Here is a 115,343-nt window from a genome sequence, read left to right on the forward strand (position 1 = left end):
TGGATAGCGGAATCGCATTGTTTGATAGCGATGGAATTTTATCGTTTATTAATGTCCAAATGGCCAAGCTGCTCGACATTCCTAGAAAAACATTGATTGGTTGTAACATAAAGGAGATTTTAAGGCATCCTAGGCTTACAAGCAGCACGAAACGTACTGTTCTCAGGCTTTATAAAGAAATGTTTCTGATGCATAGTCGGTATTATGAGTTCCAACACAAAGACGGTAAACATCTATTGGTAACGGTTACATACGGTGATCAGTTAGACGGTGATTTTTTAATTAGCGTCAAGGATGTCTCGGAGTACAAGCAAATCGAGCAAACAGCTTTGCAAAATGACAAGCTTGCCATGCTTGGGAAAATTGCTGCTGCGATTGCACATGAAATACGCAATCCTTTAACGAGCATCCGCGGTTTTATTCAATTGCTTCGGCCTTATTTGCTGGAAGTCGGCAAGGAAGAGTACGCACGAATTATTTTGACGGAAATTGACCGGGCTAATGATATCATTTATGAATTTCTAAACTCGTCCAAGCCATCGGCACCAATGAAACAATTGGTGTCTATCGACCATTTAATTAAAGAAGTTGTGCTCCTCACTGAAAGCGAAGCATTAATGCGGAATTGTGAGATCAAAGCAGAGTGCTACTGCTCAGAGCATCTCGTTTCCATTGATGTAAAACAGGTGAAGCAAGTAATTTTGAACATTATTAAAAATTCATTAGATGCGATTGAAGAGGTTCAAAATGAGCGAAGAGGTCTGATTGATATCGTTACGCGCGGAAATGGTCAATTTGCCGAAATTGTTATTAAAGATAATGGAAAAGGCATGGACAAAGCGACAATGAGCAGACTATTCGATCCCTTTTTTACAACGAAGCAGTCTGGTACAGGGCTTGGCTTGTCGGTAAGCTATCGAATCGTTCGTAATCATAACGGTACGATTCGAGTCGATAGCCAATCAGGAATTGGAACTGAATTTATCATTACTTTACCGTTAGCATAATAGAGAATACAGAATAATAGGCATATACGAAATGAATTAAATGCTCTCTTCCCTATCAGGGGCGGGGAGTTTTTACTTTATCATCCAAGGTTTGAATAATCGACAAGTCAAAAATTATTATCATGGAAATGTCGTGGGAGCTTAGGTATAATGAGTTTGAAAAAAGAGATTAAATTATTTCAAATTGAATGGATACAGAAGGATAGATCCATGTAGAAAGCGAGGATAACATGATGAATGTTCAATTTACATACGGGGTTCGTGGTTCTGATCAAGCGATTGTGGATGCAGTTATTCGGTTTGTTAGCAAAAAAGAGCTGATTCAGGGAGGCGCTATTACCCCTATTGTGCAGCCGCAGATCGATGAAGCGATAAGAGGGCTTTATGCAAAGAGCTTGTTTAAAGCGGAACCGGAGCAAACGGAAGTTATGTCGACATTGGGACTGTACCCTGCTTCGCATATTGTTTTCGTGGGGCTTGAGCAAGAAGGTGGATCAACAAGCCTGCGCTTGGCTGCTTCTGCTGCTGCGAAGGCGTTGAAAAAATTGCATGCAGAGACAGTTCAGGTTTTGCTTTCGGAAGCTTTACTTGAGGGGCCTGCTGCAAAGATTGGAGCCGAGTCTTCGGCACAAGCGTTGACGGAGGGCTTGCTGCTCGCGCTTCATGATCGTCAACCATTAAAGCGTGAGAAAAATGAACGCTTCGCGCTGAAAGAGGTTGCTTTTGTACCGCAGGATGCAGCTGTCGCAGCAGATGAAGCTGCGTTATGGAAGAAAGGGATAGAACTCGGGAAGCTGTACGTTGAAGGGGTTAGCTTAGCTCGTGATTTAACCAATTTACCAGGTAATGATCTTACTCCTGAACGTTTGGCACATCACGCTGAGGAGCTGGCGCGTGAGCTTGATTTGGAAATCGAAGTTATTGACGAGTGGAGTGCGGCTGAGCAGCAGATGGGCGGCTTGTTAGGTGTCGGTCAAGGAAGCATAAATCCGCCGCGCATGATCGTTATTCATTATAAAGGTGATCCGAATTCAGAAGAGACATGGGGATTAATCGGTAAAGGAATTACGTTTGATACAGGAGGTATTTCCTTAAAGCGAGCGGACGGCATGCAGGAAATGATCTCGGATATGGGCGGCGCAGCTGCCGTTCTTGGCGCGATTCGAGTAATCGGTGAGCTGAAGCCTGCGATCAATGTCATCGCAGTCATCCCTACAGCTGAGAATATGCCATCTGATCGTGCAATTAAGCCGGGGGATGTATTGCGTATGATGAGCGGCCATACGGTTGAAGTTGTGAACACGGATGCGGAAGGAAGATTAGTACTTGCAGACGGTCTTACGACTGCAATTACAAGGGGCGCAACGAAGCTGATTGACGTCGCAACATTGACGGGAGCGGTCTCCGTTGCTTTGGGTACCCAAGCGACAGGCGCAGTTACAAATAATGATGCTCTTTACAAGCAAGTACAGTCAGCTTCTGAGAGATCAGGCGAGCGAATCTGGCTGCTTCCATCCTATCCGGAGTATAAGAAGCAAATTAAGAGTGATGCAGCAGATTTAAAAAACAGCGGAGGCCGACATGCTGGAACGATTACCGGTGGACTGTTCATCGGACATTTTGCTGAGGGATTGCCTTGGGTTCACTTAGATATTGCTGGAACAGCTTGGCTTGATTCGAGCAGAGGCTGGGAGCCTAAAGGAGCTACCGGCGTAATGGTACGAACTTTAGTTGAATTGATCGTACGTCACGAGTAGGCAGAAGGAAGAAAGTCTGAGCAGCAACAAGCTCTGCATTGTGCTGTTATGGACGGTATACTTGCGAAGGTGAATTGGATTTTATTCGGAGGTCCGCTGCTTACAGCGTACCTCCTTTTTTTGCAGCAATTTGGATTTACAAGCAGGTCCAGAAAGAGTGCGAAATATATAAGCGCAAGCACGAAAATACATAGTGGAATAGGGGTATACTAATATGCATGCCATTAGTAGAAGGAAAAATGATTTATTAGCTTATCGGCCGCCAGCAACTATGGATACGGATGCGCTGAATCATTACTGGGAGGACGTATTAGCCAGCTATGAAGAGAGGCCTCTTGATCTGATGAGAGAAACGCTTGATACGCCAATGACAACGGTAAGGACAGAGCGTCTAACCTATAAGGGCGGCGATGAAACGCCGATTCACGGCTTATATATCGTGCCGGAGCGGGGACTATCTGGTGAGAAGCTCCCTTGTGTCGTCATTTATCAAGGCTATACATGCGATAAAGGGCTGCCAGAGCGTTACGCCGCTTGGCTGCTGCTTGGTTATGCTGTTTTTGCAGTCGATGCGCGGGGACAAGGCGGAGAGACCGGAAACCTGCTAACGTCAGAGGAGGGCTCGATTAAAGGCTGGATTACGCAGGGAATTGCCAGTATAGAGAGCAGTTATTATAAGGCGATTACGATGGATGCAGTTAGAGCAGTAGATGTAGTCGCACTTCAAGAGGAAGTGGACGCTTCACGAATTGCGGTTATTGGCGCAAGTCAAGGCGGAGGACTGGCTTTACTTGCAGCTTCACTCCATTCGAAGGTAAGCGCAGTCGTCGCTGATATCCCAAATATGTGCCATTTGGACTTTGGTATTATGAATTCAACAGGCTCGCTTACGGAAATTGCACAATATATTAAGCGATATCCTGCGCGGTTAAACGATGTGCTTTCAACACTTGCCCATTTCGATATATTGAATTTGGCAGAGCGTATTAAAGCTCCGGTCATGATGTCGGCAGGCTGGAAGGATACAATTTGTATGCCTGAGACGATTTACGCTGTATATAATCGGATTCGAGCGCCTAAACAGCTAAATGATTATCCTTTTTCGGGTCATGAGGTGAGTGAATATCAGACGCGAGAGGCCATTTTATTTTTACAAGAAGCGTTAAAAAAGCCGGAATGATGGAAATTGGCTTAATCGAGTGAAAATAGCTGGATTGATGCTCAAATATTTGTCCAAGGAAGTCAATCGATGCTCGAAATGGATGATATCGATGCCAATATGGTTATGGATGGGGAGCGTACTATGTACTAAAATGTATATGAGCTATAAATATGTAACCTTGACACGTCTTTATTTTTGTTCTTTTCCCTTTAATGATAAGGGATTAGCTTTGCTTGATCATTTGTGAAAACGATTCAAGCAAGTGCAATTTGGCGAGCATGTATGGCGAGCATCGCCTTAGAAAATAATAGGATGGCAATGAATAGAGAGGGTGGAATTTTCTGCAATGAGCAACCATGATGAGCGAAATTATTCGCCTTGGCAAAGCTACTATGGCCCCAACCTTGGGTATGTGCAGGAGCAATACGAACGTTTCTTAACTGATCCTGACTCCGTCGAGTCAACTGTTCGTGAGCTGTTTGTACGATTCGGGGAACCTCCGGCTACATTACTGGGAGATACACCGAGCCTTACGGCTAAGCCAAGCGAGCAAAAGGCTGCATCACATGCAGCAGCACCTGGTCCGATTGATTCAAATATGTTGAAAAAGGTTGTCGCTGCGCATCAGCTAATGCTGAACATACGCAGATACGGCCATTTAGCTGCAGATATTGATCCGCTCGGCTTCAGCGCTGCTGCTGATACAAAGCTGCTTGAGCCAGAAACTTTCGGACTTACGCAAGCAGATTTGACTTCTATTCCGGCATCGCTTATTTGGGACAATGCGCCAGCATCGATCTCGAACGGCTGGGAAGCTATCAATCGCTTGAGAGAAATTTATACCCGTTCTGCTGCGTATGAATTTACACATATTCATGACGAAAGTGAACGTAATTGGCTAAATAAACAGGCGGAATCAGGTAGTTTCCCTGCACCGTTATCTGCAAGAGAACGTTCGGCGCTGCTTGAGCGTCTAATGGAAGTTGAGTATTTCGAGAACTTCCTGCACCGTACTTTTGTTGGTCAAAAACGCTTCTCGATCGAGGGCGTTGATATGCTCGTGCCAGTACTCGATGAAATCGTCCGTGCCGTCGCGCATGATGGCGCGAATCATATTCTGATGGGTATGGCTCATCGCGGCCGCCTAAATGTATTGACGCATGTTCTTGGCAAACCATATGAGAAAATTTTCTCCGAGTTCCACCATGCGCCTAATAAAGAGCTTATTCCGTCTGAAGGGTCTATGGGCCTTAATTATGGCTGGACTGGCGACGTGAAATATCATCTAGGGGCAGACAGAGCTGTTAAGGAAGGCGAGACGGTTCGTGCGAATTTAACGCTGGCTAACAACCCAAGTCACCTAGAGTTCGTTAATCCGGTAGTTGAAGGCTTCACGCGCGCTGCCCAAGAGGATCGTACTAAGCCTGGTATGCCTACACAAGATCCATCGAAAGCAGTTACGATTGCCGTTCATGGCGACGCGGCATTCATTGGCGAAGGAATTGTTGCTGAGACGCTCAATTTCAACAAGCTGAAAGGCTACCACAATGGCGGTACGCTGCACATTATTGCGAACAATCGCCTTGGCTTTACGACAAATAGCATTGATTCACGTTCGACGCATTACGCAAGTGATCTTGCGAAAGGCTTCGATATTCCTATCGTACACGTAAATGCGGATGAGCCTGAGGCTTGCTTGGCAGCAGTGCGCCTAGCTTGTGAATATCGTCTCCGCTACAATAAAGGTTTTGTTATCGATTTGATCGGTTACCGCCGTTTCGGTCATAATGAAATGGACGATCCAGAAGTAACACAGCCGCTAATGTATACAAAAGTTCGCAATCATCCGACTGTAAGTGTTCTTTATAGTGAGCAGCTAAAAGGTGAGAAAGCGATCACTGAAGAACAAATCGAGACATTGCGTCAGCGTACGAACGCTAAGCTGCAAGCGGCTTACGATGCAATGAAAGCGAAAGAAAGTCAGCCGAAGCTTCGCGGAGAAGAAAGTAAATCAGTGCTTCCTGCTAACGAAGATGTACGTACAGCTGTGCCTCTTGAGACCCTTCGCGAGATTAACCTGGAACTGCTTAACCGTCCAGAAGGCTTCACTGAATATACGAAGCTTCAACGTATTTTGCAGCGCAGAGCCTCAGCGTTGAACGATGGGGAGAAGGTTGACTGGGCACATGCTGAGACGCTTGCATTTGCAACGATTCTTGCAGACGGTACGCCAATCCGTTTAAGCGGTCAGGATTCAGAGCGCGGTACGTTTGCACATCGACATATCGTACTTAATGATAATGCTAATGCAGCGAAGTTCTCACCGCTGCACATGTTGCCGCAAGCGAAGGCTTCCTTTGCTGTTCATAACAGCCCATTGTCGGAAACGGCAGTACTCGGTTTTGAATATGGCTATAACGTATTTGCTCCTGAAACTTTCGTTATTTGGGAAGCGCAGTACGGTGACTTCGCTAACGTTGCACAAGTTATTTTTGACCAATTTATATCGGCTGGCCGCGCGAAATGGTCGCAAAAATCAGGAGTTACGATTTTGCTGCCGCATGGCTATGAAGGACAAGGACCAGAGCATTCCAGCGCAAGGCTGGAGCGTTTCCTTCAGCTTTCAGCTGATAACAACTGGACGGTTGCGAACCTTACATCGTCCGCACAGTATTTCCACTTGCTGCGCAAGCAAGCAGCGTCGCTTGGTACAGAGCAGGTTCGTCCGCTCGTGTTAATGGCGCCTAAGAGCTTGATCCGTAATCCTCGTGTTGCGTCTCATGGTGTTGCGTTCAGCGAGGGCTCATTCAAGCCGGTGCTTCCGCAATTCAAGCTGACAGAGCCGAAGGAACAGAAGGATAAAGTAAAACGTTTGCTGCTATGCACAGGTAAAGTAGCAATCGATATTGAAGAAGCACTTGCTTCCACAAATGCTGAGGATTACGAATGGCTGCGCGTAGCAAGAGTTGAGCAGCTGTATCCATTCCCTCATGCGGAGATCGAACGTATTGTGAAGCAATTCGATAAGCTGGAAGAAATCGTATGGGTACAAGAAGAGCCGCAAAACATGGGCTCATGGAGCTTCATGGAGCCGCGTCTTCGTGCGTTGGCACCTAAGAAGGCAGCCGTTCGTTACGTCGGCAGACCAGATCGCTCAAGTACTGCAAGCGGACACCAAGAAGTACATGCTGCAGAACAAAAATGGATTATCTCGACAGCTTTGAACGGCAAACCAGTTGAAACAAGTTTGATAAGGGGGTAGTGACTAATGGCTGAAATTATAGTACCAGAATTAGGCGAGTCCATATCAGAAGGCACGATTACCAAATGGTTCGTGAAGGAAGGCGACTCCGTCAATCAAGGAGATGTCCTACTAGAGCTAGAAACCGATAAGGTTAACATTGAAATTAGCGCAGACAATAGCGGTGTTGTATCTCGCATCGCTAAGCAAGACGGAGATGTGGTGCTCGTAGGTGAAGCAATCGGTTCAATCGGCGAAGGAGCGGGCGGTGCGGCAGCACCTTCTGCTCCAGCTGCTGAGCCAGCTCCGGTTGCCGCTCCTGCGGCGCCAGCAGCTGCAGCAACGCCTGTTGCACCTGTTGCAGCTGTTGCCTCTTCTGCAAGCGAAAGTGCAGCATTGATTAATGCTTCACCAGCAGCTCGTAAACGCGCGCGTGAGCAAGGGATTGATCTATCGCAAGCGCAAGGACAAGCTCCTGCACCTGCAGTAGCTACACCGGTTAAATCAGCTCCGCTTACACATTCAGAGCCTGCTAACGCAAACAAAGATGTGAAGCCGACTGAGCGTAAACGGATGTCGCGTCGTCGGGCTACAATTGCTAACCGCCTTGTTGAAGCACAACGTACAGCTGCGATGCTGACGACATTCAACGAAGTTGACATGACTGCTATTCTTGATTTGCGCAAACGCCGCAAACAAGCTTTCTTTGAGAAAAATGATGTGAATCTTGGTTTTATGTCATTCTTTACGAAAGCAGTAGTTGGTGCGCTTAAAGCTTTCCCGCTGCTTAACGCAGAAATTGATGGCGAAGACATTGTTACGAAAAAATTCTATGATATCGGCATTGCTGTATCGGCTAAAGAAGGACTCGTTGTTCCAGTCGTTCGTGATGCAGATCGTCTAAGCTTTGCTGAAATCGAGAAAAACATCGTTGAGCTTGCAGGTAAAGCAAGATCGAACACACTTGCGATTTCTGATCTGCAAGGCGGCAGCTTTACAATTACGAACGGCGGCGTATTCGGCTCCCTATTGTCGACGCCAATTCTTAATGCACCGCAAGTTGGAATTCTAGGCATGCACAAAATCCAAATTCGTCCGGTAGCTATCGATGACGTTCGTATGGAAAATCGTCCGATGATGTATCTTGCATTATCCTATGATCACCGTATCGTAGACGGCAGCGAAGCTGTGCGCTTCCTCGTGACGGTTAAGGCGCTTCTAGAAGATCCAGAAGCACTTCTTCTCGAAGGTTAATATCAGACATATCTATAGAGACTGTTCTTAAAGTAGAGAAATTTACTTCAAGAACAGTCTTTTTTTTAATTATCTAGCATAGATTATGACCGCATAAAAGGTTTTCGACACTATTTTTGTATTATAATAGCATAGAGGAGCAGGAAGACGGCTCGGGATGTTGAAAGTAAATTAATTGATGAAGCAATTTGTTTAATCGAGGTGAGTAGAGGGGATGGAAATCGTCGAGGTTAATGAACAACTTAGGGAAAGCGAAGAGAGGTATCAGCATCTCGTTCATATGCTCCCTGATGGTCTTATCGTTTTTTTAGAAGGTAATATTGTATTCGCTAATCGTGCTTTACTGAGTATGTTCGGCGTTTCTAGATTAGATGATATCATTGGACATCCCATCAATAATTTCATACCTCCTGAGTATTTAGATAGATTTCCGGCCATGATTAACTATTTAATTCGAGAGGCGAATCCTTCTACGTTTACTTATTATGAGCTCCTTCACTTGGACCGGAAAATAATTGAAGTAGAAATGAGAGCAGTTGCAGTGAAATTTGATGGAAAGAATGCTGTTCAGCTCATCATTCATGACATATCCAATCGGAAGAGGATGGAAGCATCCTTGAATGAGAAGGATTATTTATATAAAAGTTTGATGGAAAGTGTAGTAGCAGGTGTATTCGTTGGGCTTAAAGATAAAATTGTATATGCCAATCCTTATTTGGCTGAGATGTACGGCTACACATTAGAAGAAATGTATACAATTTCAACTTATGATTTGGTATCAAAAGAAGATCTCGAAAATCAGAAAAGCTTGATTTTGCATGGTATGGCTCGTGGAATCAGTCAATTCCCGTTAAAGTGTAAAGGAACAAAAAAAGACGGAAGTATCATTTATTTGGAAGGTAACAGCTCAATTATTATGTTTAATGGGCAGCTGTCCTTCCTCGGAACAGTGCAGGACGTTACTTTTAAACGCGAAAAGGAAAATATGTTAAGGGATAATGCAAAGCTTTATCAGAAAATTATAAAGTTTGTACCTGAGCCTATTGTTATGAGCGATCAAGGCATTATCTTATATGTGAACAAACTAGCCATGCAGGTATTCGGTATCGAGTCAGATCAACAGGTCATTGGGAAAAGTATATTTGAATTTATTCATCCAAGCCACCATGCAGCGATATTGCAAAATATGGATATCGTTATGTCCATGGATGAACCAATGCCTTTTCAAGAGCGAGTTCTTGTTCGTCCAGATGGTCATCTTATGGATGTTGAACTTTCGAGTATCCGGATTAACAATTATTTAGGCAAGGACGTTATCCTCACTGTGTTACGCGATTTAACTGATCGCAAACGGTCCGAGGAGATTCTGATTCGCTCGGAGAAGCTGTCTGCAATTGGACAGCTTGCCGCAGGTGTCGCACATGAAATTCGTAATCCACTAACTGCTCTAAAGGGGTTTACGCAGCTTTTAAGCAGCAAATATCCGGAGCATCCGCACTATTTTACGATCATGGCCAATGAAATTGACCGTATTACACTTATCGTAAATGAGTTTATGACACTAGCTAAGCCGCATTTCTCGAACTATCGAAATGAGCATTTGGAGCCTATTATACGAAGTGTAGTATCTATTTTGGAGACACAAGCGATTTTGCTGAACGTGGAATTGAAGGTGTGCTTTGATCATACGAGCCCGCTGGTATTATGTAATGTAGATCAGCTTAAGCAGGTTTTCTTGAACATTATAAAAAATGCGCTTGAGGCAATGCCTGATGGCGGTGATGTTATTGTAACCGTTGCAAGTTTGGACGACGGCTGTGTACATATTCGAATTAAAGACGGCGGCCTTGGTATACCAGAGGAATTAATCAAAAAAATAGGGGAACCTTTTGTAACAACGAAAGAAAAAGGAACAGGTTTAGGAATTATGATCAGCACACGCATCATTGAAGCGCACAAAGGCACGCTTCAGATTAGCAGTGTGATAAACGAAGGAACTGTGGTTGAAATTGTATTGCCGATACAAGAACAGCAGGTTGCTTCGAATTTATGATGCCCCAAAGGCTTTATCGCCTGGAACAGCCGATAAACGTTTGCGTTTATGATGAAGAGTGAAGTAGATTACGGAAGTAAAGGCAATCATTATTGCGCAAAGTACATACATAGTGCTGTACCCGAAACTTGAAGCTAAAGAGCCAAGTGTATAAGAGCCAATGCCGTACCCTAGATCGAACAGCAAATAAAACGTTGCGGTAGCAAGTCCTCTGCGATGGACTGGAGCTGCTAATACTGCAATCGTCTGAAAGCAGGGCAGAAGTGCGCCGTAGCCAAGGCCTATGACAGCACCGGAGACGAGCAGCAGTACTGGCGAGCTTGCTTGGCTTAGCAATAACATGCCGATAGTAAATATAACGATACTTGGATAGACAATGACATGCTCGCCTACACGATCAAGTAATTTGCCGACAATCGGACGTGGCAATACGATCATAATACCGAAGCATACAAAGAAATAGCTGGCATACTGATCAATAGCCTGCTCGTGAGCATAAACCGACATAAATGTAACTAATCCACTGTAGGCAAACGCGACAACAAATCCGCTAATTGCAATGGGGACGGCTTTCCGTTCCACAAGATCTCGCCAATGCATCTTGGTCTTGGGCTTAAGGAGCGGTTGTTCATCTTTTGAGGATTCAGCTAATGATTTACTGGATTTTCGTTTGGATGAAGCTGCTAGTATAAATGAGATCAGGGCGCACGCAGCGCATAGAGCGAACATCGCAGTAAAGCCGCCATGCGTCGTAATCGTTAAGCCAATGAATGGACCTATGACCATAGCTAAGCTCATAAACAAGCTAAAGTAGCTGATTCCCTCACCTTTGCGATGCTCCGGAATAACTCCGATTGCAGTCGTGTTAGTGGAAGTGGTTGCGATGGCGAATGTGCCGCCGTGAAAAAAACGAACAAAGAGCAGCATCGCATAGCCTAAAACGCCAAAATATGCGATTGAACATAATAAGAACAGAAGCAACGAGATAATAACGATTTTTCGTTCGCCATAATTAGTCATTAACTGACCGGCGAAGGGACGAAGCAATACTGAGGCGATAATAAAGACGGTCATCGACAAGCCTGCCTGAGTATTAGACCCACCGAGTCCATTAGTGACATAAACGGACAGTGAGGTTGCTAACGTATAAAAAGAAACAAATAGAAAAAAGCTGCTTAAACATATTTTAATGAAGTCGGCGCTCCATAATTTATTGGCATTCATTACATGTTCCCCTCTCAGATGTTCGCCGTTCATTTTCTAGTCTTTGTGATTAGATTCGTGATTCAGTTCCGCATTTTTAATGATTTTGGCCATGAATTTCTTGAATGCTTGAATTTCATCTTCAGAAATGTCTGTTATCATTTGCTCGACAAAATTAGCTTCGATGGGTGCGAGCGCATTCGAGCAGGCTCTGCCATTATCGGTTAGAATGAGAAGCTGTGAGCGTCTGTCATTCGGATTCGCAACACGTCGTACAAGCCCTTTGCGCTCGAGCTGGTCGATCAATCGTGTAATGTTGGCTGGATCTTTGTCGGAGCGTTGTGACAGATCCTTGTGAGTAATGCCATCGTTCTCGTCAAGATACATAAGCAGAGACCATTGTTCTGGTGTAACGTCATGATCTTGAAATAGCTGCTGCAGCCGTTGGTTCAATCTGCGCCCGGTATTGCTAATGATATAACCTATGGATTGCTTGAATTCCAATCATTTCACCTGCTTCATCTCATTTAGTTGTTATGACAATAATACGCTTATCAACTATATAGGTCAACTGCTTCATTCCATGAAATAGGAATGAAGCTTATTAAAGTTGATTGCGATGGTTTTGATTCTGCTTGCGATATTGTTCAGGAGTGAGTTCAGTATGCAGCTTAAAGGCGCGGCTGAAGTGAGAGGGATGTTTAAACCCAACTTCGTAGCCTATATCGGTAATAGGGAGTGTACTATCGATGAGCTCAATTTTGGCCTGATAGATTCTGCGCTGCATAAGGAATTGAAAGATCGTAATGTCAGTAACCTCTTTGAACGTTTTGGCTAAATAATATTTGCTTAAGTGCAGCTCCGATTGAATAGCTTCAAGCGTAATCTCTTGCTGATAATGGCTGTCTACATAAGAAATAATCGATTGCACATGTCGCTCTTTGGAGGAAGGAAAGTTTGGTTTATCCCTAAGCGGCTTCTGACAAAGCTGATTGATCATTATAAGTAAATCGAGCATTAGAGCCTGAAAGCGTTGAAAGGAGAAGGAATCTTTCTTTATGTAAAGCTGCTCCAATTTATGAAGGGTTGCTTCGATTTCTGTTTTCTCGTCCCCTTTAAGCTGTAGTCTTATATTATGAAGCTTCTCGAAGGGCTCCAATAGGTCTGATGCAAAGGATGGTTGTATAAATTGCTTAAAATAATAAGGATCGAAATGAAGAATGGAGCGATGGTAAGCAACACTTGGATCTACATGTGCTCGGTGCAGTGTCATACCGTGCATAAGCAGCAAGTCGCCTGGTTCAAGGACATATATACGATCATTAATGAGATAGTTTACTTTACCGCCGCGAAAATAATAGATTTCATAATGAAAGTGACTATGATATGGGATGTGTACGTTATAATCGAAGCTGCTTCCCATTGTAAAAGGGAATTGGATTTCATGCTTAATGCTCATCATTTCACCTCCACTCCTAAATACCCTCATTATACACCAACCACAGTTAAATAAAAGCGTAAACAGGATAATGCGAATGAAGTTGAATCGTTTCTAAAATGCTACCATAAAGGCAGATGAAAACGACTTCATAGGCAGCTGTTATTATAATATTCTAAATAAAAAGGCGGTATTTGGATGGAAATTGTTCGCTTAGGAATTATCGGACTAGGAAACATGGGCAAGGGACATATAGGTTACTTGTTGAAAGGTGAAGTTAAGGGTGTTGAGGTAACTGCTGTCAGTGATTGTGTGCAAGCAAATCTTCAATGGGCCAAAGAAAAGCTCGGTGATAATGTCGGACTATTTGAAGATCCTTACGCAATGATGGATTCCGGTCTGGTTGATGGCGTACTTATCGCAACTCCACATTTCTCCCATCCAGAGCTCTCGATTGCTTGCTTTGAAAGAGGCTTGCATGTACTATGCGAGAAGCCGGCGGGTGTTTATACAAAGCAGGTTCGGGAGATGAATGAGGCAGGCAGCAAGGCGAATGTGAAATTCAGCATGATGTATAACCAACGGACAAATCCTTTATATGTGAAGCTGAAAGAATTGATAGATAATGGTGAGCTCGGTGAGGTGAAACGGACCAACTGGATTATTACCAATTGGTATCGTTCTCAAAGCTACTATGATTCAGGTACTTGGCGCGCAACTTGGGGTGGAGAAGGCGGCGGCGTACTGCTAAACCAAGACCCGCATCAGCTGGATTTGTGGCAATGGACGATCGGTATGATGCCTAAGCGTGTCCGTGCGTTCTGCTACTTTGGCAAGCATCGTGACATCGAGGTCGAGGATGATGTAACAGCGTTCGTCGAATATGAGAATGGTGCTACTGGGGTATTCGTGACGTCGACAGGCGAAGCGCCAGGAACGAATCGTCTTGAAGTGAGCGGTGATCGCGGTAAAATTGTTATCGAAAATAATCAATTAACCTTTTGGCGTCTAACGGTTCCTGAACCTGAATTCAACAAGCAATTTAAAGGCGGCTTCGGTCAGCCGGAATGCTGGAAGTGTGAAATTCCGATTAACGGCAGCAATCCTGATCATAAAGGAATTACGCAAAACTGGGTGAATGCTATTTTGTTTAATGAACCGTTGATTGCTCCAGGAGAGGAAGGCATCAAAGGGCTTATGCTCTCGAATGCGATGCTTCTATCTACATGGACGGATGGTTGGGTAGATTTGCCGATTGACGAGGAATTATTTTATGAGCATTTGCAAGAAAAAATCGCTAACTCATCCTTTCAGAAGGAGGATTAGGCGATGAGCAAAGCAGACGGCATGAAATATGCGCCAAAGGGAAAGCCGAATAAAGTAGTCGAAGACGGGCAATTCGTAATTGCGGCAGTTAGCCTCGATCATGGTCATATTTATGGAATGTGCAACGGACTGCTGGAAGCGGGAGCAACTTTAAAATGGGTATTCGATGCCGACCCCGCGAAAGTAGAAGCCTTTATCCGGCAATATCCACAGGTACAAGCTGCTGAATCCGAAGAGCAAGTACTCTCAGATGCTGAGGTGCAGCTTGTAGCAGGGGCGGCAATTACCTCGGAGCGCGGTCCGCTAGGCGTGCGGGTCATGCGGAGCGGCAAACATTATTTCACAGATAAAGCGCCGTTTACGACGCTGGAACAACTGGATGACGCACGTACTGCCTATGCAGAAACAGGAAAGAAATATGCTGTATATTACAGTGAACGCTTGCATGTGGAATGCGCTGTTTATGCGGGGCAATTGATTGAACAAGGTGCAATCGGACGTGTTGTTCAGGTCATTGGACTAGGTCCTCATCGCTTAAACGCAGCTTCTCGCCCGTCATGGTTCTTCGAGAAAGAAAAGTATGGCGGTATTATTTGTGATATCGGATCACACCAAATTGAACAATTTCTATATTTTACAGGCAATCAGAACGCTAGTGTCGTAAATAGCAAGGTTGCTAATTATGCGAATAAAGACTATCCAGAGCTTGAGGATTTTGGTGATATGACGCTTGTGGGAGAGAACGGGGCAACAGGTTACTTCCGTGTGGATTGGTTCACACCAAGCGGTCTTGGCACATGGGGCGACGGCAGGACGATTATTCTCGGAACAGATGGTTACATCGAGATGAGGAAGTATATCGATATTGCTAGAGAACAGGATGGCGATCAGCTTTATCTTGTAAACGCGGATGGCGAGCAGCATATTAAGCTTCGCGGTAAGGTTGGCTTCCCTTATTTTGGCCAGCTGATTCTCGATTGCTTGAATGGAACGGAACTTGCAATGACACAGGAGCATGCGTTTAAAGCAGCGGAGCTATCACTGCTGGCGCAGAAGCATGCGACGAAGGTGGAATAGAAGCTGTGAATGGAAATATGTAGTTGATTTTTGCGATTACTAAGTATAGAATAAGTTGAAATTAATAATTGAAAGGAGTGGGAATATGAGGATTTCGAATTCTTGTATTTCCACTTCATTTAGACACTAAAGCATTTAATGCTTTAGTGTTTTTTTTATAAACAGGGAGGTGCAGCTATTGACGAGGTACAAGAGGGTACTTATAAAGCTAAGCGGCGGGGCAGTTGCTGGAGGTACTGAATTTGGTTTTGAGCCGGAAAGATTGAATTACATTGCGAACGAAATTATATCGGTTGTAAATTTAGGAGTAGAAGTGTCACTCGTTATTGGCGGAGGCAATATATTCCGCGGCAATATGGCGGAAGGCTGGGGAATTGAAAGAGCAGAAGCAGACAACATAGGCACACTTGCAACCGTAATTAATAGCTTGATGCTACGCGGAGTTCTTAAGGCCAAAACAGACAAGGAAGTTCGTGTAATGACAGCAATTCCTATTAGTTCGGTTGCCGAGCCGTATATTAGACTGAGGGCAGTTCACCATTTGGAGAAGGGCTACATTGTAATCTTTGCTGGCGGTAACGGGCAGCCCTATGTGACTACAGATTATCCTTCGGTACAGCGGGCCATTGAGGTTAGTTGCGAGGCGCTGCTAGTTGCGAAACAAGGTGTAGACGGCATTTTTAGTGCGGACCCAAAGTACGACAAAAATGCGAGGAAGTTCAAATCGCTCCACTACAATGATGTTTTACAACATGATTTAAAGGTAATGGATCAGTCTGCATTCATTTTAGCGAGAGACTACAATTTGCCCATGCATGTGTTCAACTTCGACATGCCAGGCTCCATGAAAAAGATTTGTGAAGGTGAAAATAACGGAACGATCATTAGTGGCGAATCCGTGCTTGGTTGGATGGACTAGCGGCGTATTGCTAGGAAAGACCAAATCTGCTGTGATGCTGCGTGTGTTGTTGTGTTGAATTCGCGGGATGTGCCTCTTGTGAGGTGCGAGGTGCGAAGAGCTAAGTGCCTCATGCGACGTGCTAAGTCTAGTTATTAGACTTATTTTTGCAAGTCGAGTGTAAACAGAGGAAATAGGTCTAGCTTCTAGACCTATTTCCGTCGTTTTCGCATTTTTAAGGCAAATTCGTGGGATTCACGATATGTTAAGTCTAATTTCTAGATCTATTTTTTGAAGAGGGGTTTGTTTGGAGAATTTAGATCTAAATTCTAGATCTATTTTCTTTAAACGGAGCTTCGGATATCAAATAGATTGGACCACTGATGATAATTTTTGGAGGATAATAATGAACAAATTCAGGCTTAGAGCAGGAGCTTTGATTATCCAGGATGAGGCTATACTGCTAATCGAATTCAAAAATGATAACGATGATGGTGTCCATTACAATCTCCCTGCAGGCGGGGTGGAGGCTGGCGAAACATTGGTTGAGGCTGTCATAAGAGAGGCGAAAGAGGAGGCTTCGGTTGATATTGAGGTGGGTTCAGTAGCATTTGTATATGAATATCAGCCAGCAAAAAACGATAATCTATATGGCGACGTTCATTCCGTTGGTATTACATTTGAATGTAAACTGAAAGAGAACTCTGTTCCAAAACTTCCTAATTGTCCTGATCCCCATCAATCAGCTGTTAAATGGATTCCGATATCTGAATTAACCACCGTTCAAATTTATCCCGAAATAGCCAATGACATCATTCGTTTCTATAACAAAAGCAGCTATCGCAATTATGTAGAGGAACACGAAATTCAAGCGGAGAAACGATAATCATTGGTTGGAAAAAGAGACGTAACAATTGCAGGTGAATTCTTACGTCTTTTTATCACGCTAATTGGAAATTAGCAGCTCTTATCATTTACAGTTAAGTGTTTTGGAGATAACGTACTTATTTTTTAGGTTTTGGGAACTTTTAGGACGGAAAGGGGTCTTCTTAAAAAGAGAGGTGATGAGGTGGAGCTGGATTATATTAAGTACTTGGCAAAAGGAATTGAAATGGATGCCGTGCTAATTGATTTGATGAAAGCACATGGCAACGACGTGTGGAACTTCGCCTTCTTTTTAATTCGAAATTCCGATGCCGCTGATGACATCTCTCAGGAGGTTTTTTTGACGGTGTACGAGAAGCTCCATACTTTCCGAGGGGAAGCGAGCATTAAGAGCTGGCTGCTTACGATCACACGAAACAAAACGTTTAAATACCGCAGAAACGCCTTTTTCTCTAAAGTAATCCTTAGGGATTACGTAGTGAGAAAGGATATGTCACGATCAGCTGAAGCCGAAGTGTTTGATCGAATGGAAACCCAATATATTTGGAACACCGTTATGAAGCTTCCACTTAAGTATAGGGAAGTACTGCTGCTGGAGATCCATTATCAGCTAACCATTCAAGAGATGGCAAACATGCTGCAAGTAGCGGAAGGGACTATCAAATCGCGGCTGCATCGTGCACGCAAAAAAATATCGGGTTTGCTGGAAAGTGAGTCAAAGGGAGGGGATGCCATATGAACAAGCCAAAACAGTGGGAAGATGCACTTGTCAAATCCCCGTTTGTTGATCCTCGTTTCACCGAGCAATTGCGAGAACAAATTATTTATAAGGTTAATCACAAACAAAAGAAAAAGACATATACGGCTCGGCTCGCATCATTGAGTGCAATGGTAATCGCAATCGTAATCGTCTGTGTGTTATTCATGACCGATATAACCAGCTTGTTTACGACTCCTTCCAAAATAGATCACAAAATCGGAACCAATCCAACAAATGAAACCCGAACGGAATATTGGAGCAACGGGACCTTACTATTTCAAGTGTTTCCTGATCCGTATCTCCTTGCAGGTGTACAAAATGGATTCGTACTTCATTTCACGCAGCCTTTTGATACGTTTTCGGGGAAAGAGCTTAGCATTGAAGGGTTTCACTCACAATCGGGAAAACATTTGATGGTCACATCTCCAATAACGATTACAAAGCCAAGCTCAGGTTACGATTCTTTACAGCGTTTTACTACTCGTTTTGCCCTTCCATTTGGCGGGACATGGAAATTTGAGGTCAAGCTAAATGCAGAAGTTTACGGTGATTTTGTTTTAGAGGTGCCAGAGCCTGCTCCATGGACGAGTACATCTACTTTTAAAGTCCCTTATACGGGTCAGGATGGGTTGCCCCATAACTATGTTCTAGCTGGCGAGAAAGACAAGGCTGGATTCATTGTAGGTCCCATTAAAGATGATAAAGTCACGTTCATTGCTGGGAAAATGAATAAGTATATGTGGCATTTTTGGGGGAGCAAGGATGAGCTTTCGGGCAGCTTTGTCGTTACAGCCGTAAAAGAAGGCACGATACAAGAAATCGATGTTTTCTCTGCGCGTAGTTTAGGCGGTCCTTTGAATGGCGCTGACGCTTCTATTCCATCGATGATGGAACTGCCTGAAGCGGGTTTATGGCGATTAAACGCCTATATTAATAATAATCTGTTCAGTAGTATTTATGTCCATGCAGAATCAGCAAGCTAGTGTATCCTATCCAGATATTTACGAAAGATTTCTTAGTAATGTCAAGCCCATACGCTAGAGCAAAACAAACGATTCAATATTTAGCTGATCATAAGTGTCTGGAAATTGTAGAGTTTGAAGAGCTGATAGAGCGGCCAATAAAGGGTTTGGATTATACAGCTCCATGGGAAGCTGGAGCATGTGCAGCGAATGTGGTAGTAAGTGGAGTTCATATGTATCGTTAAAAAAACATCACCAAGGGCATTCATAAACGAATAGTTGAATAGAATATAAAAGCCGAAAGACAGACGCCGTATTTACAAAGTGTCTATCTTTCGGTTTTTTTTGAAAGTAATCACCTGTAATATAGTATTATGATGTGGTGATTTTCGGCATCTTGCTTTTCTAAAGGGGAAATTATAAATGAAAGTTGTAAACGCAGCAATGGAAGATATAAAAGGCTGGCTGGAGCTAGCTTCTGAAGTTGAATATCTCTTTGGTCCGATGGTGGATGATCCAAACTTTGTTCTGATATTAAAGAAAAATATCAATCAAGATCGAGCCTTCTGTGTAAGAGAAAATGATGGTCCACCAGGTTCACGCTTGCTTGGGGGAGTATTGTTTTCAACATCCAATGCACCAAGCTATAAAATTGGTTGGTTATCCGTCGCAAGTGAGGCAAGATATAAAGGAGTCGCATCGGCATTGCTGCAACATATCCTGACACTTGTCGAGGTTCCATCAGATCTGTTCGTTACTACATTTGGTGATGATATTCCAAATGGATTGCCTGCAAGACGATTCTATGAGAAATTTGGTTTTATTCCGTTGGAAGAGTTGCTTCCTGATGGTCCTGAAGGCGGTTCACGCCAAAAGTTCAGGTTGTGTATTACTGCTCTATGATTATAAATCGTTGTGCACTGTTTTTCCTGGATAAAACATCGCTCTCTCATTTTTTTCGTTTTCTTTGGCGGAGATGGAAGTGGATATTAGTTTAAACACCTGTGTTGAGCTTCCCATCGACGATTTGTACTTTTCCAAATGAGATTTCGACAAAGGTTGATTGTAATAGCCAGGTACATATTTATTCAGCATGCTTTGCATCGCTTCTGCAGCTTCATCCAAGTCATTAACGAACTGTATTTGTCCAAAAACCATAACACTCATATATGCTGTATCGGTGTGAGCAGGAACGGGGCTGGTTAGCGTTCCGAATTCTTCACTCACCGTGAAGCAGGCTTCGGGATTTTGCTGCATCATAGTCACCTTACGACCTTCAGCCGCACCATGAAAGTAAATAGAACCGTTCGACCATGTGAAATTTAACGGAACAACGTAAGGGAGCCCATCTGCGGAAAGGCCAAGGAATCCTGTTTTTGCGTGTAACAAAAAGGACTGAATTTTTTCTTGGTCGGTACACTCTAATTTCTGAAGCCTAACTGGAAACATATTCATGCACACCCTTTATTTTATGTGATAATGTAATAGTAAAGAAGATATGTCCCTGTGAAAAGGGACAGTTTCCAAGTATTTAATGGGGGCAGGCGCTGCATTTGATTGAGATAACACCTTTACTGGATAAGCAGGGGAGCATTCCTCTTTATTCGCAGTTATACATTTATATTAAAGAGCAAATAGAATCGGGTTCCATTTCTGAAGGGGCCAAGCTGCCATCCATTCGTGAGCTGTCACAGTATTTAAAGATTAGTAAAAATACAGTAGAAGCTGCTTATCAACAATTATTAGCGGAGGGTTATGTAGAGAGTAAAAGTCGAAATGGGTTAATGGTGCTGCCGCTAGAGGAAGTACATGATACGCGTGCTCCTGTTCCACTTCATTCAGTGAAAAGTGTTAGTGAACAACCGTATCGGTATGATTTTAACTATGGCGACATAGAATGGGAACGATTTCCGGTGAATATTTGGAAGAAGTGTTTGGTTGATTCCTTAAATAATGACCCCTATCAAATACTAGGGTATGGACATCCGCAAGGGGATGAAGAGCTCAGAACTGAAATTGCCAGCTATTTATTCCAATCTCGCGGAGTGTCGTGCAACCCAAATCAAATTGTTATTTGTTCAGGGACACAGCATTCCATAAACATGCTGCTGCAGCTTTTGTCTCTAGGAGGACAAAACATTGCAATGGAAGATCCCGGCTATAATGGTGTCAGAACTGTTTTTGAAAATCATGGCTGCCAAATCACACCGATTACGATTGACAATGACGGTTTGAATATAGAAGAACTGCAATCGACAAATGTAAATGCAGTTTACGTGACACCTTCTCACCAATTCCCATTAGGCATGGTGTTATCGATTCAGAAACGAATGAAGCTGCTGCAATGGGCGAGTCAAAATGACGCTATCATTATTGAAGATGATTATGATAGCGAGTTTCGATATATAGGACAGCCGATACCGTCCCTAAAAGCATTGGATTCAGGTGAGCGTGTTATTTATTTAGGCACCTTTTCAAAATCGTTTTTGCCAGCTGCCCGCTTAAGCTATATGGTTCTACCGACAACAATGATCGGGAAAATGGAGCAAATATTCTCTCTTTATAGTCAACCGGCTTCGCCAATCATTCAACGAGCAATGTTTCTTTTCATGAATAGGGGACATTTTGCCGGACATATTCGCAAAATGAGGAGGTTATACCATGCAAAGCATAATGCTCTTCTAAGCGCGATCATTCATTATATGGGGGATCGTGTGAATATCGTTGGGAGCAAATCAGGATTGCATATATTGCTCGATGTTAAGCAAAGAGAGAGAACAGAGTTGATTGAACTAGCAGCCAAAAGTGGAGTGAAAGTGTACTCTCCTAAGGTTCATTGGATGGATCAAGAGAAATGTCCTCCATCTTTCCTTTTACTTGGGTTCGGGGGAATGAGTGAGGAAGGAATTAAGGAAGGAATCCGTTTGCTGAGTCAAGCTTGGTTCGGCTTAGTGTAGGATGCTATGAACCAATTGCTTGTGATGTAATTGGGAAATATAGTAAATTTTATAATAGAGGAATGAAATAGAAAGGTGAGATTAGTAGAATGGCTCAAGTGAAAATTTTTGGATTGAAAGAAAATTTAAATCCAATCAAACAACAATTATCAGAGATTGTACATTAGTTGCATCGTGGATGCTTTTAAACTGCCTTCCGATAAGAAGTTTCATCGTATTTTCCCCATGGAGAAAGAAGATTTTCATTACGCTCCTGGACGTACTGAAGCATATACGATTATCGAAATAAGTGTTTTTGAAGGCCGCTCCGTAGATTCGAAAAAGCAGTTAATTAGGTTGCTCTTTGAAAATATTCATGTTCAATTACATATTTCTCCTGAAGATATAGAAATAACGATTTTGAGAGTCCGAAAACAAACTGGGGTATTCGGGGCCTACCTGGGGATGAACTGCCGCTTAATTATAATGTTAATGTGTAGCATACCAGTAAAATGACTATTACCAATTTCGATTAGGAGGAGCGGGAATGAGTAACAATGCAGTTATTAGACAGATCAATCGAGATGAGCTGCCACAGTTACTAGAGTTGTACAAACATCTACACGAGGATGACCATGTGCTGGCTCTCGAAGAACTTGATTCTGTATGGACGAGAATAGTTAGCGACCCTAATATGTATTACTTGGTAGTCGATATTGATGGCCTATTAGTGGCTTCCTGTGTTTTAGTAGTTATCTCAAACCTAACAAGAAATGCAAGACCATATGGTCTAATTGAAAATGTAGTTACTCATCGTGATTACAGACGGAAAGGTTATGGAAAGGAAGTGCTGCAGAAAGCGTTAGAAATGGCGTGGGAACAGCATTGTTATAAAGTGATGCTGCTTACAGGTTCAAATGAAGAAGGAACATTATTATTTTATGAGAATGCAGGGTTTAAAAGAGGTGTGAAATCGGCTTTTATTGCCACTTCATAAACATTGTTGTTATAGCAGGTACCTAGCCATTTTCAAGATTCTAGACTGATAGAATGGGAGAGGTGTATCATGGATAAAAAAATACCATTGTTTATCGTGACAGGGGCAAGTGGTTCAGGTAAGACAACCGTCATTAAGGAACTGCGTCAACAGTTACCTGAAGTCGATGTGTTTGATATTGATAGCATTCAACCGTTTATAGGAGACGATTGGAGTCGGATTCGAAATATATGGTTTCGTATGGCAAGAAGCATTGCTGAAAGTGGGCGGATCACGGTCATATGTGGAACACTAATGCCCTGGGATGCTGAAAAGTGTGAGGATTATAATTTTTTTAATCAAATCTATTATTTGAACTTACATTGTGATGATGCAACTCGTGAAATAAGATTAAAAGAGAGAAATTGGTCGGATGATTTAATTGAAGAACATAAATCCTTTGCAAAGTGGTTGCTGGAAAATGCACATATTGCATATAATCCTCCGATGCCTACAATCGATACCTCTAATATGGAGATAAAAAAAGTTGCTTTGCATATCACCGAATGGATACAAAGTTATAGCACATATAAGCAGGTTTGAATAAAACGAAAGAATATGCCTCATATCACCCTATAGCCATATCGGCACAAGTGCAACAAAAATGTCCCAATTTCGTCTTTAACTGTTAATTACAATTATTGGGAGCAACAACAAAACTATCTCTATTGGCGGGCAGTGTCGGATGGGACGGAAGATTCAAGAAGGGGTTGTCGATGGATTCCTCAATGTGTTTGGTACCAAAAATTTTAAGGTTGCCGATCTGTCCATTGCGCCTATTTTACCGGATTGTCAGCCGTCCACCGCTGCTCAGATGATCGGACTAAATGCGGTGCGGTTTATTCAAGCAAATATTTAAGGGGAAATCTATAAATGCTCGCCCTCAAAACAAGTGGGTCAAGTTCAAGGTGTTGCGCGACACGAAAAAGCTTGACCGGTATTTGCCTGAAACCCAAAGATTTTCAAGGAAGTCTTCATGGAATTTTATGGGTAAATACGGAACGGTGATGCTTAAGCCGTATCTCGGAAAATCCGGGTACGGCATAACTCAAGTTTATCCATTAGAAGAGAATCGGTATGTGATACGATATGAAAACAGAAGAATCATCATGGACGGTAAGCGAGCTGTCTTTGGTCAAATTTAAAAAATGACCCGCCATTCAAAATATATTGTACAACTCCGTATATGTTTGGATGAAATTGGTGAAAGCCCGTTTGATATAAAAGTGCTTGTACAAAGAAAAAAACGATTGACATGGAAAGTAAGCGGTATGCTGGCGGTTGTAGCTGAACGAGACTATATTGTTACGAATGTTTCCAGAACAATACTTCCAGTTAATAAAGCGATTGCGCAAATACACATGAAGCCAACTCTGACCCGAAAATTGTTAAAGAGCATAAAAAAAGTCTGTTTATTGGCAGCAAAACAACTAAATGATTATTATCCGTTACAAAACATTATAAGCTTTGATATTGGTTTGGATCATCATGCTAAGGTTTGGATCATTGAGGCTAATTTTAAGCCTCTGAACCATGTTGATAACGTTTAACTGCTTGTAATCTTTCATCTGCACTAAACTTAGCCATACAAAAACTGCACCTCCAATGTTAGATGGTGTCTAACAATTGGGGTGCAGTTCAAAGGGGCCGGCTTTTTTATGCAATGAATTGCTTAGCGAACGATTATTTCCGTTTCGTGAGGTGATTCCACATAGAATGAGCGGCTTATTGATAGTGTGTTACGTCGCGCTTCATTCGAAAATCTCCGTTTGGTAAATGATGGGCTCAACTAACTGGGAACGATAGTTGATAGGGAGTTGCATGTTCTAAATCAGCTCCTCTTTGATTTTTTTTGGTGTTTTGAATAAACTATATTGTAAAAAGGGATTTCATTGAAAGGGCAGGGCCAAATGAAGAAAAAAGCAGCAGTAAAATTAGATGATTTAATTAATGAGATTGATATTCAAATGGACGAGACCTTTACATATATAAACACTCATACGGGAGAAGTTATTACATTAACAAGAGAAGAGATAAGAGCCGCAGAAGATGAAGAGCCCCTTGAAAAGTTTCCGGATTGGCAAAGAGAGAATATCGAAAAAGCCATAAAAATTATTGAAGATGAAAATGATGCTTACTTGGATTTCACACTAAGAAACGAGTACCATGAGTACGAAATAATAGAAGAATTTATCGGAACATTAAGCGAAGATGATGTTAGAGAAGAATTATTTGGAGCTATTCAAGGAAGAGGGGCATTCAGAAGATTTAAGGACGGGATCATAGAACATGACGTCGAAAAACAATGGTATGAATTCAAAGAAAAAAAGTTAAAGGAATTAGTTATCGAATGGTGCGAAGCGAAGAATCTTGTAATAGAGGAATGAAGCAAAACAAATTTTATCAAGAAACAAGAGTAGTGGTAGAATAACATTGGAAAAAGCTGACTAACGGGCAGGTTAGCTCAATCCATCCATCATAAAAAAAACTCGCTTGCTACTATATAGGTAGGGTAGCGCCAACAGGACCTCAGGTAAAATTGGATCACGTATTAACTTAAAGTATTGGAGAGTGGGATGTCACATGAAAGACAATATCCATCAAGACTTAGCTGTATTATCATCGATTCAAAGACATTTAGCTATAATATTGTTTGACACGCAAGGGCAGGTGTTATGGTCGAATGAACTTTTCGTTTCTGCAATGGGATATACGGTTGAAGAAATTATTGGCACTCATCATCGGAATTTCTGCTTACCTGAATTTGCTTCTAGTCAAGCCTATGTTGATTTGTGGGATGGCTTGCGTCAAGCAAGAGCCTTTCAAGATAAAATTGTACGAGTTACTAAGGACGGACGAAAGTTAACACTAGAAGCAAGCTATATGCCTGTTTTTAAGGATAGTCATGTGGAAGCGGTTCTTAAGATTGCAACTGATATTACAAAACGTGAAACCGTTATCCAGCAAAGCACATCGGAACTAATGGCAATGGTGGAGGAAATGACTGCCAACACGGATGGGGTATTGGAAGCATCGAATCAGATTCTATACGATATGACGAGGCTTAATAAGGAGTCTTCGTCGGTCAATGAACAGGTTAAAAATATTCGATCCGTCACTGCCGTTGTCAAAGATATTGCTTCACAATCCCATCTATTGGGTTTGAATGCTGCTATCGAAGCTGCCCGAGCCGGTGAACACGGACGCGGCTTTGAAGTAGTTGCTAATGAAATCAGGAAAATGGCAAGCACTAGCAAACAATCAGCAGAAAACATTAACGACCAGTTAATCGAAATAACAAAATCTGTGTCGTCGATGATGAAACGGATCGAAGAGACTACGGGTCATATCTCCGTCAACTCCAATGCTATTGGTGAACTAAAAAAAGCGTATGATCATATTGCTTCTACCACCGATAACCTGGCATCCTCAATTTAAAGGTTAAACATTTTTGCAGCCTTTGGGAAAATGTACAAGATAAATAAAGTATTAGACTAGACAGCGGTACTTAACTAACGGGAAACGTTAGTTAAACATAAAATGGAGCAGTTGCAGTGTGAACTGCACCCCGTCAAGTAGACAGTACAAATAATAAAAATCAATTAAGCGGCCTTGGTCCTAAATTCCATTGGACTGAGGCCGTTTAGTTTTGCTTGTAACCGTTCGTTATTGTAAAAGTGGATATAGGTCTCGATGTCCCTCGAAAGCTCCTCAAAAGTATGGTACGTGTGCAAATAATACTTCTCACATTTCAAGGTCCCCCAGAAAGATTCCATTGGACCGTTATCAATGCACCGTCCAACACGGGACATACTCTGGATCATTTTATTGTCATCCAAGAGCTCCTTAAAGCCCAAAGAGGTGTATTGGAAGCCTCGATCACTATGAAGCATGGGGCTGCTTCCTGGGGCTGCTTGTAGGGCTCGTTTTAACGTCTGGAATACAAGCGGATTGTTATTGGAACGCCCTAATACATAGGAGACGATGGATTTATCATGAAGGTCGAGAATCGCGCTTAAATACGCTTTTTGGCCATTGCCGTACTTGAATTCCGTTACATCGGTGAGCCACTTTTCATTCGGTGCAACGGCATGGAATTCGCGGTTTAGTATGTTCTCGGCCACCTGCTGCGGAGTGGCGATCACGTAACTCTTTTTCTTCCTACGGATAACTGACTGGATCCCCTGTACCCTCATCAGGCGGTAGACGCGCTTATGGTTAATCGGTCTTTCCGTTTGGCTGCGCATATGTAGCGTTAATTGACGATATCCAAAGATGCGCTCAACTTTCTCGTAAATGGACAACATGACATGTGTCAGTTCTGCGTTCTCCTGTTCACGGGAACTGGGTTTGCGATTTAGCCACTTGTAATAGCTTGAGCGTGGGATTCCTGCAATTTCACACAGAAGCTGAACGCTGAACAACGCTTCTTCCCGAAGCGCTTGAATGGCAAGATAGACGTTCTCTTGGCGGTATTGACTTAGTTTTGCCTCCATTGGAATTCCCGTAACTTTTTTAGAAACGCATTCTCCGCCCGTAGCCGTTCCATTTCATATTCCATCTTCTTCATCTCGAGCTTTTGGTGATCTGCCTCCGATAACTCTTCCAGTGCTTTCTTTCGTCCACGGCCATCCTTTAATGCATCCTGACCGCGGTATTCGAACTTCTTCACCCATTGGTACACTTGCTGGTAGGAGACCTGAAAATGTCCCGCTGCCTTATGAATGTCACGCTGATGTGTTAGGCAGTATTGGACAATATCGATTCGTTCCTGCCAAGTCGTAGAACGCCCCTTCGTCATCGCTTTCGCTCCCCTTGAATAGGCTATTAAGCTGCTACGATGATTATACTGCTTAATCCAGTTAGAAAGCTGCGTTCTACTAGAAATCTTGTATTTATCGATGATCTGATACGAAGACATTCCCCCCTCAAGGTAATCCTTCACTGCTTGGAGCTTAATCTCAGCACTGTAACTTCGATTATGAGTACGACTCTCTAAACCTTCATATCCGTACACCTTATAACGACGTTGCCATTTCCATAAGGTCCCTGTATTAATGCCGTGTTTTTTGCCTACTGCATTAACACCTATCTCACCATTCTCGATTTCTTCTAGGATAGCGAGTTTCTCTGAGGCAGAATATTGACGTCTAAGCATAAAAAAGCCCCCCTTTCAGTAGCAGGTTTTATTATTTCACCTGTCTACCGTAAGGGGAGCATATCAGTCGGCAACTGCTCCATTTTTCATTACGCTAACGGGCAGGTTAACGCAACAAAAGCAGGCTTCCGAAAATATGGGAGTATGTTAAGTGTTGTTGAGTGTAGAAAATAGAATTAAATAGAATCTGACTAAACTGGAATCATGTGCTACAATGTGGTTCAATTGGGCGACTAAGAATTATTAGAATACATTTGATCAGAAAGGAAGTACACTTTGCCAAAGCACATAAAGATCTACGCACTACTACTTATCATTATCATATTAATAAACGTTGCAGTGTACAGACATTTGGAAAACCAGTCATCTGTTAAATACAACAGCCTAAATTCACTGTATCAGCTGAAGAACGACTCGGCATTTGCCTATTTAGTGAAGCACGCTTCTGAAACGATTCCGCTTGCTGACACTTTGATGGCAATCAGTGAGTCGAAGGAAAACGAAGATCCTGCTAAGATTCGACAATTGATTGATAAGGCAAAGATACAAGCAGAAGAAATTGATGAGCAACTGTTAACACTCATTGAATTTAGCGATAACTACACAAACAACGCTGTCCCTAAGCTTTTAGTTAATAATACGGCAATGACAACGGATGAGCAGCAGGACATGTTTATTCTTGCTCTTGAAGCGCGGGTATGGGGACCGTTATACAGTATAAGCTACTCGTATTGGAAGTCTAATCCTAAAACGATAGACGCCAAGACTAGAGAAACCTTGCACTTGCTGGCGATGGAGCTCCGTGCATTAGACAAGACAATTGCGTCGTTTAAGGAAGACGCACATCGCATGTTTTTCCAAGAGCAAGTAGCGCCTTATAAAGCGGAGATGCTGCGGCAATTGAAACCACACCTTGAAAGATTGAAAAAGATCCAAGATGATTTTTCAGGACATAAATAAGTCGAATGCGTTGAATGAGTTCACCAGGAAGCTATCGGAATTCGACCTTAAATCATTCAACTAACGGGGAACGATAGCTTAATAAACACGAAGAAACGGCAGCCAAGTCCATGGTTGCCGTTTTCTCAACTAACGGGCAGGATAAAGGAATAAGCCAATCAAGCGTAGATGTATTATAGCACGGTTTTATTAACTGGGGATTGATCATTTAAGATGATATCTGAAATCGTGGTTTCAAAAAAAAGGAAAAAACACTGGTGAATTTTCTAATCCTGACAGACTATTGTCTACAATGAAAGTTTATTATACAAGTAAGAGCCTAATTACCCGCAGGAGTTAAAGCATCGTATTAGTGGAACTGAAACATTTTATTAACCAGTTACCTTATTGAATTGGGGGGACAACAGTGAAACTTGAGCGACTTATGGCCATTACGATCCTTCTATTAAACCGCAAACGCGTACAGGCCCAAGAATTGGCTGATCGTCTGGAGGTTTCATTGCGTACGATTTATCGCGATTTGGAAACATTGAATCTAGCGGGAATTCCCATTATTTCGTACACGGGAGCAGAAGGCGGATTCGAAATCATGGAAAACTTTCGATTGGATAGGCAAATGCTTTCATTCAATGAACTTATTTCCCTCTCTACAGCTTTGCGAGGCCTTCAATCTACACAGGCATTTAGCAACCAAAAATTAGACGGGCTGCTCGACAAAGTTGGCGCATTGGTCTCGAAGGCAGAACAAGGTCGTATGGCTGGTGCTGATCAGGTCATCATAGACTTAAATCCGTGGAAAAGAAGCTCTTCAGAACGAAATAAGTATGACACGCTGCATAAAGCCGTAAGTGATAAAAGGCTGATCCGTTTTACATATACCAACGGACAAGGGGGAGAAACAGAACGTTGTATTGAACCTATGGGGCTGGTGCTCAAAGGCTACACGTGGTATCTTCACGGTTATTGCTTAAAACGAGATGATTACCGCATGTTCAGGCTTTCTCGGATCCGGAATCTACTCATTCTTGAGGATACGTTCCAGCGTCGAATGGTGACGCTGTCTGAGTTGAATGAAAATTGGAATCCGCAGCGTGATTCCAAGATGGTCGATCTGGTGCTTAGATTTACAGGACCGGCTAAGGTTCCAGCAGAAGATCATTTTGATGCGGATGAAATTGAACGGCAACCCGATGGTTCGCTTATCGTTCGGGTCCGATACCTGGATAACGACTGGTTAATCGGCTTTTTACTTCATTTTAGAACGGATTTGTTCATTCTTGAACCCTCGCATATTGCTGCAGCTGTACGGAAAAGCGCCTTGGAGATAGCTAAACTTTATATCGATTGTTGACACACTGTTGTCAATAAGCATGGTTTATTATGAGTTTAAATAGAGAGAACATATTAATCAGTTACAAGATAATACATAGAAATTTGAGGAGGCTTTCCAAAAAAATGACTCATTCAGAACAACAAATTGTACTCAGTGGCCACCAGAGCACTGAGATCAAGCCTTTCCGTATTGATGTTCCGCAGGCTGATCTTGATGAATTACGAGACCGTTTAACCCGTACACGTTGGCCGGATGCTTTAGCCGGTGTAGGCTGGGACTATGGTATTCCCGTTGATTACCTCAAGGAACTGGCGGAATACTGGAGATCCAAATATGACTGGCGCAAACACGAGGAATCTCTTAACAAATTCCCGCAGTTCACCACCACCATAGACGGACAGAACATACACTTTCTGCATGTACGTTCCCCAGAACCAGATGCAATGCCGTTGATCATCACACATGGTTGGCCCTGTTCGATCGTTGAGTTTATGAACATTATAGGACCGCTCACCGATCCCCGTGCTCATGGCGGTAATCCGGCAGATTCTTTCCATGTCGTCATACCTTCGCTACCCGGATTTGGCTTTTCTGGACCGACAACCGAGGTAGGGTGGAACATTAATCGAGTAGCCAGAGCTTGGGCTGAACTGATGCGTCGACTAGGTTATGAACGTTACGGCGCTCAAGGTGGTGACACCGGGGCAATGGTTTCTCCAGAGCTTGGACGATTTGCGCCAGACTCTGTCATTGGTATTCATGCAAGCGGGCTTACAACATTCCCGTCCGGAGATCTCACAGAATCGCTTGATTTAACTGAAATCGAGCGAGCGCGCTACGATACGTTGACTCAACAAAGCTATGAGACAACGGGTTATGCGATTATACAATCTACACGACCTCAGACGCTTGCCTATGGTCTGACTGACTCGCCCGTCGGTCAGCTTGCTTGGATAGTAGAGAAGTTCAAGGAATGGACAGACCCTACAGCAAATCTTCCGGAAGATGCCGTTGATCTCGACCACATGCTAACAAATGTCTCATTGTATTGGTTGACCGGAACGGCAGGGTCATCGGCACGGATTTATAAAGAGGAGGCGAAATCCTGGGGCATGCCTGCTCAACGCTCTATGGTTCCTACTGGTGTTGCGGTTTTTCCGAAAGACATCTCGATCCGAGGTATTGTCGAACGTGAGCATAATGTCGTGCACTGGTCGGAATTCGATCGCGGTGGTCACTTTGCGGCAATGGAAGCACCTGACCTGTTAGTTAATGACATCCGAAAGTTTTTTGGTCAGCTTCGCTAAGACTACCCGGAATGTTGTTATGAAGCTCGAATCTAAAGTTAGAACATTCGAAATTAAATAGTAGGATGGAAGGAAGAATAGTATGAATCTACAGGGGAAAGTTGTTATCGTTACCGGAGGCGCTAGAGGAATTGGAAGTGCTGCATCAAAATTATTGGCCCAACGGGGTGCGAAAGTCGTTGTTAATTATTTAAAAATCAAGATGCTGCCTCCGATATTCGATCCAGCGGCGGAGAAGCCATTGCTCTCCGGGCGGATGTTCGTGATTCACACCAATTTACAAAGCTCGTAGACGCTACTTTAGAAGCTTTTAAGAAAATTGATATATTGGTCTGCAACGCGAATATGAGTTTCACTGCAAAGCCCTTTGCCGAAATGAATTGGGAGGAGTTCTCTCAGAAATTAAACGATGAACTAAAAGCAGCATTCGTGACGACTAAATCCGTTATTCCGTTCATGATTGAACAAAAGTTCGGACGTATCATTTATGTATCCAGTAGTTTAGGTAAGGATCCCTCGCCTTCCATGATCGCTCATGGAACGGCAAAAGGAGGGTTGAATACCTTTTCCGACTATATTGCCCAAGAATTCGGTCCACAAGGGATTTCAGCCAACGTGGTTGCACCGGGACTAGTGCAAACCGATGCGACGGCCTTTTTGTCAGAGGAAGAGAAACAAACCATTAGTAGCTTCACATCACTGAGGCGTGTGGCGGAACCTGATGATATTGCAGGTGTTATTTCGTTCTTGGCAAGCGACGATTCGCGTTTTGTTACCGGATCGTATACCCCTGTTACTGGGGGGCTGTAACTGGAGTCCAGTGTCATCTGATACTACCAATGCCAAAGTACGTTTATGAGACACCCGAGAGAATTTGATAAAGTTAGCTAATCAACAGTTATTACGCTAACGGGTAACGATAGCACAATGCTGAAGGACTGAAGGACTGTCTCGTGCCAGCCCTTCGCTACGCTAACGGGCAGGATAGTTACAAAAAAAGGAAGATGATTAACGGTGTGGAATATTAATACAAAAGACCGTAATCTGGGGGGGGAATAATGACCAACTCACAAATTTCATTGGATAAACCTAAGATATTAGTTCTGGGCACATTTCATATGGGGTCTACACCAGATATGTTTCCAAAGGAATTAGATAATAACCTAACTGATAAAAGGCAACAGGAGATTCTCGAAGTTGTAGAACTAATTAATAATTTCAACCCGACAAAAATCGCAGTAGAAGTTGAAAGACAGAATAACGACACAATCAATGAAAAGTACAAGTGTTTTCTAGCTGGACGATATGAATTGGAAAGAAGTGAGGTCTATCAACTTGGTTTTCGAATAGCCGCTTCTTTTAATCATGAAGAAATCTTTTGTGTGGATTGGATGGGGCAAGGCGGTACAAAGAGTGTTGGAGAGGTTTATGAATGGGCTAAAGAACACCAACCTGATGTTTTTACTTCTCTATTTAGTTGGATACAAAACAGCTATCTAAAAGATAAAGAAAATGAATACAAAAGTGTTTTAGATATGTATCGTGATTGTAATGACCCCATATTTTTAGATCAAAACCATAAGATGAATTTGAACATGTCTCGTATAAAATCAGCAGATGAATATTTTGGTATGGACTGGTTAACTTGGTGGTACAAACGAAATTTAATAATGTATTCAAATCTTTCCGATTTAGTAACTTCTTTGAATGAGCGTATCTTGTTTATTGTGGGAGCATCACATGTTCAGATACTCTCAAATTTTTTAAAGGAAGGCGGACTGTTTGAGCTTGAATATGCTCAAACATATTTATTCGAAAATACATCTGCCTTAAACTAACTGAGAACGATAGCACAATAAACTACACCACGAGGCTGCCACAGAATGAACGGCAGTCCATTACGCTAACGGAGAACTATAGTTGAACAAATAAGGGGCAGTTTGCTGTGGCAGCTGTTCCCTTTCTTTATTAAACTAACTGGCAGGATAGAGACAGTAACATATAGAAATAAATTGTAAATCTTGCGAGCTGCTAGTTTCAAATTCTACATATTGAGGAGATAAATTGTGCTGATACATAAAGGAACAGTTCCGATAAAAACGAAACGGCTGGTTTTACGTAAGTTTGCAATGAACGACAAACATGCGGTATACCACAACATGACAAGTGATGCTCAAATGACAAAATATTTGTCGTGGGAAACTCACGAATCGCTGGAAGAAACGGCTGAAATGCTTACCAAATGGATATCAGGATACGAAAATCCCGAGTTTTACCGTTGGGCGATTGAGTTTGAAGATGAAGTGATAGGTTCTGTTCATTTGCTTGATATATCAAATAAGTCATGTCGTTGCGAATTGGGCTATTATATCGATTCAAAATGGTGGAATATCGGTATTGTAACGGAAACCGCGTATGAAGTCATGAGATTTGCATTTGAAGAACTAGGCATGCACAAAATAGTAGCATGGCACCATGCAGACAATGCTGCATCTGGACATGTTATGAAAAAGCTTGGAATGGTTCTAGAAGGGACACTTAGGAAAGATACACTACTTAAGAATGGAACTTTTAGCGATGTAAAAACATACGGGGTATTACTTGAAGATTGGAACAATATGAAGACGTTAAGCTCCCTCGGTATAATTTGATTTACTCACGCAAGCTCGTGTATTCGCAGGATTTCACCCACCTTGAGATTTGGTTGGTGAATGAAGAGAGCCAGGTTTGCTAAGATGTACGGTCAGAAGGCGTGCGGGAATAGAGTAGGGAGTAGTCCTACCCAATTTGTTCCACTTACTGCACGTATTCTCCACGATACCCCTAGCGATTTTCACTCCTATGTCTCAACGGGTCAAATGCCCTTTCATTCCTTCGTTACACCTATCTAAGGGGTGGAGGTCGGTCTTTCTAACGGAACGGGTCGGAGCCCTTTTGCGTAACATCTACCGATACTCCGTGCTTTCTTTGTAATCCTGCGAATAAACCAACTTGCGTGAGTTGTTATTAAGCTGCCAATGCAAAGACTTTACTTGGGTTGTAGGCTTCATCGCTGCGCGCCATTCCGACTAAAAGACGGGCCAGCTTTCCGCATAACTTCATGATGGACTTCATCTTTTTAAGCTTTTTAACCTGGACGTTATGTTGATGCAAAGCCTTAAATTCTTCGTTACACATGACCATGCACATCGTGATTAAATAAAGGAAGTGTCGAAGGCGTGGTCGGCCTCGTTTACTCAACGACATCTGCCCTTTCCATTTTCCCGAACTAGCTTCGGTCAAATTTAGACCTGCATGACGCAGTAGTGCGTTACCATGCGTGAAACCGCTCAGATCGCCGGACTCCCCTAGAACACCAGCTAAAGAAGTCGCACTTACGCCTGTAATAGCTAGGATTTTTCCTGTATACGGGACACGCTCAAGCACTTCCTTGACCTCATTTTCGATTCTCTGAAGTTGTTTACTTGCTAAGTCATATTCCTCAAGAAGCTGCTCAAGATGGAGCCTGTATGCATGAGTTGCCTGCTGGGAACCAACCGTTCGATTGGCTAGCTCAATGAGCAATTTAGCTCTACGAATACCGGAATGCCGTTTCATGCAATTCCTCCAACCTGCGATTATGTCGTCAGGCTCTAATTTACATAGGTCAGCGGGAAGAGGAAACAGTCGAAGCGTCGCTAGTGCACCCTTGCAAGTCAAGATTTTAAAGACTTGTCGAAGTTCAGGGAAAACAATGTCGACCCATCGATGGATCTGATTCACAGCACTTACAAGCCGTTTAACAACGGTTTCTCGGTTTGCCATAAGGACCCGCAATTCTTCGTATTCTGTGGAATGGAAACGGACAGGAGAATAGTAGCCGTTCTTCACCATGTCTGCGATAACTAGAGCATCCTTTTTATCACTTTTGGATCGTGTATTGTCACGGTTTTCTTTGTTCTTCTTAACGAGGTGAGGGTTAACGAGCACGGCTTCAATCCCTCTGTCTTTAAGCTAACGAGCAAGGCTGAGCCAATAGTGGCCTGTAGGCTCCATACCGACCATCATCTTGATTAGCTTGTACGATGCTAGTAAGTCTCTGATCCAGCGATCAAAAGCTCGGAAGCCCACCTCATCGTTACTAAATTCCAATGGGTTACCCAGGGCAATGCCGCGGAAGTTAACGGCTCTAGCAACGTGGGTCTCCTAAGCAATGTCTACACCGACAACAAGATGATTAACTGTAATGTTTTCAATGAGTTGATTTTGCTTATCTTGTGATTTAAACTTCATAGTAGAGCGACCTCCTGATGTGGGATTTTAAGGGCTGTAGACCCGTTTCGTACTCCCATCGTACAGGGGCGCTCTTTTTTATTCAAAGTCCAAATTTTTCGTTCCACAGGAATTCTAACGGGGAACGATAGTGCAATTTAAACATGCCGCCAATAATTCGGCAGCATGTTCAGCTAACGGGCATTATACTAGATAAAATTACTATTACTTGTACAAGGGATTCATATGATAAATTAAAATCAAAACAAATATAAGATAAAAGGTAGTAAGGTGAACATTTATGAAAACCAAGTTACTTGAGGTAGTAATTTGCATTGTGCTAGGCTTTTTTTCAGGGTTGTTGCTAAGTGGGACTGGGAGACATATTGAAGAAAGTGGAATTCAAATTTTGCTCGGATGCATCTTTTGGATATCTGTCTTTTCTTATCTCAGAAATAAATGAACGACTTTTTATTATGATAAAGGGGAAATGTACCGCAATAACTTTCAGGAGAGGGCAACCAGTATTATTGGCTGCCTTTTCCCCGTTATACCAGCTAATAGCTTGTCAAGATTATCGTAAAGTGAAGCTACATCATGTGATATAGTTAAAATAGGCAAGCCAAATAACCCTTCAAGTCAAACAGTGTTTTGGAAGGTTCAACCAATTAGCTTTATTAAGCTGGACGGAATACTTTTTTACTTTTTAGGATAGCATGGAGCCAATGAACTAGCTTATTTGCACATGCGACTAATGCCACTTTATGTGGCTTACCCTCAGTTCCTTTACGTTCGTAAAATTCTTTGAGTCGAGTGTTGCGAGAACGAATAAGTCCACACTGAACAGCCATCATTAGCGCGCAACGTAGCTGTCTGGAACCACGTTTTGTGATTCGGTTTCGAGTCGCTGTAAACTTACCGGAAGCAAAGACACTTGGGTCAATGCCTGCAAAGGCGAAACCGGGGATTGACCGAATTAATTCATACTCTTCAATTTCTTCAGCCAGAACATCTATGTTCTGTTCCAATTCAATAAGATGCTCTTGGTACTGAAGAATCAGGGTAATAAGGACTTTCAAATTAATCAAGTGGCTTGTGTACTTGGTTTGCTTAAATGGATTTTGTTTTGCCGCATTTAGCAGCCGTTGAACGTCTTGGTTAATCCATTTCTCTAAACGTCCACGTTTCGAAGATAGCAGATCTTTCATTTTAGCTTTTATTGTATCTTAGTCTGTAGCAAAACCGAATATTAGGTTGGTAATTCACTTAAAAATGTAGTGAAATGCCTGAATACATAGCTCCAAAGACACCTTTGTAAGCAGGGAAAACCTGATCTAAAATAGCTTGGAATTGCAGTTTAGTCTGCACGCATATCTTTAAAAGAGATTCATATTGCCTTGTTAGATAGCGTAGATTGAGCAGTTGTACACCCCTTTTCTTAAAAGGTTCAAATTCTTCCTTGTAGTACAACTCCCCCAAAAGGTAAGCGTCAGCAGCATCCGTCTTTACTTTACGAAGTTGAAACTTTCTAAGCCGGTTTGAGATTAGCTAAACTATCACGAGTATGCTCGAAATGGAACGTCCTACGGAATGGTTTTCCGCCCTCTAAAAAGGCTTGTCCATATCATCGCTTGTTATACGGGATCTCGTGTCCCAACCAGCCTCAATCATTCCGATGGGTACAAACTCGACCGAATTCCCAATGCATTAAAAGCCATTCACGGGCAAACCAATAATTCTGCGGAGGTAGTGGTGATGACAAGTAAAGAAAATAATGTAGCTACTCAATCATTTGAAATCAAGAAAGTGATAAATTGTTGTATCCCCGTGGTCAATGTTAAAGAATCAGCAGAATGGTATGTTAAGCATCTTGGTTGTCAGTATGAAGGTGAACTAACAGAGGACCACACTTTTTTAAGATTGTCCAGTGGACCTGACTTAGACTTGATTAGAGTAGATGAAGTAACGCAATTAAGCCAAAATGGCTGGGTCATTCCAGTGATTAATTTCCACTGTGATGATGCAAAAGTATTGCACGATCATTTGAAAGAAAATGGGGTAGAGGTAGAAGAAATTGTTGACCATTCTTGGGTCGGATTAAGTTTTGAAATGTACGACCTTAATGGAAACAAAATAATTGTATGGCAAGCAAATTTCTAGAATTTGAACGAAAGTTTAATCGAGTATTTGATCGCCCTTCGAATTTTTGAAGGGCCTTTTTATTTAATTGATAAATGATAGCTGATTATAAATAAGAAGCTCGAAACGCATTCGGGGATACACCGGTTACCTGTTTAAACACCTTTCCAAAATGGCTCGGATTGATAAATCCGAGATCTACAGCAATGTCCTTGATTGCTTTTTCTCGTAATTCGACAAGATCCTTCTTGGATTGCATTATTTTAATAATGGTCCAATATTCTTTCGTAGATACCCCGAATTTTAGTTGGAATAGCCTGCAGAGATGCTGTCGGGAGATCTGTATTCCTTCTGCGAGCGCGGTAATGTCCGGAGGGGACTTCATATTCTCTTTCATCCAATCAACGGCTAACGAAATGATTTTTGCTTGTTTGTCATCATATTTCTTTGAAAACGCCTTGCGTTTTAACTGCAAAAAATATTCAATGATCATCCGGTAAAGAATGGTGGATACACGTTCCATCGCAAAAGGGTCATCCATTTGTTCGTATATGGACATGATTTCCAGATGGAAGTTGGGATGAGAATAGTCGTGCAGGATCGCAAAATACTTTTCTTCTTCTAGATTGTAATCATCGCATATTTTCTCGATCAAATGTCCTTCAAAAGAGACCCATGATAAAAAAAGGTTGTCTCCTTTAACCGAGTAATGATGATAAGCGCCCGGCTTCATAAAGATGATCGAACCCGGTATCAATTCAAAGCTGCGACCATCGGCATTATAAAACCCCTGTCCCTGAAAGCAGCAAACAAACTGATAGAAGGGCCAGCAATTTTTCTCGACGCTGTCTCCCATTGTCAATTTAAGATGACCGTTATTCAAGGGGATAAGTGGAAGGGAAACATAGTCTAATTTAGGAACGAAATTGACATACATGTGGTAACTCCCTTCTCCTATTTTCATTTCATTTTATGATATTGTCGTGCAGATAACAATTTATAAATATTCCTTTTAGAACATCACGTTGTATTCTGAGCATTTACAGGGGCTGTACCTGTAACATAAAATCAAGCTGAGAATCGATAAAATTTTAAGGGGGAATTAATTTGGTTAACGGTTTAAAGGAAACGTTCGAATCAGACGGATATGTGTTGATGGAGAACATATTCTCGCAGGATGAAATTTCCGTTCTCAAGGCCGAAATCAAGCGCATTGTAGTAGAGGCGGTAAATGAAAAAGGTGGGAACGGTAATGATTTTTCCAATGGTGTTTATGTAGGGCTCGCTTTCAAAAGTGAACTGTTCAGAAAGCTTGCCACAGATCCGAGAATTGTGTCAGTCCTTAAAGAGATCATTGGCGATCAAATCTTGTTTTTATCCGATAAAGTGGTAGCCAAGGATGCATCGAAAGATTTCCCGTCTCCCTGGCATCAAGATTGGCCTTATTGGGAAGGAAGCCACAAAGTATCGGTTTGGATCGCGCTGGATGATGCCACACCGGAAAACGGGTGTCTGAAAATAATTCCGGGAACCCATCGAACTGTGGTTAAGCACTTTCACAATACGGATGCCAAAGAGGGGTTCGGCAGTAGGCTTTCACAGGAGTATATCGATGAAAACAAGGCAGTTACAATTGCGGTCAAAGCGGGATCGGCCGTTATCTTTCACGATTTGACATTTCATTCGTCCTATCCCAACATTTCTGGGAAGGATCGTTGGGCTCTAATAAGTACATATAAAGACGCGACGCAAACGGATCCGGATTACTCTTGGGCAAATCCGATCCCAGTTTAGGGCAATGACATATGGGTCGCTCTTGCGTGATGGTTCGGGATTTTGTAATTAAAAAGAACTGCCCCGTAAGGTCTTAGCAGACCTAGCGAAGCAGTTCCTTTTTGTTGCTTATAGATATACGGCTTTGCCGGTTTTGGAAGATTCATAAATAGCTTCAAGGATTTGAGAAACGACGAAAGCTTGCTCTGGTGTAACAACTGGCTCAGTGTCCTCGTCAATTGCTTTCAACCACATTCTCATTTCAAGATCAGCATCGCTTTCTGTTTTACCATCGTAGAAAGCAACTCCGCCTGCGTTCAGATCAATCTTCGTTGCATATAGACGGCTATGTTTCTCGCCATTAACACGAAGACCATCCTTCATATCTGCGCCGCCCTCAGTACCAGACAACGTACATTTTGCTTCGTCAACTTCAAGCGTATTAAGTGCCCAGCTGGATTCAAGCACGATCGTAGCGCCGTTCTCCATGACGATCATACCGAATGCGGAATCTTCTACTGTGAACTTCGCAGGATCCCAAGGTCCCCATGCGTTTGCTGCGTTTTCACGTTGCGAAAGCTTGTGGTATGACGTACCAAGCACGACTTTTGGCTTGTAGTTGTCAAGCATCCAAAGTGTCAAATCAAGTGCGTGAGTACCGATATCGATAAGCGGTCCGCCGCCTTGTTTTTCTTCGTCAAGGAAAACACCCCATGTTGGAACTGCGCGGCGACGAACGGCATGCGCTCTCGCGTAATAGATGTCACCAAGCTCACCAGCTTCACAAAGCTTCTTCAAATGCTGGCTGTCTGGGCGGAAGCGGTTGTTGTAGCCAACTGTAAGCTTCTTGCCAGTACGGCGAGCTGCATCAACCATGCGCTGTGCATCATGAGCAGTTTTGGCCATTGGCTTCTCTGTCATTACATGCTTGCCAGCTTCTAGCGCTGCAATCGCAATGTCTGCGTGTGAGTCGTTTGGTGTACAAACGTGAACGATTTCAATCGATTCGTCTTTCAACAGCTCGGTATAGTCAGTGAATACTTCCGCGCCCTCAGTACCATATTTGGCAGCTGCATCAATTGCATTTTGCTCAATGATATCACAAAATGCTACGATTTCAACGTTTTTTAGTTTTTTTAAGCTCGGTAGATGTTTACCATTTGCAATTCCGCCACAACCAATAATGGCAAGTTTATATACTTTAGACATGATAGAAAACCTCCTAGTAGTTTCTTAAAATTGTTATTGTGACACAGTCTCGCGAATACTCTTCCGATATTCAGAAGGGGTGACGCCGAATTTCTTACGAAACACTGCGTGCAGATAGTTTCCGCCGGCAAAGCCTGCCAGCTTGGCTATTTTCTCCACGGAATGCGAGCTTTCCTGCAGCTGGCGACATACGACATTCAAACGAATGTCTTCCAAAATACGACTGAATGTATGTCCGTGATGCAGCTCCTTGAATAGACGCTGAATTTGTCTGGAGCTCAGATTGAGCTTGTCAGCAACGTCCTCAAGTGTGATGAAGCCGTCATAGTTTGCGTAAATATATTCTAATGCAAGGCGGTAACGATAGGCTTTCATATCACGTGTTGGAAACTGCTTCTGTTCACTTGCGGAATCGTATGCACGTACCGCTCGCATCAAAATTTGGATAACGGTTTGCTTGATTGTCGTATAACTGCCTACAAAATTATCGTTGCAGGCTTGATAGGCTTCAAGAAAACGAGGCATCGCTTGATGCAGATCCATAGTCGGATACAGCGGAAGTGCTTTGAGTTTCTCGATACAGTTCCTCGCTTCAGCAGCTTCCCAATCATCGTATGAATGAATATCGTCGCCGTTATTCTGTTCGGTTCGATCAATGATGTCGACATGAAGGCAAAGCTCATCCATCGCTTCCAGTGCATCAGCTTCTTGATAATGCATAATCTCAGGCCCTGTTAAATAAAACATGCCGGGCTTAAGCGTGTATTCCTGGTCGACAATAATGACCTTTCCTTTGCCCTGCGGTATGAAATGAAATTCATATTCCGCGTGCTTATGAAATCCAATGATTCTACCGGGAGGGAATTGCGTCAGATGGAAACGCTGCACATGAATGTCGTAGGGTCCCCATCTGATGCACAGTTCAAGACGCTCAAGCGCATCCTGGCGTTCATGCATGACTTCATAAGGAAAGTTAGGCATGCCGTTCACTCCTCAGAGTATTCCAGTTTATGTTGGTTCTATTACTCGCTTAGCTCATCAATTCGAATAGCACGGTGTTCCTGAGCGGAGCGATTGGAAGCTTCCATCAGCTTTGTCAAATCAATGGCAAGGCTTACATTCTCGTCAGCTGTAGTGTCGTTTTCAATATGCTGTACCCACTGGTGGAATGCGCTCTCTCTAGCTGGAGGAATAACTTGCTCTGTCCATTCTTCCGATGATTTAGCGCCTGGTACGGATGTGCGAAGCAACAGCTTGCTATCAGGCGTACCATACATCAGTGTTCCTTCCGTACCATGCACCTCTAGTGTAAACGGTGAATGATTGTTAACGAAGCCGGCTTCTACAATTCCGACAGCGCCAGAAGTTGTATTCAACACTGCGACAGCATTATCTTCTACCTCTTTGCCAGTGACATAACCAAAGTGAGCAGTAACCTCTTTAGGCATTTCATTCAAGAAGAGTCTTGTCAAATACATCGGATGACATCCCAAATCGATTAATGCTCCGCCGGCACATTGCTCTAGGTTGTAGAAGTGTTCAGGCAGCCAGTTCGCTATAGCTCCATTATGAGATAGGCGAGCACGAACGAGTGTGATTTTTCCAAGTACGCCTTGTGACAAAATATCACGAATCGCTAGAGTGTAGCCATCATTCAAACGAGGCAGCGATACTGTTAATTTTACATTATTTTTAGCTACTTCATCTAGTATTATGTTTAATTCTTTCAAGGTTGGTGCTATAACTTTTTCTGTGAAAATATGTTTGCCAGCTTTAGCCGCTGCAACGATAACCTCTTGATGCCTGAAAGTTGGAGCATCGACGATAACTGCGTCAATATCGTCGCGATTCAACATTTCCTCTAGGTTTGTATAAAAAGAAACGCCAAGCTTCTCAGCAGCAGCTTGTCCACGTTCCGCAATTTCATCCCATACTGCTACGATTTCTGTACCCGGATGCTCTTGTGCTTGTTTTGTATAATCCCATGCGTGCACATGCCAATAACTGATTTTACCGATCCTAATCATAGGTTCATCTCTCCCTGGGCATCTATTAGCGAGTTTGTATTGCATATATAAATATATGACAACAGATATAATTTAACATAGTTCTTCGCTTATTTTTAGTGTAATTTAATGACCATAAATATACGAAATTGCGACACTTTGTTTGTGTGTAAATCACTCATAGGTATTGCTTGCGATATTGTCGCGGTGATACATGAGCGACTCTTTTGAAGGTTTTCCCAAAGTGTGAGAAATTATCAAAACCGACGGCAGCAGCAATATCCGTAATGCTAATATCGGTCTCGCGAAGCAGACGCTGTGCTTCCTTCATACGTGTAAGAATGATGTAGTCAGAGAAGGTGAATCCTGTTAGTTCCTTGAACATGCGGCTCAAATAATAGGGGCTGATGAAAAAAAGTTTGGCCAGCTCATCAAGCCGAAGATGCTCCTCGAAATGAGCATTAATATAGCGGATAACCTCTGAAATTTTTGCATGCATAGGTGTAGCATGGTGTAGAGGCAGCGGCTCATGCTGCTGGATATACCTAGCTGCGGTAAGCAGCAGTTCGGTTAATGCATAGGGTGGGAATAGCTCAAAGCCGGCGGGCTGCTGTCTAATTTCCATCAGCATTCTTCTCATTAGTTGTCCCAATGCGAGCTGCTCTTGCATGGGCAGGCGGATGATATGGGATTGCTGGTCGAACGGCGTTAATAAGAGAGCAGTGTGATCTCGAGCTAATTGCGCTAACATCGCATCATCAAAATGAATAATGAGCCGTTCGTGGGAGACGTCGCCGGCTTGCATCGTTTTGTGCAGCTCATGCTTATTAATGAAGACGAGATCGCCTTGCTCAACAGAGTAGGAACGATCACGTATAAAATAAATCCGCTGTCCGGACAGCATATAGTAGATTTCATAGTAGTCATGATAGTGATTTTCTTCCATCGTGAAAGGGGCTGAACGCTTCGTATATTCTACATATAGCTCGGGTGTGAAGCCAAAGCTGCTCATTTCAAGATCGTTGGTCATAAACGAAGCACCCCTTTAAGTATCCATCGCAAAATAAGCGGTGTTTAATGGAATTAGAGCAGGATATGCAAAGAATTATATCACTATCATGCAGTAAAATGAAGATAAGCAAAACTAGGGAGGAATAATAATGATGTCCAAAAAACGTTATGTACTGGTAGGCAGCGGCGGCAGAGCAGAATTTTTTTATGGTGCTATTGCAACCGATTTCAGAGAGACCTCGGTGCTGCTCGCTTTTTGTGATATTAACCAAACCCGGATGGACTATGCGAATCGCATTTTAATTGATAAATATAACCATGAGGCTGTAAAGACGTACAAATCAAATGAATTTGATCAGATGATTGAGATTGAGAAGCCTGATTCCGTAATCGTTACGAGCATGGATCGTACACATCATACGTACATCATTCGTGCGCTGGAGCTTGGTTGTGATGTCATAACTGAGAAACCGATGACGATTGACGAGAAGAAATGTCAGGAAATTTTGGATGCGGTTGAGCGGACAGGCCGTAATATTCGTGTGACATTCAACTATCGTTATGCGCCGCATCATACGAAGGCTAGAGAGCTGATCGCAAGCGGAAAAATCGGCAAAATAACCTCGGTTCACTTTGAGTGGCTGCTGAATACGCAGCATGGCGCAGATTATTTCCGCAGATGGCATCGTAATAAGCAGAACAGCGGCGGCTTGCTGGTGCATAAATCGACACATCATTTCGATCTCGTCAACTTCTGGATAGGCTCACAGCCAGAGTCTGTGTTTGCCTTCGGAGACCTGTTGTTCTACGGACGCGAAAATGCGGAGCAGCGCGGTGAAACACAATTTTATGAGCGTGCAACAGGAAACAAGGTCGCTGAGAATGATCCATTCGCGCTGCACTTGGACAAAAATGAACATTTGAAAGCGATGTATTTGGATGCGGAGCATGAGGATGGTTATCGCCGCGATCAAAGCGTATTCGGTGACGGCATTAATATTGAAGATACGATGGGTGTGCTAGTCCGTTATAAGAACAATGCGATTTTAACGTATTCATTGAACGCTTACTTGCCATGGGAAGGCTACCGTATCGCTTTTAATGGAACAAAGGGACGCCTTGAGATGAATATTGTGGAGCAATCGTATGTCAATTCAGGAGGCAACAAATCCGATGAGGGTGCACTGAAGGAAAAGACAATTACGGTGTTCCCAATGTTTGCTGCTCCTTATGAGGTGGAGGTAGAGGAAGGCGCGGGCGGCCACGGCGGCGGTGATCCGGTATTGTTAAATGATTTGTTTGGATCGCCTGTAGAGGACCCGTTTAACCGAGCGGCTAATCATATTGACGGAGCTAGATCCATTCTAACCGGCATAGCCGCCAACCGTTCCATTCAAACGGGCCAAGCGATACAGATTGATGATCTGGTTAAGTTTTACAAATAGTGTGCGGGAGGAAAATAATAATGAAGACCTTTATGGATGATAATTTCTTATTATCGAATGAAACAGCAATCAGGTTGTATCATGATTTTGCGAAGGACATGCCGATTATTGATTATCACTGCCATCTTAGCCCGCAGCAAATATTTGAGAATATGAGCTTTGAGAACATTACAGAGGCTTGGTTATACGGCGATCATTACAAGTGGCGTGCTTTGCGTGCGAATGGGGTAGAGGAGCGTTTCGTAACCGGCGGTGAAGGCGTGACTGATTACGAACGCTTCGAGGCGTGGGCAAGAACGGTTCCGCAAACGATCGGCAATCCGCTTTATCAATGGTCGCATCTGGAGCTCCGTCGTTATTTTGGCGTTAATGAGCTTATTAATGAAAAAAATGCACCGGCAATATGGGAGCAGGTTAATGCGAAGCTGGCGACAGGTCAGTTTAAGGCGCGTGATTTGGTTAAGATGTCTAACGTTGAGGTCATCTGTACGACAGATGATCCTGTTGATTCGCTGGAATATCATATTGCGATCAAGGATTTAGAAGATTTTAATGTACAGGTGCTGCCTTCATTCAGGCCAGACAAAGCACTAGAAATAAACCGCGCTACGTTTCTGGAATGGGTAAGTAAGCTTGGTGCTGCAGTTTCAACAACGATTGACAGCTATGATGATCTGCTTGAAGCGCTTGCGGCGAGAGTGAAGTTTTTCGACGAGGTCGGCTGCAAAGTATCTGATCATGCGCTTGATTATGTTGCTTATGCAGAGACAACAAAGGAAGATGCTGCAGCTATTTTTGCCAAAGCCTTGAAGGGGGAGATTATTACTTTAGAGGAAGAGAAGCAATACAAAACGTGTACGCTGCTCTACTTGGGACGATTGTATGCTGAGCGCGGCTGGGCGATGCAATTCCATATCAATGCAGCAAGAAATAACAGCTCACGCATGTTTGGCAAGCTTGGGCCGGATACCGGGTTCGATTCAATTAACGATAGTGCAGTTGCTTATCCGCTTGCGAGGCTGCTTGATGCGCTGGATATGGATGATGCGCTTCCGAAAACGATTGTCTACTCACTTAATGCGAAGGATAATGATGTGCTTGGATCGTTAATTGGGAGCTTTCAAGGCGGTGGGGTTCCGGGGAAAATTCAACTGGGCTCAGCGTGGTGGTTCAATGATACAAAAAACGGCATGCTGGATCAGATGAATGCGCTTGCCAATCTAGGGCTGCTGAGCCGCTTTGTTGGAATGCTTACGGATTCCAGAAGCTTCCTCTCCTACACCAGACATGAATATTTCAGACGTTTGCTCTGCAATTTACTGGGTGTTTGGGTTGAGAATGGCGAAGCGCCGCTGGATATGGAACTACTAGGTGATATGGTTCAAAATATTTCTTATCGCAACGCAAAAGCTTATTTCGGCTTCTAGCGCTTAAGAACGTTCTGCATTTCCGCTAGCTAGGCGGAGATTGTGGAACGTTTTTTGTATCGAGACGATAAGAGGCCATCAGAAATTTGAGCATTTGCGGCCCGGCTATGTTGGCGGCAATTCCGAAGAGCTCGGAATGGGCTGTTTTTCTGCAAAGTAAATAAAAAGCCGCGCCTCCGATGAGCTCGAAGGCGATGAACTCCTTCCATTTCCAGGCGGGTATGATGTAGACCTTAAATTCTTTTTTATTAGAAGCTCGTGTACGCAAAGTGGGAGCCCTCCTGCTGATTAGGCGCATTACAACCGTAACTAGAGTATGCGGAGCGGCTTATCCATCATTCTTCATTCTTTCAGCTGACCGAAAGCGCGGCGCAAAATGCTAAGCATATCATCGCTGTCCTTCTGCGTTACGATTAACGGGGGAACGAGCCGTATTGTTGAAGCGTTTGGTGAATTAATAAGCAAGCCCTCCTGCAAACAAATCGCTGCGAGCTCTGAAGCTTTGTTGTTCGGAACGTCGAAAGCGAGCATAAGTCCTTTACCTCTAATGTCCGAAATAGGGATATCACGGGACAACTCGCATAAACTATTCAATAAATACTCCCCTTGCTTCTTTGCATTGCCAGCTAAGTTCTGCTCAAGCAGCTCTTGCAGAACGGCATAACCAGCAGCCATAGCAAGCGGGGCCCCGGTGTAGGTTCCGCCTTGATCCCCAGGCTCAAACAAATCGTATTTGCTTCTCGTCAGCATAGCTGACAATGGGAAACCGCCGCCGATTCCTTTGCCCAAAGTCATAACATCAGGTTGAATTCCGTAATGTTCAAAAGCGAAGAGCTTGCCCGTTCTGCCCATCCCAGTCTGAATTTCATCAAAGATGAGAAGCATTCCGTACATATCGCATATTTTGCGAAGCCCAAATAAATACGACTCATCGACGGAATGAACACCGCCTTCGCCCTGCACAAGCTCAAGCATGATGGCACAGGTTTGGTTGGTTACCGCTGCGAAACAAGCATCTAGGTCATTGATCGGCACATGCTTGAAGCCTTCCACCTTGGGTGAGAACAGCTCTTTCCATTTCTCCTTTCCTGTGGCAGACATCGTCGCGAGCGAGCGGCCATGAAAGCTGTTCGTTAGCGTAATAATTTCGTAAGCGCCATTCATATGGACTGTACCGTGCTTTCTTGCCAGCTTTATCGCGCTCTCATTAGCTTCTGCCCCGCTGCTTGCAAAAAAAACTTTATCCATCCCGCTGACACTGGTCAGCAGCTCGGCGAATTCGATCATAGGTCGATTGTAGTAGCCCGGGCTGGCATGGACTAACTGTGATGCTTGACGCGCCAACGCTTGCTGCAAGGCAGCAGGAGAATGTCCTAAGCTTGCAACCGCCCAGCCGCCGACAAAATCTAAATATTTTTTTCCTTCTGTGTCCCACAGGTGCATCCCTTCGCCGCGTTCCATTACGATATTTGGACGTGCTGCTGTGTATAAAACCGATTTCTCTGCTTTTCCCAACAGTTCGGCTGTCATAGCGTTTTCTGTTTGAATCATGAACATGTACCTCCCCGGTTATTCATTGCATTGTATAAATATACAACAAAGAGAATAAAAATACAATAAACAAACTGAGGACTTTCCGCGTAATGATAACGGGTTCAATATTCTAAAAATAATACGTAGATGAGGCGGGAGAGATGATGATGTGGAATGGAGATTCTTATTTAGAAAACCTTTATGAGGATGCGGTTAGTCGGCATCAAAGTCGCTCTATGCGCGAGCTTCGCAACGAGCGCAGACCGAAGTTAAAAGCTGCGCTGCGGGAGCTGATCGGACATTTCGAGCCTAATTCTGAATATGCTGCTAAGCTGCTGGAACGTGTCCAATGTGATGGATACGTTCGAGAGAGAGTAGAACTGTCGGCAACACCGGGACTCACCTTTGCAGCATATGTACTTATTCCTGACGATAGGAAGGGGCCGCTGCCTAGTGTGCTCGCGCTTCATGGTCATGGTTACGGCAGCCGGGAAATCGTAGGCTTGCAGCAAGACGGCTCACAAGATGAAGCCGAGCCAGGTATTCATCAGCATTTTGCCGTGCAGCTGGTTAAGCGAGGGATGGTCGTAATCGCGCCTGACATGATCGGCTTCGGCGAGCGAAGGCTTCATTCGGATCTTGCTCTTGACCCGTCTGCTCCAAGCTCCTGTTACAGTTTGGCGACACAGCTTATGATGCTAGGAAAGACACTCACGGGCCTTCGAGTAACCGAAGCGTTGAAAGCTTTTCACTATTTGGCATCACGACCTGAAGTCGATTCGAGCCGAATTGGACTAATGGGTTTCTCAGGCGGCGCATTGATCGGTTTTGTTGCTGCTGTACTTGAGGCTCGAATCAAAGCGATAGTTTTGACGGGTTTTACAAATACAATTAAGGACAGCCTCTTTGCTGTGCAGCATTGTATTGATAACTTCATACCTAACTTACTCGTTCATGCGGAGTTGCCGGAGCTGATTGGGTTAATTGCTCCGCGTCCGCTATTTCTCGAATCGGGTGAGCGCGATCCTATTTTTCCTGTGGCTGGATTTCGTAAAGCTTCAACTGAGATTCAATCGATCTACGAAGCTGAAGCCGCTTGGGATAAGGTGGAAATCGATATATTCCCGGGATCACATGAAATAAGCGGCCGACTTGCATATGATTGGTTGAAACGGACATTATCCTCTTAAAAAATCATCCGACATCTAATCGTTATTATCTCTCTTACGTCATATATTGCTTACGAAATTTGGTTGGAGGCAATCCTATTTGCTGCGTAAAGTAATTAGAGAAGTAAGGGACGTTTTCGAATCCAACGTATTGGGCAATTTCTGCGATTGGCCACTCTGTTTTGAGCAGCAGCAGCTTGGCTTGCTCAAGCCGATACTTGGACAAATAATCGATAGGCGTCATACTGGGGCACGCAGTTGTACCGCTCGAATGCAGATACGATTCTTAAACAGGAGAATGTTACTTTCATTCCTTATTATGCATGGGTCAATCGCGGCAAAGGCGAGATGGCAGTATGGGTGAAGGAAAGGGTATAAACTCGTGATCTTTCACACGATAATTAAGCTTATAAAATCATGAGGCCGTCTCAAAAGTATCGATAGGAGATGATGCTCCTCTCCGCTACGTTGCAGAAAGTACACTAGAAACCTGACATGATACTCGGAGAGCATGGCTACGTTGCAGAAATGCAATAGAATTAGCCTGAAATCCGACTACCAAGCTGAAAATGGTGATTTCTACTGCATAAACTGCAACGTAGCTGCGGGAGCTGCTTCTGAATGAGAATTCTATTGCACAAAGTGCAATGTAGGCGGAGATAGCGGAGTACTGGCAGTTTATCAATATGCGAGTGTCTGAAGATTTTTATTGTGATGAAGTATTGAGCGGTCGAACTTCTGTACAGAAGGTAATCGAGACGGAGAATGTACTTGCCTATCACCATGCTAGGTCAAAAAGGTCGCCGCTCAAGTACAATCCGAATATGGTGCATGCAGGACTGAACATTGGTTATCGCTAAATCGACACAATGCTTGGGGCGTATTCCCCTTCAACAATGATAAGCTAGTTTCAACTACTATTCAGGAGTACACTCATGCTCAAAAAAATAGGCTTAGCCGCTATATATGGCATTATTGCTTTTCTCATTTATCATTACGGTGATGAAATACTGACTTGGTTCCAGCAAGCTGACAATATCCCGCTGGTCGCCTTAATGGCGACACTGGTAGCGCTATTTCCAGTCATCCCATATCCCGTTATCGGAGGACTCATCGGTGCTGCACTTGGTCCTGTGTTAGGCGCGGCAGTTACATGGACAGGCTCAGCGACAGCTTCGATCGTTATGTTTCTGTTTATCAGATATGGCTATCAGGAATGGGGGATGAAGATTCTCTACCGTTATCAAAGCATCGGCAAGTTGACAGCGATGTTTGAACGGAATGCGTTCCTAACGATTATGTTCGCTCGCCTTATACCGTTCATTCCTTCCATAGCGGTCAATATGTATTCGGCATTAAGCCGAGTGTCCTTTACCGTTTATGCTTTAGCCTCATCAATCGGCAAAATCCCGGCGATGCTATTGTTCGCCATAATAGGTGATTCTCTCATGACCGACCCGAGAAATTTATTAGTCACGATTGGGGTATACGGACTGTTTTTGATGTTGTCCATTTATGTGTATCGCCGCTGGAAGCTCCAATAGATGACACTGAAATCATGAACGACCTCTTCGCAGATGATGCGTATTGAGGTCTTTTTTTTATACTGATCATCTCTCAAACGATAAATGTATGAAAAGATAATGTTTAAAATGTACTGTTTATGTTCGTAAATGTGTGATATTATAAAAACGAACATTAACAAACATAAGCGTAAGCCCGCGAGGCATGTTTTACGCTAAAAAAACTTAGGAGGCTTTTAACCAATGGAAGTACGCCATACTACAAACCCTACCGATGTAAAGCAATATGATACGGAACGTCTACGCAGTGAGTTTTTGATTGAGAGTCTGTTTGAGCAGGATCAAATCAAAATGACATATACGCATTATGACCGCATGATCGTTGGCGGAGCAGTGCCTGTAAACGAAGCTATTCTGCTTGAGGATGCAGCAACACTGAAAACAGAATATTTCTTGGAGCGCCGTGAAGTCGGTTTCTTGAACATTGGCGGACCTGCGTCCATTTCCGTGGATGGCGAGGTATATGAGCTAAGCAAGCTTGAAGTGCTTTATGTTGGTAAAGGTAAACGTGAAGTTTTGTTGTCAAGCGTTGATAAAGCGAACCCTGCTAAGCTGTATTTCTGTTCCGCACTTGCGCATAAAGAAATCGCTACACGCAAAATGACGGTGGAGGAAGCGAATCCGTCCCATCTTGGCTCACAAGAAACTTCAAATGAGCGCGTACTTTACAAATATATTCATGCAGATGGCATTCAAAGCTGCCAGTTGATGCTTGGTGTAACTAGCTTGAAAACAGGAAGCGTTTGGAATACGATGCCTTCGCACGTGCATGATCGCCGCATGGAAGCATACTTGTACTTCGATATGAATGACGATGCTCGTGTATTCCATATGATGGGCGAGCCGTCACAGACGAGACATCTTGTTGTTGCTAACGAGCAAGCAATCATCTCGCCGCCATGGTCGATCCACTCCGGTGTTGGAACTAGCAATTATACATTCTGCTGGTCGATGGCTGGCGAGAACTATACATTTACAGACATGGACGCAGTACCTGCAAGCGAGCTAAAATAGAAATATTCGCTACAGGAGGTGCACTATGCTGGCTGCCGAACGGCATCGTAAGATTATAGATAAATTGGAGCAGCTTGGAGCTGTTAAGGTATCAGAGCTAAGCGAGCTGTTCCAGGTAACAGAGAAAACGGTTCGCGAGGACCTTGAGAAGCTTGAAGAGAAGGGATTGCTCAAACGGACCCATGGCGGGGCTGTGCTTGAGCAGGAAGGCGAGGATAGTCTCTACCCGCTGCAATTCCCGAATAGCAAGCATCAAAGGGAGAAGTCGGCAATTGCTGCTTTAGCGCTCTCCTGTATCGAGCCTAATGATATTATTGCGCTTGATGCGGGAAGCACAACGCTGGAGATGGCAAAGCGTCTGCCTAATATGCCTGTTACAGTGCTCACAAATGATTTGCTTATCATCCGTGAACTAACCGCTAAGGATCAAGTCAGGCTCGTTATTCCCGGAGGCTATCGACATAATAATTTATTGATTGGCGCGGAATCGCAGGATTGGATTAAACGTTTGAATGTCCATAAGCTGTTTCTTTCCACAACCGGCATTCATCTGGAATATGGACTTACTATATTTACAGAGGAATTGGCGAAGTTGAAAAAGCTTTATATGGATAATGCCAAGATCGTGTACTGTTTAGCTGATCATAACAAATTCGATAAGGGAGCACTAATTACGTTCGCCGAGTTGAATGAAGTTGATTATATCATTACAGACGATGGCATTGATTCAGACATAGCGGCAAAGTATGAGTCACTAAATATTAAGATGATGAAAGCGGCGCTTACTGATAGCGGAAAGCGTCCAAGAGGGAGGACTTGAACCAATGGGTTTGTTTGATTTGACAGGAAAAACGGCTGTCGTTACAGGCGCAGGACGCGGACTTGGAGAAGCGATTGCGCTTGGACTAGCTGAGGCGGGTGCCGATGTGGCGCTTGTTACGAACCAAACACCTGCTGACAAAACAGCAGCAGCGGTAAGAGCGCTCGGACGTAAAGCCATTACGATTCAGGCGGATATTTCTGACCGAACGAAGCTTGCAGGTATCATTGAGCGCACAGTAGATGAACTGGGACGCATCGATATATTGGTTAACAACGCTGGTATTATTCGTCGTACACCAGCAGCTGAGCACAGCTATGAGGACTGGCAGGCTGTACTTGACGTTAACTTAAATTCGGTATTTCTTCTGTCCCAGCTTGCTGGAAAACATATGATCGAGCAGGGCTCCGGCAAAATTATTAATATTGCATCCATGCTTACTTTCCAAGGTGGAATTAACGTTCCTGGCTATACATCCAGCAAACATGCGGTTGCAGGGCTTACTAAAGCGTTAGCTAGCGAGTGGGCTGGCAAAGGTTTGCAAGTGAACGCGATTGCTCCAGGCTATATGAGTACAGATAATACAGAAGCGCTTCGCGAGGATCCAGTACGCAGTGCTCAAATATTGCAGCGCATCCCGGCAGGACGCTGGGGAACGTCGGAGGATCTCATTGGTCCGGCAGTATTCTTGGCATCTTCAGCCTCCGATTATATGAATGGCCACATTATGGCTGTAGACGGCGGCTGGTTGGTTAGGTAAGCTCAGCACCAACATCGAAAGAGCTTTTCCTTCGTAGTATAAGTTGCGATGGGAGAGCTCTTTTTTTATATGAGGTAGATTTTATTTGTCCGTAATTGTATAATACAGTTTCTACATCCGTTTAGTCTGAATTGTGTCGAGACTAGTAGATTAGTAGTATTATTACATGCTAAAAGCGGTTGTGGAGTTATATAAGATTTTCTGTTCGTTTGCATAAGAAACATTTTTATGCACAGTATTGTATATTTATTAGTTAGAGTGTATAGTTATTCGTATTGCTAGAAAAAAGCGATCAATAACTGAAATAAGTGGAAATAGGTGCTCTTGCCCCAAAGCTTGAGCTTAAAAGGGAAGTCCGGTGTAACACCGGCGCGGTCCCGCCACTGTAACAGAGGAGTCTAAGCGTGAATGCCACTGATCTTAACCGATTGGGAAGGTAAGCTTACGATGATGATACTGGAGCCAGGAGACCTGCCTATTTGAACGACACTGCTTTTACCTACGGGAGATAGGGAGGTGTTAAAGACAGGACCGCTGTTTAATTAAACGACGGGCGTCTTTACCTTTGCTACTTTAAGGTAATGACGCCCTTTTTGCGCATTCATTTCATTTTTATTACATTTATTAGGAGGAATTATAGACATGAGTAAACTACAAAACAGTGTATTGGGATATCCGCGTATCGGGGAAAATCGGGAATGGAAAAAAGCACTCGAAGCTTTTTGGAAAGGTGATTTGGAAGAAGCAGTATTTCTAAAAACGCTCGAAGGTATTCGGCTGAATAATCTGAAGCTGCAAAAGGATAAAGGGATATCGATTATTCCTGTTAATGATTTTACGTTATATGATCAAATGCTGGATACTTCGGCGATGTTTGGCCTCGTTCCAGACCGCTTTGACTATAAAGGCGGACCTGTTCCAGTAAAGACCTACTATGCAATGGCTAGAGGCACACAGGAAGCACAGGCTTGTGAAATGACAAAATGGTTCAATACAAACTATCACTATATCGTTCCTGAGCTTGCTGGCGCTGCTCCGGTCTTAACAGAGAACCGTCCGCTGCTTGCATACCGTGAAGCAAAAGAAAAACTAGGTATTGAAGGGAAACCGGTTATTATTGGGCCATACACATTCCTCAAGCTCTCGAAGGGCTATGACGCTAAGCATCTTCCGCAGCTGGTTGAGCAGTTTGTACCGTTGTATGCACAGATTCTTAAGGAGCTTGAGCAAGAAGGCGTACAGTGGGTGCAAATCGACGAGCCAATCCTTGTTACTTCCGTAACGGAGGATGAGATTAAATTGATACAATCGATTTATGCCAAGCTGAATGAAGCTGCGCCAACACTTAACATTTTGCTTCAAACGTATTTCGAAGCGGTAGAGCATTATGAAGCTGTAGTCGCGCTTCCAGTACAGGCGATCGGGTTGGATTTCGTACACGGGTTAGAAAACAACCTGAAATCACTTGAGCAATTCGGTTTCCCGCAGGATAAGCTTGCCGGTATCGGACTTGTAGACGGCCGCAACATTTGGCGCTCGGACTACAAACAAAAGCTTGCGCTGTTGCAAAAAATTACTGCAGTTATTCCCGCGGATCGTATTATCGTTCAGTCATCGAGCAGTCTGCTGCACGTACCTGTAACGGCAAAAAATGAAACAAATCTGCCAGCTGAGCTGCGTGATGCGCTGGCATTCGCAGAAGAGAAGCTGGATGAGATCGTATGGCTGAGCGAAGCAGCGGATGCAGCTGATTCTGAAACAGCACAATTACGCGCACAGGAGCTCAAGCTAAACGGCGAGCAAATTTATAATCTATCTGTTTCTCCTGCCCGCAATCGTCAAGCGGCAGATGCAGCAGCAGTTGCTGCTCATCCGTCAACGAGACAAAAGCCATTTGCTGAAAGGCAGAAGCTGCAGCAGCAAAAGTGGAATTTGCCATTTCTTCCGACAACGACAATCGGCAGCTTCCCGCAAACTCTTGATGTACGTCAAGCAAGACAGAATTGGAGAAAGAACGAGCTGAGCTCACAGGACTATGCTTCCTTCATCAACGAAAAAATTAAAAACTGGATTGAAATTCAAGAGGAGCTTAACATAGACGTACTCGTTCACGGCGAGTTTGAGCGTACGGACATGGTTGAATTTTTTGGTGAAAAATTAGATGGTTTCGCATTTACGCGCAATGGCTGGGTACAATCATACGGCTCCCGCTGCGTGAAGCCGCCAGTCATTTATGGTGACGTCGTATTTACCGAGCCAATGACAGTAACAGAAAGCGTGTATGCACAGTCGCTGACGAATCGTCCGGTAAAGGGCATGCTGACTGGTCCGATTACGATTCTGAACTGGTCGTTCCCCCGCAACGATATTACACGGGAGCAAGTTGCTTACCAAATCGCACTTGCACTGTCAGAGGAAGTAAAAGCTCTTGAGACAGCGGGTATCGAAATGATTCAGGTAGATGAGCCGGCTTTGCGCGAAGGCTTGCCGCTTAAGCGCAGTGATTGGGATGCTTATTTGAAATGGGGAGTTCACGCATTCCGTCTGTCGACTTCAGATGTGCGTGACACGACACAAATTCATACGCATATGTGTTATTGTGAATTCCACGATATTATCGACTCTATTCTTGCGCTGGATGCTGACGTTATTTCAATTGAAACATCCCGCAGTCATGGAGAGTTGATTCACAGCTTCGAGGAGAACACATACGATCAAGGTATCGGCCTAGGCGTTTACGACATTCATAGCCCGCGTGTGCCATCTGTGGAAGAAATGGTTAGCATGATCGAGCGTGCCATTAAGGTGCTTGATCCTACTCTATTCTGGATAAACCCGGATTGCGGCTTGAAGACACGTGGAATGGAAGAAACGGTTGCTTCACTTCGCAACATGATGCTGGCAACGTACCAAGTAAGAGAACAAAGAGCGGCATTAGCAACGGTGTAAGATAACAGTAAGACAGTCCAGAACGAGGGTATTTGTTCTGGACTGTCTTTTTGTATTAGGTACACATTTAATCCAAAGAGATGTAAGAGACAGAACGTTGACGCAAAACAGATTCTTCATGGTCGCTGCTGTACGGGGATGAATCTGCGGATTGTGCTAGGACATGGTTAATGGCGGTGACGAATAAGTCGAGGGCGCGCCCATCCTGATCCGATTTGTCATATTGATATTGTTGAAGAGGCGGGAGAGGAATGCTGCCGATAAAGGCTTGAAGCAGATCGCTCCATCTTTCCAAGTCAATTACTTCTTCCTGATCGCTGGCAAATAGCTCACTCCAGCCGAAGCCTTGATTGCTTGTTAGACGAAGACATACGCGATGGCCTGTGGAATCGACGGCAAGAGCAGGTATGACGAATAGCTCGATTCGTGTCACGGATAAATAGTGGGTCTGCTCTGTAAAAAGATGCAGATAGCGTGCATAATTTGTCAACATTAATAGATCTCTCCTTTATTCGCTTACGAGGTTAGCTGTCGGATTCGGGCTAGAGAGAATGCCCTACCAGGGTTACAAATCCCTGGATTCACCCCTTGCGAATCGATGACTATCGATCGCGATGGTTCCCCCGCTTTTTCATTCGAAAAATTCAGCGTGAATAGTGTACCCTTAATTATACCCATTAACTACTTATCTGTAAATCTTATGGCTTCAAAATAGTGAGATGTACGAGATAGCTTGTTTAAATAAAGTATCCTCTTCAAGGTCATATTGGCTGTTGGGATAAGAATAATGATTACTTTCCATATGCAAAGCCGCTGCTGCAAACAAATGATAAATACGCTCATCCTTCAGCATGGGATCAGCTGTAAACACAAATGAAGCCGTGAGGTGAAAGGTGCCGATGTATCTAAGCAGCATACTGCTCCATCTAATCCAGTCACCTGGCTTATCAGATTTGTTAATAAATAACTCGCTCCACCCATGACCCTGCGCTGTCGAAAGTCGCAGACAAACACGATAGCCATTCCATTCAGGCATGGAATAAGGAATCACAAACATTTGAATTCGTTTAATTTCAATAAGAGCTGCGGAATGGTTATCCAAGCTGAGTAAGGGCACTTCAAGTGGCGTGGACATCAATGAGATCTCTCCTCAATTTGCATCATTCAAAGGTAATAGTCAGCCATATTGGCTTGCCGTCTATAGTAAGCCTGAAACGCATAATTGTAAAACTGTGGTATATCGTGAAAAGGCAACCATTGGTCATATTAAATGGAATCTATTCGTTATGTCAGTAAAAAAGGGTTAATTCTTTGAAATTCTCGTTCATGCTCTTTGATTCTAGGTTTTGGAGAAATCTGATTATTCACGCATGAAAACGTTGGGATGAGGGATAACGCTATTTTTGAAAATAAGAGTAAAACAGAGAGATAGTGAGAAATCAAGAGATCGAAATGAATGTAAGCGTTGCGAATCGCTCTGCAAGTCTGAAATTGTCTAAATTAGCCAGTGGACTGCCTTTACAGTACTTATAGCGAGGAGTAATATTCGATACAGGATTTATAAATAAGTTTCGATTTACTGATCGCTGAGTTTCCGTGAAAGCGGAAGCGGGGGAACCAATAATGACGCGATGCGCATGTTCGATGTGAGAGTCGGACAAACGCAAAGCAGGGGTGAATCTTTGACAGGTGCCATGGATACCGGTAAAGTAGGGCGACTCTCACCGCCCGAATCCGACAGCTAACCTCGTAAGCGTGGAACGAGAGAGGAATGATGAAGCTTGTGATCGATTAACTTCGACCGCAGAGTGTCATAGGCCTCTGCGGTTTTGTGCTGCCCGAAAAAGGGGCGGCTGCTATAAATGTTTCATCACGCTGAGTCCTGCAGCAGCAGGAACGGGGGAACCAACGAACGATTCGTGTGCAAACACGCTTCGCTTCATGGGGTGAATCGCTTGTTATTTAACAAGCGTAGGGCAACTCTCAAGGCCCGAATCCGACAGCTAACCTCGTAAGCGCACTCGAGAGAGGCAACAGCCATCGTGCTTCCTGCGGCTTATTCAGCTGCGGGCAAAGAAGCCGCGGGAAAAGTTCCTCTTATCCCAAGGCTTCTTTTTTGTTGCCTTTTTTACCATATGGAGGAGAAGCAGGTTGCAAGAAGATCATATTATCGTTGCAGGGCTGAGCGAGGCTAGCCACTCATTTATACGAACTTTACAGTTCCATCAACTAAATTTTATAGTGCTGACAAATAGCAAGCAGGAGGATAAACAGCTCCGCAAGCGAGGTATCAACAATGTCATGTATGTAAATACGAATGATCGCCAAAGCTGGAATACTCCTTTTCTGAACATCCGTGAGGTATTCATATTCGAAAGCAGCTTGGCGCTTAGCTGCCGCTTTGTACAGTGCTGCAGAGCGTGGACTTCAAAGTCGATTTACGTCATCACTCAGCAGTGGAATCCGCGAGCTATTTATAAAGGACTCGGAGCGGACCATATCGTTTTCTCTCATACCGGTGAAGTCGGTTTTCTATTAAGCAACAAATAATGCAGGAGGGATTTACATGCAGGATTTTTATATGATCGGTGCGCTGCTAGCATGCTTCGGATTATTTTACGGGTTTTTAACTTGGTGCAGCAACGTTATTGAGCAAACAGGGGGCGAGGGCGAATGACTATCATAGCGATAGCGGCCATATTTGTTTTCGTTTATTTAATTTATGCCTTAATTCATCCGGAGAAGTTTTAATAAAGGGGGATTTACAAGATGGATATTTTACAATTGCTTATCGTCATTGCAGTTCTTGTGCTGCTAGTAAAGCCGCTTGGTACTTATGTCTATCATGTATTCTCGAATGAACACAATCGGTTAGACAAAGTATTTGGCGGACCGGAGCGGGTCATCTTCAGTCTAATCGGACTTAAGAAACGAGAAGGTATGAGTTGGAAAATATATGCGCTCAGCTTTGTCGCAACCAATCTTATTTTAGTCGCCTTCAGTTATCTCATTCTGCGCTTGCAAAACGCGCTTCCATTTAATCCGAACGGTATGGCGGGCATGGAGCCGACGCTCACCTTCAACACGATCATCAGCTTTATGACGAATACGAACCTGCAGCATTACAGCGGGGAAAGCGCCTTATCTTATTTCTCGCAAATGGCTGTCATTATGATGATGATGTTCACATCTGCGGCGACTGGCTTCTCGGTTGCGATCGCATTTGTTCGCGGGATGACGAGTAAAGGGACTACGATCGGAAATTTCTTCGAAGATTTTGTCAAAGCACACACGAGGATATTCCTTCCACTATCCTTCATTATTACGCTTGTGCTTGTCGCGCTTCAAGTACCCCAAACGCTTGATCCGACATTCACAGTTAAGACGCTTGAGGGAGCCGTGCAGCAAATAGCCATTGGTCCTGTCGCTTCGCTCGAATCGATTAAACATTTGGGGACAAATGGCGGCGGATTTTTTGGAGTCAACTCTGCTCACCCATTTGAAAATCCGAATCCATTAACGAATGTCATTCAAATCTTGTCCATGTGGGCGCTTCCGGCGTCGCTGCCGTATGTATTTGGTCTGTTCGCCAAAAACAAAAAGCAAGGCTGGGTAGTATTCTCAGCGATGATGATTCTGTTTCTCGTCTTTCTTAGCCTTGCTTACGCGTCCGAGAAAACAGGTAATCCAGCAATGAACGCATTAGGCATCGATGCTTCGCAAGGAAGCATGGAGGGGAAGGAAGTAAGATTCGGTATTGCACAATCGGCTCTGTTTACAACGGTGACGGCTGCAGCAACGACGGGTACTGTCAACAATATGCATGACACCCTAACACCGCTAGGCGGATTGGTTCCGCTTGCTGAAATGATGCTGAATGTCGTCTTTGGAGGCAAGGGTGTAGGGCTTATCAATATGCTTATGTACGCCATTCTAGCTGTGTTTATATGCGGATTGATGGTTGGACGAACGCCAGAGTTTCTTGGACGAAAAGTAGAGCCGCGTGAAATGAAACTCATTGCAATAGCGATATTGGTTCATCCCTTCATTATATTGGTGCCCACCGCCATCGCATTAATGTCGGATTTGGGTACGGCAGCGATAACAAACGCTGGCTTTCATGGAATAAGCCAAGTGCTGTATGAATACACGTCCTCGGCGGCGAATAATGGTTCCGGTTTTGAGGGATTAGGCGACAATACACCTTTCTGGAATATAAGCACTGGACTTGTCATGCTGATCGGTCGCTATATATCCATGATTGCTATGCTGGCGGTTGCAGGTTCTCTTGTACGTAAGCAGCCTGTCCCGGAAACGATCGGTACGTTCCGTACGGATAATGGACTTTTCACAGGATTACTAATCGGAACTGTTCTATTGATTGGTGCTTTAACCTTTTTGCCGGTCATCGTGCTTGGGCCGGTTGCAGAATATTTGACACTCCGCTAACGGATGAGGTGAATGATAATGAATAGAAATAAGACGAATAAGCTGCTGTCGGCAGATGCGGTTAAACGTGCCGTAATCGATAGCTTTGTTAAATTAAATCCAGTAGTGATGATGAAAAACCCTGTCATGTTTGTTGTTGAGGTTGGTACGGTTATCGTACTGCTAATGACTATATTTCCACAATACTTTCATTCACAAGAGCGCATAGGTTTTAATATTACCGTATTTTTCATCTTGCTCTTTACGCTGTTATTCGCAAACTTTGCTGAAGCGATAGCTGAGGGCCGGGGCAAGGCGCAAGCGAACTCACTCAAAAAATCAAAGCAAGAGATGAGTGCGAATAAGCTGGTCGGCAGCAACATTGTAGTCGTATCATCAACAGAGCTTCGTAAAGGAGATATCTTCGTCGTCTCACAAGGCGAAATGATTCCAGGCGATGGCGAGGTTATTGAAGGACTTGCTTCAGTAGATGAATCAGCCATTACGGGCGAATCAGCACCGGTCATTAAAGAAGCAGGGGGAGATTTCAGCTCTGTAACAGGCGGCACAAGGGTTGTGAGCGATCAAATTAAGGTGCGCATGACAAGCGATCCCGGAGAGTCATTCATTGATCGGATGATTGCACTCGTTGAAGGTGCCAAGCGTCAAAAAACACCTAATGAAATCGCGCTGAACACACTATTGACGAGTTTAACCATTATATTTTTGATCGTTGTTGTGACTCTGGCTCCTATCGCTAACTATTTGGATATCAAATTAGAAATTCCGGTATTAATCGCATTGCTTGTATGTCTGATACCGACGACCATCGGCGGTCTGTTATCGGCAATCGGTATTGCTGGAATGGACAGAGTTACGCAGTTTAACGTACTGGCCATGTCAGGTAAGGCTGTTGAGGCAGCGGGCGACATTAACACGATGATTTTGGATAAAACGGGTACGATTACGTTCGGCAATCGAATGGCCAATGAGCTTGTTCCAGTTGGGGGCAGCAACATTCAAACGTTATCGGGATGGGCGGCAATTAGCTCGCTCAAGGATGAGACGCCTGAAGGAAGATCTGTGCTTGAATGGATGAAGAAGCAAGGATTAAGCTATGATGCAGCAATTGCCGAAGGCGGCGAGTTCATTGAATTTAAGGCTGAGACGAGAATGAGCGGTATTGATCTTGCGAATGGCAGCCGTGTTCGTAAGGGTTCAGTCGATGCGGTGCGCAAGTGGGTAGTCGCGCAGGGAGGAATGATCCCGTCCGATTTAGAAAAAATATCAAATACGATTTCTACATTAGGGGGAACACCGCTAGCGGTAGCTGTCGATAACGTAATCTTTGGTGTGATCTATTTGAAGGACACTGTGAAGCCAGGTATGAAGGAAAGATTCGAGCAGCTGCGCGAGATGGGAATCAAAACGATTATGTGTACTGGGGATAATCCACTCACGGCAGCAACGATTGCACATGAGGCAGGTGTCGATGATTTTATCGCGGAGAGTAAGCCGGAGGATAAAATAGCGGTAATACGCCGTGAACAGGCCGAAGGCAAAATGGTTGCTATGACAGGCGATGGCACGAACGATGCTCCTGCACTTGCACAAGCGGATGTTGGGCTTGCGATGAACAGCGGGACGATTGCCGCTAAGGAAGCAGCAAATATGGTGGACCTTGACTCTGATCCGTCCAAAATTATTGAGGTAATCGCAATCGGCAAGCAGCTGCTTATGACAAGAGGCGCGTTGACCACGTTTAGTATTGCTAACGATATTGCTAAATATTTTGCCATCATTCCAGCTATGTTCATGCTTGCGATTCCAGAGATGGGCGTGCTTAATATTATGAATTTAGGCTCCCCGATGTCTGCGATTTTGTCGGCGCTTATCTTTAATGCAATTATTATTCCGCTGCTCATCCCGCTTGCTATTAAAGGTGTAGCGTACAAACCGATGAGTGGTGCCAAATTACTAAGCCGCAACGTGTTCATTTATGGACTAGGCGGAGTCATCGTTCCTTTCGCAGGTATTAAGCTAATCGACCTTGCCGTGCATTTATGGATTTAATATGACTAATGATGAAGGAAGGCATACCTATATGAACGAACATACAAAAAAAGCTTCAGTATTCCAGCTATCTTCTTTATTCATACCTTTACGAATAAGCTTATTGTTTATGATCATCTGCGGCATTATTTACCCGCTTGTAAGCACGGGAGCTGCCCAGCTGCTGTTCCCAAAGCAAGCAAATGGAAGCTTGATCAAGGATAGCTCGGGTGAGGTTATCGGTTCAGAGTTAATTGGTCAAAGCTTTACTGATCCAAAATGGTTTCAGGGCCGTGTGTCGAGCATTGAATATAATGCAGCTGGTTCTGGCTCCAACAACTTTGGACCATCCAATCCGGCATTAATAGAAAGAACGAAGGCTTCCATTGAGGCTTGGAGAGTGCAAAACCCTGATGTGCCAGTGTCGCAGCTGCCAATCGCTTTAATTACAAACTCTGGCTCCGGTCTTGATCCGCATATCACACCACAATCGGCTGCAGTGCAAATCGCAAGAATTAGCAAGCTGTCCGGCATATCGACTGCAGAGCTCGAGCAATTGGTGAAAGCAAATACGGAAGGCCGCGATTTAGGCGTTTTCGGTGACGAACGGCTCAATGTATTGAAGCTGAATATCGCATTGTCAAAAATGTTGGGGGAATAGCCATATGGCTCCGCTGAAAAAGAAAACGCCAGAGGAGCTGCTGCTCTCCATAGCAAAGCTGCATCATGGACGACTGAAAATACTAATCGGCGCTGTGAGCGGCTCGGGCAAGACGTATCATATGCTGTGCGAAGGCACACAGCTGAAGCAAGATGGCATTGATGTTGTCCTTTGCGCGGTACCTAGGCATCAAAGTGCAGAAACGCTCGAATTGATTGGACCTCTCGAGCGAGTACCCAGTATCCATTGGTGGAAGGAGGGTACTGAGCAAGAAGATCTAGATTTGGACGCGTTGGTTGCGCGAAACGCAGAAGTGCTGCTCATAGATGAGTTAGCTCATCGCAATCGTGAAGACGCGAGGTTCCAAACGAGGTTTGAAGATGTGATGTTCCTCCTTAGCAAGGGCATAAGTGTCATTACGACGATCAACGTTTATGAGCTCGAAGGTGTGGATCAGGCTGTTCTAAAATGGACGGGTATTCGTCCATCCTGTACCGTACCAGCTCATACGCTTGAGCTTGCTGACGAGGTTAGGCTGATCGATGTATCTCCTGAAACGATGCTTAAGCGGTTTGAGGATGGCAGTTTAGGGTTTAAGCCTGACCCTGCAATTGCACTGCGCGGAAATCTAGCCGTGCTGCGTGAGCTGTCGCTGCGCCTTGTGGCAGAAGGAGTGAACGAATCGTTAGAGAAACATCGTGAGCAGCTTGGGCTCACTGGTCCGTCAGGCGCTTCCGAGCGTATTCTGGTAACGGCTCAATATCATTGGAATGGCTCTTTATATGTAAGAAGAGGTCAACAAATCGCTCGAAGGCTTAATGGAGATGTTATCGTCATTTCCTTTAGAGGAACCAAAAAAATACTGTCCAAGGAAGAACAAGCATTTAAAGCTTCTATTAAAAAGCTCACCGTTAAGGTAGGCGGGTCATTCGAGGAGCTGCCGCTGTATAGTCGCCGCTTGCTGCCGTCCGCTCTCGTTCGCTATGCCGAGGAGCATCAGGTCACTCGGATTGTTATGGGCCACTCGAAGCAGAGCAGATGGCAGCAGCTGCGGCAAGGCTCTATTGTCGATAGTGTGCTTCGCCGGCTCAAACAGATCGATTTGTTTCTTATGGCTGACCGTTCAGAGCAGGAAGGCGAGCGGATATTACCGGTAAAGCAGAGGAACGATTCGCGAAAAGCACTGTTCCGCAGGTTTAGTCAGGTTGAGCGCGAGCAGCAAATGGAATCCATCCGCAGAGGCAATTTTAATTTGTATATTGGAGCGGCTCCAGGCGTTGGGAAAACGTATCGGATGCTTGCTGAAGCGAACATGATGCTGCACAAAGGTATAGATGTTGTTATTGGCTTAGTAGAAACGCATGGACGCGAGGAAACGTTGAAGCAAATTGGCGAGCTGCCAATCGTTGAGCGGCAAATTATTGAATATCGGGGAACACGGCTTGAAGAAATGGATGTTGAAGCGATTATCCGCAGAAATCCCGATGTTGTGCTGGTAGATGAGTTAGCGCACACGAATGTGCCGGGCAGCGTGAGGAAGAAACGTTATGAGGACGTCATTCATTTACTTGAAAAGGGCATATCGGTCATTTCGACGATGAATGTCCAGCATATTGAAAGCTTAAATGATGCCATTGAACAGGTAACTGGCGTTCGAGTAAGAGAAACGGTACCGGATGCCATCATACGGCTGGCAGATCAGGTGGAACTAATCGATGTGACACCGCAAATGCTGCAGCAGCGAATGAGAGACGGGAAAATATATGCCAAAGTAAAAGTGGAGCAAGCGCTTGGCTCTTTTTTCACGACGGGCAATTTGATTGCGCTTCGTGAACTTGCTCTTCGCGAGCTTGCTGACGATGTAGATGAGCGCCTTGAAGCATGGGATCGCAATCAAACGCTGCGCGGACCTCTTCGCAGAAGAGAGGTTATTTTCGTTGGCGTTGATATTGAAGCGGATGCAGAGCGGCTTATCCGCCGCGGTTTCCGTATTGCTTATCGACTGAAGGCGCAGTGGCATGTACATCATGTACAAGATGGCACTCCTTTGTCAGATGAGGCTTTAAACAAACGCGATGTATTAATGAAGCTGACCGAAAGGCTGGGCGGCGTGTTTGAAATGTCCAAGGCGGAGAGCAGAAAGCATATCGCAGGTACGTTGCTTACTGCAGCCAACTGCGCCAAAGCAACGCAGCTCATCGTTGGGCAGTCTGGAAGGGATGGCTGGCTGCATCGCTTTCGCAGTAATATTGTGCGTGAATTGCTGCAAACAGGCCGCCATATGGATATGCTCATAGTAGCAGACCGAGTTACGGATAGACGTTAAAAAAAGGGATTATCTAGTCAGCACGTATTGTCGCTGTCCAGATAATCCCTTTTATGTTGTGTATGGTTGATCAGGCTTGTGTCATTGGTTCAATCCAGTCTTGAGACCACTTTACTATTTCATGGATAATCGGTTCAAGAGCTCGGCCCTTCTCCGTTAAAGAATATTCAATGCGAACGGGTATTTCGGGGTAAACATGTCTGTCGACAATACCTTCATTCTCTAGCTCTTTGAAACGTTCTGACAGCAATCTGCCGCTGATCGGCAGTGCGGACTGAACTGTGCTGAAACGCTGCGGGCCGGACAAAAGCTGGAATATGATAAGGCCGGTCCAACGCTTGCTTATAATTTCCATTCCCTTCTGAAAACGGGGACAAAGGTTAGATTGATCCATTCGTATCACCTCTTTTTACTTCTAATAAGTATAACTCTAATATCTAAACTATACAAGCACACCTGAATATTGTTAATCACTTGACTATCATTAGTTATAAATTTATAATTAGTTACAAATAGTAAGTGACCTAGAGGAGGCACCCATATGAATCCCTTATTTCTAGCACATGGATCACCGATGCTCGCTGTCGAGCAAAATGAATATAGTCAATTTCTTAAGCAAACAGGAGCGAGTTTGAAGCCGGATGCCATCGTAATTTTCACCGCGCATTGGGAGACTGATACCGTCACGATTTCATCGAAAGATGATGAATATGAAACCATATATGACTTTTACGGATTTCCTGATGAGCTTTACCAGGTTAAATATCCTGCTAAAGGCTCAACGAGGATAGCAGAGCTTGTTGGCCATTTGCTGAGCGAAAAAAATATTCCAATAGCATATGATAATGAACGCGGACTTGACCACGGCTCATGGACGATGCTGAAGCATATGTTTCCGAATGCAGATATTCCTGTCGTTCAGATTTCTGTCAATCCTTATCGCTCTGCAGAGGAGCAGTTCCGAATTGGCGAAGCGCTGCGCAGTCTCAGCTCACAAAACATATTGCTGATCGGCAGCGGAGTTACCGTTCATAATCTAAGAATGGTAAACTGGGGACAGAAGGAGCCGGAAAGCTGGGCTGTGCAATTCGATGACTGGTTGATAGAAAAAATGAATAAACAAGATATTAATTCACTATTTCAGTATGAACAGCTTGCACCGTATGCTAAAATGGCAGTACCTCGCGCGGAGCATTTTGTTCCATTATATATTGCTCTTGGAAGCGGAAATCCAGACAACCCACCGAAGGTCATCTATCGAAGCTATGAATTCGGCACACTCAGCTACTTATGTATGCAATTTTAATTTAATAGAGAAGGTGAACAAGCATGATTAAACCTAACATAGCAGCACTTATTAAGAATAAACTTAAAAGAACGCAAAGCGGCAATGATGATATCTATGTGATTGGACCTGTTAAGCTTCCCGTCGAACTGGACGGTGAAACGCATATGTTTCATTGGTACAGCTGGCTTAGCAAAGAGGCAGGAGAGGAAATGTCTCCCGAGCAGCTGGTTGAGCATTTAAATCGTTTCTCCTACGCTGATCTCCAGCAATCGAGTGTTCTTGTGTATGGCGATTTTGAAAATAGTGAAGATACGCTAATTCGGATGCATAGCATTTGTCATACGGGGGATATATTCGGAAGCGCAAGATGTGATTGCGGCTATCAGCTAAAGCAATCGATGCGTATTATTATGGAGCATGGTGCCGGGGCGCTCTTTTATTTGGCCAACCATGAGGGCCGTGGAATTGGCTTGTTCAGTAAGGCGATTGCCTATTTGCTTCAGGAGGATGGACTCGATACGGTTGACGCGAATACAGAGCTGGGCTTTGCAGATGATGCACGTGATTACAGCGATGCGATTGCTGTACTAAAGCTGCTCAGAGTATTGCCTGTGACAATCATTACCAACAATCCGCGAAAAGTAGATGCGCTTCGCAAATCGGGCATGAACGTGGCGGGCAGAGTGCCGCTATGGGGCAATTCATCCGTCTATAATGAGAAATATTTACAAACAAAGATGAAGAGATCAGGTCATTTTGGACAAGAGCCACAGACGCTCATTAAATAAAAAGGTGAAACAAAAGCAGCAAAAAAGTCCGTTTACGCGTTAAATCGTTGAAGCGGCTTTTTTTTGTTGAAACAATGGTCATAATAGGTAGAACAACAGCCATAGAGCAATTTTGTAGAAACTGTAATTTATACGTAAAATAGGCTCTAAATCAACCATAAAACGACAAAATTATTTTGCGTTCCTCTTCCTTTTCAAGTATGATGGGATAAAATGAACTCATGTTCACATTAAAGGAGTAACAAAGCATGCAATCAAAAACAAGCCATTGTAAAATTGTTGACTGCACGATCCGCGATGGCGGACTCGTGAATAATTGGGATTTTAGTGTCGAGTTCGTTCAGCATTTGTACCAAAGCTTGAATGAAGCCGGCGTCGATTATATGGAAATCGGCTACAAGAATTCACCGAAACTGCTTAAAGGTGCCGAAAATGCAGGACCTTGGCGTTTTCTGAACGATGATTTTTTGAAGAAAGTAATTCCGAACAAAGGCAACACAAAGCTGTCGGCACTTGTTGATATCGGCCGTGTGGATGAGAACGACATTTTGCCGCGCAGTGAGAGCATGCTTGATCTGATTCGCGTTGCTTGCTACATCCAAGATGTAGACAAAGCGCTTGAGCTTGTTAAAGTATTCCATGATCGCGGCTATGAAACGACGATTAACATTATGGCTCTTTCGAACGTAATGGAAAACCAGCTAATTGAAGCGTTCCAGCTTATCAACGAAAGCGTTGTTGATGTTGTATACGTGGTTGACTCGTACGGCAGCTTGAAACCAAGCGATATGAGCTACCTTGTTAACAAATTCCGTCAGCACCTGCCTAACAAGCGCCTTGGCGTTCACGCACATAACAATCTTCAGCTTGCATTCGCTAACACATTGCTGGCTGCAGAAAGCGGGGTAGAGCTTCTTGATGCTTCCGTTTACGGTATGGGCCGCGCTGCAGGTAACTGCAACACGGAACTGCTTGTAGCTGAGCTTCAAAATACGAAATATAGCATCCGCCCTGTACTCGATATGATCGAGAAGTATATGGTTCCGCTTCGCGAGAGAGAAGAATGGGGTTATATCATCCCTTATATGATCACAGGTATTTTGGATGAGCACCCGCGCTCTGCAATGGCGCTTCGCGATTCTGCAGACAAAGACAAAGGCGTAGAGTTCTATGACCGACTTACAACGCCGGAGATCGCTCACCGCAAATAACAATATATACAAAGGAAGCCCCGATGAGTCAGCAGATGACTGATCGGGGCTTCTTTTAATTATGGACTAATGCTCAAGAAGCTCGCCGTCACCTCGTATGGCGGCAGCTTGATGAGGCTCGTTTGGATGGAAATAACCTTTGCCGCGGAAGGTTTGACCGCTGCGCGCTATAGCTGTAAGCTCGATTCCGATATCTTCGTTTTTGCCAAACCAAGCTAATAACTCACGGTCGCCAACGCCGTTTATATCGATGTACCACAGTCGATCCCCATAGTCTGTCACTCGAACGAGCTCGGCAGAAGTGAAGGAAAGCTGAACGGTTCTTTGCTGATATGTCATTTCGAACGCTAATAATTCAAATGTTTCCAAGGTGAAGTCCTCCTGAATAAATGCTTCATACAGTCGATCGTGCGACTCGCCGCATGTCTGTAACCGATTGTAATGTTACTGGCTTATTAATGCAACATTCTCTTTCCATTTATCGTCAGATTAGGAAATGCAAATAAAAGGGGATGAAGGTATGAAGGCAGGTCATTTTTTCAATAGAGCTGATAAACATAGAAAAAGCTCTAACTGGATCATATTTGTTTTGTTAGCGATGCTGCTTGTGCTTAGTGCTTGCTCGTCTTCTTCAAACGATGCGAGAAACAGCGGAAATCTGGACTCTGCAGCCAAAGAGAGTTCGCCGTCCAATGGAGAGGAAACTACCTCAAGCAGTGAGAATCGTGCGATAACTAAGGAGCCAACAAGGGAGAAAGAAAGAGGCAAACGCGGCTATCAGAATCCGGATAAAGTAGAACAAGCAGGCCAATTAACAGCTGGTGAATGGGATGATCTAGCGGCATGGGAGCGCTTTGGGAATTTACTTAACTCGCGCGAGGGGGACAGCAGTAAACGGGTTTGGCAGTTCTGGAATTTTAATCGGCTTGAGGTTATAGTGACGGCAAAAGGAAAAGCTGTGTCCGATGCGAAAGTAGAGCTGATGGCTGGCAAGCAATCGATTTGGAAAGCGCGTACGAATACGGAGGGGAGAGCCTTCGTCTATGCTGGACTTTTTGAGAAAGATACGGCGAATTTAGGCAGTTATACGGTTAAAGTACAGTCAGAGCAGGAAAGTAAAACGACGCAGCAGGTGGAAATTCCAGAGCAAGGCAGTATCAAGGTAGATTTGGACAAGAGCGCTGCATTATCAAATCAAGTAGATATTATGTTTGCAGTGGACACGACTGGCTCCATGGAGGACGAACTCAATTTCTTGGAGGCAGAGCTTAAGGATGTTGTTAAGCGTGTGTCGGATGAACATGCGAATCAGCTAGACATGCGTCTAAGTGCAAACTTTTATAGAGATAAGCATGATGATTATATCGTCAAGCCATATCCATTTACTACGGACATTAATAAAGTAACTGATCAATTCAGCAAGCAAGATGCGGAGGGGGGCGGCGACTTTCCTGAAGCTGTTGATCAAGCGCTTCGCGATGCGCTTCATGAGCATTCGTGGAGCGAGGAGGCACGTGCTCGCTTGCTGTTTCTCGTTCTAGATGCACCGCCGCATGATGATGCTCAAGTGATCGATGAGATCAAGCAGCTTACGGAGGATGCGGCGGAGCAAGGAATTCGCATTATCCCGGTAGCATCGAGTGGCGTAGATGTGGATACGGAATATTTGATGCGCTTCATGGCAAGCGCTACAGGTGGAACTTATTTGTTCTTGACTGACGACAGCGGAATTGGCGGCGACCATCTGGAGCCTGCTGTAGGCGAATTTGAGGTTAAGCTTCTGAATGATTTGCTTGTAGAGGTCATTAATCGTTACGTGCAGCAGTAAAATAAGTTTAACAAAAGGCAATCTCCCGGCAGCCGCAGCTGATCGGGAGATTGCCCTTTAGTTTGCATATAAAGAAAGTTACATCAACCATGCACGAGTGTATCAGCGGGTTTATGCTTTTAGTTAATACAGCTTGCCTTGACGATACAGAACGGTAGACAGCTTCATAACCGCGTGATTATAACAGTTTTGACGGAGCGGGGACGGATCTCCAAAGAAGGCTGGAAGGATGCCGTTTAATGTTTTTTGCATTTTTTCATACAGCATCTGATAGACCTGCTCTTCGCTGAAAAACTGTGTCTCTCTTCCTTGCAGCCATTCGAAGTAGGAGACGATAACACCGCCCGCGTTCGCTAATATATCGGGAATAACGATCGTACCCTTTGCAGTTAATACTTCGTCAGCCTCGCCTGTGACTGGGGCATTTGCACCCTCGACAATGATGCGAGCTTTTATTTTCTCGACATTGTCTTTGTGAACCTGCTCCTCAAGCGCGGCAAGAAACAGCACATCGACACCTAAATAGAGCACTTCTTCACGACCAAGAATTTGGGCTTTCAGATCAAGCTCTGATAGAGCGGCCTCGTCTGATGGCAAATCGCCTTGGTGGAGAGCGGCATATTCGAGCAATGTTGGGATAGAAAGACCATCCGGATTGTACAGCGTTACGTTCCGGTCGCTTACGGCAACGACTTTATTGTTTAAATAAGAGCATTTATAAGCTTCCATTGCAGCGACTGAGCCAACGTTACCGAAGCCTTGAACGGCAATCGACAGCGGCTTATCCGCATGCGCCAGCGCTGTTTGCACGAATGGGTTTGTGCTGCCGGCAAGCCAGCTGCTTTGCTCTTTAAGGAAATCATGAAGCATGTATCGGAAGGTGAAATAGACGCCTTTACCGGTTGCTTCCCTGCGGCCCAATGATCCGCCATTAATGACGCTTTTGCCAGTGAAGCTGCCAAGATAAGGATGACCGGGATGTATGCTTTTGTATTCAGCCATCATCCAGTCCATCTCTCGCTCGCCTGTTCCCATATCTGGGGCCGGAATGTCTTTGTCAGGGCCGAGCACATCACTGAAGTATTGTACATATTTTTTGCAAATCATATATAGCTCTCTAGCGGAATAGGAGCGCGGATTTATGCCAACTCCACCTTTGCCGCCGCCGAAAGGCACTTCGTGAAGAGCGTTTTTGAGTGTCATAAGTGCAGCGAGATTGGTTACTTCATCTTCATTTACAGATTCGTGAAACCGAATACCGCCCTTATAGGGACCGAGTGTGTCGTTATGCTGGATGCGATAGGCTGGAATTCGAACGACGTTGCCGTTGTCTACCGTAATACGCAGGAAGGCTTTATGTACTTTGTTAGGGGTGGAGAGAATTGCAGCAAGTGATAAAAAAGCTTGCTCACGCGACTGGTTCTGTAAATTTGGTAAAAAAGCAGGGTCTCCCATTAATGCGTTTAAGGATTGCTGTACGATGGCTCCTGTTTGGCTTGCCATAACTAAACGACCTCCTCTGTGATCAGGAATGAGAATATTTCAAGGCGAGACGTACGATAGCCAATTCGAAATGGCACATACGTCTGCACTTGAACTCTTACTGTATCATATTGGAACGTTTAAGCCAAAAAAGGGAATATTGCTTTATTTAATCTATCATTTTTAAGATGGAAGGGGCTCAGGTCTATACAGCAAATATCTGTTTTTATATCCGGCAGCTGTCCGAGATGCAATTGCTAGACAATGCAATAGTATTATACGCAGTCAATGGATTATCGTCGATAGAAAGGGACCGGATGAGTATTGGCCGGATTTTTTCGCTCGAGAAAAAGGAGATACACCATAAGAAAGAGGCATGTTCGCTATGCGGGTTGCACAGCGAACATGCCTCTACATACGTTATGAAGTTTAGTTTTTCCTTTATGCTTGATCCTCTTCACTGTCTGCGGCATAGGCGATAAGCGCTACTTCCTTGCCGTATGTCTCACTCAATTGCTGCTCCAGCTTTCTAATCGCGTCAAGCGCATCACTTTGACTGTTTAACTCAGCGATATGATAATCCTTGTCCATCATCGTCGTTCACATCCTCCCTAACTTGGTTTTTATTAGTAGAATGGGCTTTAATGCTTATTGCTATACGTGTTAGCTCATCATGGCTGCACGTATATTTGTTAACAGTTCTGTAATTGTTCTTTTGACAGCGGTCTAGTACACTAGAGCAGAATGACATAAAGGGAAGTGACATCAATGTTTAAAGTAAGGCTTCATACTAAACAAACTTTGCCCTCCAATTGGGCGAAATACATGACAATACTCATGTTAGTTGTTGTCATCGCTGCAGCTGCTTCGCTATGGATTCAGCCGGAGAAGGCATTGGCGCAGCCGCTTTCGATTTTGGAAGTGACATCCTTCAATCCGCATGAGCAGGTCGGTCATGGGGACATGACGGACACTCACTCCAAAGAAGGGGTGACCGTGGCACAACTTTTATTTTTTGCAGTCAGAGCGATTTATTATATTGCCTTCATGTTCGCGGCTGGAATACTTCTTTGGTCGATCACGTTTCATAAGGATTCGGATGCCTCACAGCGCAAACTGGTCGAAAAATGGAGTCTCTATACGGTCAGAGGGCTGCTGCTTGCCGTGTTAGTGTTCGTATTTGTTCATGCGAGCCAATTAATGAAAGGTTATGAAGGCAGTGGTATGGTTGAATGGATCCGCTTATTTACGGAGACGTCTACGGGTCAGTCATGGCTTGCACTGATTGTATTATCATTACTTGGATTTATCGTTTTGAAGCTGCAGGATTCATTCAAAATCATTTGGGCGCTGCTGCTTGCTGCGGTAGAAAGTTTTAATGGACATGTCAATGCGCTTCCGAGCAATACGATGGCAGTCGTATTCGACTTTGTTCATATTGTATGCTCTGCGTTGTGGGCTGGCGGATTATTGCTAATATTGGTGATGTGGCGGACAGATCGCAAGGAAGCATGGAGGTTTGCCGAGCGGTTTACGAAGGTCGCTTGGGTGACGATTGTACTGCTAACGATAAGCGGAATCGGAATGACTGCTCTTCTTCTGCCCACCTGGCGTTATTTATTTTATACAAGCTGGGGCTTTATGCTGCTTGCCAAAACAGGTTTAGTACTGCTTATCTCATGTGTGGGCTTTCTGCTTCATAGACGAATTAAACAGCAGAAGCTGCCAAGCGGTAAGCTGCTGAAGCTTGACGCACTTATGATGGCCTTGGTGTTAATTGTTGCAAGTATCTTTACCTATATTAGTCCCATCCCTGATACGGAACCGCTATCCTATCACAAAATGGGCGATAAGCTGCATTATACGGTGAACATTACGCCAAATGGGCCAGGTCCCAATCATGTGGAGTTGAAAATATGGCTGCCGCAGCAGCTAGGTACGCCGGCTGCCGTGCAATTTAAGCTTCGAACACCTGATCATCCGAATCGTGCAGATATTAATGTTCCAGTGCGAGGCGCTAGCGGGGAGGATTATTTATCTTCTTTCCCAGGTTTTAAGGAAACAGATTATGAATCGGATGAGTTCGAGCTGCCAACTCGCGGCGCATGGGAGGCTGAACTGCTTATTACTGATCAGACCGGAGCAATAACGAAGCAATTGATCCCATTTCGGAACGATTAACGGGAAGACTCATAGTAAGAAAGCGAGCTTTGCGGTTGCATCACTACTTCAGATTGCATATAATATAGATTATCATTTCATATTTGAAATAAAGCGATGATGGAGAAGAGTAAACAGTACTTTCGCACAGGAAGAAGACGCCGTAGACTGAGAGCGTTTTTGTGAATATAGGCTGCCGAAGTTCACTCCTGAGCAGACACCTGAAACGCCATGATATAAGGCGCGAGTAGGGAGAGTCCGGTTCCCGCCGTTATGGGGCTAAGGGATTGTCATTCACCGCCGCTTTGCAGCGTTAATCGTGCTTGGTTAGGCGTACTGGCTGAATTACAATCCGAATTAGGGTGGTACCACGGTTCTTTCGTCCCTTTAGGGAGAGAGGGCCTTTTTTTGTGCAAATGTAAGAATTTATAGGTTTATTAGCTTATAAAGTGCTTATATTTCTCCGCGAAACGATAGCTAAGTCTCCTAAGGATGGCTTTAGCCGTTACGCTTGCATGATTTAGGTATGATGATATGGAGGCGAAGAAAAATGAAGGAAAGATTGGAAGGACTGCGTATCGAAGCGCTGCAGGAGCTGCAGCATGTGGATACTCCACAGCAGTTAAACGATTTGCGTATCAAGTATTTAGGTAAAAAAGGGGCTTTGACTGAGATTTTGCGCGGAATGGGCGGACTGAGTGCTGAAGAGCGTCCAATCATTGGTCAAGTAGCTAACGATGTTCGAGCAGCGATCGAAACCGTTATTGATGGCAAGCAAGAAGCTTTCCAGCAAGCTGAGACAAATAACAGACTTCTAGCGGAGACGCTTGACGTTACCCTTCCGGGTAAGCAGCTGCCGACAGGTTCCATACATCCTTTAAACAAAGTAGCGCAAGAAATCGAGGATATTTTTATCGGTCTGGGCTATACCGTTGCCGAGGGACCAGAGGTGGAAGAGGATTACTACAACTTTGAAGCTTTAAATTTGCCAAAAAATCATCCGGCGCGTGACATGCAGGATTCGTTCTATATCACGGATGATATCCTTATGCGTACGCAGACTTCTCCGGTTCAGGTTCGTACAATGAAAGCGATGAAAGGCCAATCGCCGGTTAAAGTTATTTGCCCGGGTAAAGTATACCGCCGTGATGATGACGATGCGACACATTCCTTTCAGTTCAATCAAATCGAAGGTCTTGTCATTGGCAAAAACATACGGATGAGTGATTTGAAAGGAGCATTACTGCAATTCGTGCAGCAAATGTTCGGCTCGCAAGCACAAATCAGACTTCGTCCAAGCTTCTTCCCATTCACAGAGCCAAGTGCTGAGGTTGACGTTACTTGCGTACAGTGCAGCGGTAAAGGCTGCCGTATGTGCAAGCATACAGGCTGGCTCGAGATTCTTGGCTGCGGCATGGTGCATCCTCGCGTTCTTGAAATGGGCGGCTACGATCCAGAAGAGGTCAGTGGCTTTGCATTCGGTATGGGTGTTGAGCGTATCGCGTTGTTGAAATACGGCATTGACGATATTCGTCATTTCTATACGAACGATCTAAGGTTCTTAGGCCAATTCGCAAGAATGTAGCAATGAGAGAAGGGAAGAAGAGAGATGAATGTATCCTATAAATGGTTAAATGAATATATCGATCTTGCTGGCTTCACCGGCAGCGAGTTAGCGGAGAAAATGACGCGCGGCGGTATTGAAATCGACGTCGTTGAGTCCCGTAACAAAGGCGTAACAGGCGTCGTTGTTGGCTATGTAAAATCGAAGGAAAAGCATCCAGATGCGGATAAGCTGAACGTTTGTAAGGTTGATGTTGGCACGGGTGAAGAGCTGCAAATCGTATGCGGAGCCAAAAATGTTGATGCGGGCCAGCTTGTACCGGTTGCTGTCATTGGCGCAGTGCTGCCAGGCGATTTCAAAATTAAGCGAGCAAAGCTACGTGGCGTTGAATCTCAAGGGATGATTTGCTCAGCGAAGGAGCTTGGTTTGAATGAAAAGCTGCTGCCGAAGGAGCAGCAGGAGGGCATTCTCGTTCTTCCGGCATCAACGAAGATCGGTTCGTCAATTGGCGAAGTGCTTGGTATTGACGATGAAGTGCTTGAGCTTGATTTGACGCCTAACCGCTCCGACTGTCTCAGCATGATTGGAGTAGCCTATGAAATTGGCGCATTAACAGGTCGTGAGGTACGTTTGCCGAGCGCTGACATTAATCATACAGCAGTCCGTGCAGATAGCCATGTATCGGTGAGTATTAGTGCTTCCGAGCAGTGCTCGCATTACTCCGCTCGTTATATTAAAGGTGTGAAGGTCGGAGAATCCCCGCTGTGGCTGCAAAATCGATTGATCGCTGCTGGCGTTCGTCCAATCAATAACGTTGTTGACGTTACAAACTTTGTTATGCTGGAGTATGGTCAACCGCTTCATGCCTTTGATGCAGATCGCGTACCTGGCGGCCGCATTGATGTTCGACTGGCGAAAGCTGGAGAAACGCTTGTTACATTGGATGATCAAGAGCGCAAGCTGGAGCCGCATATGCTCGTTATTACAGATGGTCAACAGCCTATCGCGCTTGCCGGCGTAATGGGTGGAGCGAGTACGGAAGTTACGGGGGAGACAGTCAACATTTTGCTGGAGTCGGCAAAATTCGATGGCGGTACGGTACGGAAAACCTCGCGTCAACTAGGACTTCGTTCAGAATCAAGCATTCGCTTCGAGAAAGAGGTTGACCCGGCTAGAGTGATCCCTGCGCTTGATCGCGCGGCGTCTCTTATCGCAGAGCTGGCAGAAGGCTTAGTCGCTGAAGGCATTGTCGAGGTGCGTGCGGGAGAAGTGAAGCCAGCTCAAGTGGCCGTTTCTTTGGATAAAATCAACGGCTACCTCGGAACGGAGCTCTCAAGGCTGGAGGTTCAGACGATTTTTGGTCGTTTGCATTTTGAGTACGAGTTGTCTGAAAGTAATGTGTTTACTGTAAATGTACCTACTCGTCGCGGCGACATTACGCGAGCGGTAGATCTGATTGAGGAAGTTGCTCGTTTACACGGTTACGATGAAATTCCTACAACACTCATTCACGGCGATGTTATTCCGGGCTTCTTGACGAAGCCGCAAGCCATTCGCCGCGAGCTTCGCAAGCGTTTGTCGGATGCAGGTCTTCACGAGGTAGTCAGCTATTCCTTCACGGGACCTGAGCGAACCAAGTTATTTCCTGCACTCGCTCAAAATACGAATCCGATTCGCTTAGCGATGCCAATGAGTGAAGACCGCAGCGTGTTGCGTACGACGCTCATCGCTCAACTTCTAGAAACGGCTGCCTATAACCGCAACCGTAAAAACGAGTCAGCTGCGCTGTTTGAAATCGGCAGCGTATTCCATACCGATGAAGAGCAGTTAACTCGTTTGCCTCATGAGAAGCATCGTTTTGCAGCTCTTCTAACAGGCAATCGTTCAGAGGCGCAATGGAACGCCAAATCGACGCAGGTTGATTTCTATGATGCGAAGGGTATTTTGGAAACCGTATTTGCGGTGCTAGGCTTGACGGCGAGCGTATCGTATGAAGCGGCTCAGCCAGAGCATTTCCATCCAGGCAGAACAGCTGCCGTGCTTCTTCATACGCCAAAAGGCAATGAAGTTATTGGTTATGTTGGTCAGTTGCATCCTGCTCTTCAACTCGAGGAGGATCTAGCTGATACTTACGTCCTTGAAATCGGTCTTGACCTTATCTATGAGCAAGCAGATTCGTCAATCGAATACAAGGTGCTGCCACGCTATCCGGCTATGCAGCGCGATATTGCAGTTGTCGTTGATCAAGAGGTGGCTGCTGCTAAGTTAACTGGCGTTGCATGGGAAATTGCAAGCGAGCTGCTTGAGTCCGTTCGCGTCTTCGACGTATACACAGGCGAGAAGCTGGGAGCCGGCAAGAAGAGCGTTGCAATATCGCTAGTTTACCGTCATGGCGAGCGTACATTGACGGATGAAGAGGTAACAGAGCTGCATGGCAAGGTTGTTTTACAATTAGAACAATCTTTTGCAGCAGAATTACGCAAGTAGGCAGGAAACCTTCAAAGCCGCATCGAAATAGTTCCTAGTGAGCTATCGATGCGGCTTTTTTCCTTGTAAATATAAGGCATTATTGCTTCTGGAACGATTATGATGCCTATACATATCTATAAAATGGAAGCGGCTCCTTATTGGACAGCGATAGTTGTTTACGTTAGCTCTACTTGTATAATAGGAGGATTCGCCCTAATGGAAGCAGAACAAACGGTAGTTACGGTTGATATATATGGAATTCAATATAAGCTAAAAGGTCATAGCAACGTAGAATACATGAAAAGGGTCGCAGCAGCTATTGACGAGAGTATGAAGAAGCTGGCAAAGGGTTATCCTCGCCTTGATATGCAGAAGCTTGCCGTTCTCTCGGCCGTGCAAATAACGGAGGAAGTATTTAGGCTGCGACGCGACAATACGAGACTTCTAGAAGAGGAAGCAAAGCTTAATCTCCTAATCCGAGAATTGGAACAAATAAGTGAGCAGGCTGTTTCACTTCAGGCGGAATTAGCTGAGACGAAACGTATGGCTAGCGAGCAATTGCAAAAGGCTAAGGCGGCAGCTGAAGAAGAGCTATCCGAAATGCTGGCACTCGCCGCAGAGCAGGCTACAGCGCAGCAAGCTGCAGCAGCAGAGGCAATGAAGGTGCAAGAAGAGACGATTATCCGTCTCACTCAAGAAAATGTGGAACGGATTACTGCGCTTAGAACGAAGAAGGACGAGCAGCTTGCACAGCTTCAAGCTCGTAAGGATTCTGAGCTGAGTGAGCTTAAGCAAATGCTGGAAGCAGAAATTTCAGAACTGCAAAGCCAGAAGGAAACAGAGCTTACGGAGCTGAGAAGCCAGAAGGAAACAGAGCTTACGGAGCTGAGAAGCCAGAAGGAAACAGAGCTTACGGAGCTGAGAAGCCAGAAGGAAACAGAGCTTACGGAGCTGCAAAGTCAGAAGGAAACAGAGCTTACGGAGCTGAGAAGCCAGAAGGAAACAGAACTTTCGGAGTTGCAGAGCCAGAAGGAAACAGAGCTTACGGAGCTGAGAAGTCAGAAGGAAACAGAGCTCACGGAGCTGAGAAGTCAGAAGGAAACAGAACTGGCAGTGCTGAGAAAACAAAAAGAAGATGAACTTGCAGAACTGCTGCTGGCGAAAGACAATCAACAGCTTGAATTGGAGCTTGAAAAGGAAATTCAACGATCGGAGCTCGAAAGTGCAAAGGCAGATGAACTTGCTGCACTCAGACAGGCTAAAGAGGAACAGCTGATTGCGGTAGTTTCAGAGCATGAAGCGGTACTTTCGACCATAAAAGCAGAGAAAGAGACGCTTCTGACCGAGCTCGAAGGAAGCTGGCAGAGCAAGTGGGATGTGCGGGAACTTAGCTGGCTTGAGCATGCAGAGAATTCGCAATTGGAGCTTGCGCGTCAGAGTGAGGAGCGCGAGCAAGCCTGGAAAGCCGAAATCGTCAAAACAGAAGAAGCGTTACGTGCTGATCTTGAGCGTCGTAGAAACGGTTGGCTGGAAGAAAGAAGCAAACTGCAAACGCAGATTGCTGAGCTTCAAGAGGGCTGGAAGACTGATAAAGAATCGCTGGAGCACCGCATTGCTGTTGCAGATGAGCAGCTTGTTTTGGCGATGGAGCAGGAAGAGTCTTCTCGAACGTCTTATGCTCAGCTGGAACAGAACCTTCAGGAAAAAGAAAATGAACAGGGACTGCTTCAAATCGAACTGGACGAAACGCGCAGCAAGCTTGAGGAAATGCAGCATCAAATCAACCAATCCTTCGCACAGATTCAAGAATTGGAGCAGAAACTTACTCATGAGCGGAGCCATGTCTCGGCTGCGGATAAACGAGCTACGGATCTGCAACACCGCCTGAAAGAAGTGCAGGAGCGCGAACAACAGCAAACGCAGAAGCAGCTTGAGCTTGAGGAGCAGCTGCTGCAGCTTCAGCTGGAACAGGAAGAGTTTGCTATGATGAATCAGCAGCAGACCGAAGAACATCGGAATCAGCTGCGGATTGAACTGGAGAAGCTGAGAGAATCGCTGCAAGAAGAGCATGAGCAGAGCCTGCAAATGTTTGAGGACGAGAAACTTGAGCTTATAAGATCTCTTCGTCAGGAGCAAGAAGAGCAGCTTAGAACAGTAGAAGCAGATCATGACGAGTTGTTTAAGCAAATGACCGCTGAAAACAATGAACGTTATGAGCAGCTTGCTGCGGAGAAGGATGCTCGCTTTAAGGAGCTTGCTGCTAAGCATGCGGATCACAGTAACGAGCTCATTCAGCAATATGAAGACCAATTGCTTGAACAGGCTATGCAATATGAAGAGGAAAGCAAACAGCTGGTTCTTGAATACGAGGAGAAAAACAAGCAGAAAGCGGCTGAGTACGAAGAAAATAGCAGGATACAATCGGCTGAGCACGAAGCAAATAGCAGGACACAAGCTGCTCAATATGACGATCAGCTGCTTGAGCAGGCTATACAATACGAGGAGCAAAGCAAACAGCTGGTTCTTGAATTCGAAGAGAAAGCGAAGGAGAGAGCAGCTGAGTACGAAGCAAGATACAAGCAGCTTATCAATCAGCACGAAGAGCAGCTGCTTGAGCAAACGATACATTTTGAAGAACAGAATAAGCAGCTGGCAAGTGAGTTTGAAGCTGAATCCAAGGCGTTTGCTGCGGAGCAGGCGGCCATTGCTGAACAGCTGGTTGATCAATACGAAGAGCGTTATAACGAGCTTGCTGCGAAGCAAGATGAGGTTCGCATCAAGCTTAATAATGAACGTGAGGAGCGTTTGCAGCAATTAGCTGCTGAGCATGATGAACAATTGAAACAGCTTATTGCGAATCAAGAGGAGCAGCTGCTCACTCATCAGTATGATTCTGAAACTGAAATTCAGAAGCTGCGAGCTCAGCTGGAGAAGATCGAGCAAGTAGCGGCTTCCGCAGCGAGCGGGGAGCAGGCCTACAAAGCAGAACTGGAGCAGCTGCAAGTAAGAGAGCAAGAACTAACCGAACAGCTGGAATATACAGCGGCTCGCGAACGCATTGCAGCGCAGCAGCTAGAAGCGGCATCAGCTCGCGAACGGGAGCTTAGCGAGCGCTTGCAAGCACAGCAGCAATACGCGGAGCAGACGGCTGCTGAAGTGAAGCGCTACGAGCTTGAGAAGCAGTCGCGAGAGGCTGCTGAAGAGGCTCTGCGCGATCGATTAGAAAGAGCGATGCAAGAAGCAGCGGCAGCATCGGAGTTGAAGGAAGAGCTTAATGAGCATTCATCTAAGCTTGCGAATGAGCTTGGCGAAGCAGCTCGTCAAGCAGAACGGTTAGCGAGCGAACGTGATGAGGCGGCTAGCGTATTGGAATCACTCGCCTATGAGCGCGATGAAGCGGCACGCTCCGCCGAGAAGCTTGCCGAGGATCATGCAGATTTGCTTGAGCAGCATCACAAGCTCAAAAATGAATACTCGAAGCTTCAAACGGAATACAATGAGTGGATTGAGCTTATCGAACACAGCTAATCCGCATGAAGAACAACAAAAACCGCAGTAACAAGCATTGGCAATTGCCAGCGTTTGTTGCCGCGGTTTTTTTATGTTGAAATGGTTCACTTTGTATGGCGATAAAGAGGCTTAACCGTAAGAAACAATTGTGCCAGTAGGTCCGCTTGAGGACAAGCTGGCTAGTCGAATCAAATCTGGCGTAACGATCGCAGGATCTTTGCCGGTAGCATGCATTTCTGTACGCAGCGTACCGGGATTGTATAAATTCGCTAAAATTCCATGCTCATATTCCTCATCAGCTAAGGTGCGTGTTAATGATTCTAGACCCGCCTTGGCTGCGCTGTACGCGGCATAGCCTCCTGCGCCATTCCATGATAGTCCAGAAGTAATATTAATGATTCGGCCGTATTTGGCGTTACGCATCGTCGGCAGAACGGCTTTGGTCAGCAGAAACGGGCCTGTTAAGTTAATAGCGATTTGATTTTGCCATTCTTCGGAAGTTAATTCAAGCACGGTCCCAGACTCAAGGACGGCTGCATTGTTCAAAATAATATCAATACGTCCAAAGTGCTGGATGACTGCTGAAATGGTGTCCTGTACCTGCTGCTCGTCGGATACATCGGTTTGCAGAACAAAAGCGTCTCTTCCTGTCTTTGCTTTAATCATCACAGCCGTTTCCTCAAGCTTTGAAAGTCGTCTTCCGAGAAGGACGACATCGGCGCCTTCCGCTGCAAATGAGGTTGCTGCTGCACGCCCCAGCCCCGTACCAGCACCGCTAACAATAGCGACTCGATGTTGTAAAATTCCCATCACCATTTCTCCTTTCGCTGTTCGTATTGTCAATATTTTATCAGAGGGAGCCCAGCGGGGAAAGAGGTAGATTATCAGAGTTTCTTACACGAATGGTAAGTAAAAATGATATATGCGAAAAATGAAAAATATATGTAGCTTCATTAGACAAAAAAAGCCGAGCAAGGATACATATCCCGCTCGACTGCATTAGCAAGTCTTAAGCTATTACTCAACGACTAGAATAGCTTTCATTTTTGTATGTCCTGCTCCGCAGGGTACAGAACAAATCATTTCATAGCTTCCCGGTTCGCTGATGTTTACAGCAATAGTTTCACCGTTACCCATCTTGTAATCGGTTTTTTTGATCTGAACGCCGTGTATGCCATCAACAGAATCCAGCTTAATATTAACCGTTTCTCCTGCTTTGATTTTATATTCCTTCTGGTCAAACTTCCAGTTAGATGCTGTCATAACAAGGTCGGAAGACGATGCTCCGCTATCTGCGGCCGTCGTATTCGTCGGCTTGTTATCTTCTTTGGCAGTGTTCGTGCCACATGCTGCTAAGACAACAACTAGACACATTGCACTTGCGAATAATAACCACTTTTTCATTTGTAAAGCGTCCCCTTTCAATTATCCATTTTAACAAAATTTTCTTGGATTGTTTCCATTGTACCTCAACTAGCATCCGAATGCAGTGACAGCGTGATGACAAAGTAATGAAGATCTTGTGAAAAGAATAGATGCAGCTCGAATATTTGCCAGAACGCAGCAATCAGCCCTTGATCGCCATGATTAGGCAACCAAGGGCTTCTACTCTGATAACTCCCTTTAATCCCGATCGCTTTTGCCTGCTTCATATGGGGTACTGACCGGTATGAACAGGTCGATAATCCCGATAACGAGAGCTGCTAATATTGCGCCGAGCAGTGTAACCGTCACGCCTCCAACGATAAACTGGGCAATCCAGATAACGGCTGCGCTAGCAATGAAGCCGACGATACCGCGGCCGAAGGGTGTGACTCGTTTGCCAAATATGCCTTCAATAACCCAGCCCAGCGCGGCAATGACAAGTGCTAGGAAAAATGCACTCCAAAATCCTCCGACACTGAATTGGGGGACGATAAACCCTACAAGCATTAACACAAGCGCGGCTACAATGAACCTTACAACATGCCCCAAGAAAGACATTGTATAAACCCTCCTTAAGTTTTAGAAATGGAAATTGCGTCGCGAGACCGCTGGTTCGTTTATATTGTGACCAAATGAGCATCATTTATGTATGAAAGGATCGTTCATTCGTGCATCAATGACGCGATTCGGCTATAATAAGAAGGCGAGAGGAGTGTTAATTGTTGGACACTAAAATTTTGATGACACTTGAATATCCTAAAATCATACATAGATTGTCGCAGCATGCAGCCACATCGCTTGGTAAAGCAATTGCAGAGGAGCTGCAGCCGGTTTCAGATTTGGAAGCGGTTAAGCAGATATTGCAACTTACTGATGAAGCCTATACAGCTGATCGTCTGAAAGGCAGTGCTCCATTCGGCGGTATTGTTGACATTTCAGCCCCGCTTCACCGTGCCAGAATTGGCGGAACGCTTAATCCGGCAGAGCTGCTTGATATTGCGGCTACCGCACGCGGCGGCAGAAGAGTGAAGAAGCATGTCAGCTTGCTTCATGAAGATAATCCAATTCCAATGCTGCATCATATTGCAGATCAGATAAGCGAGCATAAGCCGCTTGAGGATGCTATTTTTGATTGTATCGATGATCAGGCAGAAGTTATGGACAGTGCAAGCACCGAGTTAGCATCGATTAGGCGTGAGCTTAGAAATGGAGAATCACGTATTCGTGAGAAAATGGATCAAATGGTCCGTTCCTCGTCCGTGCAAAAAATGCTGCAGGACTCGATCGTAACACTTCGCAACGATAGGTATGTTATTCCAGTTAAGCAGGAATATCGTTCTCATTTTGGCGGTATTGTGCATGATCAGTCAGGATCTGGTGCAACGCTGTTTATCGAGCCGGAAGCAATAGTCGCTATGAACAATAAGCTTCGTGAGTTAAAGGCTGGCGAGCTGCGGGAAATCGAGAAAATTTTGCAGAAGCTTACCGCTTTGGCATCGGATTATGTTGAGGATCTAATTTACAATTTGGATTTGCTCGGTCAAATTGACTTTGCTTTTGCAAAGGCTCGCCTTGCCCATATTATGAAGGCTACACAGCCGCGTATGAATGATCGTGGTTTTCTTAAGATTAAACGCGGACGTCATCCCCTTATTGCTGCGGAGCAGGTTGTTCCACTCGATGTGGAGCTAGGCAATCAATATACTTCCATCATTGTAACGGGACCGAATACTGGTGGTAAAACGGTTTCCTTGAAAACGATTGGACTGCTTAGCTTGATGGCGATGTCGGGATTATTTGTCCCTGCTGAAGACGGAAGCCAGCTTTGTGTATTTGATGCTATTTACGCCGATATCGGCGATGAGCAAAGCATTGAACAAAGCTTGAGTACATTTTCCAGCCATCTCAAAAACATCATTCGCATTTTGGGCTCCATGACTTCTAAGAGCTTAGTGCTGCTGGATGAGCTCGGCGCGGGAACGGATCCAGCTGAAGGCTCCGCGCTTGCGATCGCTATTTTGGAGCATGTCCATACAATGGACAGTCGGATTGTTGCAACTACGCATTACAGTGAGTTGAAAGCTTATGCCTATAATCGCAAGGGCGTTATTAATGCGAGCATGGAGTTCGATGTAGCTACATTAAGCCCAACTTATCGTCTTCTTGTTGGCGTACCGGGACGAAGCAACGCATTTGCCATCGCTGAGCGGCTAGGACTTGCCCGTTCGATCATCGAACATGCAAGAGGTGAGGTAAGCGAAGAGGATCAACGAGTTGAAAATATGATAGCCTCCCTTGAGGAGAATAGATTAGGGGCTGAAACGGAACGTCAAACGGCTGAGTCGCTCCGTCGTGAGATGGAATCGCTGAGAGAACGACATGAGGCAGATCGTCTGCGCTTTGAGGAGCAGAAAGATAAGCTGCTGAAAAAAGCGCAGGAAGAGGCTCGTGAAGCAGTCGTTAAGGCTAAGCGCGAGGCAGAGCAAATTATTTCGGATTTGCGAAAGCTTGCTATGGAAGAGGGGGCTTCGGTCAAGGAGCATAAGCTCATTGAAGCACGCCGTAAGTTGGATGAAGCGGCTCCTGAGCCTCAGAGATCGAAGCGAGGAACTTCAAAAACGAAAACTAAACCGGTCAAAATCGAAGCTGGTGACGAAGTAACGGTATACAGCTTGAATCAGAAGGGTACGGTTGTGGAAGTACACGGATCGGATGCTACTGTACAGCTGGGTATTATGAAGATGAAGGTTGCACTCGATGATTTGGAGTTGCTAAAATCATCTACGGCCACAAAACCGCAGCAGCCGAAGCAAGCGGCTAGTCTGCAGCGTTCACGTGAAGAAAACATCAAGATGGAGCTTGATCTTCGGGGTGAAAACTTAGAAGAAGCGATTCTTGAGGTTGATCGCTTCCTTGATGAAGCATTTTTGTCTGGGTTAGCTCAGGTTGCTATTATTCATGGCAAAGGCACGGGTGTGCTTCGTACAGGAATTCAGCAATATTTGCGTAAACATAGTCATGCGAAGAGCTTTCGAAACGGAAATTATGGTGAAGGCGGCATTGGCGTGACGGTTGTGGAGCTTAAATAGCAGACTGCGATTGCACAATCGAATACGGCAGATGATGGAGGGGTCTTTGAATGAGTAATGAAGTCGACCAGCTGTTAAGCAATCCGTATGCCGCCTCACTTGTATATGTGTCGGTTGCGGTGCTGTCTCTGATTGTTTTTTTATCTTGCTTTGAGCTCGCAACCAAATATAAATGCTGGAGTGAGATTAGGAAAGGCAACGTTGCAGTCGCTATGGCGACAAGCGGTAAAATATTCGGTATTTGCAATATCTTCAGGTTCTCCATCGAGTCTAATGATTCTGTATATCAAAGCCTCATCTGGGGCGCATTTGGCTTTGTGATCTTGATGGCTGCGTATTTTTTATTCGAATTTCTGACGCCTGTTTTCCGAATTGACGATGAAATCGCTCGTGATAACCGTGCGGTAGGGCTTATAGCGATGGTTATATCCGTATCGTTATCTTACGTCATTGGAGCAACGGTTATTATGTAAGCGGGGTGAGCCATATGAAATATTTATGGAGAATACTAGCAGTGGTCTCTGTTTTGTTTTTTGTATTCGGTATTGTTTATTTGATGAATAATTAGAAGTAGAAGGGAAGAAATACAATGGAAGAGCATTTGATTTGTCCGTGGTGTTTAACGGAAATCGTATGGGATGAAGAGATTGGAGCGGAGTCTCATTGTCCGCATTGTGAGAATGAATTGAGCGCTTATCGTACGATAGAGCTAGGCTATGATGAAGACGAGGTAGAAGCTGACGAGCATGAAAGAGCAGTGCAGGCGCTTAAAATTAACGATGCTCACAGAGCGGCCAAACAATACAGTTCAGAATCAAACGAAGATGAGTGGACTGAGGATGAACAGGAAGAAGAAACGGAAGAAAATTATTCGGATGGTTATCTCAGTAAGGATAGTATGCGTTTTGCTGTAGAAGAGACTGTTCAGCGTGTACTTGATGACCAGGATGAAATGCCGGAATGCCCGTCATGCCGTGCCTATATGATCGAAGCAGGTGTTCAACGGGTGGAAGAGCCGCAATTCGAGTCTAGAATAGCTCCTTCATTAGGGAAGCCGGTACTCGCTACTCCTTTTAATCTTACATTGTACGTTTGTCCTGCTTGCTACCATACTTCTACTTTATTGAGTTTAAGTGATCGCGAGCAAATGATAAGCCGTTTAACGCCAGCTGAGTAACGAAGTACGAAGTGCTGGCAAAAATGGACGGGCATGGGTTGCATCCAATAAGGGAACCTTACAAAACGTAATTCTGATACGTGAGAGGCTAGACTTGTGTAATCAAGATCTAGCCTGCGGCAGGAGGAATCGTTTTGGCAAAAACCTTAAATGGACAGGCAGCCCTTTTGCTTATTGTTCAAGCGCTTTACGGCGTTGCAAACGCGCTATCCGGGACGTTTGTTCCCGTGTATTTATGGAAAGCAAGCCAGTCATATATGTTGATCGGTTGGTTCACGATGGGGCAGTATGTGATGAGTGGATTAACATTTTATGTCGCTGGGAAATGGGTCAAAGAGCATAACAAAATGTACAGTTTACGAACAGGAATTTTTCTGTCCGGTGTATTTTATTGCACGGTGCTATTGCTGGGCGCCCAGGCGAAAGTTTATTACTTGCCGCTCGGCATATTGAATGGGATGGCGTTAGGTTTTTTTTGGATCGCATATAATGTTGTTTATTTCGAGGTAACAGATCCAGATAACCGTGATCGTTTTAACGGATGGTCTGGGCTGCTTGGTTCTGCGGCAGGCATTGTGGCGCCTTGGGTTTCAGGTTTGCTCATTACTTCCATGAAGGGAGAAACAGGCTATCGGCTTATATTCTCCATATCACTCGTTATATTTGCTATAAGCGTAGTACTTAGCTTTTGGCTCAAAAAGCGGCACGGTGAGGGCAGCTACAATTGGAAGCATGGATTTGAGCAGCTTATGCAGAAAGGTAATCCGTGGCGTCGCATGTTTCCAGCTATTGCGGCACAGGGTGTACGAGAAGGCGTATTTATGTTTCTTGTTGGTCTTACCGTATACGTTGCTACTCAAAACGAGAGCAAGCTAGGAACCTTTTCGCTCATAACGTCCCTTGTAGCTTTAATCAGCTTTTGGATTGTTGGAAAAAAACTCAATAAAAAAAATCGTAAGCTGGCGATGCTTATTGGGGTTATTATGATTGCAATTGTCATTTTGCCGCTGTTCTGGAAAGTATCTTATGTTACGCTGCTCATGCTCGGCATAGGTACATCCTTATTTATGCCGCTTTATATTATCCCGATGACCTCGAGAGTTTTTGACCTTATCGGTCAATCTGAGGAAAGTGCGCGAGAACGAGAAGAATTTATTGTGCTTCGCGAAGCTGGTTTAGTCATAGGAAGAATCATCGGTTTATCATCCTATTTAATTGTTCTGCCGCTGAATCATTCAGCACTCGCAATTACTTGGTTGTTGTTTGCAGTAGGTGTCGTTCCTATTGCTGGATGGTGGTTTATGAAACCATTTCTAGAGAAGGAGCAAGCTTTGACATAAATAACAGGAGGCGAAAAGATGCCAAAAATCGTTTCAAATATTACGAAATTAATTGGAGATACACCGGTTGTTCGCCTAAATCGTCTTCCTGATGAAGGCAGTGCAGAGGTATGCGTCAAGCTGGAGCGTTTTAACCCAAGCGGCAGTGTAAAGGATCGTGCAGCTCTCTCGCTCGTTAATGATGCCGAGAAGCGCGGCTTAATCAAGCCAGGTGATACCATTATTGAGCCAACGAGTGGGAATACAGGCATAGGGCTAGCTATGAATGCTGCAGCTAGAGGCTACAAAATGATATTAGTTATGCCTGACAACATGACAGCAGAGAGGATTAAGCTTCTTCAGGCTTATGGCGCTGAAGTGGTGTTGACCCCTGCTGCGGAAAGAATGCCAGGAGCAATCCGCAAAGCGAAGGAGCTTCGGGCAGAGCGACCAGGCAGTTATATTCCTAATCAGTTCGAAAACCAAGCCAATCCGCATATTCACAGACTAACAACAGCTATAGAAATAATGGAGCAAACAGGCGGCAGGCTTGACGCATTCGTTGCGACAGCAGGTACTGGAGGCACGATAACCGGTACAGGTGAAGCGCTTAAAGCATTGCTCCCGCATTTATACGTTGCGGTTGTCGAGCCGCAGGGCTCCCCTGTGCTGTCAGGGGGAAAGCCAGGGCCGCATAAGCTCGTTGGTACGAGCCCAGGCTTTGTTCCCGCCATTCTAAATACATCCATTTACGATGAGATTATACAAGTTTCCGATGAGCATGCACTGACAACGATGAGAGCGCTCGCGACTAGAGAAGGATTATTATTAGGTCCATCGTCCGGCGCTTCAGTATGGGCAGCAATGCAAATTGCGAAGCGTCTTGGTGCCGGTAAGCGAGTGTTGTGTATTGCACCAGATACCGGAGAGCGCTATATGAGCATGGATATTTTTTGAACAGCTTAAGGGAGTGGGTTATACCCACTCCCTTAACGATTGCTGTAATATTTCTCTTCTCTCTTTAATGTAAGTACGAATAAGGGCGGGTTCAGTTAAAAAGGTATCAAAGCTTGCCTTTCGCGTATAGTCGTTACGAATGGCAGGTGATAATTGAGAATGCATCTTTGAAATAATCGGATTTAGCTTTTCTACCGTAAATGAGGTTATAAGCAGCTTCTTGACAATAGCTCTGTATTTGCGACGACATGCAGGAAAAGTCAACAGCTTCTCGGTTAACTTATTGTAGCCCTGTAGCCGGACAAGGTCGCTGCCGCAAGGTTTTCCATAACAATTTCTTCCCCAAGTTCCTTCGTAGTCCCACGGAATAATCCGATATTTACCGCTTGCGCGATGCTCATACAGCGCATAGTTTTGATCAAACCCATCATAATTTCCTGTTAACACGGCTCCGGCAAGCCATAATAAGTATTGAGAAACATCAAGTCTCCTTGCACTGTGTACGCCAAGTTTACTTCCTGACAATCGGTTAATATTTCGTACGAACGATACGAGCCTGCTTTTTGTCCCCGACTTGCCCAGCATCAATTCATATCCATCGAATAACGAAGATTTCTTATTCTTTGAGACGGGGTCTGTTAAGCTAAAGTCTGCACTGTCATTGACTGCATATAGAAGTGAACGGCAGCCAATTCCTCTTTTCTCGAAAAAAAGTCGATCGACCGCTTCTATTTCCAAATAAACTCCACGCGGTATGTCATTTATGATGAGCCAGAAATGATTGGTTTTCGGAGATGGAACTCCAATTTTATTGAAAAAATAAAAGGAAAGCGCGTTACGCATCATGGATGGATCATCATATTCAGCATTCCAATGGAGTGTTTTACCATCTTCAAGTCGAACTTCATAGGATTTTTTGGAATAATTGCGGGTATGACCTCCCCTTATGCCAAACTCCGCTTTATAGGTTTGTCCCCCCATCTCCAATTCTGCCGGCTTAAAGTCTCTCCCCCAAGCATTGCTTTGAATATCTTGAAGATCAGAGGCATGAATACGTATGGAACGTGTCGGTAATGTTTCAGCAGTCATCTAACCATCTCCCGAAGCAAAAGATAAAGCCTACCGGTAGACGATAGGCTTTTTGTTCTTGTTACTGTATTCGGCAAATGCCTAGAAGGTCACCAATAATTAATTTAGATTGATCTCCCATACGAAACTTGGCTGTGGACCTGCTGCTTCATCCAGTAGAAATGAATTGCTGCCAAGACTGAGGTTTTCATTAGCAAAAATAATGCTTAAAGGAATGCCTTCCGATCGATTATTTTTGGATGTGCTTCCTTCGGAAAGATTGCCTTTTGTGCGACTGTTCTCTGAATAGCTGACTTCTGAACGAGTACCTCTTGAAGTGCGGCCCTCTGCAGCATTAGTCATTGAAAGATTGTTTTCATTATAGCGTGCAATTACTTTCTTCTTATTTTTGTTGTTTTTTTTGGTAGACAATTTGAATGCCTCCTATTTATGAAGTTACTTTAACCTATGAACCTACTGTGTTATTCGTAACGGGTTAGTGCTGAATCTTTTATAAATAGATTGAAATCTAGTACCACTTACATACGGTATACATATTAATATATTACATTTCGCATCTCATGATAGTTGGTGTGAAAGAAACAGGGAGGGATGTATTGCAACAAAAAAATGCTGCTAGTAAATAGGTCGACAAGACGTATTTGAAGTGAGGCAAGAAACAACAAACTATGAAATTATCGGAGGGATTTTTTTATGAATTCTTGGTGGAACAGCTGTAATTTGGGTAGTCAATCCGGAGGAAATGATAACAGAAGTCACAAAAGTCACAAAAGTCACAAAAGTCACAGAAGTGGAAACGGAGAACAAAACTTTCTTCAAAGATTAGTAGGGAAAAACGTGAAAGTTAACCGCGGTGGACCGGAATCACTTCAAGGCAAACTTTTAGCTGTAAAAAGTGACTTTCTAGTATTAAGCACTAACGAAGGTGTAGTATATATCGCTACTGCTCATGTTAAGAGTGTTACCGAAGCGGGCGGAAGAAATAAGAGCGGAGGTAATAACAAAAGCGGTAATAGAAGCGGCGGCCGTAATGTAGAGGTTATCCACGCAAGCAACTTTAATGGTGTTATTCGTGCACTAAATCACTCCTATGTTCAAATTAATACAGGTGGACCAGAGAAAGTAGAAGGCTTTCTCGCACAAGCAGGTAACGGTGCGATCTTATTGGTTTCAGGAAAAGAAGCAATGCAAATCCAAAACTACCACATCAAATCCATTAAAGCAGCTGGCGGCCGGTCTGGCGGGAAAAATAACGACAACAAAAACGACAACAAAAACGACAACAAAAATGACAACAAGAACGACAATAAGAACAAGAGCAATAAGACGCAAGGTAATAAGACACAAGGCAATAAGACACAAGGCAATCGCAGCGGCGGCAAAGGCCGTACAAATGCAGCTTCAACTTCTAAAAAAACATCTCGTAGTTAAGTGAAATAAATTTAATGGAATACTAGGCAAAGGTCAAATCTTTGCCTAGTTTTATTCACTACTCGGATGAAAGGAGGTTGATCGCTTGAAAAACCGTCATCCGCTGCTGGATCGGTTCGTTGAATTGGAGATTTCAGGGAAATCACCGCTTATACGAGGAAAATTGATCGAATTTGGCCAAGATATATTAGTGTTGCACAACGGAACGCAATTTTTATATATACCGCTTATTCACTTGCAACAGCTTCGTCTCTCGACGAAAGAAGAGCAAACAGAAGTGTACGAAGTACCAGAAATGCCTTTTGAGCCTTATAATGAGCCAATCTCGTACCGCAAAACATTAATGAATGCCAAAGGGATGTTTTCTGAAATCTATATCACTGGAAATCAGTCCATTCATGGTTACTTGACCACGGTTATGAATGATTTTTTTGTCTTCTATTCCCCGGTCTATCATACGGTTATCGTGTCGCTCCATCATATGAAATATTTAATTCCGTATAATCCAAACGTAACTCCGTATACGTTAACGCCGGAACAATTTCCTCTTAAACCCTCCCCGCTAACGCTAGCAAGAACCTTAGATCAACAGCTGCGCAAATTAATCGGAGAATTCGTCGTACTTGATCTAGGCGAGAATTCAAACAAAATCGGTGTATTGAAAAATGTAGATCAAAGTATGATTGAGCTTGCAACTGTAAGCGGCAACCCTGTTTTCTTGCATTTTGATCATGTAAAGACTGTTCATATCCCGTAAACAAAAACTATGTTCTAAGCCTATTGATGGCTATGAGCATAGTTTTTTTTGTGAACGAAATAAAACAACAGAAAATGCATTTCGAAACAAGAACTTGGAAACATTATCTTTGGAAGGATGTGACAGTGTGAATGAAAGTGAAGCCATTTGGGATTTTACCTTCAATGTTAATGATGATTTTGTCGGTTGGACTTGTAAATCATGTCCTAGTTATCCCATTGCTGCTTGATGCTGCAAAGCGTGACGCATGGATATGTGTTCTTTTTGGACTTGTTATTATATTGCCCTGGACATTGTTACCAATGTACGCAATATTAAAGCGATTGAATGGGACACCGATTGATCAGTGGCTTGCGAAGCTTATGCCGCGATTTTTTGTATGGATCTTTATGGGAATATTTTTGTTCATACAATTTTTTATTGCTATAGAAACGTTAGTTATGACGGCATCATGGACAGCGACAACATATTTGCCCCATACGCCTTCTTTATTGATATGTACTGTATTTTTAGGCTTATGTCTATTTGCATCGGTTTCAGGACTTCGTACGATTGCCTATGTTAGCTGTATTCTATTGCCGGTTGTTGTGTTTTTAGGTGATTTTGTCATGTCGGCAAACATGCCGCACAAAGATTATCATTATTTGTTGCCGTTGCTTGAAAATGGGACGAGTCCCGTTACAAAAGGGGTTTATTACATAGTAACCACATCCAGTGAGTTATTTGGGTTCATGCTTTTTCAGCATCATTTAAAAGGGAAATTCAAAAGATGGCACCTCATTGTGCTCGTACTATTTCTGTCGCTTTTGACACTTGGACCTGCCATGGGAGCGATTGTAGAATTCGGACCAGTAGAAGCAGATAAAATGCGCTATCCGGCTTTTTCGCAGTGGAGGCTGGTCTCCATCGGAAAATACTTTGAGCATGTTGATTTTTTTGCTATTTTTCAGTGGATGTCGGGAGCACTTATTCGGATAGCCGTTTCTATTCACATTGTATCTGAGTTTTGGCCATTACGGCATTTGAAGCGCAAATGGATTTCACCAGCCATACTTGGAACGACCATTCTCGTGATATCCGGCTTCGGCATTAGAAACATGCTCCAGGTTAAGGCTGTTTTTCATATTTTCTTTCAGTATACCGGAGTCGTCATCGTGATTTTGACGATTATCATCTGGGGTGTTTCCATGTTTCGAAAAACCAATAGCGATAAGAAAAGAACAGCCATTATAGGTTCCGAGGAGGCAGAGCATTCATGATTGATGATGGATCGAATGGACAGACTGATCAAAAAGATATGTCAATTGAGCAGTTCAGGGACAGTTTGAAGGAATGTCATGATGTCATTGAATATAAGCTTACACTCGATGTACACGGACCGATGGAAGTCACATTGCTCTATTGCGACGGGTTAATCGATAATCAACAATTGCAATTAGGATTACTGCCCTTATTGGAGAAATGGGCGGAGCAGCTAAGAATGCTGCCAAATGCAACTGAAGGTGAAATACATAAACCCAGCATGTTATTCAGCAGTTTACAGAGCGGGGTTAATGGCAGCAATTTGTATGCGCGACTTTTTGGAGGCAGTGTTATTTTATCATTTGCTAATCTTGATGGTTTATTTGAGTTTGATATTGCCAATCAACCAGGTAGGAATCCAGAAGAATCAACGATGGAAGTGTCGATTAGAGGTCCCCGCGACGGCTTTGTCGAACAGCTTTCAACAAATGTTGCACTTGTTCGTATGCGCCTTAAAACACCGGATATGCATGTGGAATATCGTAGAATTGGCAGTGAATCCTTGACGGAGATAGCGCTGGTATATATGGAAGGCAAAGCGGATTGTAAGCTTGTAAAGGAAGCACAGAGACGTCTTGATAATATTGATGTCCCTTCTATTGTTGGAGGAAGTCAGCTAGAGGAGCTTTTATCCGACCATCGATTATCCTTGTTTCCATTAGTTGAATATGTAGGTCGACCAGACTATGTCGTTCAATCACTGCTGCAAGGTAAGGTAGCGATTATGCTCGACGGATCGCCTTCAGCAATCATTGCTCCAGGAAATTTATTATTGCTCATCAAATCCCCGGAGGATGCACATTTGCCGTATTATTATGTTTCGTTAGAACGATTATTACGGCTTGTTGGACTGGTAATGTCCATTTGTTTGCCTGGTTTCTGGATAGCGCTGTCAGCATTCAATACGGATCAAATACCCTTTACGCTGCTTGCTACCGTTACGATGTCACGAATTGGCTTGCCGCTGTCAGCTACGATGGAGATGTTTCTAATGCTAACGATGTTTGAACTGTTTCGAGAAGCAGGCGTGAGGCTCCCGAGAGCGGTAGGCCAAACCGTGTCGGTCGTAGGCGGACTGATTGTAGGGGATGCAGCCATTCGAGCGGGTATGACCTCACCCACAATGCTCGTAATGGCCGCGGTTACAGCCGTATCGACTTTTACTCTCGTTAATCAGTCCCTAAGCGGTTCGGTCAGCTTAATTCGCTACTTGATTCTCCTATTTTCATCCGTACTAGGCATTTTTGGATTTTTTGTCGGAAGCTTTGCCGTTCTCATTTACATGTGCACATTAGAATCCTTTGGGAGACCATACCTTTATCCCCTTGCGCCGCTGCGCTTCAGAGAGCTGTTGCCAGCGCTAATACAGCTGCCTTGGAAGCTTAAGAGTTCTAGGAGGGATAAGTGATGCATACTGTGCGGCTTGAAGAACTGCGAAGGCAATTGAAAAAGTGTGCAGTGTTGATTGGTATATTGGCTATGTCATTGTTGCTGCAAGGTTGCTGGGACGAAGTGAATTTGCAGGATGTCAGCTATATTTCTGCATTTGGGATTGATTACAAGGACGGGAATTACGAGATTTATGGGCAAACAATTAAATTTGGATTGATAGCGAAAACAGAATCGCTACAGCCTGATCCGAATCCGGTTTGGATCGGAAGAGGCAGGGGAGAAACTATTCTGCTTGCTCTAAATGACCTATCTCGGTCTGGTCAAACGACTTTAAGCCTAGAGCATCTAAAAACGGTTATCGTGCATGAGCGGGCGATGAATCAAATGGACGATATTATGGATGGGCTGAATCGTCAGCGTGCATCAAGGTATACGTCGTTGATCTTCGGAACAAAAGATCCAATTGAAAAGGTTTTTACAACCGATACATTTTTTGACCAATCCCCTCTCAACAGCATTATGTATATGCCGGATCGACTTGAACATCAAAGGAGTTTCGTGCGTCCTTATGCTTTACAGCTTGCTGTACAAACTCTAAATGAGCCATCCATGATGACATTCCTTCCCGCCTTGACCTCAAATGATAAATACTGGACACGGAAGAAGCAGGCGTTGCAAATTCAGTTGATAGAAGGGGTTTTTGTATTTAAAGACCTCAACTATCTCGGTTATTTTGCAGAGTCGGAAGTCGGTGGTTTACGGTGGGTAAATTCGGAATTCGAGCATTTTTTATTGAAAGCCGAAGGAAAGCAAGGGAAATCAGCAATCGCCATCAACTCTTCCAATCACCGATTGCAGACGACCTTTAAAGAAGGTAAGCCGTATTTTGTACTAAATGTACGTTTGTCCGGACATGTTGCTGAAATGGACGGCAATATGACTGAGCAAGAAATTGTCGATTCAGTAGAGGGACGGGTTAAGCAGGAAATGGAGGATACGTTTCGCAACGGGCTTACGAGAAATATTGAGTTATTTCAGCTGGAGCATCATTTGTATCGTTACTCCCTTTCATATTGGAAGAAGGAATGCAAGGGAACGAATTGGCTTCCAAAGCTGGATCAATTAAAAGTAGAAGTGGATTTCCAATTGATACATACTGGAAATTTCGATTTAAATAAAGACACATAAATAAAAGGAGAAAAGCTCATAATACAGTAGGCACGAAAAAAAATGGATCAGCTTGTGCTTTTGAACCAAGTTTAGAGGAGGAAGATCATATGTTGCAGCCAATGACGGCAAAAGAACTAGAGTACGTTGCAGACTCTATGTCTAACGAGGATTTGTTAATTAAGCAGTGTGCAACACTTGTTGCTACTGGTACAACACCGGCGCTTAAAAATTTATGTTCTCAAATGATCCAGACGCATCAGCAGCATTACGATTCTTTGCTGCACGCGATCTCGCATCATCAGCAAATGGCTCCAACGCAGCCGCAGCAATAAAGATATTAATAAAAACGCTTTGGGAGGTAAATCTACATGCAGCAGCAAAAGCAATCCATGTTGACAGAGGAAGATTTGGCAGGTACGATATTGGCTGATTTAAAGAGAGTCGTTCGTGAGTATGTGACAGCTGCAACGGAATCGACTTGTCCAGACATTCGCCAATTGTTTACCAAATTGACGGAAAGCACGTTAACACTTCAAGGCCAGATGTTCAATGCGATGCAGCAAGCGAATATGTACAATACTTCATCGCCTGCTCTACGTCAGGAGCTGGACAAGCAGGCGAAGCAATATCAGCAAACAAAGCAAAAAACAAGCCAGTTTTTGCAGCAAAACCTTGGGCAGCAGCAGAGTCAAACGATGTATACGCCGCACATGCAGCAGTCTGGTCAGTATCAACAAGGCTCGCAAACACATTACAATTAAAGACCCCATTGGGGTCTTTCTTTTTTTCACCCTTTTACACTGTCATTGCGCCTGATTCAAAAAAGTTGTAAACTATTCTGTATAATTGCAGTCGTACTGGAAGGAGCTATACAATGACCGAATTACAGATGAAAGTGCTTGAACTGCTGCAGGAGGACGCGCGTAGGGATGCAGATCTGATCGCTACCATGCTTGCCGTAACAACAGAGGAAGTAAAGCAAGCAATCGCCGAGCTCGAGAAGGACCATATTATCGTAAAGTATGCTACAGTTGTAAATTGGAGCAAGATTGATGACCAGAAGGTAACTGCACTTATTGAGGTACAAATTACACCAGAACGCGGTCGCGGATTCGAAGGAATCGCTGAGCGCATTTATTTATATCCAGAAGTAAAATCAGTTTATTTGATGTCTGGCGCTTACGATTTGTTAGTTGAGGTAGAGGGCAAAACGTTGAAAGAGGTTGCCTCTTTTGTATCGAATAAACTATCGCCAATTGACGCGGTATTATCGACTAAAACATTTTTTATATTGAAAAAATACAAACAAGACGGCATTATCTTCGAGGAGCATGAAGGTGATCATCGGTTGATGGTTTCGCCGTGAAAAAAGGGTGATGGCAATGATTAAAGATGAAGAGAAACAACCCTCCACACCTGTGCAGCGTCAATCGATGGCTGATTATTTGTCCCCGCTCGTTCGGGGCATCAAACCGTCGGGAATCCGTCGGTTTTTTGATTTGGTCAGCACGCGCAAGGATGTTATAACACTAGGAGTAGGCGAACCCGATTTTGTTACGCCATGGCATGTCCGGGAAGCTGCTGTATATGCGCTTGAAATGGGTAAAACGCAATACACGTCAAATGCTGGTATGCCTGAGCTGCGCGAAGCGATTGGACAGTATTTAAATGATCAATTTGCTGTGCCATATAACCCTGCGAACGAAATTTTAGTAACGGTTGGCGGCAGTGAAGCCATTGATCTGGCACTTCGTGCCTTTATTGCGCCTGGTGATGAAATATTAATTCCTGAGCCATGTTATATCTCTTACTCACCCATTACGGCACTTACAGGCGGAAAAGCTGTTGGTATCGAAACGTTCGCGAAGGATGAGTTTAAGCTAAAGGCGGAGTCGCTTCAAGCGGTCATTACGCCAAAATCAAAAGTACTTATTTTAAGTTATCCAAGCAATCCGACGGGCGGAACAATGACTTATGAAGATTATCTGCCAATTGCAAAGCTTGTTGAAGAGAATGATCTTATTGTTATTTCGGATGAGATATACGCAGAGCTTACTTATGGATCGAAGCATGTAAGTTTTGCTGCAATGCCAGGAATGAAGGATCGAACCGTTCTCGTAAGCGGCTTCTCGAAGGCGTTCGCGATGACGGGCTGGCGGATGGGTTATGCTTGTGGTCATCCTGATCTTATTGCAGCTATGCTGAAGATTCACCAGTATACAGTCATGTGTGCTCCAATTATGGCACAGTATGCCGCGCTTGAAGCGCTGCAGCACGGTTTGGAGGAGAAGGATCGCATGGTGGAAGCGTACAATCAACGTCGCCGTCTTGTCGTGAAGGGTTTCAGGGAAATTGGACTCGATTGCCATGAACCGCAAGGGGCGTTTTATGCTTTCCCTTCGATCGTATCTACCGGTCTAACGAGCGAGGTATTTGCGCAGCGGCTGCTTGATGAAGCGAATGTTGCTGCTGTTCCTGGTGATGTATTCGGTCTTGGCGGTGAAGGTCATCTTCGCTGCTCATATGCGACTTCCGTTACGAACTTAACCGAAGCGCTAGACAGAATAGGCGGCTTTGTCCATCGTTTGAAGCAAGAAGGCTAATCTAGCGCCTTAAATAAACAGCAGGTCAGGAGATTATCCGACCTGCTGTTTGCATGATTACAGAACAACGGATGAAAAAGGAGGCATGTGCGATGAAATTATATACAAGAACAGGTGATAGCGGCCAGACATCATTAATTGGCGGTCGCGTGCGTAAGGATGATGTTCGTGTCGAGGCATACGGTACGATCGATGAACTGAATTGTTTTGTAGGGCAAGCAGCGGCGGAATCAGCTAAACACGAGGAGCTTGCGGAAATGGCTGCTTGGTTAGTCGACATTCAACAGGAGCTGTTTGATTGCGGCTCAGATCTTGCATACGCTGCCCCGGGAGCCCCATTAAAAATAACCGCAGAGCCTGCTGCGCGATTAGAAGAATGGATCGATAAGTATACTGCAGAGGCGCCAGATATTACGAGATTTATTTTGCCGGGAGGCAGTTCGGTATCGTCGCTATTACATGTATGTCGAACGGTTTGCCGCCGTGCTGAACGTCGTGTTGTCACGCTCTCAGCAGAGCATGCAATCAATCCTGAAGTGCAAACCTACTTAAATCGTTTGTCGGACTTTTTCTTCGCAGCTGCTAGAGCAGCCAATGCGAAGTTAGGGGTACCGGATACAGAGTATGTGCGCAGCGCTGAAGTGTTTCGGAAGCCGAAAAAATGATGGATAGACTAGAGCAGCTGTATTATCGACCATTAGTTGCTGTCGTTAGCGAAGCGGAGCATGGGATGACTGTAAGGCGGGTGCTAGAGCGTCAGCTCGGCGTATCGCGCAAGCTGCTGTCACAAGTGAAGCAGACGGAGCATGGGCTGACTGTAAATGAAAGCAGAGTTTATACAACGGCTCCAGTTGCAGCTGGCGATACTATTCGCATTCGCATGGAGCGGGAAATTTCTGAAGATATTTTACCTCAGCCTATCCCAGTGCAAATTGTATTCGAAGACGAGGATCTGCTTATTGTGAATAAGCCTGCGGGTATGATCGTTCATCCAACGCATGGGCATTACACGAATACGCTTGCCAATGGTATCGTTTATCATTGGCAATTGAAGGGGGAACGGGTTCGCTTTAGGCCCGTTCACCGCTTGGATGAAGAAACATCAGGACTTGTCGCTATTGCGAAAACGTCTTACGTTCATCAGCAGCTTTCCGAACAGATGCAGGCAAACGGAATTTTGAAGCTATATCGAGCTTACGTCTATGGATGTCCTATGCCAAGTGATGGAACGGTTGATGCTCCAATAGACCGTGATCCAGAACAGCCTCATATACGAATCGTAACGCCAGAAGGTTATCCGTCTGTGACGCATTATGAGACGATTGCAAGATTCGACTCTTCTTCGGACAAGCCGGTTGCAGCTGCTGTACGCTTAAAGCTGGAAACAGGACGGACACATCAAATTCGCGTTCATATGAAGCATATTGGCTGTCCGCTTATCGGTGATAAAATGTATGGAACGCAAACGGACGCGGTGGAGGAGTGGGAGGCTGCGGCAGGTCGTCAAGCGCTTCACGCTGAGATACTTGGCTTTACTCATCCGATTACGAAGGAATGGATGGAATGGCAAGCCGCTCTGCCGCCGGAGCTTGAATTATTAGAACGGAAGCTGTCGGAATAAAGTAGGAATAGTTAAAGGTATATTGGAGGATTAGCTCATGACGAAGCAAATACAATTAACGATAATTCAATATCCAAAGTGCGGTACATGCCGCTCGGCGCTCAAATCGCTGCAAAATAAAGGGAATGACGTTCAATCACGCCACATTGTTGAGCAAACGCCAACAGCTGCGGAGTTGAAGGAACTGGTAAAAAACAGCGGCTTGGAGTTGAAGAAGTTTTTTAATACATCTGGTGATGTATACAGAGAGCTAGGCTTGAAGGACAAGCTGCCAACCATGTCTGAGGACGAGAAATATGAGCTCCTCGCATCGAACGGCATGCTGATCAAGCGCCCTATTGTGACTGATGGCAAGACAGTTACCGTTGGCTATAAAGAAGAGCAGTACGAACAAGTTTGGAACAATGGAAAAGGGTGAGTTGACGAATGTCACAGACGAAATGGCGTTCTGAGCGGCTGTCGCAGCTAGGGTCATCTATTTTTGCAGAAGTAACAGCTTGGAAGATATCGGCGTTACAAAGTGGATTAGATATTATCGATCTTGGCATAGGAAGTCCAGATCAACCGCCTTCGGCTGCCGTTAAGCAGGCACTTAGCGAGGCGGCATTACGCAGCGACATGTATGCCTATCCAGCTACAAAAAGCGGGCTGCCCTTCCGCGTGCATGCAGCGAGATGGATGAAGCATCGTTTCGATGTCGAGCTTGATGCAGCAAGCGAGATTGTAACTCTGAATGGCTCACAAGACGGACTGGCACATCTTGCTATGGCGCTTTGCAATCCGGGAGATATGGCTTTGCTGCCTAATCCAGGATATCCAATCTACGCTGCATCTTTAGCGCTTGCAGGAGTCGAATCGGTGCTGATGCCGCTGCGCGAGGAGAATGAATATATGCCTGATTTGGAGGCAATACAAGGTTCAGAGTGGGATCGAGCAAAATTTATTTTGCTCAATTATCCGAATAATCCGATCTCGGCTGTAGCTGATATCGCTTTTTTCGAAAAACTGCTGGATAAGGCTCGAAAACATGATGTATTGGTCGTTCATGATCTTGCGTACTCTGAGATGGGGTTTGATGGCTGTGAGCCGCCAAGCATATTTGAGGTGCCAGGTGCGATTGATCAAGCGGTTGAATTTCATTCCTTGTCCAAGAGCTTCAACATGGCTGGCTGCCGAATCGGTTTTATGGTTGGAAATAGGACTGCAGTAAGCGCTCTTCGCGAGCTGAAAGCTAATATCGATTATGGTGTCTTTGATCCTATCCAGGAGGCAGGAATTGTTGCGCTTCAGGAAGCGATTGAAAATCCGGACTTGCCAAAAGCAGGCAAGCTGTATGAAGAGCGGCGAAATACGATGCTTGAGGCACTTCGAGCAGAAGGGTGGGACATCATCGCTCCGCGAGCGACGATGTTCGTATGGGCACAGCTTCCACCTATGATGTGGTCACAAGATGAGCCTTGGACATCAAGACGAATTTCCCAGGAAATGCTTCGTCAAACCGGTGTCGTCGTTATACCGGGGGAAGCTTTTGGTTCAGAAGGGGAAGGTTATGTCCGAATTGCGCTAGTTGAAAACGAAGAACGATTGAAGGAAGCGGCTAAACGGATTGGATCGTTCATTCGCGGGCAATAAATATAAATAAGATGTTGTTCAGGTTTGAGAGGGGTTTTAAGACAATGAATGAGAAACGGTTACTGTTGGTTGATGGTATGGCGATATTATTTCGGGCGTATTTCGCTACTTCATTCGGAGGCAGTGTTCGTAAAACGAGCGCTGGTATACCTGTAAATGCTGTACATGGCTTTGTTCGTTACTTTATGGACGCAATTAATACATTTAATCCAACGCATGTCGCATGCTGCTGGGATATGGGCAGCACGACATTTCGTACGGAGCAGTATGATGGTTATAAATCGAATCGCCCGGCTGCACCCGAGGATTTGGTCCCGCAGTTCGATCTTGTTAAGGACGTTGTAGCTAGCTTCAATGTGCCGAATATTGGAATAGTTGGCTATGAAGCGGATGACTGCATTGGAACTTTGGCTGCTGCACTAAAGGATCAGGCACAGATTTTTGTAGTAACGGGTGATCATGATATGCTTCAGCTAGTGGACGAACGTGTGTCAGTAGCAATCATGAAGAAGGGTATCGGAAATTACATGGTCTATACCCCAGAGAGCCTGATGGAGGAGCGTCAGCTGACGCCTATTCAAATTATTGATATTAAAGGACTTATGGGTGATACAAGCGACAACTACCCAGGCGTCAAAGGAATCGGCGAAAAGACAGCGCATAAGCTTATTCAGGAGCATGGCTCGATCGAAGGTCTTCTGGCTAACTTAGAGGCTGTATCTAAAACGATTCGCGCAAAAATCGAAGCTGATCTGGATATGCTCCATTTATCTCGTGATTTGGCGACTATTCGGTGTGATGTGCCCGTTTCAGCTGATCTTGAAGGCTGGTGCTGGGCGTATGATCGTGGGAACGTGTTGCTAAAGTTCGACGAGCTGGAGTTTAAGAGCTTGATTTCACTCATTAAATAAGCAAGAAAGATCTTCTTACGAGGCTAAAGCGCCAATGTAAGGAGATCTTTTTTTTGAATAGGATAGACCAAGCCACTTTCTTGTAATTAAAATGTCGATTATTGAACGTATTTGGCGTATATTTTCGAGGCCTATCCTTACAATACGACGATAAAACGAGAATTGCTATTGACCTGTTCTCTTTAAAGAACTAAAATATAATTATTGTCTGTTATAACGTGTTTGTTTTGTGTTGCTTGTGATCAGCTTTACGATTAGATCTAAACTGGCCGAAGGAGAATATTATGATAGGAGAACGGATTAAAAGTCTACGTGAAAAAAAGGGCTACTCGATCACGAAGCTTGCTGATCTAGCAGGCGTATCCAAGTCCTACTTGAGCTACATTGAACGCAATATGCAGAATAACCCATCTCTTCAGGTAATGGCAAAAATAGCAGCTCCACTTGATTCAAACATTGAATATTTACTGGGCGAAGAACATTTACCAAAGATTCATTTGGATGAAACGTTGGATGAGGAATGGCGAATCATTATTAAGAATGCGGTTGATGAAGGGATGAGCAAGGGTGATTTCCAAGTTTTAAAAGACTTGATCCGTTCAAATATGTGGAAGGAAAGCAGGACGGAGGCCAACGTCTATTCAAGTGATAAAAAGAAATCATCAAATATTATAATTCTTCATATCGATAATTGACGTTGAATAAAAAAGAAGGAAACGTGTATTGACACGTTCTATATAAAGAACTAAAATTACCTTATTGTTCTTTATAAAAAACGAAATCGGTAGGTGTCACATGTATGGAAAATAATTTAGATGAGATGCATACAGAAAGAAATGAAAAGGAGAAAAGTAAAGAAATTAACCTCAAGGCATTATATTTCGTCGTAAGAAAAAGATTATGGATCGTTGCTCTTATCACGATTACATTGACGGTATTAGCGGGTGTTTACAACTCCAAACCAGAAACTCCGTTATATGCGGCTTCTAGTCGAATTATTGTTGGCGCTGGTCCTGATATGATGGGAACGGCGCGGACCATGTTTCTGGAGCCGATCTTACTGAACAAGGTAGCCGAGGAGCTTGGACTAGATCGTTCTGCTTCAGAGCTAAGAAGTCGAATCAGACTAGACAGTGTCGATGGCTCTCTGATTTCTGTAATTACAGTTGTTGATTTCGATGCTAATCTAGCTGCTCAAATCGCGAATACGGTAGTTAATGTATATCGTGAAGTAGCTTCCGATACAATCGGAGTAAACAATATTCGAGTTTTAACAGAGGCACAGGCAAGTTCAATTCCTGTTAATGAGGAAAGCAATAAGATAGTATTCATCGCTTTTATAGCTGGTCTTGTTTTAAGCTTAGGCTTCATCTTCTTGCTGGATTCCCTGGATGATTCTATCAGGTCGGAACGAGAGGTTGAGGAGTTATTACACTTAACGATGCTCGGGCAAGTGTCCAAAATAAAGCGAAAAGATTGGGCGAAGCATTCGAAGAAGCAAAAAAGTATTATAGCTAGGGGTGAAACTATTGGTTCGTGAACGAGTAAAACCTGCGAAGTCATTTGTGAATAAAAGCCTGCTCTCTTATACGAATCCACATGGTTCTATTTCTGAGCAATACCGTACCATTAGGAACAATATTCATTATGCTGCTGGAAAAAAAATACGCTCCTTGCTGGTTACATCCCCTTCTAAAGGGGATGGGAAATCAACAGCTACTGTAAACTTGGCTATTTGTATGGCGCAGCGCGGTGATCGGGTACTTGTCATCGATGCAAACTTTAGAAATCCGATTCTCCACCAAATTTTCAACGTACAAACTTCCCCAGGATTATCGAATGTATTAGGTGAACAGCTCGATATTCGTGAAGCGATTTACAATACCGAAGTTGAGAGCCTAGATATTTTACCAAGCGGACAGCGGTTTTACAATTCGACGGAATTGCTCGATTCTCAGCTAATGGTCGATGTCATGGAATATGCAGCTTCAAATTATGATTTCATTTTGCTCGACTGTCCTCCTGTATTAGGGGCTCCTGATACGAATGCTTTAGTAAGTAAATGCGATGGTGTCATTCTGCTGCTAAAGAGCGGTAAAACGTTGCAAGAACAAGCGAAGGAAGCCAAGCGCGCATTGCTGTTTGCTAAAGCTAATATTTTGGGGGTCATACTAAACAAGAAAAGCGTTTGATGATCAAAATCAGCTAGCGCTTTTTTTATGGGTTCGTTGTTCTTTATTAAGTACAAAAGGGTGGCGTGAGAATGGTTAGCTGCCCTTCAGCTATAGAGTCTTTAACTATGAGGTTTTGAATAAGACCTCATACTTAAAAACTCTAACGGGTTTTATTATAAACCTTAATTTAATTTGATTTATCAGTTGGAAAGGGTGAAATAAGTGTGATGTATCGTCAAAGGTTATCATTACTCATTTTAATCGATTCTTTAATCGTGCTAACGGCCATTTTTTTTAGCAGGTTTTTATTGGATGCTTCTCTTCTCGTTGTTACGCCGCCTATTGTTATTAGCGCTATTACGTTGCTGCTTAGCCATCATTTTTTTGCCTTCTATTACAAGCTTTATAAGAAGGCGTGGGAATATGCGAGTGTGGGAGAGCTTATCACGATTACAAAGGCAGTAACATTCTCGATCGTAACAACGGTAGTCTTACAACAAATTGCGCTACAGGATGTATTTTTTCGCTTATTAGCCGTAACGTGGATGATTCATATTCTTCTCATTGGCGGCTCGAGGCTCGTTTGGAGAATTTTAAGGAACGGCTATCATAAAAACGGCGGTCAATACAAGCGGACGTTAATCATCGGTGCGGGTTCGGCGGGTACGATGCTAACGAGGCAGATTATAGGAAATAGTGACACGGAGCTTATGCCTGTAGCGTTCGTGGATGATGACGTTCACAAACATAATCTTGATATTATGGGTATTCCTGTTATTGGAAGCGTGAAGAGCATCGTTGGCATCGTGCGGGATCATAAGATCGAGAATATCGTCATCGCCATTCCTTCTCTCAATAAGAAGCAGTTGAATACAATCTTTACCGAATGCGCCAAAACAGCTGCCAAAACGCAGATTATCCCAATGCTTGAGGATCTGGCTACAGGTAAAGTATCTGTCAATCAATTTCGAGACGTACAGGTTGAGGATCTGCTCGGCCGCCAACCGGTAGAGCTCGATATCGAGAGTATCTCTGGCTATGTTACACAAAAGGTAGTCCTGGTTACTGGGGCAGGCGGCTCCATTGGTTCAGAGGTATGCCGACAAATATCAAAATTTTTACCGGAGAAGCTTATTTTGCTCGGACATGGCGAGAACAGCATCTATTCAATTGAAATGGAATTGAGAGAGCTTTACGGCCATACAAACATTCAATTTATTACTGAAATTGCTGACCTTCAAGATGCGGAGAGGATGTTAGCTGTTATGCAGGCTCATCGTCCTCAGGTGGTATATCATGCAGCGGCGCACAAGCATGTGCCATTAATGGAAAAAAATCCGGAAGAAGCATTCAAAAACAATGTATTAGGCACAATGAACGCTGCCAAAGCGGCAAGCATGAGTCGTGTCGATACGTTTGTAATGATTTCAACAGATAAAGCGGTAAATCCAACGAGTGTAATGGGTGCAACCAAACGAGTTGCGGAAATGGTTATCCAGAATATGGATAAAACGAGCTCGACGAAATTTGTTGCGGTTAGATTCGGTAATGTGCTTGGAAGCCGAGGCAGCGTCATTCCTTTATTCAAGAAGCAGATCGAAAAGGGCGGGCCAGTTACGGTAACTCATCCCGACATGGTACGGTATTTTATGACCATTCCTGAAGCTTCAAGGTTAGTGATACAAGCAGGGGCACTGGCGAGAGGCGGAGAAATTTTTGTACTGGATATGGGTGAACCCGTTAAAATAACGGATCTTGCTCAAAACGTGATCCGCATGTCAGGCTACACAGTTGAAGAAATCGGCATTCATTATACAGGGATTAGACCTGGTGAAAAGTTGTTTGAAGAAATGCTAAAAGATGACGAAAGAAATGAAAAGCAAGTTTATCCCAAGATTTACATAGGAAAATCCATTGAGGTTTATTATGAGGAAATTGAAGAAATTATTAGAGAATTTAACGGAATGAGTAAAACAGAGCTGCGGACTCGGCTACTCGATCTTGCGAATAATGTAGTTGTTTTACCGAAGTTTGCATCGGTTACGGGTTAAATGTAGAAAGAGAGGGGGTAAACCTATGAAAGTAAGAAAAGCAATTATTCCAGCCGCAGGCCTAGGTACAAGATTCCTTCCAGCTACCAAAGCGATGCCAAAGGAAATGCTGCCGATCGTTGATAAACCAACCATTCAATATATCGTGGAAGAGGCAATTGAATCTGGTATTGAAGATATTATTATCGTTACAGGTAAGCACAAACGTGCAATCGAGGATCACTTTGATAACTCGATAGAACTGGAGCAAATACTGACAGCAAAAAATAAATTCGAGCTGTTAAGCGAGGTTCGAAAGTCATCTGATATGGTTGATATCCACTATATTCGTCAGAAGGAGCCCAAAGGCTTAGGGCATGCGATATGGTGTGCCCGTAAGTTTATAGGCAACGAGCCATTTGCTGTGCTGCTTGGAGATGATATCATTTCCGCGGAGAAGCCGTGTATTAGGCAAATGATTGAGAAATACGAGGAATACCGTACCTCAATTATTGGCGTACAGCGTGTAGCGGAGGAGACGGTATCTCGTTACGGTATCGTAGACGGCAGCTTGCTGGAGGAATCCTTTCATCGTGTGAAGCATCTCGTGGAGAAGCCCTTACGTGAGGAAGCGCCGTCTAACCTAGCGATCATGGGACGCTACATTCTAAGTCCAGCGATATTCGATATACTAGGCAATCAATCGCCTGGTGCGGGTGGGGAAATCCAGCTAACAGATGCAATAGCTGCACTTAACCGTTTAGAGGCGGTGTATGCTTATGAATTTGAGGGCAAGCGTTTTGATGTGGGTGAGAAGATGGGCTTCATACAAACGACAATAGAATTTGCTTTGCAAAGGGATGATCTTCGCTTTGAACTGCTGGAATACCTCACGAATATGGTAGAGCGGGAAGTCATTCGCAAATAACGTTGATATAGGATGGTAGAGATGGCTAATAAAATTTTGTTTTGCGCAACGGTTGATTACCATTTCAAGGCCTTTCATTTACCGATTATGGAATGGTTTAAACAGCAGGGCTGGGAGATTCATGTTGCTGCTAAAGGCGAAATCGATCTTCCATTCGTAGACAAGAAATTTAATTTGCCCATTGAACGGTCACCCTTGAGGATTGGAAACGTGAAGGCTTACCGTGAGCTGAAAGCAATCATCAAGGAGCAATGTTACGCTATTATTCATTGTCACACCCCAACGGGTGGAGTACTCACTCGTTTGGCTGCACAAGGAGCTAGAAGAAACGGAACAAAAGTGTTCTATACAGCTCATGGCTTTCACTTCTACAAAGGGGCTTCGATGTTGAGCTGGCTGCTCTATTATCCGATCGAGAAGCAGCTTTCTAGCTTAACCGATTGCTTAATTACGATAAATGATGAGGATTATAACCTAGCCGTTAAGAAGGGCTTTAAAGCTAAGCAAATCGCGCATGTCCATGGTGTAGGTGTAAATACAACGAAGTATAAACCGGTAAACAAAATTGAAAAATGGCGTTTGCGTCAGGAGTTGGATTATCGCATCGATGACTTCTTAATGTTTTATGCAGCTGAATTTAACCAGAACAAAAATCATCAGCTGCTTATTCGGTCACTCGCAGCAATTAAGGATCAAGTTCCGCATGCTCGGCTGCTGCTGGCGGGACAAGGACCTCTTCTAGAGCAATGCCGGGAATTAGCTGCTCAGCTTGGAGTTCTATCAATGGTGCAATTTATCGGCTATCGCACCGATATTGATAAGCTGCTGCCCATGTGCGACGTGGCTGTCGCCTCTAGTCTGCGTGAAGGGCTTCCGGTCAATATCTTGGAGGCTATGGCATGTGGATTGCCGGTCGTAGCTAGTCATAACAGGGGGCACTCTGAGCTAATTGCTGAGGGTGAGAATGGATTTGTTATTGCACAGAATGACTCGGAGTTGTTTGCAAGCAGGCTGCTGCAGCTGAGCGAATCGATCGAGCTGAGACAGAGAATGGGACTTAAAGGTTTGCAATTAGTGCAGAAATACGGTTTGTTTCAAGTGAAGCAAGAGCTCGAAAAAACATATATGTCTATTATGCTAGGGGGACCAGATGAATCCCAAAGTGAGTATCATAGTGCCTATATATAATATGGAAAACTATCTAGTCAGATGTTTAAAAAGCTTATTGACACAGAGTTTAATTGATATTGAAATTATTGCAATTAATGATGGATCTAGTGATTCTAGTTTGAAGATTCTTCAGCAATACGCTCAAATGGATTCACGAATGATAATCATCGATAAAGAGAACGGTGGAGTATCTGCCGCAAGAAACGAAGGCGTGTTTGCAGCCAGAGGAGAGTACATAGGGTTCGTTGATCCGGATGATTGGATTAACCAGAACATGTATGAGGAAATGTATTGTGAGGCTCTTCAGGAAGATGCAGATATTGTTATGTGCACCTACATTCGAGAGTACAAGACGCATTCTAAGGAAAAAACTTTTTATTATCCTGAGAAGCTTATGTATCGTTCGGAAGAAGTGAAAGTTAATATTGTTAGACGTCTTGTGGGGCCATTGAATGAGGAACTTTCGAATCCGGAAAATTTGGATGCTTGGGGGACGGTATGGTCAAAGCTATATCGAGCTGAATTGTTGAAAAAAAATCAGTTGAAATTCATGGACCTTAGTGTGATCGGGAGCAATGAAGATACACTCTATAACATTCATGCTTGCTATTATGCGAAATCTTTTGTTTTTCTTAATCGCCCATATTACCATTATTGGCGCGGGAACACAGCATCCATTACATCTACATATAATCCGATGCTGGCAGAGAAATTTGGCGCACTCTATCGTGCAATAGAATCGTTTATAACAGAAAAAAAGCTGCCCATTGCATATAAAACAGCCTTAAACAATCGGATTTGTATGAATATATTAGGTTTGGGCCTTAATATCATGAGTGAGGATAAGCCTGCTGGCATACGAAAGAAACTTATCGCTTTAAATCACCTGCTGCGTAATGAACGTATAAGCGATTCACTCAAACCGTTTGATACGAGCAATTGTACTTTGGTTTGGAAGACTTTTTTCTTTTGTGCAAAATTAAAATTTTCATTAGCTATTTATTTGATGCTGACAACAATTAATTGGATGAGAAAAAGAAATACGGGGAGGACTCAAATTGCAACCGATTCGAATTTTGCAAGTAGTCACAGTGATGAACCGCGGCGGTCTAGAAACGATGATCATGAACTACTACCGACAAATGGATCGAAGCAAAATACAATTTGACTTTTTGGTTCATCGTGCGACAGAAGGCCAATTTGATCAAGAGATTAAACAATTAGGCGGAAATATTTATCATATGCCTCAGATTAGGCCGGGTAACTATCGAAAATATTTTAAGCAGCTGGACGACTTTTTTGAGAAACATAATTATTATAGCGTGGTCCACTCACATATAAACGAGAACAGCAGTTTTATTCTTAAAGCAGCCAAGAAGGCGAGCATTCCATGTCGTATTATGCATAGCCACACAAGTGATCTTGGACTCGACATAAAGCTGCCTTTTCGTCTATATGCAAGATTGTCTATGGGATATAATCCGAGCAGTTATTTTGCATGCTCGAAGAAGGCTGGGCGCTGGTTATTTGGAAAGCGAATAAGCGAGTCTGGTAAAGTGATCGTCCTAAAAAATGCTGTTAATGTTAATGATTTTTTATACAATCCAGTAATTCGCGATGAAATCAGACAAGAGTTAGCAGCAGAAGAACGTTTAGTAATTGGCCATATTGGAAGATTTAATGAGTCGAAAAATCATGATTTTTTAATAGACGTGTTTAATGAGGTTCATAAAAAGAACGCTAATTCATTGTTAGTTCTAGCGGGTGACGGTGATCTTAGACCCGTCATAGAGCAGAAAGTGAAGAAACTTGGACTATCTGAGCATGTAAAATTTCTCGGAGTTCGTAATGATATCTACAGATTGATGCAGGGAATTGATTTGTTCCTTTTTCCATCCATATTTGAAGGATTACCAGTCGTTATGGTCGAGGCGCAGGCTGCGGGGTTAAACTGTGTGGTTTCTGATAGCATAACGACTGAAGCTGATATAACGGGAAGAATTCAATTTGTTAGTTTAAAGGAATCAGCTGAGTACTGGTCAGAGAAAATTATCTCTACTACATATGAACATGCAGATACTTCTGAAGCATTACGAAATAATGGATACGATTCGATTACAATGACCAAATGGCTCTCCGAGTATTATATGAGTCAAATAGCGAAGGCGGTTCCAGGATAATGGAGGGTAATAGTGTGAAACCGATGTTGACTGTATTTACACCGACGTATAATCGTGCTTATACGCTTCATCTTTGCTACGAGAGTTTAAAACGTCAGAGTTGTAAGGATTTTGTATGGCTTATTATTGATGACGGTTCTACGGACAATACAAAGGAGCTCGTAGCGCGATGGATGGAGGAGAATAACATCCCGATTCGTTACTACTACCAAGAAAACCAAGGGATGCATGGGGCACATAATACTGCATACGAACTTATTGATACTGAGCTGAATGTCTGTATAGATTCGGACGACTATATGTCGGATGATGCGGTGGAAAAAATAACGGCTCTCTGGAGGAAGGAAGGCAACAGCCATTGTGCAGGAATGGTGGGGCTTGATGCCGCTCCGAGCGGTGATCTAATCGGAACGATAATGCCAGAAAATATGAAATCATCTAAGTTGACGGATCTGTATGCGAAGCATAATGTCAAGGGAGACAAAAAACTAGTGTACCGATCAGAGCTGACGAGAAAATATCCGCCGTATCCTGTTTTTCAGGGGGAAAAGTACTGTCCTCTATCTTATAAATATATCCTCATTGATCAAGATTACTCTCTGCTGATTATGAATGAGGTGCTCTGCTTTGTAGAATATATGCCTGATGGCTCTAGTTTGAACATCATTAAGCAGTACAAAAAAAATCCCCAAGGTTTTTCTTTTTTTAGAAAAATTGCAATGGCCCACGCTACTTCATTCAAAGAGAGATTCCGGGAAGCTATTCATTATGTATCTAGCAGTGTGATGATTAGAAACAGAAGATTTTTATTGGAATCACCTTGTAAATGGACTACCTTCATTGCTATCCCCTTTGGAATTATGCTTTATCTTTATATTCAGAATACGAGTAAATCAACTGTTTTAAAATCAAATAGTTAGTTAAAGGGTTGGAAAAAATAAAAAAAAAAGAGGAGGGGACAGAGAATGACGATATTGTGGTTTACACTTATGTTCGTATTCATTATTTCATTAACAGCTAGATATTTTTCTGTTCCCGCTGTAAACGGTCCATTATTTATTAGTCCGAACAAGTTTTTGGCTATATTAGCAGCTTTTTTGCTCGCCATGGTCTCAGGACTTCGAAATAATATTGGGGACACGCACTCTTACATGCGAAGTTATGAGAAGGGTGATTTCAGTTGGGAAGCAGTTGTTCAAACAAATGATATTGGATTCAATATATTCCAAATGCTGCTGAAACTTATATCGAATGATCCTCAAATTTTAATATTAACTACCGCATTAGTTACCAACCTGTTAATTGCAATGGTGTTATTTAAGTATGCAAGGTTATATGAATTAGGTCTATATTTGTACATAACGACGGGAGCATTTACGGTCTCCATGAATGGGATCAGACAGTTTTTGGCAACCTCAATAATTTTTGCTGCTACTAAATTTTTGTTAGATGGTAGCTGGAAAAAGTATATGGCGGTTGTTATAATAGCTTCTTTATTTCATCAAAGTGCGTTAGTGATGATTCCAATCTACTTTATAGTCCGTCGAAAAGCGTGGACCCGAACAACGGGAGCACTCTTAACGTTAGCCATTCTTATTGTCATGGGATTCAACCAATTCTCAGAACTGTTATTTTCCGCGATTAAAGACACGCAATACGGCCATTATGAAAGTTTTGCAGAAGGTGGCGCAAGTGTTTTCAGAGCTCTAGTATGGTCCGCACCACCGCTTCTAGCTTATTTTGGGAGAGAAAAGCTTAGAGCACTATTTCCAAAGAGTGATATCATAGTTAATTTATCCATTGTAGGTACTGTTTTAATGATTATCTCTACACAAAATTGGATATTTGCAAGAATGGCCATTTATTTCAATTTGTATCAGATTATTTTGATTGCATGGGTTATTAAAGTATTTCGTAAGAAAGATCAAAAATTAGTTTATATGATCATTGTTCTTTCCTATTTAGCATTTTTCTTTTACGAGAATAGCATCATTCTGAATATTAAATATAAAAGTGATTTTCTAATTTGGCCGTAGCTTAAATAGTTAAAGGTAACGCTCACCGATCTCCCGTTTTCTTATTAATTTAGCAGGTGTTCCATAGGTAACCACTTGTGAAGGAATATCGGATAAGACAGTAGATCCGGCACCGACTACAGTATGTTCGCCGACTGTTATGCCGTGAATAATAGTTGCGCCTATGGAAATAACGGAAAAATCGCCAATGGTTACATTGCCGCCAGTACAAGAGTTCGGAGAAAATGTAACAAAGTTCCCTACTGTTGAGTCATGATCCAATGATGCATGCGAATAAAGGATAGAGTGATTTCCAATCGATGCATCACTATTTATCGTACAGCTGGATAAAATGACGGTTC

Annotated in this window: 106 protein-coding genes, 6 pseudogenes and 4 riboswitches (2 of these 116 running past the window's edge); of the genes and pseudogenes, 84 read left to right on the forward strand and 28 right to left on the reverse strand. The window is 44.0% G+C overall.

Features of this window, described 5'->3' with window-relative positions; genetic code table 11:
- The 6 genes from AC0YN6_RS09130 to AC0YN6_RS09155 form a co-directional block, all read left to right on the forward strand.
- On the forward strand, nt 1-1,007 hold the 3' portion of the coding sequence (locus AC0YN6_RS09130) for an ATP-binding protein (protein ID WP_475746851.1). Its footprint begins 364 nt before the window's first position; 1,007 of the gene's 1,371 nt are visible here — the last part of the coding sequence; its start codon lies off the left edge, out of view; its stop codon occupies nt 1,005-1,007.
- Between the two features lie 230 nt (nt 1,008-1,237).
- On the forward strand, nt 1,238-2,764 hold the full coding sequence (locus AC0YN6_RS09135) for a leucyl aminopeptidase (protein WP_475746453.1): 1,527 nt from the start codon (nt 1,238-1,240) through the stop codon (nt 2,762-2,764).
- Between the two features lie 214 nt (nt 2,765-2,978).
- The gene (locus AC0YN6_RS09140) at nt 2,979-3,944 is read left to right on the forward strand and encodes an acetylxylan esterase (RefSeq protein WP_475746454.1); all 966 of its coding nucleotides are present in this window, start codon (nt 2,979-2,981) and stop codon (nt 3,942-3,944) included.
- Nucleotides 3,945-4,272: 328 nt separating this feature from the next.
- Nucleotides 4,273-7,188: a 2-oxoglutarate dehydrogenase E1 component gene (locus AC0YN6_RS09145; RefSeq protein WP_475746455.1), complete on the forward strand. Its 2,916-nt coding sequence runs from the start codon at nt 4,273-4,275 to the stop codon at nt 7,186-7,188.
- A gap of 6 nt (nt 7,189-7,194) precedes the next feature.
- Nucleotides 7,195-8,421: a 2-oxoglutarate dehydrogenase complex dihydrolipoyllysine-residue succinyltransferase gene (gene odhB, locus AC0YN6_RS09150; RefSeq protein ID WP_475746456.1), complete on the forward strand. Its 1,227-nt coding sequence runs from the start codon at nt 7,195-7,197 to the stop codon at nt 8,419-8,421.
- A gap of 214 nt (nt 8,422-8,635) precedes the next feature.
- Nucleotides 8,636-10,474: a PAS domain-containing protein gene (locus AC0YN6_RS09155; RefSeq protein WP_475746457.1), complete on the forward strand. Its 1,839-nt coding sequence runs from the start codon at nt 8,636-8,638 to the stop codon at nt 10,472-10,474.
- Here the strand turns inward: AC0YN6_RS09155 and AC0YN6_RS09160 are convergent.
- The 3 genes from AC0YN6_RS09160 to AC0YN6_RS09170 form a co-directional block, all read right to left on the reverse strand.
- A complete protein-coding gene (locus tag AC0YN6_RS09160) occupies nt 10,469-11,698 on the reverse strand; it encodes an MFS transporter (protein ID WP_475746459.1) in 1,230 nt (409 codons plus the stop codon). The two genes, AC0YN6_RS09155 and AC0YN6_RS09160, sit on opposite strands and share 6 nt — an antisense overlap.
- A gap of 36 nt (nt 11,699-11,734) precedes the next feature.
- Nucleotides 11,735-12,181 (reverse strand): MarR family winged helix-turn-helix transcriptional regulator, encoded by a 447-nt coding sequence (locus AC0YN6_RS09165; RefSeq protein WP_475746460.1) that lies wholly within the window; start codon nt 12,179-12,181, stop codon nt 11,735-11,737.
- A 100-nt stretch (nt 12,182-12,281) separates the two neighbouring features.
- The gene (locus AC0YN6_RS09170; protein ID WP_475746461.1) at nt 12,282-13,139 is read right to left on the reverse strand and encodes a helix-turn-helix transcriptional regulator; all 858 of its coding nucleotides are present in this window, start codon (nt 13,137-13,139) and stop codon (nt 12,282-12,284) included.
- Nucleotides 13,140-13,313: 174 nt separating this feature from the next.
- On the opposite strand from AC0YN6_RS09170, the gene AC0YN6_RS09175 reads away from it, so the two are divergent.
- The 8 genes from AC0YN6_RS09175 to AC0YN6_RS09210 all read left to right on the forward strand — a co-directional run bounded on the left by AC0YN6_RS09175 (nt 13,314) and on the right by AC0YN6_RS09210 (nt 19,926).
- Nucleotides 13,314-14,441: a Gfo/Idh/MocA family protein gene (locus AC0YN6_RS09175; RefSeq protein ID WP_475746462.1), complete on the forward strand. Its 1,128-nt coding sequence runs from the start codon at nt 13,314-13,316 to the stop codon at nt 14,439-14,441.
- A gap of 3 nt (nt 14,442-14,444) precedes the next feature.
- Nucleotides 14,445-15,518, forward strand: a complete 1,074-nt coding sequence (locus tag AC0YN6_RS09180) for a Gfo/Idh/MocA family protein (RefSeq protein WP_475746464.1) — start codon at nt 14,445-14,447, stop codon at nt 15,516-15,518.
- 178 nt (nt 15,519-15,696) lie between these two features.
- The gene (pyrH, locus tag AC0YN6_RS09185; protein WP_475746465.1) at nt 15,697-16,437 is read left to right on the forward strand and encodes a UMP kinase; all 741 of its coding nucleotides are present in this window, start codon (nt 15,697-15,699) and stop codon (nt 16,435-16,437) included.
- A gap of 385 nt (nt 16,438-16,822) precedes the next feature.
- Nucleotides 16,823-17,302, forward strand: a complete 480-nt coding sequence (locus AC0YN6_RS09190; protein ID WP_475746466.1) for an NUDIX domain-containing protein — start codon at nt 16,823-16,825, stop codon at nt 17,300-17,302.
- Nucleotides 17,303-17,485: 183 nt separating this feature from the next.
- Entirely contained in the window at nt 17,486-18,040 is a 555-nt protein-coding gene (locus tag AC0YN6_RS09195) for an RNA polymerase sigma factor (RefSeq protein ID WP_475746468.1), read from the forward strand.
- A complete protein-coding gene (locus AC0YN6_RS09200; protein WP_475746470.1) occupies nt 18,037-19,044 on the forward strand; it encodes a hypothetical protein in 1,008 nt (335 codons plus the stop codon). Before AC0YN6_RS09195 ends, AC0YN6_RS09200 begins: the two co-directional genes overlap by 4 nt.
- A gap of 38 nt (nt 19,045-19,082) precedes the next feature.
- Nucleotides 19,083-19,268, forward strand: coding sequence for a hypothetical protein (locus tag AC0YN6_RS09205; protein WP_475746471.1), 186 nt, complete (start codon nt 19,083-19,085; stop codon nt 19,266-19,268).
- Nucleotides 19,269-19,446: 178 nt separating this feature from the next.
- Nucleotides 19,447-19,926, forward strand: coding sequence for a GNAT family N-acetyltransferase (locus AC0YN6_RS09210; RefSeq protein ID WP_475746472.1), 480 nt, complete (start codon nt 19,447-19,449; stop codon nt 19,924-19,926).
- Here AC0YN6_RS09210 and AC0YN6_RS09215 read toward each other — a convergent pair whose 3' ends face one another.
- Entirely contained in the window at nt 19,927-20,472 is a 546-nt protein-coding gene (locus AC0YN6_RS09215) for a pyridoxamine 5'-phosphate oxidase family protein (protein WP_475746473.1), read from the reverse strand.
- Between the two features lie 104 nt (nt 20,473-20,576).
- Here AC0YN6_RS09215 and pdxR point away from each other — a divergent pair, with 104 nt between their 5' ends.
- The 8 genes and pseudogenes from pdxR (at nt 20,577) to AC0YN6_RS09255 (ending at nt 26,433) form a co-directional block, all read left to right on the forward strand.
- Entirely contained in the window at nt 20,577-21,980 is a 1,404-nt protein-coding gene (gene pdxR, locus AC0YN6_RS09220; RefSeq protein ID WP_475746474.1) for a MocR-like pyridoxine biosynthesis transcription factor PdxR, read from the forward strand.
- A gap of 89 nt (nt 21,981-22,069) precedes the next feature.
- Nucleotides 22,070-22,459: pseudogene (locus AC0YN6_RS09225) on the forward strand (tautomerase family protein).
- 47 nt (nt 22,460-22,506) lie between these two features.
- On the forward strand, nt 22,507-22,956 hold the full coding sequence (locus tag AC0YN6_RS09230) for a GNAT family N-acetyltransferase (RefSeq protein WP_475746475.1): 450 nt from the start codon (nt 22,507-22,509) through the stop codon (nt 22,954-22,956).
- A gap of 69 nt (nt 22,957-23,025) precedes the next feature.
- Nucleotides 23,026-23,538 (forward strand): AAA family ATPase, encoded by a 513-nt coding sequence (locus AC0YN6_RS09235; protein ID WP_475746476.1) that lies wholly within the window; start codon nt 23,026-23,028, stop codon nt 23,536-23,538.
- Between the two features lie 127 nt (nt 23,539-23,665).
- Nucleotides 23,666-23,854 (forward strand): annotated as a pseudogene (locus AC0YN6_RS09240) (GMC oxidoreductase); the annotation flags it as partial.
- A pseudogene (locus tag AC0YN6_RS09245) lies at nt 23,823-24,545 on the forward strand (YheC/YheD family protein). The pseudogenes AC0YN6_RS09240 and AC0YN6_RS09245, both read left to right, overlap by 32 nt.
- A 360-nt stretch (nt 24,546-24,905) precedes the next feature.
- On the forward strand, nt 24,906-25,382 hold the full coding sequence (locus AC0YN6_RS09250; protein WP_475746477.1) for a UPF0158 family protein: 477 nt from the start codon (nt 24,906-24,908) through the stop codon (nt 25,380-25,382).
- Nucleotides 25,383-25,578: 196 nt separating this feature from the next.
- A complete protein-coding gene (locus AC0YN6_RS09255; protein ID WP_475746478.1) occupies nt 25,579-26,433 on the forward strand; it encodes a methyl-accepting chemotaxis protein in 855 nt (284 codons plus the stop codon).
- A 164-nt stretch (nt 26,434-26,597) separates the two neighbouring features.
- Here the strand turns inward: AC0YN6_RS09255 and AC0YN6_RS09260 are convergent, their stop codons facing one another.
- Complete coding sequence (locus AC0YN6_RS09260) at nt 26,598-27,491, reverse strand: IS3 family transposase (protein WP_475746479.1); 894 nt, start codon at nt 27,489-27,491, stop codon at nt 26,598-26,600.
- Nucleotides 27,476-28,153 carry a transposase gene (locus AC0YN6_RS09265; protein WP_475746480.1) on the reverse strand — a complete coding sequence of 226 codons (678 nt, stop codon included), beginning with the start codon at nt 28,151-28,153 and terminating at the stop codon, nt 27,476-27,478. Before AC0YN6_RS09265 ends, AC0YN6_RS09260 begins: the two co-directional genes overlap by 16 nt.
- 276 nt (nt 28,154-28,429) lie before the next feature.
- Here AC0YN6_RS09265 and AC0YN6_RS09270 point away from each other — a divergent pair, with 276 nt between their 5' ends.
- The 7 genes from AC0YN6_RS09270 (at nt 28,430) to AC0YN6_RS09300 (ending at nt 34,404) form a co-directional block, all read left to right on the forward strand.
- The gene (locus tag AC0YN6_RS09270) at nt 28,430-29,113 is read left to right on the forward strand and encodes a hypothetical protein (RefSeq protein WP_475746482.1); all 684 of its coding nucleotides are present in this window, start codon (nt 28,430-28,432) and stop codon (nt 29,111-29,113) included.
- 406 nt (nt 29,114-29,519) lie between these two features.
- On the forward strand, nt 29,520-30,464 hold the full coding sequence (locus AC0YN6_RS09275; RefSeq protein WP_475746483.1) for a helix-turn-helix transcriptional regulator: 945 nt from the start codon (nt 29,520-29,522) through the stop codon (nt 30,462-30,464).
- Between the two features lie 104 nt (nt 30,465-30,568).
- Entirely contained in the window at nt 30,569-31,753 is a 1,185-nt protein-coding gene (locus AC0YN6_RS09280) for an epoxide hydrolase family protein (protein WP_475746484.1), read from the forward strand.
- Nucleotides 31,754-31,835: 82 nt separating this feature from the next.
- On the forward strand, nt 31,836-32,045 hold the full coding sequence (locus tag AC0YN6_RS09285) for an SDR family NAD(P)-dependent oxidoreductase (RefSeq protein ID WP_475746485.1): 210 nt from the start codon (nt 31,836-31,838) through the stop codon (nt 32,043-32,045).
- Nucleotides 31,994-32,563, forward strand: a complete 570-nt coding sequence (locus AC0YN6_RS09290; RefSeq protein WP_475746852.1) for an SDR family NAD(P)-dependent oxidoreductase — start codon at nt 31,994-31,996, stop codon at nt 32,561-32,563. Before AC0YN6_RS09285 ends, AC0YN6_RS09290 begins: the two co-directional genes overlap by 52 nt.
- 248 nt (nt 32,564-32,811) lie before the next feature.
- Entirely contained in the window at nt 32,812-33,591 is a 780-nt protein-coding gene (locus AC0YN6_RS09295; protein WP_475746486.1) for a DUF5694 domain-containing protein, read from the forward strand.
- A gap of 228 nt (nt 33,592-33,819) precedes the next feature.
- Nucleotides 33,820-34,404 (forward strand): GNAT family N-acetyltransferase, encoded by a 585-nt coding sequence (locus AC0YN6_RS09300; RefSeq protein WP_475746487.1) that lies wholly within the window; start codon nt 33,820-33,822, stop codon nt 34,402-34,404.
- A gap of 355 nt (nt 34,405-34,759) precedes the next feature.
- Here the strand turns inward: AC0YN6_RS09300 and AC0YN6_RS09305 are convergent.
- Together AC0YN6_RS09305 and AC0YN6_RS09310 are read right to left on the reverse strand one after the other, a co-directional pair.
- Nucleotides 34,760-36,025, reverse strand: a pseudogene (locus AC0YN6_RS09305) (IS110 family RNA-guided transposase).
- A 656-nt stretch (nt 36,026-36,681) separates the two neighbouring features.
- Nucleotides 36,682-37,628: pseudogene (locus tag AC0YN6_RS09310) on the reverse strand (IS110 family transposase); the annotation flags it as partial.
- A gap of 131 nt (nt 37,629-37,759) precedes the next feature.
- Here AC0YN6_RS09310 and AC0YN6_RS09315 point away from each other — a divergent pair.
- Nucleotides 37,760-38,164: a VOC family protein gene (locus tag AC0YN6_RS09315; RefSeq protein ID WP_475746488.1), complete on the forward strand. Its 405-nt coding sequence runs from the start codon at nt 37,760-37,762 to the stop codon at nt 38,162-38,164.
- Nucleotides 38,165-38,249: 85 nt separating this feature from the next.
- Here AC0YN6_RS09315 and AC0YN6_RS09320 read toward each other — a convergent pair whose 3' ends face one another.
- Nucleotides 38,250-39,080 carry a helix-turn-helix domain-containing protein gene (locus AC0YN6_RS09320; RefSeq protein ID WP_475746490.1) on the reverse strand — a complete coding sequence of 277 codons (831 nt, stop codon included), beginning with the start codon at nt 39,078-39,080 and terminating at the stop codon, nt 38,250-38,252.
- A 170-nt stretch (nt 39,081-39,250) separates the two neighbouring features.
- Between AC0YN6_RS09320 and AC0YN6_RS09325 the strand changes: the two genes are divergently transcribed.
- Nucleotides 39,251-39,937 carry a phytanoyl-CoA dioxygenase family protein gene (locus AC0YN6_RS09325; protein ID WP_475746491.1) on the forward strand — a complete coding sequence of 229 codons (687 nt, stop codon included), beginning with the start codon at nt 39,251-39,253 and terminating at the stop codon, nt 39,935-39,937.
- Between the two features lie 108 nt (nt 39,938-40,045).
- Here the strand turns inward: AC0YN6_RS09325 and AC0YN6_RS09330 are convergent, their stop codons facing one another.
- The 4 genes from AC0YN6_RS09330 to AC0YN6_RS09345 form a co-directional block, all read right to left on the reverse strand.
- Nucleotides 40,046-41,125: a Gfo/Idh/MocA family protein gene (locus AC0YN6_RS09330; protein WP_475746492.1), complete on the reverse strand. Its 1,080-nt coding sequence runs from the start codon at nt 41,123-41,125 to the stop codon at nt 40,046-40,048.
- A 33-nt stretch (nt 41,126-41,158) separates the two neighbouring features.
- Complete coding sequence (locus AC0YN6_RS09335; protein WP_475746493.1) at nt 41,159-42,106, reverse strand: cupin domain-containing protein; 948 nt, start codon at nt 42,104-42,106, stop codon at nt 41,159-41,161.
- 41 nt (nt 42,107-42,147) lie between these two features.
- A complete protein-coding gene (locus AC0YN6_RS09340) occupies nt 42,148-43,152 on the reverse strand; it encodes a Gfo/Idh/MocA family protein (RefSeq protein ID WP_475746495.1) in 1,005 nt (334 codons plus the stop codon).
- A 157-nt stretch (nt 43,153-43,309) separates the two neighbouring features.
- Nucleotides 43,310-44,161 (reverse strand): helix-turn-helix domain-containing protein, encoded by an 852-nt coding sequence (locus AC0YN6_RS09345; RefSeq protein WP_475746496.1) that lies wholly within the window; start codon nt 44,159-44,161, stop codon nt 43,310-43,312.
- 130 nt (nt 44,162-44,291) lie between these two features.
- Here AC0YN6_RS09345 and AC0YN6_RS09350 point away from each other — a divergent pair, with 130 nt between their 5' ends.
- On the forward strand, nt 44,292-45,587 hold the full coding sequence (locus AC0YN6_RS09350; RefSeq protein WP_475746497.1) for a Gfo/Idh/MocA family protein: 1,296 nt from the start codon (nt 44,292-44,294) through the stop codon (nt 45,585-45,587).
- Nucleotides 45,588-45,607: 20 nt separating this feature from the next.
- Nucleotides 45,608-47,014 carry a glucuronate isomerase gene (gene uxaC / locus AC0YN6_RS09355; protein WP_475746498.1) on the forward strand — a complete coding sequence of 469 codons (1,407 nt, stop codon included), beginning with the start codon at nt 45,608-45,610 and terminating at the stop codon, nt 47,012-47,014.
- 25 nt (nt 47,015-47,039) lie between these two features.
- Here the strand turns inward: uxaC and AC0YN6_RS09360 are convergent, their stop codons facing one another.
- Entirely contained in the window at nt 47,040-47,282 is a 243-nt protein-coding gene (locus tag AC0YN6_RS09360; RefSeq protein ID WP_475746499.1) for a hypothetical protein, read from the reverse strand.
- 74 nt (nt 47,283-47,356) lie between these two features.
- Nucleotides 47,357-48,565, reverse strand: a complete 1,209-nt coding sequence (locus tag AC0YN6_RS09365) for an aspartate aminotransferase family protein (protein ID WP_475746500.1) — start codon at nt 48,563-48,565, stop codon at nt 47,357-47,359.
- Between the two features lie 143 nt (nt 48,566-48,708).
- Between AC0YN6_RS09365 and AC0YN6_RS09370 the strand changes: the two genes are divergently transcribed.
- Nucleotides 48,709-49,737 (forward strand): dienelactone hydrolase family protein, encoded by a 1,029-nt coding sequence (locus AC0YN6_RS09370; protein ID WP_475746501.1) that lies wholly within the window; start codon nt 48,709-48,711, stop codon nt 49,735-49,737.
- Between the two features lie 34 nt (nt 49,738-49,771).
- Here AC0YN6_RS09370 and AC0YN6_RS09375 read toward each other — a convergent pair whose 3' ends face one another.
- Complete coding sequence (locus tag AC0YN6_RS09375) at nt 49,772-49,960, reverse strand: helix-turn-helix domain-containing protein (protein WP_475746502.1); 189 nt, start codon at nt 49,958-49,960, stop codon at nt 49,772-49,774.
- 14 nt (nt 49,961-49,974) lie between these two features.
- On the opposite strand from AC0YN6_RS09375, the gene AC0YN6_RS09380 reads away from it, so the two are divergent.
- The 7 genes and pseudogenes from AC0YN6_RS09380 (at nt 49,975) to metE (ending at nt 56,842) form a co-directional block, all read left to right on the forward strand.
- Complete coding sequence (locus AC0YN6_RS09380; protein WP_475746503.1) at nt 49,975-50,094, forward strand: hypothetical protein; 120 nt, start codon at nt 49,975-49,977, stop codon at nt 50,092-50,094.
- Nucleotides 50,095-50,402: 308 nt separating this feature from the next.
- Nucleotides 50,403-50,507, forward strand: a pseudogene (locus AC0YN6_RS09385) (HIT family hydrolase); the annotation flags it as partial.
- Between the two features lie 144 nt (nt 50,508-50,651).
- Complete coding sequence (locus tag AC0YN6_RS09390) at nt 50,652-51,260, forward strand: TVP38/TMEM64 family protein (RefSeq protein WP_475746505.1); 609 nt, start codon at nt 50,652-50,654, stop codon at nt 51,258-51,260.
- A gap of 222 nt (nt 51,261-51,482) precedes the next feature.
- Nucleotides 51,483-52,313, forward strand: coding sequence for a 5-dehydro-4-deoxy-D-glucuronate isomerase (kduI, locus tag AC0YN6_RS09395; RefSeq protein WP_475746506.1), 831 nt, complete (start codon nt 51,483-51,485; stop codon nt 52,311-52,313).
- A gap of 25 nt (nt 52,314-52,338) precedes the next feature.
- Entirely contained in the window at nt 52,339-53,133 is a 795-nt protein-coding gene (locus AC0YN6_RS09400; protein WP_475746507.1) for a DeoR/GlpR family DNA-binding transcription regulator, read from the forward strand.
- A gap of 4 nt (nt 53,134-53,137) precedes the next feature.
- Entirely contained in the window at nt 53,138-53,893 is a 756-nt protein-coding gene (gene kduD / locus AC0YN6_RS09405) for a 2-dehydro-3-deoxy-D-gluconate 5-dehydrogenase KduD (protein WP_475746508.1), read from the forward strand.
- Nucleotides 53,894-54,192: 299 nt separating this feature from the next.
- Nucleotides 54,193-54,386, forward strand: a riboswitch (cobalamin riboswitch).
- A 149-nt stretch (nt 54,387-54,535) separates the two neighbouring features.
- Nucleotides 54,536-56,842, forward strand: coding sequence for a 5-methyltetrahydropteroyltriglutamate--homocysteine S-methyltransferase (gene metE, locus AC0YN6_RS09410; RefSeq protein ID WP_475746509.1), 2,307 nt, complete (start codon nt 54,536-54,538; stop codon nt 56,840-56,842).
- Nucleotides 56,843-56,909: 67 nt separating this feature from the next.
- Here the strand turns inward: metE and AC0YN6_RS09415 are convergent, their stop codons facing one another.
- The gene (locus AC0YN6_RS09415; protein WP_475746510.1) at nt 56,910-57,335 is read right to left on the reverse strand and encodes a hypothetical protein; all 426 of its coding nucleotides are present in this window, start codon (nt 57,333-57,335) and stop codon (nt 56,910-56,912) included.
- A 5-nt stretch (nt 57,336-57,340) separates the two neighbouring features.
- A riboswitch (cyclic di-AMP (ydaO/yuaA leader) is annotated at nt 57,341-57,502 on the reverse strand.
- A gap of 46 nt (nt 57,503-57,548) precedes the next feature.
- A complete protein-coding gene (locus tag AC0YN6_RS09420) occupies nt 57,549-57,977 on the reverse strand; it encodes a hypothetical protein (RefSeq protein WP_475746511.1) in 429 nt (142 codons plus the stop codon).
- Between the two features lie 439 nt (nt 57,978-58,416).
- Nucleotides 58,417-58,614: riboswitch (cyclic di-AMP (ydaO/yuaA leader) on the forward strand.
- A gap of 91 nt (nt 58,615-58,705) precedes the next feature.
- Nucleotides 58,706-58,875: riboswitch (cyclic di-AMP (ydaO/yuaA leader) on the forward strand.
- Nucleotides 58,876-58,993: 118 nt separating this feature from the next.
- Here AC0YN6_RS09420 and AC0YN6_RS09425 point away from each other — a divergent pair.
- The 6 genes from AC0YN6_RS09425 (at nt 58,994) to AC0YN6_RS09450 (ending at nt 66,309) form a co-directional block, all read left to right on the forward strand.
- Nucleotides 58,994-59,392: a hypothetical protein gene (locus tag AC0YN6_RS09425; RefSeq protein WP_475746512.1), complete on the forward strand. Its 399-nt coding sequence runs from the start codon at nt 58,994-58,996 to the stop codon at nt 59,390-59,392.
- Between the two features lie 123 nt (nt 59,393-59,515).
- A complete protein-coding gene (locus AC0YN6_RS09430) occupies nt 59,516-59,593 on the forward strand; it encodes a potassium-transporting ATPase subunit F (RefSeq protein WP_475746853.1) in 78 nt (25 codons plus the stop codon).
- Between the two features lie 18 nt (nt 59,594-59,611).
- The gene (gene kdpA, locus AC0YN6_RS09435) at nt 59,612-61,291 is read left to right on the forward strand and encodes a potassium-transporting ATPase subunit KdpA (RefSeq protein WP_475746513.1); all 1,680 of its coding nucleotides are present in this window, start codon (nt 59,612-59,614) and stop codon (nt 61,289-61,291) included.
- A gap of 18 nt (nt 61,292-61,309) precedes the next feature.
- Nucleotides 61,310-63,343, forward strand: coding sequence for a potassium-transporting ATPase subunit KdpB (gene kdpB, locus AC0YN6_RS09440; RefSeq protein ID WP_475746514.1), 2,034 nt, complete (start codon nt 61,310-61,312; stop codon nt 63,341-63,343).
- 31 nt (nt 63,344-63,374) lie between these two features.
- Complete coding sequence (gene kdpC, locus AC0YN6_RS09445; protein ID WP_475746515.1) at nt 63,375-63,983, forward strand: potassium-transporting ATPase subunit KdpC; 609 nt, start codon at nt 63,375-63,377, stop codon at nt 63,981-63,983.
- Between the two features lie 4 nt (nt 63,984-63,987).
- Nucleotides 63,988-66,309 (forward strand): histidine kinase, encoded by a 2,322-nt coding sequence (locus AC0YN6_RS09450; RefSeq protein ID WP_475746516.1) that lies wholly within the window; start codon nt 63,988-63,990, stop codon nt 66,307-66,309.
- Nucleotides 66,310-66,379: 70 nt separating this feature from the next.
- Here AC0YN6_RS09450 and AC0YN6_RS09455 read toward each other — a convergent pair whose 3' ends face one another.
- Nucleotides 66,380-66,703, reverse strand: a complete 324-nt coding sequence (locus AC0YN6_RS09455; RefSeq protein WP_475746517.1) for a winged helix-turn-helix transcriptional regulator — start codon at nt 66,701-66,703, stop codon at nt 66,380-66,382.
- Between the two features lie 147 nt (nt 66,704-66,850).
- Between AC0YN6_RS09455 and AC0YN6_RS09460 the strand changes: the two genes are divergently transcribed.
- The 3 genes from AC0YN6_RS09460 (at nt 66,851) to AC0YN6_RS09470 (ending at nt 69,596) form a co-directional block, all read left to right on the forward strand.
- Nucleotides 66,851-67,615, forward strand: a complete 765-nt coding sequence (locus AC0YN6_RS09460) for a dioxygenase family protein (protein WP_475746518.1) — start codon at nt 66,851-66,853, stop codon at nt 67,613-67,615.
- A gap of 23 nt (nt 67,616-67,638) precedes the next feature.
- The gene (locus AC0YN6_RS09465; protein WP_475746519.1) at nt 67,639-68,385 is read left to right on the forward strand and encodes a GTP cyclohydrolase II; all 747 of its coding nucleotides are present in this window, start codon (nt 67,639-67,641) and stop codon (nt 68,383-68,385) included.
- 248 nt (nt 68,386-68,633) lie between these two features.
- Nucleotides 68,634-69,596, forward strand: a complete 963-nt coding sequence (locus tag AC0YN6_RS09470; RefSeq protein ID WP_475746520.1) for an aldolase catalytic domain-containing protein — start codon at nt 68,634-68,636, stop codon at nt 69,594-69,596.
- A gap of 66 nt (nt 69,597-69,662) precedes the next feature.
- Here AC0YN6_RS09470 and AC0YN6_RS09475 read toward each other — a convergent pair whose 3' ends face one another.
- Nucleotides 69,663-69,965: a hypothetical protein gene (locus AC0YN6_RS09475; protein WP_475746521.1), complete on the reverse strand. Its 303-nt coding sequence runs from the start codon at nt 69,963-69,965 to the stop codon at nt 69,663-69,665.
- Nucleotides 69,966-70,116: 151 nt separating this feature from the next.
- Here AC0YN6_RS09475 and AC0YN6_RS09480 point away from each other — a divergent pair, with 151 nt between their 5' ends.
- Nucleotides 70,117-71,424 carry a VWA domain-containing protein gene (locus AC0YN6_RS09480; protein ID WP_475746522.1) on the forward strand — a complete coding sequence of 436 codons (1,308 nt, stop codon included), beginning with the start codon at nt 70,117-70,119 and terminating at the stop codon, nt 71,422-71,424.
- A 123-nt stretch (nt 71,425-71,547) separates the two neighbouring features.
- On the opposite strand, the gene AC0YN6_RS09485 is transcribed toward AC0YN6_RS09480, so the two are convergent.
- Complete coding sequence (locus tag AC0YN6_RS09485; protein WP_475746523.1) at nt 71,548-72,927, reverse strand: Glu/Leu/Phe/Val family dehydrogenase; 1,380 nt, start codon at nt 72,925-72,927, stop codon at nt 71,548-71,550.
- A 420-nt stretch (nt 72,928-73,347) separates the two neighbouring features.
- Complete coding sequence (locus AC0YN6_RS09490; RefSeq protein ID WP_475746525.1) at nt 73,348-73,500, reverse strand: hypothetical protein; 153 nt, start codon at nt 73,498-73,500, stop codon at nt 73,348-73,350.
- A gap of 174 nt (nt 73,501-73,674) precedes the next feature.
- Between AC0YN6_RS09490 and AC0YN6_RS09495 the strand changes: the two genes are divergently transcribed.
- The 4 genes from AC0YN6_RS09495 (at nt 73,675) to AC0YN6_RS09510 (ending at nt 82,627) form a co-directional block, all read left to right on the forward strand.
- Nucleotides 73,675-75,087, forward strand: a complete 1,413-nt coding sequence (locus tag AC0YN6_RS09495; RefSeq protein WP_475746526.1) for a copper resistance D family protein — start codon at nt 73,675-73,677, stop codon at nt 75,085-75,087.
- 529 nt (nt 75,088-75,616) lie between these two features.
- Entirely contained in the window at nt 75,617-76,651 is a 1,035-nt protein-coding gene (gene pheS, locus AC0YN6_RS09500) for a phenylalanine--tRNA ligase subunit alpha (protein ID WP_475746528.1), read from the forward strand.
- Nucleotides 76,652-76,675: 24 nt separating this feature from the next.
- Complete coding sequence (pheT, locus tag AC0YN6_RS09505; protein ID WP_475746529.1) at nt 76,676-79,117, forward strand: phenylalanine--tRNA ligase subunit beta; 2,442 nt, start codon at nt 76,676-76,678, stop codon at nt 79,115-79,117.
- A 198-nt stretch (nt 79,118-79,315) separates the two neighbouring features.
- Nucleotides 79,316-82,627: a hypothetical protein gene (locus AC0YN6_RS09510; RefSeq protein WP_475746530.1), complete on the forward strand. Its 3,312-nt coding sequence runs from the start codon at nt 79,316-79,318 to the stop codon at nt 82,625-82,627.
- A gap of 111 nt (nt 82,628-82,738) precedes the next feature.
- Here AC0YN6_RS09510 and AC0YN6_RS09515 read toward each other — a convergent pair whose 3' ends face one another.
- The 3 genes from AC0YN6_RS09515 to AC0YN6_RS09525 form a co-directional block, all read right to left on the reverse strand.
- Nucleotides 82,739-83,419, reverse strand: coding sequence for an SDR family NAD(P)-dependent oxidoreductase (locus AC0YN6_RS09515; protein WP_475746531.1), 681 nt, complete (start codon nt 83,417-83,419; stop codon nt 82,739-82,741).
- Between the two features lie 207 nt (nt 83,420-83,626).
- Nucleotides 83,627-84,013 (reverse strand): cupredoxin domain-containing protein, encoded by a 387-nt coding sequence (locus tag AC0YN6_RS09520; protein ID WP_475746532.1) that lies wholly within the window; start codon nt 84,011-84,013, stop codon nt 83,627-83,629.
- 219 nt (nt 84,014-84,232) lie between these two features.
- Entirely contained in the window at nt 84,233-84,592 is a 360-nt protein-coding gene (locus AC0YN6_RS09525; protein ID WP_475746534.1) for a phage holin family protein, read from the reverse strand.
- A gap of 164 nt (nt 84,593-84,756) precedes the next feature.
- Here AC0YN6_RS09525 and AC0YN6_RS09530 point away from each other — a divergent pair, with 164 nt between their 5' ends.
- The 5 genes from AC0YN6_RS09530 to cysK all read left to right on the forward strand — a co-directional run bounded on the left by AC0YN6_RS09530 (nt 84,757) and on the right by cysK (nt 90,576).
- Complete coding sequence (locus AC0YN6_RS09530; RefSeq protein WP_475746536.1) at nt 84,757-87,123, forward strand: endonuclease MutS2; 2,367 nt, start codon at nt 84,757-84,759, stop codon at nt 87,121-87,123.
- A gap of 50 nt (nt 87,124-87,173) precedes the next feature.
- Nucleotides 87,174-87,596: a DUF350 domain-containing protein gene (locus AC0YN6_RS09535; protein ID WP_475746537.1), complete on the forward strand. Its 423-nt coding sequence runs from the start codon at nt 87,174-87,176 to the stop codon at nt 87,594-87,596.
- 116 nt (nt 87,597-87,712) lie between these two features.
- Nucleotides 87,713-88,300, forward strand: coding sequence for a hypothetical protein (locus AC0YN6_RS09540; protein WP_475746539.1), 588 nt, complete (start codon nt 87,713-87,715; stop codon nt 88,298-88,300).
- Nucleotides 88,301-88,434: 134 nt separating this feature from the next.
- The gene (locus tag AC0YN6_RS09545) at nt 88,435-89,640 is read left to right on the forward strand and encodes an MFS transporter (RefSeq protein ID WP_475746540.1); all 1,206 of its coding nucleotides are present in this window, start codon (nt 88,435-88,437) and stop codon (nt 89,638-89,640) included.
- An 18-nt stretch (nt 89,641-89,658) separates the two neighbouring features.
- The gene (cysK, locus tag AC0YN6_RS09550) at nt 89,659-90,576 is read left to right on the forward strand and encodes a cysteine synthase A (RefSeq protein ID WP_475746542.1); all 918 of its coding nucleotides are present in this window, start codon (nt 89,659-89,661) and stop codon (nt 90,574-90,576) included.
- 18 nt (nt 90,577-90,594) lie between these two features.
- On the opposite strand, the gene AC0YN6_RS09555 is transcribed toward cysK, so the two are convergent.
- Complete coding sequence (locus AC0YN6_RS09555) at nt 90,595-91,665, reverse strand: CotH kinase family protein (RefSeq protein ID WP_475746543.1); 1,071 nt, start codon at nt 91,663-91,665, stop codon at nt 90,595-90,597.
- A 99-nt stretch (nt 91,666-91,764) separates the two neighbouring features.
- Nucleotides 91,765-92,076 (reverse strand): hypothetical protein, encoded by a 312-nt coding sequence (locus AC0YN6_RS09560; protein ID WP_475746544.1) that lies wholly within the window; start codon nt 92,074-92,076, stop codon nt 91,765-91,767.
- Nucleotides 92,077-92,358: 282 nt separating this feature from the next.
- Here AC0YN6_RS09560 and AC0YN6_RS09565 point away from each other — a divergent pair, with 282 nt between their 5' ends.
- The 24 genes from AC0YN6_RS09565 (at nt 92,359) to AC0YN6_RS09680 (ending at nt 115,002) form a co-directional block, all read left to right on the forward strand.
- On the forward strand, nt 92,359-93,096 hold the full coding sequence (locus tag AC0YN6_RS09565) for a DUF6897 domain-containing protein (RefSeq protein WP_475746545.1): 738 nt from the start codon (nt 92,359-92,361) through the stop codon (nt 93,094-93,096).
- An 85-nt stretch (nt 93,097-93,181) separates the two neighbouring features.
- Nucleotides 93,182-93,853: a DUF2642 domain-containing protein gene (locus AC0YN6_RS09570; protein WP_475746547.1), complete on the forward strand. Its 672-nt coding sequence runs from the start codon at nt 93,182-93,184 to the stop codon at nt 93,851-93,853.
- A gap of 131 nt (nt 93,854-93,984) precedes the next feature.
- Nucleotides 93,985-95,112: an endospore germination permease gene (locus AC0YN6_RS09575; RefSeq protein WP_475746548.1), complete on the forward strand. Its 1,128-nt coding sequence runs from the start codon at nt 93,985-93,987 to the stop codon at nt 95,110-95,112.
- Complete coding sequence (locus AC0YN6_RS09580) at nt 95,109-96,563, forward strand: spore germination protein (protein WP_475746550.1); 1,455 nt, start codon at nt 95,109-95,111, stop codon at nt 96,561-96,563. Before AC0YN6_RS09575 ends, AC0YN6_RS09580 begins: the two co-directional genes overlap by 4 nt.
- Entirely contained in the window at nt 96,563-97,735 is a 1,173-nt protein-coding gene (locus tag AC0YN6_RS09585) for a Ger(x)C family spore germination protein (RefSeq protein WP_475746854.1), read from the forward strand. The genes AC0YN6_RS09580 and AC0YN6_RS09585 overlap by 1 nt, the downstream gene beginning before the upstream one ends.
- A gap of 89 nt (nt 97,736-97,824) precedes the next feature.
- Nucleotides 97,825-98,049 carry a hypothetical protein gene (locus AC0YN6_RS09590; protein WP_475746551.1) on the forward strand — a complete coding sequence of 75 codons (225 nt, stop codon included), beginning with the start codon at nt 97,825-97,827 and terminating at the stop codon, nt 98,047-98,049.
- A 36-nt stretch (nt 98,050-98,085) separates the two neighbouring features.
- Nucleotides 98,086-98,478, forward strand: coding sequence for a spore coat protein (locus AC0YN6_RS09595; protein WP_475746552.1), 393 nt, complete (start codon nt 98,086-98,088; stop codon nt 98,476-98,478).
- Nucleotides 98,479-98,591: 113 nt separating this feature from the next.
- On the forward strand, nt 98,592-99,083 hold the full coding sequence (locus tag AC0YN6_RS09600) for an Lrp/AsnC family transcriptional regulator (RefSeq protein ID WP_054028496.1): 492 nt from the start codon (nt 98,592-98,594) through the stop codon (nt 99,081-99,083).
- 16 nt (nt 99,084-99,099) lie between these two features.
- Entirely contained in the window at nt 99,100-100,320 is a 1,221-nt protein-coding gene (locus AC0YN6_RS09605; protein ID WP_475746553.1) for an aminotransferase class I/II-fold pyridoxal phosphate-dependent enzyme, read from the forward strand.
- Between the two features lie 92 nt (nt 100,321-100,412).
- Nucleotides 100,413-100,985 (forward strand): cob(I)yrinic acid a,c-diamide adenosyltransferase, encoded by a 573-nt coding sequence (locus tag AC0YN6_RS09610; RefSeq protein ID WP_475746554.1) that lies wholly within the window; start codon nt 100,413-100,415, stop codon nt 100,983-100,985.
- Complete coding sequence (locus AC0YN6_RS09615) at nt 100,982-101,941, forward strand: RluA family pseudouridine synthase (RefSeq protein WP_475746555.1); 960 nt, start codon at nt 100,982-100,984, stop codon at nt 101,939-101,941. The genes AC0YN6_RS09610 and AC0YN6_RS09615 overlap by 4 nt, the downstream gene beginning before the upstream one ends.
- 37 nt (nt 101,942-101,978) lie before the next feature.
- Entirely contained in the window at nt 101,979-102,359 is a 381-nt protein-coding gene (locus AC0YN6_RS09620; protein ID WP_475746556.1) for an arsenate reductase family protein, read from the forward strand.
- 8 nt (nt 102,360-102,367) lie between these two features.
- The gene (locus AC0YN6_RS09625) at nt 102,368-103,573 is read left to right on the forward strand and encodes an aminotransferase class I/II-fold pyridoxal phosphate-dependent enzyme (protein WP_475746557.1); all 1,206 of its coding nucleotides are present in this window, start codon (nt 102,368-102,370) and stop codon (nt 103,571-103,573) included.
- A 44-nt stretch (nt 103,574-103,617) separates the two neighbouring features.
- Nucleotides 103,618-104,484: a 5'-3' exonuclease gene (locus tag AC0YN6_RS09630; protein WP_475746559.1), complete on the forward strand. Its 867-nt coding sequence runs from the start codon at nt 103,618-103,620 to the stop codon at nt 104,482-104,484.
- 284 nt (nt 104,485-104,768) lie between these two features.
- A complete protein-coding gene (locus AC0YN6_RS09635) occupies nt 104,769-105,179 on the forward strand; it encodes a helix-turn-helix domain-containing protein (RefSeq protein WP_475746560.1) in 411 nt (136 codons plus the stop codon).
- A gap of 104 nt (nt 105,180-105,283) precedes the next feature.
- Nucleotides 105,284-106,024 carry a YveK family protein gene (locus AC0YN6_RS09640; RefSeq protein ID WP_475746561.1) on the forward strand — a complete coding sequence of 247 codons (741 nt, stop codon included), beginning with the start codon at nt 105,284-105,286 and terminating at the stop codon, nt 106,022-106,024.
- Entirely contained in the window at nt 106,014-106,676 is a 663-nt protein-coding gene (locus AC0YN6_RS09645) for a CpsD/CapB family tyrosine-protein kinase (protein WP_475746562.1), read from the forward strand. Before AC0YN6_RS09640 ends, AC0YN6_RS09645 begins: the two co-directional genes overlap by 11 nt.
- Nucleotides 106,677-106,882: 206 nt before the next feature.
- Nucleotides 106,883-108,709 carry a polysaccharide biosynthesis protein gene (locus AC0YN6_RS09650; RefSeq protein ID WP_475746563.1) on the forward strand — a complete coding sequence of 609 codons (1,827 nt, stop codon included), beginning with the start codon at nt 106,883-106,885 and terminating at the stop codon, nt 108,707-108,709.
- A gap of 25 nt (nt 108,710-108,734) precedes the next feature.
- Nucleotides 108,735-109,616, forward strand: a complete 882-nt coding sequence (gene galU, locus AC0YN6_RS09655; protein ID WP_475746564.1) for a UTP--glucose-1-phosphate uridylyltransferase GalU — start codon at nt 108,735-108,737, stop codon at nt 109,614-109,616.
- 21 nt (nt 109,617-109,637) lie between these two features.
- Complete coding sequence (locus AC0YN6_RS09660; RefSeq protein WP_475746565.1) at nt 109,638-110,804, forward strand: glycosyltransferase family 4 protein; 1,167 nt, start codon at nt 109,638-109,640, stop codon at nt 110,802-110,804.
- Nucleotides 110,767-111,954 carry a glycosyltransferase gene (locus AC0YN6_RS09665; protein ID WP_475746566.1) on the forward strand — a complete coding sequence of 396 codons (1,188 nt, stop codon included), beginning with the start codon at nt 110,767-110,769 and terminating at the stop codon, nt 111,952-111,954. The genes AC0YN6_RS09660 and AC0YN6_RS09665 overlap by 38 nt, the downstream gene beginning before the upstream one ends.
- On the forward strand, nt 111,845-112,966 hold the full coding sequence (locus AC0YN6_RS09670; protein WP_475746567.1) for a glycosyltransferase family 1 protein: 1,122 nt from the start codon (nt 111,845-111,847) through the stop codon (nt 112,964-112,966). Before AC0YN6_RS09665 ends, AC0YN6_RS09670 begins: the two co-directional genes overlap by 110 nt.
- A gap of 14 nt (nt 112,967-112,980) precedes the next feature.
- On the forward strand, nt 112,981-113,886 hold the full coding sequence (locus AC0YN6_RS09675; protein WP_475746568.1) for a glycosyltransferase family A protein: 906 nt from the start codon (nt 112,981-112,983) through the stop codon (nt 113,884-113,886).
- 45 nt (nt 113,887-113,931) lie between these two features.
- Nucleotides 113,932-115,002 carry an EpsG family protein gene (locus AC0YN6_RS09680; RefSeq protein ID WP_475746569.1) on the forward strand — a complete coding sequence of 357 codons (1,071 nt, stop codon included), beginning with the start codon at nt 113,932-113,934 and terminating at the stop codon, nt 115,000-115,002.
- 9 nt (nt 115,003-115,011) lie between these two features.
- Here AC0YN6_RS09680 and AC0YN6_RS09685 read toward each other — a convergent pair whose 3' ends face one another.
- On the reverse strand, nt 115,012-115,343 hold the 3' portion of the coding sequence (locus AC0YN6_RS09685) for an acetyltransferase (protein WP_475746570.1). It continues 325 nt past the right edge of the window; only the last 332 of its 657 coding nucleotides appear in the window; its start codon lies off the right edge, out of view; it ends in the stop codon at nt 115,012-115,014.

It is taken from the genome of Paenibacillus sp. J22P15, from assembly GCF_056269345.1.

Excerpts from the sequence above, each read along its gene's own strand:
- AC0YN6_RS09235 (WP_475746476.1), top strand. The coding sequence starts at position 23,026 with ATGGATAAAAAAATACCATTGTTTATCGTGACAGGGGCAAGTGGTTCA.
- AC0YN6_RS09370 (WP_475746501.1), top strand. The coding sequence starts at position 48,709 with ATGATGATGTGGAATGGAGATTCTTATTTAGAAAACCTTTATGAGGAT.
- pheS (WP_475746528.1), top strand. The coding sequence starts at position 75,617 with ATGAAGGAAAGATTGGAAGGACTGCGTATCGAAGCGCTGCAGGAGCTG.
- AC0YN6_RS09520 (WP_475746532.1), bottom strand. The coding sequence starts at position 84,013 with ATGAAAAAGTGGTTATTATTCGCAAGTGCAATGTGTCTAGTTGTTGTC.
- AC0YN6_RS09665 (WP_475746566.1), top strand. The coding sequence starts at position 110,767 with ATGAATCCCAAAGTGAGTATCATAGTGCCTATATATAATATGGAAAAC.
- pheT (WP_475746529.1), top strand. The coding sequence starts at position 76,676 with ATGAATGTATCCTATAAATGGTTAAATGAATATATCGATCTTGCTGGC.
- AC0YN6_RS09595 (WP_475746552.1), top strand. The coding sequence starts at position 98,086 with ATGCAGCAGCAAAAGCAATCCATGTTGACAGAGGAAGATTTGGCAGGT.
- AC0YN6_RS09200 (WP_475746470.1), top strand. The coding sequence starts at position 18,037 with ATGAACAAGCCAAAACAGTGGGAAGATGCACTTGTCAAATCCCCGTTT.
- galU (WP_475746564.1), top strand. The coding sequence starts at position 108,735 with ATGAAAGTAAGAAAAGCAATTATTCCAGCCGCAGGCCTAGGTACAAGA.
- AC0YN6_RS09135 (WP_475746453.1), top strand. The coding sequence starts at position 1,238 with ATGATGAATGTTCAATTTACATACGGGGTTCGTGGTTCTGATCAAGCG.
- AC0YN6_RS09605 (WP_475746553.1), top strand. The coding sequence starts at position 99,100 with ATGATTAAAGATGAAGAGAAACAACCCTCCACACCTGTGCAGCGTCAA.
- AC0YN6_RS09265 (WP_475746480.1), bottom strand. The coding sequence starts at position 28,153 with ATGCTTAGACGTCAATATTCTGCCTCAGAGAAACTCGCTATCCTAGAA.
- AC0YN6_RS09515 (WP_475746531.1), bottom strand. The coding sequence starts at position 83,419 with ATGGGAATTTTACAACATCGAGTCGCTATTGTTAGCGGTGCTGGTACG.
- AC0YN6_RS09345 (WP_475746496.1), bottom strand. The coding sequence starts at position 44,161 with ATGACCAACGATCTTGAAATGAGCAGCTTTGGCTTCACACCCGAGCTA.
- AC0YN6_RS09160 (WP_475746459.1), bottom strand. The coding sequence starts at position 11,698 with ATGAATGCCAATAAATTATGGAGCGCCGACTTCATTAAAATATGTTTA.
- kdpB (WP_475746514.1), top strand. The coding sequence starts at position 61,310 with ATGAATAGAAATAAGACGAATAAGCTGCTGTCGGCAGATGCGGTTAAA.
- AC0YN6_RS09420 (WP_475746511.1), bottom strand. The coding sequence starts at position 57,977 with ATGTCCACGCCACTTGAAGTGCCCTTACTCAGCTTGGATAACCATTCC.
- AC0YN6_RS09555 (WP_475746543.1), bottom strand. The coding sequence starts at position 91,665 with ATGACTGCTGAAACATTACCGACACGTTCCATACGTATTCATGCCTCT.
- AC0YN6_RS09180 (WP_475746464.1), top strand. The coding sequence starts at position 14,445 with ATGAGCAAAGCAGACGGCATGAAATATGCGCCAAAGGGAAAGCCGAAT.
- AC0YN6_RS09635 (WP_475746560.1), top strand. The coding sequence starts at position 104,769 with ATGATAGGAGAACGGATTAAAAGTCTACGTGAAAAAAAGGGCTACTCG.
- AC0YN6_RS09415 (WP_475746510.1), bottom strand. The coding sequence starts at position 57,335 with ATGTTGACAAATTATGCACGCTATCTGCATCTTTTTACAGAGCAGACC.
- AC0YN6_RS09210 (WP_475746472.1), top strand. The coding sequence starts at position 19,447 with ATGAAAGTTGTAAACGCAGCAATGGAAGATATAAAAGGCTGGCTGGAG.
- AC0YN6_RS09430 (WP_475746853.1), top strand. The coding sequence starts at position 59,516 with ATGACTATCATAGCGATAGCGGCCATATTTGTTTTCGTTTATTTAATT.
- AC0YN6_RS09215 (WP_475746473.1), bottom strand. The coding sequence starts at position 20,472 with ATGTTTCCAGTTAGGCTTCAGAAATTAGAGTGTACCGACCAAGAAAAA.
- AC0YN6_RS09340 (WP_475746495.1), bottom strand. The coding sequence starts at position 43,152 with ATGATTAGGATCGGTAAAATCAGTTATTGGCATGTGCACGCATGGGAT.
- kduD (WP_475746508.1), top strand. The coding sequence starts at position 53,138 with ATGGGTTTGTTTGATTTGACAGGAAAAACGGCTGTCGTTACAGGCGCA.
- kdpA (WP_475746513.1), top strand. The coding sequence starts at position 59,612 with ATGGATATTTTACAATTGCTTATCGTCATTGCAGTTCTTGTGCTGCTA.
- AC0YN6_RS09190 (WP_475746466.1), top strand. The coding sequence starts at position 16,823 with ATGAACAAATTCAGGCTTAGAGCAGGAGCTTTGATTATCCAGGATGAG.
- AC0YN6_RS09375 (WP_475746502.1), bottom strand. The coding sequence starts at position 49,960 with ATGACGCCTATCGATTATTTGTCCAAGTATCGGCTTGAGCAAGCCAAG.
- AC0YN6_RS09660 (WP_475746565.1), top strand. The coding sequence starts at position 109,638 with ATGGCTAATAAAATTTTGTTTTGCGCAACGGTTGATTACCATTTCAAG.
- AC0YN6_RS09510 (WP_475746530.1), top strand. The coding sequence starts at position 79,316 with ATGGAAGCAGAACAAACGGTAGTTACGGTTGATATATATGGAATTCAA.
- AC0YN6_RS09455 (WP_475746517.1), bottom strand. The coding sequence starts at position 66,703 with ATGGATCAATCTAACCTTTGTCCCCGTTTTCAGAAGGGAATGGAAATT.
- kduI (WP_475746506.1), top strand. The coding sequence starts at position 51,483 with ATGGAAGTACGCCATACTACAAACCCTACCGATGTAAAGCAATATGAT.
- AC0YN6_RS09255 (WP_475746478.1), top strand. The coding sequence starts at position 25,579 with ATGAAAGACAATATCCATCAAGACTTAGCTGTATTATCATCGATTCAA.
- AC0YN6_RS09400 (WP_475746507.1), top strand. The coding sequence starts at position 52,339 with ATGCTGGCTGCCGAACGGCATCGTAAGATTATAGATAAATTGGAGCAG.
- AC0YN6_RS09175 (WP_475746462.1), top strand. The coding sequence starts at position 13,314 with ATGGAAATTGTTCGCTTAGGAATTATCGGACTAGGAAACATGGGCAAG.
- AC0YN6_RS09495 (WP_475746526.1), top strand. The coding sequence starts at position 73,675 with ATGTTTAAAGTAAGGCTTCATACTAAACAAACTTTGCCCTCCAATTGG.
- AC0YN6_RS09365 (WP_475746500.1), bottom strand. The coding sequence starts at position 48,565 with ATGATTCAAACAGAAAACGCTATGACAGCCGAACTGTTGGGAAAAGCA.
- AC0YN6_RS09535 (WP_475746537.1), top strand. The coding sequence starts at position 87,174 with ATGAGTAATGAAGTCGACCAGCTGTTAAGCAATCCGTATGCCGCCTCA.
- AC0YN6_RS09565 (WP_475746545.1), top strand. The coding sequence starts at position 92,359 with ATGAATTCTTGGTGGAACAGCTGTAATTTGGGTAGTCAATCCGGAGGA.
- AC0YN6_RS09470 (WP_475746520.1), top strand. The coding sequence starts at position 68,634 with ATGCAATCAAAAACAAGCCATTGTAAAATTGTTGACTGCACGATCCGC.
- uxaC (WP_475746498.1), top strand. The coding sequence starts at position 45,608 with ATGAAGACCTTTATGGATGATAATTTCTTATTATCGAATGAAACAGCA.
- AC0YN6_RS09260 (WP_475746479.1), bottom strand. The coding sequence starts at position 27,491 with ATGGAGGCAAAACTAAGTCAATACCGCCAAGAGAACGTCTATCTTGCC.
- AC0YN6_RS09590 (WP_475746551.1), top strand. The coding sequence starts at position 97,825 with ATGTTGCAGCCAATGACGGCAAAAGAACTAGAGTACGTTGCAGACTCT.
- AC0YN6_RS09625 (WP_475746557.1), top strand. The coding sequence starts at position 102,368 with ATGTCACAGACGAAATGGCGTTCTGAGCGGCTGTCGCAGCTAGGGTCA.
- AC0YN6_RS09460 (WP_475746518.1), top strand. The coding sequence starts at position 66,851 with ATGAATCCCTTATTTCTAGCACATGGATCACCGATGCTCGCTGTCGAG.
- cysK (WP_475746542.1), top strand. The coding sequence starts at position 89,659 with ATGCCAAAAATCGTTTCAAATATTACGAAATTAATTGGAGATACACCG.
- AC0YN6_RS09490 (WP_475746525.1), bottom strand. The coding sequence starts at position 73,500 with ATGATGGACAAGGATTATCATATCGCTGAGTTAAACAGTCAAAGTGAT.
- AC0YN6_RS09540 (WP_475746539.1), top strand. The coding sequence starts at position 87,713 with ATGGAAGAGCATTTGATTTGTCCGTGGTGTTTAACGGAAATCGTATGG.
- AC0YN6_RS09335 (WP_475746493.1), bottom strand. The coding sequence starts at position 42,106 with ATGCCTAACTTTCCTTATGAAGTCATGCATGAACGCCAGGATGCGCTT.
- AC0YN6_RS09615 (WP_475746555.1), top strand. The coding sequence starts at position 100,982 with ATGATGGATAGACTAGAGCAGCTGTATTATCGACCATTAGTTGCTGTC.
- AC0YN6_RS09295 (WP_475746486.1), top strand. The coding sequence starts at position 32,812 with ATGACCAACTCACAAATTTCATTGGATAAACCTAAGATATTAGTTCTG.
- AC0YN6_RS09450 (WP_475746516.1), top strand. The coding sequence starts at position 63,988 with ATGGCTCCGCTGAAAAAGAAAACGCCAGAGGAGCTGCTGCTCTCCATA.
- AC0YN6_RS09575 (WP_475746548.1), top strand. The coding sequence starts at position 93,985 with ATGAAAGTGAAGCCATTTGGGATTTTACCTTCAATGTTAATGATGATT.
- AC0YN6_RS09585 (WP_475746854.1), top strand. The coding sequence starts at position 96,563 with ATGCATACTGTGCGGCTTGAAGAACTGCGAAGGCAATTGAAAAAGTGT.
- AC0YN6_RS09680 (WP_475746569.1), top strand. The coding sequence starts at position 113,932 with ATGACGATATTGTGGTTTACACTTATGTTCGTATTCATTATTTCATTA.
- odhB (WP_475746456.1), top strand. The coding sequence starts at position 7,195 with ATGGCTGAAATTATAGTACCAGAATTAGGCGAGTCCATATCAGAAGGC.
- AC0YN6_RS09315 (WP_475746488.1), top strand. The coding sequence starts at position 37,760 with ATGACAAGTAAAGAAAATAATGTAGCTACTCAATCATTTGAAATCAAG.
- AC0YN6_RS09140 (WP_475746454.1), top strand. The coding sequence starts at position 2,979 with ATGCATGCCATTAGTAGAAGGAAAAATGATTTATTAGCTTATCGGCCG.
- AC0YN6_RS09525 (WP_475746534.1), bottom strand. The coding sequence starts at position 84,592 with ATGTCTTTCTTGGGGCATGTTGTAAGGTTCATTGTAGCCGCGCTTGTG.
- AC0YN6_RS09205 (WP_475746471.1), top strand. The coding sequence starts at position 19,083 with ATGTCAAGCCCATACGCTAGAGCAAAACAAACGATTCAATATTTAGCT.
- AC0YN6_RS09630 (WP_475746559.1), top strand. The coding sequence starts at position 103,618 with ATGAATGAGAAACGGTTACTGTTGGTTGATGGTATGGCGATATTATTT.
- AC0YN6_RS09320 (WP_475746490.1), bottom strand. The coding sequence starts at position 39,080 with ATGTATGTCAATTTCGTTCCTAAATTAGACTATGTTTCCCTTCCACTT.
- AC0YN6_RS09170 (WP_475746461.1), bottom strand. The coding sequence starts at position 13,139 with ATGATGAGCATTAAGCATGAAATCCAATTCCCTTTTACAATGGGAAGC.
- AC0YN6_RS09230 (WP_475746475.1), top strand. The coding sequence starts at position 22,507 with ATGAGTAACAATGCAGTTATTAGACAGATCAATCGAGATGAGCTGCCA.
- AC0YN6_RS09285 (WP_475746485.1), top strand. The coding sequence starts at position 31,836 with ATGAATCTACAGGGGAAAGTTGTTATCGTTACCGGAGGCGCTAGAGGA.
- AC0YN6_RS09250 (WP_475746477.1), top strand. The coding sequence starts at position 24,906 with ATGAAGAAAAAAGCAGCAGTAAAATTAGATGATTTAATTAATGAGATT.
- AC0YN6_RS09640 (WP_475746561.1), top strand. The coding sequence starts at position 105,284 with ATGGAAAATAATTTAGATGAGATGCATACAGAAAGAAATGAAAAGGAG.
- kdpC (WP_475746515.1), top strand. The coding sequence starts at position 63,375 with ATGAACGAACATACAAAAAAAGCTTCAGTATTCCAGCTATCTTCTTTA.
- AC0YN6_RS09610 (WP_475746554.1), top strand. The coding sequence starts at position 100,413 with ATGAAATTATATACAAGAACAGGTGATAGCGGCCAGACATCATTAATT.
- AC0YN6_RS09330 (WP_475746492.1), bottom strand. The coding sequence starts at position 41,125 with ATGTCTAAAGTATATAAACTTGCCATTATTGGTTGTGGCGGAATTGCA.
- AC0YN6_RS09350 (WP_475746497.1), top strand. The coding sequence starts at position 44,292 with ATGATGTCCAAAAAACGTTATGTACTGGTAGGCAGCGGCGGCAGAGCA.
- AC0YN6_RS09280 (WP_475746484.1), top strand. The coding sequence starts at position 30,569 with ATGACTCATTCAGAACAACAAATTGTACTCAGTGGCCACCAGAGCACT.
- AC0YN6_RS09145 (WP_475746455.1), top strand. The coding sequence starts at position 4,273 with ATGAGCAACCATGATGAGCGAAATTATTCGCCTTGGCAAAGCTACTAT.
- AC0YN6_RS09390 (WP_475746505.1), top strand. The coding sequence starts at position 50,652 with ATGCTCAAAAAAATAGGCTTAGCCGCTATATATGGCATTATTGCTTTT.
- AC0YN6_RS09580 (WP_475746550.1), top strand. The coding sequence starts at position 95,109 with ATGATTGATGATGGATCGAATGGACAGACTGATCAAAAAGATATGTCA.
- AC0YN6_RS09155 (WP_475746457.1), top strand. The coding sequence starts at position 8,636 with ATGGAAATCGTCGAGGTTAATGAACAACTTAGGGAAAGCGAAGAGAGG.
- AC0YN6_RS09600 (WP_054028496.1), top strand. The coding sequence starts at position 98,592 with ATGACCGAATTACAGATGAAAGTGCTTGAACTGCTGCAGGAGGACGCG.
- AC0YN6_RS09620 (WP_475746556.1), top strand. The coding sequence starts at position 101,979 with ATGACGAAGCAAATACAATTAACGATAATTCAATATCCAAAGTGCGGT.
- metE (WP_475746509.1), top strand. The coding sequence starts at position 54,536 with ATGAGTAAACTACAAAACAGTGTATTGGGATATCCGCGTATCGGGGAA.
- AC0YN6_RS09480 (WP_475746522.1), top strand. The coding sequence starts at position 70,117 with ATGAAGGCAGGTCATTTTTTCAATAGAGCTGATAAACATAGAAAAAGC.
- AC0YN6_RS09465 (WP_475746519.1), top strand. The coding sequence starts at position 67,639 with ATGATTAAACCTAACATAGCAGCACTTATTAAGAATAAACTTAAAAGA.
- AC0YN6_RS09485 (WP_475746523.1), bottom strand. The coding sequence starts at position 72,927 with ATGGCAAGCCAAACAGGAGCCATCGTACAGCAATCCTTAAACGCATTA.